The sequence below is a fragment of the Bacillota bacterium genome (assembly GCA_018333655.1).
Classification (GTDB): domain Bacteria; phylum Bacillota; class UBA994; order UBA994; family UBA994; genus BS524.
Genome location: JAGXTJ010000003.1, coordinates 1 through 82,410 on the forward strand (window position 1 = coordinate 1; position 82,410 = coordinate 82,410).

The 82,410-nt window shown below is 52.8% G+C and carries 74 protein-coding genes, 3 tRNA genes and 1 pseudogene; 62 read left to right on the plus strand and 16 right to left on the minus strand.

Annotation, left to right across the window (positions count from 1 at the left end; genetic code table 11):
• Positions 1-432 precede the first annotated feature (432 nt).
• From KGZ92_00435 to KGZ92_00475, 9 genes are all read left to right on the plus strand, one after another.
• Positions 433-810: a hypothetical protein gene (locus KGZ92_00435; GenBank protein MBS3887755.1), complete on the plus strand. Its 378-nt coding sequence runs from the start codon at positions 433-435 to the stop codon at positions 808-810.
• Positions 811-1,234: 424 nt separating this feature from the next.
• Positions 1,235-1,807, plus strand: coding sequence for a type III toxin-antitoxin system ToxN/AbiQ family toxin (locus KGZ92_00440; protein MBS3887756.1), 573 nt, complete (start codon positions 1,235-1,237; stop codon positions 1,805-1,807).
• A gap of 171 nt (positions 1,808-1,978) precedes the next feature.
• On the plus strand, positions 1,979-2,542 hold the full coding sequence (locus tag KGZ92_00445) for a recombinase family protein (protein MBS3887757.1): 564 nt from the start codon (positions 1,979-1,981) through the stop codon (positions 2,540-2,542).
• A gap of 299 nt (positions 2,543-2,841) precedes the next feature.
• On the plus strand, positions 2,842-3,219 hold the full coding sequence (locus KGZ92_00450) for a hypothetical protein (protein MBS3887758.1): 378 nt from the start codon (positions 2,842-2,844) through the stop codon (positions 3,217-3,219).
• A gap of 77 nt (positions 3,220-3,296) precedes the next feature.
• Positions 3,297-4,079 carry a hypothetical protein gene (locus KGZ92_00455; protein ID MBS3887759.1) on the plus strand — a complete coding sequence of 261 codons (783 nt, stop codon included), beginning with the start codon at positions 3,297-3,299 and terminating at the stop codon, positions 4,077-4,079.
• A gap of 1,122 nt (positions 4,080-5,201) precedes the next feature.
• On the plus strand, positions 5,202-6,086 hold the full coding sequence (locus KGZ92_00460) for an ABC transporter ATP-binding protein (protein ID MBS3887760.1): 885 nt from the start codon (positions 5,202-5,204) through the stop codon (positions 6,084-6,086).
• A complete protein-coding gene (locus KGZ92_00465; GenBank protein ID MBS3887761.1) occupies positions 6,083-6,889 on the plus strand; it encodes an ABC transporter permease subunit in 807 nt (268 codons plus the stop codon). The genes KGZ92_00460 and KGZ92_00465 overlap by 4 nt, the downstream gene beginning before the upstream one ends.
• A gap of 12 nt (positions 6,890-6,901) precedes the next feature.
• The gene (locus tag KGZ92_00470) at positions 6,902-7,699 is read left to right on the plus strand and encodes an ABC transporter permease subunit (protein ID MBS3887762.1); all 798 of its coding nucleotides are present in this window, start codon (positions 6,902-6,904) and stop codon (positions 7,697-7,699) included.
• A gap of 164 nt (positions 7,700-7,863) precedes the next feature.
• The gene (locus KGZ92_00475; protein ID MBS3887763.1) at positions 7,864-8,469 is read left to right on the plus strand and encodes a hypothetical protein; all 606 of its coding nucleotides are present in this window, start codon (positions 7,864-7,866) and stop codon (positions 8,467-8,469) included.
• A 499-nt stretch (positions 8,470-8,968) separates the two neighbouring features.
• On the opposite strand, the gene KGZ92_00480 is transcribed toward KGZ92_00475, so the two are convergent.
• Positions 8,969-9,694, minus strand: a complete 726-nt coding sequence (locus KGZ92_00480) for a phage Gp37/Gp68 family protein (protein ID MBS3887764.1) — start codon at positions 9,692-9,694, stop codon at positions 8,969-8,971.
• Between the two features lie 16 nt (positions 9,695-9,710).
• Positions 9,711-10,529 (minus strand): three-Cys-motif partner protein TcmP, encoded by an 819-nt coding sequence (locus KGZ92_00485; GenBank protein MBS3887765.1) that lies wholly within the window; start codon positions 10,527-10,529, stop codon positions 9,711-9,713.
• Between the two features lie 532 nt (positions 10,530-11,061).
• Here KGZ92_00485 and KGZ92_00490 point away from each other — a divergent pair.
• The 20 genes and pseudogenes from KGZ92_00490 to KGZ92_00585 all read left to right on the plus strand — a co-directional run bounded on the left by KGZ92_00490 (position 11,062) and on the right by KGZ92_00585 (position 33,306).
• Positions 11,062-11,937, plus strand: a complete 876-nt coding sequence (locus KGZ92_00490; protein MBS3887766.1) for an ankyrin repeat domain-containing protein — start codon at positions 11,062-11,064, stop codon at positions 11,935-11,937.
• Between the two features lie 44 nt (positions 11,938-11,981).
• Positions 11,982-12,055: transfer RNA gene (locus KGZ92_00495), tRNA-Gly, on the plus strand.
• A gap of 279 nt (positions 12,056-12,334) precedes the next feature.
• The gene (locus tag KGZ92_00500; protein MBS3887767.1) at positions 12,335-13,690 is read left to right on the plus strand and encodes a peptidoglycan DD-metalloendopeptidase family protein; all 1,356 of its coding nucleotides are present in this window, start codon (positions 12,335-12,337) and stop codon (positions 13,688-13,690) included.
• Between the two features lie 43 nt (positions 13,691-13,733).
• A complete protein-coding gene (locus tag KGZ92_00505; GenBank protein ID MBS3887768.1) occupies positions 13,734-16,052 on the plus strand; it encodes a U32 family peptidase in 2,319 nt (772 codons plus the stop codon).
• A gap of 67 nt (positions 16,053-16,119) precedes the next feature.
• The gene (locus tag KGZ92_00510; GenBank protein MBS3887769.1) at positions 16,120-16,830 is read left to right on the plus strand and encodes a response regulator transcription factor; all 711 of its coding nucleotides are present in this window, start codon (positions 16,120-16,122) and stop codon (positions 16,828-16,830) included.
• Position 16,831: 1 nt separating this feature from the next.
• Entirely contained in the window at positions 16,832-18,643 is a 1,812-nt protein-coding gene (locus tag KGZ92_00515) for a HAMP domain-containing protein (protein MBS3887770.1), read from the plus strand.
• A gap of 1 nt (position 18,644) precedes the next feature.
• Positions 18,645-19,997, plus strand: a complete 1,353-nt coding sequence (locus tag KGZ92_00520; protein MBS3887771.1) for a two-component system regulatory protein YycI — start codon at positions 18,645-18,647, stop codon at positions 19,995-19,997.
• Between the two features lie 32 nt (positions 19,998-20,029).
• On the plus strand, positions 20,030-20,938 hold the full coding sequence (locus KGZ92_00525; protein MBS3887772.1) for a two-component system regulatory protein YycI: 909 nt from the start codon (positions 20,030-20,032) through the stop codon (positions 20,936-20,938).
• Positions 20,939-21,144: 206 nt separating this feature from the next.
• Positions 21,145-21,218, plus strand: a tRNA-Gln gene (locus KGZ92_00530).
• Between the two features lie 7 nt (positions 21,219-21,225).
• A tRNA-Glu gene (locus tag KGZ92_00535) sits at positions 21,226-21,300 on the plus strand.
• A gap of 76 nt (positions 21,301-21,376) precedes the next feature.
• Entirely contained in the window at positions 21,377-22,555 is a 1,179-nt protein-coding gene (locus tag KGZ92_00540; protein MBS3887773.1) for a trypsin-like peptidase domain-containing protein, read from the plus strand.
• A gap of 2 nt (positions 22,556-22,557) precedes the next feature.
• A complete protein-coding gene (gene rlmH / locus KGZ92_00545) occupies positions 22,558-23,037 on the plus strand; it encodes a 23S rRNA (pseudouridine(1915)-N(3))-methyltransferase RlmH (GenBank protein MBS3887774.1) in 480 nt (159 codons plus the stop codon).
• 699 nt (positions 23,038-23,736) lie between these two features.
• Positions 23,737-24,863: pseudogene (locus tag KGZ92_00550) on the plus strand (AAA family ATPase).
• A gap of 158 nt (positions 24,864-25,021) precedes the next feature.
• A complete protein-coding gene (locus KGZ92_00555) occupies positions 25,022-27,010 on the plus strand; it encodes an AAA family ATPase (protein MBS3887775.1) in 1,989 nt (662 codons plus the stop codon).
• A 4-nt stretch (positions 27,011-27,014) separates the two neighbouring features.
• The gene (locus KGZ92_00560) at positions 27,015-28,811 is read left to right on the plus strand and encodes an ATP-dependent helicase (protein MBS3887776.1); all 1,797 of its coding nucleotides are present in this window, start codon (positions 27,015-27,017) and stop codon (positions 28,809-28,811) included.
• A gap of 283 nt (positions 28,812-29,094) precedes the next feature.
• Complete coding sequence (locus tag KGZ92_00565; GenBank protein MBS3887777.1) at positions 29,095-29,346, plus strand: transposase; 252 nt, start codon at positions 29,095-29,097, stop codon at positions 29,344-29,346.
• The gene (locus KGZ92_00570; GenBank protein MBS3887778.1) at positions 29,330-29,803 is read left to right on the plus strand and encodes a GNAT family N-acetyltransferase; all 474 of its coding nucleotides are present in this window, start codon (positions 29,330-29,332) and stop codon (positions 29,801-29,803) included. Before KGZ92_00565 ends, KGZ92_00570 begins: the two co-directional genes overlap by 17 nt.
• A gap of 103 nt (positions 29,804-29,906) precedes the next feature.
• Entirely contained in the window at positions 29,907-30,197 is a 291-nt protein-coding gene (locus tag KGZ92_00575) for a nucleotidyltransferase family protein (GenBank protein MBS3887779.1), read from the plus strand.
• Between the two features lie 1,014 nt (positions 30,198-31,211).
• A complete protein-coding gene (locus tag KGZ92_00580; protein MBS3887780.1) occupies positions 31,212-32,126 on the plus strand; it encodes an ATP-binding cassette domain-containing protein in 915 nt (304 codons plus the stop codon).
• Positions 32,116-33,306, plus strand: coding sequence for an ABC transporter permease (locus KGZ92_00585; protein ID MBS3887781.1), 1,191 nt, complete (start codon positions 32,116-32,118; stop codon positions 33,304-33,306). The genes KGZ92_00580 and KGZ92_00585 overlap by 11 nt, the downstream gene beginning before the upstream one ends.
• Here the strand turns inward: KGZ92_00585 and KGZ92_00590 are convergent.
• Genes KGZ92_00590 through KGZ92_00600 form a run of 3 tightly spaced genes read right to left on the minus strand, consistent with a single transcriptional unit; the run spans position 33,303 to position 35,617 of the window.
• Positions 33,303-34,928 (minus strand): DUF4173 domain-containing protein, encoded by a 1,626-nt coding sequence (locus tag KGZ92_00590; GenBank protein MBS3887782.1) that lies wholly within the window; start codon positions 34,926-34,928, stop codon positions 33,303-33,305. The genes KGZ92_00585 and KGZ92_00590 overlap by 4 nt on opposite strands.
• 1 nt (position 34,929) lies before the next feature.
• The gene (locus tag KGZ92_00595) at positions 34,930-35,154 is read right to left on the minus strand and encodes a helix-turn-helix transcriptional regulator (GenBank protein ID MBS3887783.1); all 225 of its coding nucleotides are present in this window, start codon (positions 35,152-35,154) and stop codon (positions 34,930-34,932) included.
• A 13-nt stretch (positions 35,155-35,167) separates the two neighbouring features.
• Positions 35,168-35,617 carry a DUF2975 domain-containing protein gene (locus KGZ92_00600; GenBank protein ID MBS3887784.1) on the minus strand — a complete coding sequence of 150 codons (450 nt, stop codon included), beginning with the start codon at positions 35,615-35,617 and terminating at the stop codon, positions 35,168-35,170.
• A 191-nt stretch (positions 35,618-35,808) separates the two neighbouring features.
• Between KGZ92_00600 and KGZ92_00605 the strand changes: the two genes are divergently transcribed.
• Entirely contained in the window at positions 35,809-36,159 is a 351-nt protein-coding gene (locus KGZ92_00605) for a cupin domain-containing protein (protein MBS3887785.1), read from the plus strand.
• Between the two features lie 97 nt (positions 36,160-36,256).
• Here KGZ92_00605 and pepF read toward each other — a convergent pair whose 3' ends face one another.
• Positions 36,257-38,056: an oligoendopeptidase F gene (gene pepF, locus KGZ92_00610; GenBank protein MBS3887786.1), complete on the minus strand. Its 1,800-nt coding sequence runs from the start codon at positions 38,054-38,056 to the stop codon at positions 36,257-36,259.
• Positions 38,057-38,361: 305 nt separating this feature from the next.
• Here pepF and KGZ92_00615 point away from each other — a divergent pair, with 305 nt between their 5' ends.
• Positions 38,362-39,321, plus strand: coding sequence for an L-threonine 3-dehydrogenase (locus KGZ92_00615; GenBank protein ID MBS3887787.1), 960 nt, complete (start codon positions 38,362-38,364; stop codon positions 39,319-39,321).
• Between the two features lie 61 nt (positions 39,322-39,382).
• On the opposite strand, the gene KGZ92_00620 is transcribed toward KGZ92_00615, so the two are convergent.
• Entirely contained in the window at positions 39,383-40,018 is a 636-nt protein-coding gene (locus KGZ92_00620) for a hypothetical protein (GenBank protein MBS3887788.1), read from the minus strand.
• 182 nt (positions 40,019-40,200) lie between these two features.
• Here KGZ92_00620 and KGZ92_00625 point away from each other — a divergent pair, with 182 nt between their 5' ends.
• The gene (locus KGZ92_00625; GenBank protein ID MBS3887789.1) at positions 40,201-41,160 is read left to right on the plus strand and encodes a threonine/serine dehydratase; all 960 of its coding nucleotides are present in this window, start codon (positions 40,201-40,203) and stop codon (positions 41,158-41,160) included.
• Here the strand turns inward: KGZ92_00625 and KGZ92_00630 are convergent.
• The gene (locus tag KGZ92_00630) at positions 41,157-41,906 is read right to left on the minus strand and encodes a tRNA threonylcarbamoyladenosine dehydratase (protein ID MBS3887790.1); all 750 of its coding nucleotides are present in this window, start codon (positions 41,904-41,906) and stop codon (positions 41,157-41,159) included. The genes KGZ92_00625 and KGZ92_00630 overlap by 4 nt on opposite strands.
• A 175-nt stretch (positions 41,907-42,081) precedes the next feature.
• Between KGZ92_00630 and KGZ92_00635 the strand changes: the two genes are divergently transcribed.
• Both KGZ92_00635 and KGZ92_00640 read left to right on the plus strand, forming a co-directional pair.
• Positions 42,082-42,369: a zinc-ribbon domain containing protein gene (locus KGZ92_00635; protein MBS3887791.1), complete on the plus strand. Its 288-nt coding sequence runs from the start codon at positions 42,082-42,084 to the stop codon at positions 42,367-42,369.
• Positions 42,370-42,441: 72 nt separating this feature from the next.
• Positions 42,442-43,104, plus strand: a complete 663-nt coding sequence (locus KGZ92_00640) for a Crp/Fnr family transcriptional regulator (protein MBS3887792.1) — start codon at positions 42,442-42,444, stop codon at positions 43,102-43,104.
• Between the two features lie 11 nt (positions 43,105-43,115).
• Here the strand turns inward: KGZ92_00640 and KGZ92_00645 are convergent, their stop codons facing one another.
• Positions 43,116-43,658, minus strand: a complete 543-nt coding sequence (locus KGZ92_00645; protein MBS3887793.1) for a gamma carbonic anhydrase family protein — start codon at positions 43,656-43,658, stop codon at positions 43,116-43,118.
• A 167-nt stretch (positions 43,659-43,825) separates the two neighbouring features.
• Here KGZ92_00645 and KGZ92_00650 point away from each other — a divergent pair, with 167 nt between their 5' ends.
• From KGZ92_00650 to KGZ92_00695, 10 genes are all read left to right on the plus strand, one after another.
• Entirely contained in the window at positions 43,826-44,992 is a 1,167-nt protein-coding gene (locus KGZ92_00650; protein ID MBS3887794.1) for an alanine--glyoxylate aminotransferase family protein, read from the plus strand.
• Positions 44,993-44,997: 5 nt separating this feature from the next.
• The gene (locus KGZ92_00655) at positions 44,998-45,873 is read left to right on the plus strand and encodes a dihydrodipicolinate synthase family protein (GenBank protein ID MBS3887795.1); all 876 of its coding nucleotides are present in this window, start codon (positions 44,998-45,000) and stop codon (positions 45,871-45,873) included.
• 559 nt (positions 45,874-46,432) lie between these two features.
• Positions 46,433-48,283: a peptide ABC transporter substrate-binding protein gene (locus tag KGZ92_00660; protein ID MBS3887796.1), complete on the plus strand. Its 1,851-nt coding sequence runs from the start codon at positions 46,433-46,435 to the stop codon at positions 48,281-48,283.
• 90 nt (positions 48,284-48,373) lie between these two features.
• Positions 48,374-49,390: an ABC transporter permease gene (locus tag KGZ92_00665; GenBank protein ID MBS3887797.1), complete on the plus strand. Its 1,017-nt coding sequence runs from the start codon at positions 48,374-48,376 to the stop codon at positions 49,388-49,390.
• A gap of 14 nt (positions 49,391-49,404) precedes the next feature.
• Entirely contained in the window at positions 49,405-50,349 is a 945-nt protein-coding gene (locus KGZ92_00670; protein ID MBS3887798.1) for an ABC transporter permease, read from the plus strand.
• A gap of 11 nt (positions 50,350-50,360) precedes the next feature.
• Positions 50,361-51,401, plus strand: a complete 1,041-nt coding sequence (locus KGZ92_00675) for an ABC transporter ATP-binding protein (GenBank protein ID MBS3887799.1) — start codon at positions 50,361-50,363, stop codon at positions 51,399-51,401.
• On the plus strand, positions 51,398-52,336 hold the full coding sequence (locus KGZ92_00680; protein ID MBS3887800.1) for an ATP-binding cassette domain-containing protein: 939 nt from the start codon (positions 51,398-51,400) through the stop codon (positions 52,334-52,336). Before KGZ92_00675 ends, KGZ92_00680 begins: the two co-directional genes overlap by 4 nt.
• Before the next feature lie 35 nt (positions 52,337-52,371).
• Positions 52,372-53,709 carry a diaminopimelate decarboxylase gene (lysA, locus tag KGZ92_00685; protein MBS3887801.1) on the plus strand — a complete coding sequence of 446 codons (1,338 nt, stop codon included), beginning with the start codon at positions 52,372-52,374 and terminating at the stop codon, positions 53,707-53,709.
• A 30-nt stretch (positions 53,710-53,739) separates the two neighbouring features.
• The gene (locus KGZ92_00690) at positions 53,740-54,600 is read left to right on the plus strand and encodes a C40 family peptidase (GenBank protein ID MBS3887802.1); all 861 of its coding nucleotides are present in this window, start codon (positions 53,740-53,742) and stop codon (positions 54,598-54,600) included.
• Positions 54,597-55,697: a dipeptide epimerase gene (locus tag KGZ92_00695; GenBank protein MBS3887803.1), complete on the plus strand. Its 1,101-nt coding sequence runs from the start codon at positions 54,597-54,599 to the stop codon at positions 55,695-55,697. The genes KGZ92_00690 and KGZ92_00695 overlap by 4 nt, the downstream gene beginning before the upstream one ends.
• 74 nt (positions 55,698-55,771) lie before the next feature.
• Here KGZ92_00695 and KGZ92_00700 read toward each other — a convergent pair whose 3' ends face one another.
• The gene (locus tag KGZ92_00700) at positions 55,772-56,275 is read right to left on the minus strand and encodes a ferritin (GenBank protein ID MBS3887804.1); all 504 of its coding nucleotides are present in this window, start codon (positions 56,273-56,275) and stop codon (positions 55,772-55,774) included.
• A 33-nt stretch (positions 56,276-56,308) separates the two neighbouring features.
• On the minus strand, positions 56,309-57,187 hold the full coding sequence (gene speB / locus KGZ92_00705; GenBank protein MBS3887805.1) for an agmatinase: 879 nt from the start codon (positions 57,185-57,187) through the stop codon (positions 56,309-56,311).
• A 162-nt stretch (positions 57,188-57,349) separates the two neighbouring features.
• On the opposite strand from speB, the gene KGZ92_00710 reads away from it, so the two are divergent.
• The 10 genes from KGZ92_00710 to KGZ92_00755 all read left to right on the plus strand — a co-directional run bounded on the left by KGZ92_00710 (position 57,350) and on the right by KGZ92_00755 (position 68,994).
• The gene (locus KGZ92_00710) at positions 57,350-58,768 is read left to right on the plus strand and encodes a sigma 54-interacting transcriptional regulator (protein ID MBS3887806.1); all 1,419 of its coding nucleotides are present in this window, start codon (positions 57,350-57,352) and stop codon (positions 58,766-58,768) included.
• A gap of 80 nt (positions 58,769-58,848) precedes the next feature.
• Positions 58,849-59,892, plus strand: a complete 1,044-nt coding sequence (locus KGZ92_00715) for a zinc-binding dehydrogenase (GenBank protein ID MBS3887807.1) — start codon at positions 58,849-58,851, stop codon at positions 59,890-59,892.
• Positions 59,893-59,905: 13 nt separating this feature from the next.
• Positions 59,906-61,162 carry a lysine 2,3-aminomutase gene (gene ablA, locus KGZ92_00720; protein ID MBS3887808.1) on the plus strand — a complete coding sequence of 419 codons (1,257 nt, stop codon included), beginning with the start codon at positions 59,906-59,908 and terminating at the stop codon, positions 61,160-61,162.
• Between the two features lies 1 nt (position 61,163).
• Positions 61,164-62,213 (plus strand): hypothetical protein, encoded by a 1,050-nt coding sequence (locus tag KGZ92_00725; GenBank protein ID MBS3887809.1) that lies wholly within the window; start codon positions 61,164-61,166, stop codon positions 62,211-62,213.
• 26 nt (positions 62,214-62,239) lie between these two features.
• Entirely contained in the window at positions 62,240-63,883 is a 1,644-nt protein-coding gene (locus tag KGZ92_00730) for a hypothetical protein (GenBank protein MBS3887810.1), read from the plus strand.
• A 4-nt stretch (positions 63,884-63,887) separates the two neighbouring features.
• Complete coding sequence (locus KGZ92_00735) at positions 63,888-65,450, plus strand: lysine 5,6-aminomutase subunit alpha (protein ID MBS3887811.1); 1,563 nt, start codon at positions 63,888-63,890, stop codon at positions 65,448-65,450.
• Positions 65,450-66,184, plus strand: coding sequence for a cobalamin-dependent protein (locus tag KGZ92_00740; GenBank protein ID MBS3887812.1), 735 nt, complete (start codon positions 65,450-65,452; stop codon positions 66,182-66,184). The genes KGZ92_00735 and KGZ92_00740 overlap by 1 nt, the downstream gene beginning before the upstream one ends.
• A 106-nt stretch (positions 66,185-66,290) precedes the next feature.
• Positions 66,291-66,734: a DNA-directed RNA polymerase subunit delta gene (gene rpoE, locus KGZ92_00745; protein ID MBS3887813.1), complete on the plus strand. Its 444-nt coding sequence runs from the start codon at positions 66,291-66,293 to the stop codon at positions 66,732-66,734.
• A gap of 47 nt (positions 66,735-66,781) precedes the next feature.
• Positions 66,782-68,377 (plus strand): CTP synthase, encoded by a 1,596-nt coding sequence (locus KGZ92_00750; protein MBS3887814.1) that lies wholly within the window; start codon positions 66,782-66,784, stop codon positions 68,375-68,377.
• A gap of 8 nt (positions 68,378-68,385) precedes the next feature.
• Complete coding sequence (locus tag KGZ92_00755; GenBank protein MBS3887815.1) at positions 68,386-68,994, plus strand: class I SAM-dependent methyltransferase; 609 nt, start codon at positions 68,386-68,388, stop codon at positions 68,992-68,994.
• A 319-nt stretch (positions 68,995-69,313) separates the two neighbouring features.
• Here the strand turns inward: KGZ92_00755 and KGZ92_00760 are convergent, their stop codons facing one another.
• Positions 69,314-70,057, minus strand: a complete 744-nt coding sequence (locus KGZ92_00760) for a SagB/ThcOx family dehydrogenase (protein ID MBS3887816.1) — start codon at positions 70,055-70,057, stop codon at positions 69,314-69,316.
• Positions 70,058-70,226: 169 nt separating this feature from the next.
• On the opposite strand from KGZ92_00760, the gene KGZ92_00765 reads away from it, so the two are divergent.
• The 6 genes from KGZ92_00765 (at position 70,227) to glpX (ending at position 75,008) form a co-directional block, all read left to right on the plus strand.
• Entirely contained in the window at positions 70,227-70,622 is a 396-nt protein-coding gene (locus KGZ92_00765; protein ID MBS3887817.1) for a 3-aminobutyryl-CoA ammonia lyase, read from the plus strand.
• A 26-nt stretch (positions 70,623-70,648) separates the two neighbouring features.
• Positions 70,649-71,473: a 3-keto-5-aminohexanoate cleavage protein gene (locus KGZ92_00770; protein MBS3887818.1), complete on the plus strand. Its 825-nt coding sequence runs from the start codon at positions 70,649-70,651 to the stop codon at positions 71,471-71,473.
• Positions 71,474-72,028: 555 nt separating this feature from the next.
• Positions 72,029-72,700: an acetate CoA-transferase subunit alpha gene (gene atoD, locus KGZ92_00775; GenBank protein MBS3887819.1), complete on the plus strand. Its 672-nt coding sequence runs from the start codon at positions 72,029-72,031 to the stop codon at positions 72,698-72,700.
• Entirely contained in the window at positions 72,693-73,349 is a 657-nt protein-coding gene (locus tag KGZ92_00780) for a CoA transferase subunit B (protein MBS3887820.1), read from the plus strand. Before atoD ends, KGZ92_00780 begins: the two co-directional genes overlap by 8 nt.
• A 3-nt stretch (positions 73,350-73,352) precedes the next feature.
• The gene (gene fsa, locus KGZ92_00785; protein ID MBS3887821.1) at positions 73,353-74,003 is read left to right on the plus strand and encodes a fructose-6-phosphate aldolase; all 651 of its coding nucleotides are present in this window, start codon (positions 73,353-73,355) and stop codon (positions 74,001-74,003) included.
• Positions 74,004-74,039: 36 nt separating this feature from the next.
• A complete protein-coding gene (glpX, locus tag KGZ92_00790) occupies positions 74,040-75,008 on the plus strand; it encodes a class II fructose-bisphosphatase (protein MBS3887822.1) in 969 nt (322 codons plus the stop codon).
• A gap of 25 nt (positions 75,009-75,033) precedes the next feature.
• On the opposite strand, the gene KGZ92_00795 is transcribed toward glpX, so the two are convergent.
• Entirely contained in the window at positions 75,034-76,017 is a 984-nt protein-coding gene (locus KGZ92_00795; GenBank protein ID MBS3887823.1) for a glycosyltransferase, read from the minus strand.
• A gap of 112 nt (positions 76,018-76,129) precedes the next feature.
• Between KGZ92_00795 and KGZ92_00800 the strand changes: the two genes are divergently transcribed.
• Together KGZ92_00800 and KGZ92_00805 are read left to right on the plus strand one after the other, a co-directional pair.
• Positions 76,130-77,146 (plus strand): M23 family metallopeptidase, encoded by a 1,017-nt coding sequence (locus KGZ92_00800; protein ID MBS3887824.1) that lies wholly within the window; start codon positions 76,130-76,132, stop codon positions 77,144-77,146.
• A gap of 74 nt (positions 77,147-77,220) precedes the next feature.
• Positions 77,221-78,435: a radical SAM protein gene (locus KGZ92_00805; GenBank protein MBS3887825.1), complete on the plus strand. Its 1,215-nt coding sequence runs from the start codon at positions 77,221-77,223 to the stop codon at positions 78,433-78,435.
• A gap of 271 nt (positions 78,436-78,706) precedes the next feature.
• On the opposite strand, the gene KGZ92_00810 is transcribed toward KGZ92_00805, so the two are convergent.
• The 3 genes from KGZ92_00810 to KGZ92_00820 are packed head-to-tail and all read right to left on the minus strand — an operon-like array spanning position 78,707 to position 81,539.
• The gene (locus tag KGZ92_00810) at positions 78,707-79,378 is read right to left on the minus strand and encodes an ABC transporter ATP-binding protein (GenBank protein MBS3887826.1); all 672 of its coding nucleotides are present in this window, start codon (positions 79,376-79,378) and stop codon (positions 78,707-78,709) included.
• A gap of 2 nt (positions 79,379-79,380) precedes the next feature.
• A complete protein-coding gene (locus KGZ92_00815; protein MBS3887827.1) occupies positions 79,381-80,487 on the minus strand; it encodes a hypothetical protein in 1,107 nt (368 codons plus the stop codon).
• Positions 80,487-81,539 carry a hypothetical protein gene (locus tag KGZ92_00820; protein ID MBS3887828.1) on the minus strand — a complete coding sequence of 351 codons (1,053 nt, stop codon included), beginning with the start codon at positions 81,537-81,539 and terminating at the stop codon, positions 80,487-80,489. The genes KGZ92_00815 and KGZ92_00820 overlap by 1 nt, the downstream gene beginning before the upstream one ends.
• Positions 81,540-82,410 lie beyond the last annotated feature (871 nt).

The window sequence follows — 82,410 nt, forward strand, 5'->3', positions numbered from 1 at the left end:
TCTCGCCTACGCCCCTCGCTCATATATCAAACAGCCCACCTGTCAAGGGCCGCCGCCTGCTATTGCGGCAAACTGGCTCAGGCGACGCGTTTTCTGTGCCTTAACGTGTTTCCTTGCCGCAGAAAATGTACACACGAAATACCGCAAAAAACAGAGCTAAAACGAGTTCTAAGGTGTCTAGTTTTTGGGGTTCACCGCACTTTGATTCCTCGCTGTTCAGTAACATTGACTTCATCTTTGTCCATTCAGGCTATATCTCCCACGCTTTCTACAGCAGAGTGATTAGTTCGCTTCGCTCCTATCCGCACGTTTCGCTGCACTACCTGCACGACACCAATCCCTTTCGCTCTCTTAAAGACATAGCCGCAGCAATAGACGGCGAAACTTTTTAGGCTCTAGCCCAAAAGGGATCGTGAAAAAGGGGGTTCCAATATGGAACGCAGGAGTACGTTTGATGTGTTCAAGAGCGAAATTTGCCACCAAGTAAAGGACATGGGAGATCTCGACTTTATAATTTACACGCTAGAATCAGGGAATATCAGGCACTATTTTGATAAGCATTGGCATCCCGAAAGCCTATACTTGTTGGCGATGGTTGATTACTTGAGCCGCGAAAACAGCTTGCCTATTTGTCGGGAGTACCATGATATACGGTGCTGCAAGCTAGCTGAACCATTGTTTCCACTAGGTGTTATTATGGCGGATGTTGTTACGAAAGGTACCAAATGGAAAGACAAAAGCATGCGAAATGCTATCCCGGAGTTTTTGCGGTTCAATATAGTGGAGGGGGAGATCAGAAATGTCATCTGATAGAACTTTCTCGCAGTCAACCCTTGACTCCTATCTCAGAGAACTGGCAAGAGAGATAAGAAGAATAGGGGGAAACGCTACACAATATATTGCCACTGGCAATAAGTTTTTTCAGACGATCAGAGACAAAGGATATAGGTACGCCTGCTGGTAGCACCGCGTTTTGCAAATTTTTTGAGACTTCCGTTGACACAGAGCGGCTTTCCCGATAGGATTAACGTAGATATCAAATTAATCCACGGTGTTTCGCCACCGTTAAGGGCGAGTTGTGGATTCGGGTGTTTCGCCACCGTTAAGGGCGAGTTGTGGATTCGGGTGTTTCGCCACCGCAAAGGGCGACTGGTAATACAGCAGGGCACGGGCTAACCGTGTCCTGCTGTCTTCAATAGATAGGATTAATCAGTAGAACGCCCAAGGAGGATGTATGGACGAGCTTAAATTTTACGACGTTGATCAACAGTACCTTCGCTATCTGCACCAATGGGACCCCAGAATACCGCACATTTCCTCAACAAGGAATGAGAAGTTCACCTGCGGCATTGTTCTGGAGGTAAATGGCCATCAATACTTTGCTCCCGTATCATCATTTAGGGAGCAACAACGGTCAAACATCGTCATTCTTAATAATCAGGGCCGCCCCGTTGGGAGTGTAAGGTTTAGTTTCATGTTCCCGATTCCAAGCGGCCAAGCAAAGATGAAGGATTTCGCAAAGGAAGACGCTAAATACCGAGAGCTTCTACGGGAAGAGCATGCCTTCTGTAATAAGCACAGAGAGCGTATCAGAAAAAAAGCGCAAGAAACATACGATGCAGTAGTCAAGCGCAAAGAGCCGCTGATGATCAGCAATTGCTGTGCCTTTTCGCTCCTTGAGGAGAAGGCGCTAGAGTATGTCTTGGCTATCGAAGAGGTAAGGCTAGCAGCCAAGGAGGTCGCTCCTATCGACCAAAAGGGCATGCGCACACACACCGCAAGGCCCAGCGATGGAAGGGATAGGTAGCTTGATCCAGGCACGGCAGTCCCAATAGGGTAGAGGTCATTGGGGGGAGTGTTTTCTGTCCCACAAGACTTCTATTTTTTATTTTGAGCCGTCCCATGTAAAGGCTTGATTTATTTGGGACGCATTTTGTATGATGAAAGCGCATTGTGGAAAGGAGCGAAAATCTGCCATATGCAAGTTGGATATGTGCGCGTCAGCACAGCGGAACAAAATACAGCTCGCCAAGAGGTCTTGATGTGCGAGCTTGGCGTGGATAGAGTCTTTATTGATAGAGCGAGTGGGAAAAACGCCGACCGACCAGAGCTAAAAAAGCTCCTTGATTTTGTCCGCGAGGGGGATGCCGTAATCGTTGAAAGCATCAGTCGATTTGCTCGGAATACAAGAGAGTTGCTTCGCCTAGTTGACGTGCTGACAGAAAAACGGGTGGAATTCATTAGCAAGAAAGAAAGTATAGATACAGCCTCCCCAGCCGGGAAATTCATGCTCACCCTTTTCGGCGCCATGGCCGAGCTTGAGCGTGACTACATACTACAGCGCCAGGCCGAAGGCATTGTGGTTGCGAAACAGCTTGGAAAATATAAGGGGCGAAAGAAAATTGAGGTCGATAAAAGCAGGTTTCAGGGTGTTTATCTCGAATGGAGAAGAGGAGAAATAACGGCGCTAAAAGCGATGTCGCGTCTGAACCTCACATGGAATACGTTTTATCGGCGTGTAAAGGAATACAAAGCGGAATAAACCAAACGGGTGGCAATATCGCTGCTAGTGCGGCTTAAGCTACCACCGCGAGGGGGTTGGAGCGTGGAACATCTGATAAAAGTATCTGGGCGCAAACCCAGTAGTTGGGGCGATGGAGTCCCCCTCTGATCTGCGCTATCGTCCGCAGATGCAGTGTAGTTCGGCTTTAGGCTGAGAAAGAATCCCCCAGCTTTAGCCGTGGGGAAAGCGTCAAGTTAGCTGATAGGAGTTTTTAGTCAACTATTGTCCATTTTGCGGGAGATAACGCATAATTTATAAGTATTTTGGGAGGCAATGTAATGAAATTATTAAATCAGGGTGACATGATAAAACAGGGTAGTTTTTTTTACGAGTTTGCCTTAGCCAATCCTTCCAGTTTGCCCTACAATGCTTGCAGCCAGTCTCGTGATGATGCCATAAAACATAAAAACGAAGATTCTCTCTATTTGGACTGTGAAGATTTCTGGACATTATCGCCATATTTAGGCATTATCTTTGTGGATTACCCTTATTATGGGCCAAAAAAGATTCATGTACAAGAATGGAATGACTTGAAAGCAGTGTGCACTCTAGGTAAAGAAGGCTCTCTTCTATTTTCGTCGTTTTTTAAAGAAGTTGATGAGTGGTTATTGCATAAAAATAATGACTGTGATTATTTTTGGATACTTGGGGTGTAATGGGTTTTATTTAATTTAGAGTCATAATATAGATGAATGATTACGTATCTATGATACTTTGCAGGAGGAGGGTCATAATGAATAAAATGAGAACATTTCTTAGTTTTTTGATTGCGTTTGCAATGCTATTCACCAGTAATATTGTAGAGGTAAATGCAACTGAAAGATGGACACTGTTACCCATCGTAACTTCTAGTTTTGTTCAGGAAGTTACGGAAATTCCGAAAGGTACGGAAGTCATTTCGCCACACTTATACAACGCTATTCCTGTTACTATAACCGCACGGACAGGTGGTACAGGGCTAGACGTAAGAGTTCATAACATTGGTGTTGATACGCTGGATTCGGTTACAGTAAGGGTTACTGCAACAGGATACTCAACTCCATTCACGCAAACTGCCTCTGTCCCGCCGATAATTGGGCGCAATTTTGGCTTTAACATCCCTTTTATCAGAACTACTACAAACTACGCTGTTGTTGTTACTATAAGAGATGGTTCTCAAGTTAGAGTCATAGAGGGCGCTGCTTCACTGGTATTTACGGAAGCGTCTCTGAGTATGGGGGGATGGCATAGGGGTACATTTCCAACTCGAGCTGCTAGCCTTCAATATCATTTTGATAAGCACGGAAGTACAGTTGGATCAAACAACCTAGTTGCTTATTTAAATGCAGCATCAGATATGCGAACTGACATCATAAATCGTTTAAACAACGGCACACTATCAGCAATGTATACCTATACTAACTCTCTAGGGGCAACCGCTGCAAGGACATATAGGCACAGAGCTAACAATAGGTTTATTATTCTAACTAACGCGCCTAACGGTAGTCAGGAAATATTGTCATTTGGACAAAATTAAAAAGATCTAGTAGAACATCACATGGGGTGAGGAAACATCAATATTCCCAGCAAGGTAGTAGTGCCAAGGGAATCTTGTAGAGTGTTGAGATCGAGGCAAACTAGATTTTGGGCGCATGACTTGCGAAGTTCCCGACGGCACATCTTTGACAGCAATTTTGACAGCAACGACGAGGGAATTACGCGTAATGAGCGGATGCGAACAAGTGTTTGTGGGCGCTAAAACCCTTGTATTTACACGCTCCACGACACTACCCGACACGACCGGACATGAGATGCAGAACGCGGCAGATAACTCTTAATCAGTGGGTCCGGGGTTCGAATCCCTGATGGCGCACCAGCAATGACAAGGCTCTCTGGGTCAAGCATAGGACCTTAACGGGAGGGTTTTCGTTTCGCCGTAGCGGCAGAGGAGCAACTGTGTCGAGGTGCCGAAAAGGTGCCGAGGGGTCCAAAATGCGCCTCGGTCACAGGGGGTCTCACTACAAAATAACGTGCAATATCAAGGCTCTATCTATAACTACAGGGTACAACCGAACGCTCTTTTCTATTTCGTAATCAGCAGGCCAGGGGTTCAAATCCCCTCATCGGCTCCAGTGGATTGCTTGGCAACTTTTACAGCAAAACCAACAAATAAACGCCAGGAACCATTGCAGCACCTTGGTCACTGGCGTTTCTCATATTACATAAAGTTGTAGTGGAACGACTCACATGGGCTATAGAGTAGCCCTCATACAGGATGGTTAAGGACTACTGCCGGCTACTCCAACTGCCGACAAGGGACGAGCTGTAATGCAACAGGGCACGGGCTACCCCCGTGTCCTGTTTTTTTTCGACGCAAGTGCCACTAGGGCATCTCTTAGCGGTGCGACATAGATGTGGCAAGCGAAGGTAGTTTCAGTCATGCATGCACCTCATGGGCTGTTTAGCATGCTAGGAAAGGTGTCGCAGCCAGCCCGCGGCACTTCTACAAGGGCCTCCCAGAATAACTAGGCTGCCAGAGGAAGAGTGCTCTGCAAAACTGAGGAAATTAGTCTTACAAGAAGCACATAAGGTAGCCGAGCAGGAATATCACCCAAACCAAGCGAATCCTAGCAGCATCATGCCGATAGGAGTGTTGTCATTGAACGCTATTGAGCTTAGGCACTTAACCAAGTACTACGGCAAAGTGCGGGGCATCGAGAACTTAAGTTTTGACGTTAAAGAAGGCGAGATTTTCGGCTTTATCGGGCCTAACGGCGCAGGTAAAACCACAACCATTCGAACTCTCCTTGGGCTAGTGTTCCCTACCAGCGGCAGCGCTTCTATCTTTGGGTTAGACTGCATCCAGCACGGCCCGAAAATTCGCAAACACATCGGGTATTTGCCCTCAGAAGTCTTTTGCTACGACCAGATGAAGGTTATCGACTTGCTCAAGTACTCGGCGAGCTTCTTCAAAAAGGACTGCACAGAGCGTATTCATGAGTTGGCCGAAGCGATGGAGCTAAGTCTTGAGCGCAAGATTGAAGACCTCTCATATGGAAATAAAAAGAAAGTAGGCATTGTGCAGGGGTTGCTGCACGGCCCTAAACTGCTGTTGCTTGATGAGCCGACAAGCGGACTAGACCCGTTGATGCAAAAGAGGTTTTTTGACATTATCGCTGCCGAAAACAAGCAAGGCGTAACAGTTTTTTTCTCCTCGCACATTCTCTCCGAAGTACAGCAGCTTTGCCATCGCGTGGCCGTTATGAAAAACGGCAATGTCATCCGGCTCGAAAGCATCGAGACTCTGCGCCAGGAGAATTACAAGAAGGTGGCCCTAAGATCCTACGGGCTCACGGCAGAGGCTCTGGGGTTAAGCGGGGTCACTAACTTTCACCACGAAAATGGCACTACCCGCTTTTTCTACAAGGGTAGCGCCCAGTCCTTAGTCCAAGCGGTGGCGAAACATGAGCTGACAGATGTCGTGATCGAAGACCCCTCGTTGGAGGAGATATTCATGCACTACTATGAGCAGGGGCCGGCATGAATATCTTCATGTTTGAACTGCGCAAGTACATAGGATCGTTGGCGGTCTGGATAGCGAGCATCGTAGCGCTGCTTGTAATGTTTATGGCATTTTATCCTGTGTTGGCGCAAGATGCGGCGATGCTCGACTTGTTTCTCGAACACTATCCGGAAGAGTTGCTTAAGGCCTTTGGCATGGGGGGCGAACTAAGCCTCGCCACTGTGGCGGGCTTCTTTGCCTTCTCCTTTGCGTTTACACAACTGGTGATTGCCGCACAAAGCGCTTACTATGGCTTTCACTTTATGTCGGTAGAAGAACGTGAGATGACGGCAGACTTTCTCTATGCCAAACCGGTGAGCCGCCCGCAAATCCTACTCGCCAAGTACGGGGCGGCGGGTGGGGCGCTCCTCATTACTAACGTGGGCGTGTGGTTCGGTTCGTTCTTGGCGATAAACCTGTTTCGTGGCGCTGCGGATTACGAGCTCTGGCCGCTAGTTTCACTGCTCTTGACCGTGCCCGTGTTTCAACTTTTCTTCTTTAGCCTTGGGTTTGTCGTCACCGCAGTGAGCAAAAAAACCGTCAGCGTGATAGGCGCGGCGGTAGGGGTGTCTTTCGTCCTGTACATGCTAAACGCTCTGCGCCGCATTGTCGGGGGAGAACTGCTCGGCTTGCTTTCACCATACTACCACTTCGACCCGAACTATATTTTGCTGGCGGGGGCGTGGCATCCACTGCTTACGGCCATCAGCGTGAGTTTCATTATCGTGGCTAACTTCGCTGCGGTACGCCTGTATTTGCGGCGCGACCTGCGGTCTGCGACTTAGGGGGGTGGGTAGATGATGAACCTTGTGCTGCGCGAGCTCTACGCGAACAAGAAATCGCTCTTAATCTGGGGTGCGAGTATGGCCGCCTTTGTGGCCATGATGCTCGTGGAGTTTGCTGCCTACTACAAGAATCCCGAAATGCTGGCGGTCATTGATGCTATGCCGCGCGAGCTGCTCGCCGCCTTCGGCATGCTCGATGCTAATCTAACTACCGTAAGCGGCTACCTAAGTATGGCGATGGTGTTCATTAACGTAACCTTAGCGGTGTACGCCACGATGCTCGGGCATAACTTGGTGGCCAAAGAAGAGCGCGACAAAACAGCAGGTTTTCTTATGACGCTCCCCCTCACACGGGCGCGCGTCATTACCGGCAAGCTCTTAGCCGGCGCACTCTGCACGATAATTCTGCTCGTCATTGTCGCGGCAAGTATTCTGGGCATGCTTTTGCCTCACGAGGCTGAACCCTACTTCCTCGCCTTTTTTTCCCGGGCCATAATTACGACTTGGATAATCATGGTCATGTTCTTGGCGTTAGGTACCTTCCTGGGAGCCCTGACTCGGCGCCATAAGCTCGCCTCAGGCCTCGGCATGGGTTTGGTTTTTGCCCTGTACATAGCGTCCATCGTGTCCGGACTGACCGAGCAAATGAGGTTCTTGCGCTACATATCGCCCTTTGAGTACTTCGAAGCGGCAGGACTGCTGCGTGACCGGGCTATTGAGCCGTTTTTCCTAGTGCTCTCGCTCGTTATCGTCATAGTGCTAGTTGTAGGCACTTACGTCTGCTACGGGCGACGGGACTTGTATGTGTGAATGCGCGAAGGGACGGCAGGCTGTCCGACGACAAAGCCAAGGTCGCGGAATTGACTTTTTGCGCCCAACATGCTTGTTGTGGCGGCCGCAATATTGATATAAAAATTGTTATAGTGAGGCAACTTGTGTGCTTGCGCTATAACTACTAGTAGGAGGGTGTTTGTTTGGCTAACTCATACAATGAATACGTGACAGAAATGCTGACGCTCATGAAGTCATGGAGGCAGTTGCCAAAATACCAGCTGGAGCGGAGGATAGACGTCCTTCTTGCACCCTTTATAGGTGAGATTATAGCTGGGGTGTTAGGCGGTGAAGCAGTCTTCGTGATTCCTGAGTTTCCACTCAAGAAGGAAAATAATAACGAAAGCAATAATTCTGACTATCTGGTCTTGCTCAAGTCTAGTGACAACGCTCATCAGTGGATACTGGTAGTGCTTAAAACTGATCATAGTTCTATCAAGGCAGCGCAGTTAAAATATTATCAGACAGCCCAAAAAGAGGGCTTCGCGACTTTATATGAGAAGACACAACAGATAGCTACGTCAAAGAACGCTAACCGCAAGCACAGAACCTTACAGTCTCAGCTTGAACATTATCCCAAAGACGGTTCAGTCAGGGTAGTCTACCTCGCTCCAGAGAAAGCCAGGGAGAAGATAGACAATAACTTCTTGCTTATAACTTTTAGAGAGGCCTGTTCACGACCCTCAAAGAAGCACCACGAGGTGTGGCAAGCTTTGGGGCCAGAATTGGCGCAGATGCTCGAAGGGTAGCATCGATTAACAGCAGTTACACCTAGGGAGAAGAGCCGTTAGTTTTTCCTTGGGGGTTGTTAGTCATGTGGTCGTCGAGCTTAGAAGGTCGAGCTTAGAAGAGTGTACTCGTTGATATCTGGAGGATAATGATAGTTGGCCGTGGTGTTGCCTCTCGCGTAATTGGGCAGGGAATTTATCACCTCCAAATTACGCGAGAAGTCATGCGCCAATCTGCCAACTTAGTAGCAATTCTAACGCCAATCAATACGGCGGCACATGCTAGTCGTTGTGGATAGTGTGGATAATGTGGAAAACCCCTGGGTAGGGGGTCAGGGTTTATGTTGTGTATCCGCGCTGCCGGGCAGTGTCCTAGGTTGTGCGCGTTATGAGTTCAGCCTGGACTACTTCTGTGCTAGACCGTTGTCACAGTTGTAGCCAACGATAATGGCAAACAGCTAGGGAATTTCAATGTTTAATGAAATTCCATATGGCCTTGCGGTATTTCAATTGGGGTGGCTTAATTGCTTGCAGAGGAGACTATGGGCATGTTGTCCCAGGTCTGCCCTAAAAGGATTCGCCCTGCTTTTTTCTTATGTGTTCCACCCCATTGTTTGAAGTAAAAGGGCACGACTTGTTGGTCGCATTGCTCCTTTAGGTTCAACACCCAGTCAGATTCCATAGGTCGAGCTCCTGGTCCACTTTCACCGCCTACAATGCTCCATTGAATGCCAGAGAGGTTCACTGCTCCTATATCATTCAGTAGGGGTTCAAAGGATATGAATCTAACTGCAGAAGCAACGGTTCTAAGGGCGTCAACACGGTATTTGTGCTCAGAACTCTCGACAGTTACTCCTTGCCAGATGTTCGGAGTCCAATTGAGCTGAGGTGCTAATTCCGCCAGGCGCAGAGCGCGCTTAGTCAAGATCTGAAAAGTGTGCATTGGAGCCTTGTTCATGACCTCGAAGACTTGTTCAATGAAGCGGAAGGGTATGTCTTCGTGAAATAGGTCAGACATGGAGTTCACAAAAACTAGTCTCGGTTTGCGCCACTTTAGCGGCTCATCAAGGGCTGACTCGTGGGTCCTCACGCTGAAGCCATCCTCATACTTCGCGCTTCCCATGTGCATGAGTCTATTGGCCATAGTATAAGCGTAGCAGTTCTTGCATCCATCGGAGATACGGGTGCAGCCGGTGACAGGGTTCCAAGTATTTTCTGTCCACTCAATTTTAGACTTAGCAGACACTATCACTTCCCCCTTCCTATGACTTGTACTTAAGGATATGGTCTGCGCCCTTTAAAGACAATTGTATCGCACGGTGACTGGGATTACTAATAGCAAAACAGAGTAAAAACATCGGAGCATTTTTGGATTGCCGTAACACAGCTGGACTTGGAGAAACCCCCGGGAAGATAGTCCTCAGACGCTTAATCACGTATGCCTTGATATCTTCTACCTCGACTCGCTCTACCCTTTCATCATCAAATAGGCTGAGTTGTGCTGGTGCATGGTAGCGTTCTTTCTGCCATTCATGTGTCCCGAGGAGTGCATTGATCTTCTCTTGCCAGCTATTCGGGATGCGACCTTCTTTGGGCAGGCATCTAATAAGAGCTGATAGGGGAAAGAGATACCAAACATCAAAAGCCTCACTCTGGGCAATGGTTTTTAGTGACTCCCATCTAAGGTTCATAGCATAAGGGTCTAAAAATATGACTCCGCGCCAGTTGTTTGCACGCCAGTTGTATGTATAGATACTCTTAAGCATTTCGTTACAGTCTCCTAGAAAGAAGTCTATGCGCTTTCCAGGGGCTTTCTCGCCGGATTTGTTCGAGAGCTCTGCTAAATATGACTCATCATGCTCGATAAATATGTATCGATCGAAGGGATAGTCAAGAGCCCTCAGGGCTGAGCCAGTAACGCTTTGCTCTGTCTTCAGGTCTACGTTGCCGCTTCCTGCAAATGCGTCAATGTAGCACAGATTGAAGTTTTGTTTTTTTAGAGCCGTCGTATAGAATCCTAAGTATCTTTGTAGCATCTCTAGCTTAATAAGGGTCCATGGGCCACCAAACCCCTGGGTCAAGCTGAGCACCCCCTAGCGAACATGCGTTCTTAATAGAATAACAAACTAATAGTATGATATTGGCAATAGGAAGTTAAGGATTAGCGCTGCTGTAGACAATTTAGTGATGCCAGATTGTTTGACAACAGAGAAGGATTAGGTTCAATGACTGCGGCCTACTCTGTAAGAGATGAGGACAACGTTTCGCGTGTTCTTTCTTTAATTAGCAGTAAGGGGACGGGATTCTTCGGGCGGTTGTTTCTGCATAGGTGAATTCAGGACTCTTGTTATCTAATGCCGAGGGGGGCTTGTTCTGGTAGCATCCGCTAAGCCAGACCCAAGAAAGATCTTTGAGGCTTTCTAGCGTCGTCGGCTTCTCTAGGGCTCTTTCGCTCAGGGACGAGTCTAGCCCCTGCTAAAGAGTTTTGCCCCTGGCTGATGCGAAGCTTAGCGTAAGTCAGGGGAGGCCCTTACTATTTCCAGCTACCCTGGCGCAGGTATTTCTGCCGAGGTGGCGAAGTAAGTACGAGAAATACACATTAGGAGTGGACATATGCGTAAGATTATTTCGCTCGCCGCACTTATCATCGCCCTCAGTATGTTGACGGGTTGTGCCCTGACTGCACGCACGGCCTTGATGCGCCAAGGTGTGGCGTTTAGTGCGGAGAGCTTTTTCGCCGCCATTGAGGCGGGTCAGCCAGAAATTGTAGAGCTGCTACTACGTGCGGGTATAGACACTGCCGCCGAAAACGACGCAGGTCATACGCCGCTTTTGGCGGCGATCAACAAGGGGCACAGCGGCATTGTGGAGATGTTGCTATCCGCAGGCGTTTCGCCCAACCAAGTCAGCCAAGAGGGGTGGGCGCCGCTCCATGTGGCAGCGTATAATGTCCTGCCGGAAATGACTAAGCTTTTGCTGGACAAAGGAGCGGACGTCAACCTTACCCATGAGAACGGCGCCACCGCCCTGCTCCTCGCTGTAGACAGCCAAGACATGGTGAGCCTAGGGTACTTGCTAGATAAAGGGGCAGATATTTCCGCCAAGCTGCCCAATGGGGCGACAGCCCTGCATCTAGCTGCACAAGCGGGCCATGCGGAGATTGTGGCGCGGCTACTAAGTGCCCAGGCGGCGGCTGACGCTACGATGGAGGGCGACTTTACGCCTCTCATGGTGGCCGTGCAGGAAGGGCATGAAGCCCTCGTAGAGGCCCTGCTCAAAGCTGGGGCACAGGTCAATCTCGCCAACACCCAGGGAGCCACAGCGCTCTTAATGGCCGCACAAGACAACCGCTTAGCCATCGCCGCTTTGCTGCTTGAGTATCAGGCTGATGTAAAAGCAACTGTAGAGGGACATACCGCCATTGCAATGGCACAGCTAGGTGGCCATGCGGCCATGGTCGACTTGTTGCGCACTTTCGGTGCCCGTTAACTTGGCACAGCCTAGTGCTATGTGTTAAAATGAACGGGATGAGCGCGGGTGTAGCTCAATGGCAGAGCACCAGCTTCCCAAGCTGGCTACGAGGGTTCGATTCCCTTCACCCGCTCCAAAACACGCTAACCCCCGCACGGGGGTTTTTTGTCACTTGCCCTGCCTAGCGCGCCTTTGTGCCAAGCCGTACTATAGACAAGAAGTTAGAATAGTTATGCATGGAAAGGCTATCTTGCCTTTTTGTTGGGGAGCATGACCATTAGTTGAGACGAATTATCTTGTTTTAGCAGGAAAACTGCCTAGGACAGCGAAGTACAAAGTAGGCCTGGTATCTGCCCAATGTATGCCGTGCTTTTCATGGCACCAGCTTTTTTGCGAAAGGAAAGGTGATGAAAAGGTGCAAGGTATCAAAAGGGTAGTGAGCACCTCTACCCAGTGGTTGAAAAAAAGTAAGTACAAAGCAATTGGCGTAGCCCTGTTTGTCGCTCTGTGCAGTATCTTCGCTCTGCAATCTTTGGCGTGGGAGGTCAGTCTAAACGGCGAGTTTGTCGGACTAGTGCGTGAGCGGCAAGCGCTTGCGGCAGCGATAACTGCCCACACCGAGCAAGTTCGCGAGGAGCGTGGCTGGGATGTGGGGGTATCTAGCCATATCGCCTACGTGCCGAAGTTCAGCTTATCTAGTGATGAACTGGCCACCGTTAAAGAGGAGATTCTACCTCGCCTAGAGTTCGGCAAAAAAGCCGCGGTAATTGTCATAGATGGCATGCCTGTCACTGCCTTGGCCACCCGTAAAGAAGCCGAAGAGCTTCTTGCCGAGGTGAAAAATGCGTTCACCCCTACCCAGCCGAACGCACAACTCGAAACGGTCGAATTTCTCCAGGAAACGGAGATTATTGAAGAATACCGCACCATCGAGGAAATACACGAGCCGGCTGCAGCGAAGAACGTTCTCTTGCATGGTAGCGAACGCATCCTGACTCACACTGTTAAACGAGGCGAGTCGTTTTGGACGATCGCCATGCGGCACCAACTAGGCGTCAGCGTCTTGGCAGCCGCTAACCCGCATATACGCCCCGAGCGCTTGCAGATAGGCGCAACACTCAACCTTACCATCCAAGAACCCTTCCTAGAGGTACAGACGGTGACAAAGGTCACTTTCAATCAGGACGTACCTTTTGCCACCACCAATGTGGTGGACAACACGCTCTGGCATTGGGACAGGCGCGTGCGCACCCCCGGCCGGCCGGGCACGCAAGAGGTAGTAGCACGCGTAACCGCGGTTAATGGTGAAGAAGTAGCTCGCGACATCGTGTCGCGCGTGCAGACTGCGGCTCCCACGGCCCAAGTGGTAGCACGCGGCACTAAGCTGGCCCCCACGATGAGTACAGGCGCTTTTCTCTGGCCTACCACCGGGCGCGTCACTTCAGCCTTCGGTAGGCGTTGGGACGGCTTTCATGAAGGTGTAGATATCGGCGCTCCTACGGGTACCGCCATACGCGCCGCAGATAGTGGCATAGTCTCCTTCTCCGGCTGGGGGGGTGGCTATGGCAACATGGTGCGCATAGAGCATGGCGACGGCTATGCCACCGTCTATGCCCATGCCTCACGTCTCTTAGTTGCAGTGAACGATGTGGTCGAAAAGGGGCAAGTAATTGCTCATGTAGGCAATACAGGGCGCAGCTTTGGGCCACACCTGCATTTTGAGATTCATCGTCAAGGCAGACCCCTTGATCCGTTGACCTTTTTTAGATAGCACAGGCGGCCAAGGCCGCCTTTTTTACTAGGGGGAGGTTCCAGTGCAAAAACCAGAACTGCTAGCCCCTGCGGGGAGTTTTGCAGCTTTAAGGGCCGCGGTTAAGTCTGGGGCAGACGCAGTCTACCTTGGCGGGGTGAAGTTTAGCGCGCGCGAGGGCGCCGAAAACTTTTCTTTAGAGACCTTAGCGCAAGCAGTGCTCTTTGCCCATCGCAGCAAGGTCAAGGTTTATGTGGCCGTTAACACCTTGCTTAAAGACGACGAGATGGAAGATGCCCTAGATTTTTTGCGCTGCGCCCACAACATAGGGGCGGATGCGGCCATAGTGCAAGACCTAGGCTTGGCCGGTCTTCTACGGCAATACTTGCCCGCTTTAGAGCTCCATGCGAGCACCCAAATGACTACAACCTCGCTTTCTGGCGTCAGGGCACTAGCGGCGCGTGGTTTCCACAGGGTCGTTTTGGCGCGCGAGCTCACCAAGGGGCAAATTAAAGAAATCGTAGAGGCCAAAGTGCTGCCCTGCGAGGTCTTTATCCACGGGGCGCTTTGCGTCGCCTACTCCGGACAATGCCTCTTTAGCTCTCTCTTGGGTGCTAGAAGTGGTAACCGCGGTCAGTGTGCGCAGCCTTGTCGATTGCCCTACAGCGAAAATGACGCGTCTTATTCCTACCCCCTGAGCCCTAAAGACCTTTGTCGGCTAGAGCATCTTAGCGAGGTCATGGCCTTAAATTGCGCTTCCTTAAAAATTGAGGGCCGCCTTAAACGCCCCGAGTATGTGGCCGAAGTAGTCAGTATCTACCGGCGGGCCATAGATAATATCTGCGAAAAAGGCTCGCATGCCAGTACTCCCCTCGAGCAAAGGCAGCTTGCACAGTCCTTTAACCGAGGTTTTACCACAGGGTTCTTCTACGGCAAGCCTGGTCGCGCCCTCTATAGTGGCGACAGCCCCGGTCATCGGGGGGTCCAAGTGGGGGCGGTGGTGGAGAACAAAGAGGGACAAGCCGTGGTGTCTTTCTCGGTCGCGGCGCACTCTGGCGACGTGCTGGCCTTCGGGCAGGACGAAACAGTGACGTTAACCATAAACTATCGCGAGAACGCCCTAGGTGTAGTGGCCACTACCAAGAGGCACAAAATGGGGCAGGTAGTTAACCGCTTAGTTGACGCCCGCCGCAACCAAGAGCTCATGGACGAAGTGCTGAAGTTTTCGTCCCCCACTCCACCTGCTAGCTGGCAGGTTTCGGGCAGAGAGGGCGGGCTGCTTACGGTTTCTCTCTCTTGCCTCGGGCATACCGTTACAGTCTGGGGGGACGAACCACTAGAGAGGTCTAAGGGTCAGATCGCTCCCCTGCCCCTTTTAGAGCGTCAGCTCTCTAAGCTAGGGGGAACGCCCTTTGTCATGGGCGAGGTGCGGGCAGAGGTGGACCCCTTTGTCTTCTTGTCTATCAGCGAAATCAATAGTTGTCGTAGGCGCGCTGTGGAACTATTGAGCCAGGAGCTCTGGGGTAATCCCTGTCCGGTAGAGCCCGTAGCACCTGTGTACCTGTTGCCCGAAAAAACAAAAGCCCGCTCCCTCCCCCTGCTGGTAGTATCCGTGGCGGATGCCAGCGAGGCCTTTGTCGCCGCCCGCGCTGGCGCGCGAGAGCTCATTCTCGGCAAAGAATGGGCAGAAGAAGGGCCAAGTGAGCAGTTAGAGGGGTATAAAGCCCTTAAAGAAATCGTGGCCATACCCGTGGCGCTGCGTCTGCCGCGCATTATGCATACCGAAGAAGAAGCCGCCTGGCAAAAAAATATCCACAAGGACATAGTGTACTACGCCTCCTCTCTTGGCGGCGTGGAGCTAATCTTGCAGCAGGGTGGTCGAGTGCGCGGTGATGTGGGGCTCAATGTACTGAACAGCTACGCAGCAGAGGCCCTGCCGGGGCTCTTGTCGGTCACCGCCTCGCTAGAGCTTTCGCAAGCCGAATTGCGGCGCATGAATCGGCAAACCAATAGAGAAGTAGAGGTAGTGGTGCATAGCCGACAGCTACTTATGGTTCTTGAGAATAGCGGCTATGCCGCCTTTCTGCGTGATCGCAAAGGCATGCGCTTTTCGCTGGCAGAAGACATGGTAGGCCGCGCCTACTTACTTAACTCGCAAGTACAAAGTCACATCGATGTTCTGTACGCCTTGCTAGGCATGCCCATCTCTCGTTTGCGGCTCGACATTGCCGGGGTAGGAGCGGAACTTGTAGAGCGAACTGTACGTCTATACACTCAGGCCCTCGAAGCTAGAGAAGATAAAGAGCGCGCCAAGATACTGCGCGGCAACCTCATGGCCGACTGGGGATTATTGACACGTGGGCATTGGCAGAGAGGCGTCTGATTTCTGCAGGAGAACTGCCCCTGATGGCGAAAGTTCACATAGTGTTCTTATAAAGGGAGGGGCTAGTTTGAGTCCAAAAATACTAGTTGTGGAAGACGAAAAGCCCATTGCCGAGATTGTGAAGTACAATCTCGAGCGCGAGGGTTTTTCTGTAGACCTCGCCTTTAATGGTCGCGACGCCCTCGACATGGCCATTAGACAAATCCCCGACCTTATACTGTTAGATGTTATGCTGCCTAAGCTCGACGGCTTTCAAGTCCTAGCAGAGCTCAGGCGCACCACAGACAACCCCATACTTATGTTGACGGCCAAAGAAGGCGAAAGTGACAAGGTTAGAGGCTTAGATTTAGGGGCAGACGACTATATCACCAAGCCCTTTAGTCCTCGTGAGTTAGTCGCGCGCGTTAAAGCGCATTTACGTCGTGCCCATCTTTTAGTCACCACTGAGGAAAACGATGTTTCTTCGCTTTGGTGCGACAAGCTCGTCATCGACTTAGTCAAGTACGAAGTGCGCAAAGAGGGCTTGCCTATTGAGTTGACGGTGAGAGAGTTTGAGCTACTAAAGTACCTAGCGCTACATCGTGGCCGTGTGTTCGACCGCGAGCACCTTCTTAAAGAGGTGTGGGGGTATGATTACTTTGGTGACGGCAGAACTGTAGACGTGACAGTGCGCCGTTTGCGCGAGAAGATTGAGGATGACCCTAGCGCGGGCAATGCTAAGTATGTCTTGACCCGCCGCGGAGTAGGCTACTACTTCCGCGAATCGGAAGTGGGATAGCATGTTTCGTAGCATCAGGTGGAGGCTTATACTCCTCTACATACTTCTTATTATGGTCGCCATGCAGTTTGTCAGCTTCTACCTGTTGCAGCGCATTGAGGAATTGTACCTCGAAGAGGCGCGTACGGTACTACGCACGCGCGGAGCACAGCTCTTAAGAGTGCTTGAAATTGAAGCAGAGCGCGGCCCCCTAGCGCGTGACAGAGTAGAGATTATACTAAACGACTTGCGTGCCCGCGAGGAGGACGCCATTGTTTTTTTGCTCACCGCCGAACAGCGAATCTTGGCCACCTCCCTCAATGCCGAGGCGATGCGTGGTCTGTATGTGCTTGGTGAGTACGCCGTTATTTTAGAGAGCATGCATGTGCAAACAGCTCTTGATGCCGTCTGGCAGGATGCCAGCGGGCGCAAGTTCTATACTTTAGCCCAGCCAATCACCCTGACCGTGCGCCATGGCCAAGTCAATACAGAGGCCGCCAGCATTTTTGTGCGCGAGCCCTTAGACCATACTTACCGTATTTTGCACGAAGTACAGGTGCGTCTCTTAAATGCCACCCTGCTCTCTATTTTCGTGACCATATTGCTCGGCACTTTCGCGGCCCAAACAATTACGAAGCCCATTCAAGAGATAACCAGCAAGGCCGCAAGTCTCGCGGCGGGCAACTTCGACATCGTCGTTCAAGTTAAGTCTAAAGACGAGATCGGCAAGCTAGGCGAGGTTTTTAACTACCTCACCAGCACGCTACGCGCGACACTAACCGAATTACACAACGACAAAACTAAGCTTGAGGCCATCCTCACCCAGATGACGAACGGCGTTATCGCCATGGACACTACCGGCACCATTATTCATGCCAATACTAGGGCGCGGCATATGTTAGGGCTGACCGAGTATTCGCAGGTAGCCTATATACTCGAACGCCTAAGCTTTGGTGATGTCAAGCGCCTCTTAGAGCGAGAGGCCCCGCAAGTTACCGAAGTCGTTATCGGTTCTCCCCAATCTATTGCGGTGCGCTCCATAGCAGCCCCGTTTCACTCCGCCGAGGGTGCGGTTACCGGGGTCATCATTGTTATGCAAGATATAACCGAAGAATCGCGGCTCGAAACCATGCGGCAAGAGTTTGTGGCCAATGTCTCGCATGAGTTAAAGACGCCCCTCACCACCATCAAAAGCTATGCCGAGACTCTTCTTACCGGAGCGCTGGAGTCAAGAGAGCTCGCCGGCAACTTTATTACGGTCATTTCAGAAGAGGCCGACAGGATGGATCGCCTAGTTAAAGACCTGCTTACTTTGTCCCAACTCGATTACCAGCGGCATAACCTGCAGTGCCGCCCCGTCCTCCTCGATGAGCTAGTGATAGACGTCTTAGAGAAGCTTTCTTTCTCCGCCTGTCAGCGCGGGGTGCGTTTTGGCACTGACTTCTGTGAAGAAATACCCATTGTTATGGCTAACCCCGACAAAGTTGAGCAAGTGTTAGTCAACATCATTGCCAATGCCATAAAGTACGCCCACGAAAACGGAGAAGTCGTTATTTCTCTACAGGTGAGCGAGAGCATGGTGCGTGTCGGCATCAAGGACGATGGGCCAGGCATTCCAAGCGATGACCAATCGCGTATTTTTGAGCGTTTCTACCGGGTTGACAAGGCTCGCTCCCGTGAGCTCGGCGGTACGGGCCTGGGGCTGGCCATTGCCAAGCAGTTGGTAGAAGCCCACGGCGGAACGATAGGAATTGAAAGTGAAGTAGGTAAGGGTACTGAGGTGTATTTCTCACTGCCTCGCCACAAGCCGAATCCCCCTGGGCAGGTGAAGTAACATGTGGGAGAAGCTAAAAAGCGCGACGCTAGTGGTGCTGATTTTAACTAGCGTCTACATGACCGGGCAGTTATGGCTTGTCCATTACGCGCCGCCCGGGGCTACGGCTCTGCGCGGCGACTTCCCCGAGCCCATGCCCCTAGAGCTGATGGCCCCTATCGCTATAAACTTGCATTTGACAGAGGAGTCTCGCGGCCTTAGCCCGGGGCAGCCTGGCTTTGCGGAGACGTGGGAGTTCTTTCGGGGCCTCATCAGCGGAGGGCACATGGTTTCTGTGCGCTCTATCACCGAGCAAGAATGGCAGCGCGCCTATGCTGGCAACAGCATAGAAGTTAAGCTGGCAGGCAGAGTGCAAATGCGCATGTGGCTAGAAGCACAGAGCGTGCAACCCTCAGGACTTGGCACCGAACATGTGATGGATAGAGTGCTGATGAGCACCCATTCTAATCACGTCTATTTTTGGGACACCGAGCGCGGCGTGTACCTAGCTTGGGAAAATGCCGCGCGCCCGGACCAGCCCTCGCGAGTTAGAGAGCAGACAGCGCTTCATTTGGCGACAGCACAGCAAAGCTGGCAGGGAGAGCCAATTAGACGGCTCACGCCGCGATTACGTGCTCGAGCGGCACCCTGGGTCTATGTCCCTGCCGAGCCAGGGCTTTGGCCGCAACTTTTAGCCCGCCACGAGCGGGCCCAGAACAGCCAACTCATAGCGGGTTTCTTCCCTGACTGGTCGTTAGTGCGAAGAGTGAGTGAGCGCGACGGCAGAATGTCTTTCACCGATGGCTTGCGGCATGTGTACCTGCACCCTAGCAGCGCCGTACAGTATGTATCGACAACTTGGTTTCGCCCCACTTACGACATTAACGCCCGTGCCAGCCTCATTCTCGCTATGGCACTCAATTTTGTGGCTCGTCATGGGGGCTGGCCAGATGATGTGCGGCTTAGTTACATGGAGGTCTCGGCCCCTACTTCCGGGCTTCCACAGATAGCCTTTCGCTTTGTCCCCTATACACATATTAATCTCAACGGGCGTGTCGCCTTTGTGCCACTTGTTTCTCCGCGTACGCAAATCGCGCTCACCGTAAATGAGCGCCATGTCTCAGATTACGAGCGCTTAGTATACCACCCGATCGACACGGGGGCATCGCCTACCCGCATTATAACGCCCGAAGCGGCCATTCAAGCAGTGGAGAAGAACCTGCTGCAAGACAAGCTCATTACTGATGTTTATGTGGGTTTCTACCAGCGACACCTCGATGAAGCGGCCGAGTTTCTTTACCCCGTATGGGTTATCGAACAAGGGCAAGAGCTGTTCTTAGTTAATGCCTTTACTGGCGACGTAGTGCCCCGTTAATGGCGCGCAAAGGGAGAGAGGAGGATGCGTAGATGGACTGGGGACGAGTAAAAACGCTCCTCATCGTAAGCTTTCTCATATTAAATATATTGCTCGCGGGGCGACTCTACTTTGTGCCAGAGCTAGAAATGTACCTAGGCCTAACGGACCGCGCCTCCAGCGAGGCCGTGCTGCGCGCCTTGCAGGCTCACGAGGTGGTGCTTACTGGCACACTACCAACTGTTGCGCTAAGGGCACCTTTTGCGCAGGTTTCTTTGCGGCGTCTAAATCATAACGACATTGACCTGCTGCGCAGGCAAATTTTGGGCGACGAGGCGGTACATTCTACTATTGCCACTACTGATGACCGTCCCTTGGTGGAGCAACCCACTAGCTTCGTCTTGGGGCATGAGGACTTAGTCATAACAACTCAGGGGTACATTTCGTACCATAATCGCGCGGTGGCCAAGACAGAGGCGCCCCTCGACGCTGAACAAGCGGTGCAGGTAGCGGAAGAATTCTTTCGTCATAGAATGGACGGACCCAGAGACTTTGTCTTTGACAGCGTTATCCCCCTCGAGGAGGGGAGCTACCGCGTTGAATACGTGCAAACCTTTAGGGGCAACCGCATCTTTCCTGGCTACATCATCATGGTCATCAAAGGTGGCGAAGTGGCAGCTATGTGGATGAGCCGCCTGAATGTGGCCCTCGAGGCTGGCGGCGCAAAGCCGGTGCTGCCGGCAAGTGGGGCCGTGCTTAGCTTGCTCAATCACCGTCTCAACAGAGGTGAGACTGGCGCCATGGAGGTACTTGAGGTCTTGTTCGGCTACCACAGCCCTATCTACGATGCTATTGATCCGTCCTGGCGCGGGGTGCCCGTATGGAGAATACGCACCAACGCGGGAGTATATTTTATTAACGCGCATTCGGGCGTGCCCGAAAGCTGGCCACTGGCCAACTAAATTGCCGCGAAAAGGCGCATATTTTGTTAATTCTTGCTCATAAATTGTTCATAAATAAGCCACACCTTGCTGCTATCATTTTAGAGAGCGCGCTGCTATGATAGAATTAGCGAAGGAAGGTGATGATGGCGACGTCTCCCATCTTGTGCCAATGAGGTTTTCTTGACGGTGTTTTTTTAAGGTGCTATAATTTTCTCTGTCAGCATGGGGGATTGGTCTAACGGTAGGACGACTGACTCTGGATCAGTTTGTGGAGGTTCAAATCCTTCATCCCCTGCCAATTACGTGGCGCGTTAGTCTAGTGGTTAGGACGCCGCCCTCTCAAGGCGGAATCACGGGTTCGAGTCCCGTACGCGCTACCAAGCAGAGTTTAAAGCACCCATAGTGGTGCTTTTTGTGCACAATTCTGTAATGTCCTTAATGAAAGGAGAAAGCAAGATGAGTGAGTTTCCTGAGTTTACGGGTAGGCCGCGCTACTATCGACGCCGATTCCCTTTCTTTCTCATGATGACCGTGGCCATAGTGGCCTCTATCCTAGGCGGGGTGGTGGGCTCATATGTCGCGCCACGCTACATTTTCGGGGGCCTTTTGCCCCATCCCAGCAATACGCCTAATTTCGCTAACTCGACTGCGCCGCCCCTGACCGGGCAGAATACTTTGTTTGATATGGTAGCGCGCGGGGCGGTGGTCGATGTGGCCGAACGGGTGGGCCCGACGATAGTAGGTATCGTTAACCTCGGTCGTGCCACGCGCGGGGTCACCACACTGCGCCAGCAAGGCACAGGCTCCGGCATTATTTTTGACAAAGCGGGACTAATCGTCACCAACCAGCATGTTATAGATAACGCGGCGGAAGTCCGCGTCGTCTTCCCCGAGGGCGTAGAAGTCAGAGCAGAGGTTGTCGGGGCAGATTTCATTACCGACTTGGCGGTGTTGCGCATCAACCTAGCCGACCTGCCCGAAGGCAAGCGCGACTTGCCCGTGGCCGAGTTTGGCGACTCCGCGGCGCTACTGGTCGGCGAACTGGCCGTAGCCATTGGCAACCCCCTCGGGCTTGAGTTCCAGCGCACCGTTACGGCGGGCATCATTAGCGCCGTGGAGAGAACGCTGACCATGGATGACATCTCCTTCACCGTAATCCAGACTGATGCCGCCATTAACTCCGGTAACTCAGGCGGGGCTTTGGCCAATGCACGAGGGCAGATCATCGGCATTAATCAGGCTAAAATAACGGCTGCCGGTGTCGAAGGCATGGGCTTTGCCATACCCATCAATGTCGCCCGACCCATTATCGAGGACCTAGTACGTTATGGCAAGGTCATTCGCCCCTGGCTAGGTATCCGTGGTATCGCCCTTTCTCCGGCCATCGCCACCCAGTACGGGATCACAGTCACCGAGGGCATCTTTATAGACACCGTTATCGCTCGTAGCCCAGCCCATGTGGCGGGGCTCCGCCGTGGCGACGTTATCGTCAGGTGGAACGGCGAACTGCTGACAGACTTTGAGCGCATGCGCAATCTAATCGCCGCTACCGGCGTCAATGGCGTAGTGCGGCTTGAAATTCGCCGCAGCACTACCCTGTTCACAGTCGAAGTTAGGCTCGAGGCCGCACCTTAAGCATGAAGATCACCCTGCTCGCTGTCGGCTCCCTCAAAGAAGAGTATTTTCGCCGGGCGGCAGAGGAGTACATGATGCGGCTCGCCCCCTATGCAGAGGTAAAGATAATTGAGATTCCAGAATATAAGACTACGCCGAGCGCATCGATCGCTAACCTAGAACAAGCCCTTGACAGAGAAGGAGCGGCCATAATTAAGTCCATACCAAAGGGGAGTGTGCCCATAGCCTTAGCTATCGAGGCCACTCCCCAATCTTCATTGCAGTTCGCATCCTACCTAGGCCGCCTGCGAGACAGTGGTCAAGGACAGGTGTGCTTCATTATCGGCGGGTCACATGGCCTGTCTGACGCCGCAAAAAGAGCCTGCACAGACAAACTCTCTTTCGGCCCCCTCACCCTGCCCCATCAACTCGCCCGCATTATCCTGCTAGAGCAAATCTACCGCGCCTTTAAGATTATGCGGAATGAACCGTATCACAAATAATGGAGAGTTTCCTTGTTATTGGCTCTCTGTAGTCCTGCCCCACACCGCTAAGAGGTACCCTAGCACGATTGGAACTCGTGTCAGGTTAACCCTTGACGAGGGTTCGAATCCCTCTCTCTCCGCCATTTATGTAGAAGCCATAGGCTCTTGAGGAAGTACCTCAAGAGCCTTTTTGCATGGAAACTGTGAAAGTGGTCGTCTCGTCGCCGTGGCGACGACGGAATAAGTGAGAGTGGGCAGGTGCGTTGCTGGTTGACACTAGCTGTCAACCTTTGGCAACTGAACAGAAGGAAAACAGAGTGATTCGTGTGAAGTGTACGTGTGGACGAGAAGGCGCACGGTACATTTAGGAGTGGATGTCTGAGGGTGTGAATCTAAAGGCATTCATCTTGCTTAGTTTTGAGGCAATATCACTCTCAGTATAAGCAGTGGTGGGGCTCAATCCCCTGAGCCTTGCCTCATATCTTCTGCTATCACTAGGGCTTCTGACCGTGTATGCAAGCCCTTGGGGCGTCACAGGTGCCTCCATAAAGAAGGAGTTACCAGTTATTTGTCGAAGGGTTATGCGGATCAGTAATATGCAGTTTCGTAAGAATACTTACGTGTAAGACCTAGAATCTCCTACCAAAGACTCTTTCCCAGTGTCGCCCAGAGGCGTAGCCTGATCGGTATGTTCTCCACAAGAAGAAAAAGCTGTTCTTGGCGCACACCAATCCCGCTGTAGATAACCTAAAACGGCGCGTAAAAGCATCGGAGTGCAAGTTTTCAACAATCACAAAGTTCCTTAAAACAGGCGGGGTAGGTCAGGATTGCGAAATCTTGGTGGTTGATGAGTGCAGTACAGTTAGCAACAGCAATATGAGGGCAATTCTTGAAAGCCCGTGCTTTTCCATGGATACAGTAGGACATAAGCTATTGGTGCTGGTTAGAGATACGTACCAGATTGATTCCATTGAGTTCGGAAACTGGTTTGATATCGCGAGAAGATTTGTCCCTGATGCTTCGGTCTGTGAATTGACGACGCCATGGCGTAGTCGCGACAAGGGCTTGCCAAAACTGTGGCAGAGGGTTCGCGGAGTGGACGGCAAGGAACCAAACGCCGTGCTTGAATCGTTAACGCGCCAAGGCTATACGACAAATCTAGATAATTCTATTCTTACCGCCACTAAGAATGACGAAATTATACTCTGTCTCAATTATGACGGGCTGTATGGAATAAACAATATAAGCCGTTTTCTGCAGGAGAGTAATCCGCGACTTGCTGTAACTTGGGGCATTCAGCAGTATAAAGTCAATGACCCGATCCTGTTTAATGACTCAGACCGTTTTTTCCCCATAATCTACAACAACATGAAGGGGAGAATTGGGGCATAGCGATATTTGATAGGGGCTTGGTAACGGAGCGAATACAGTTTGACATAGAGCTGGATAGGATACTAATGGGGACGGACGCCTTTGGGCAGGGCTTTCAATTGCTGCCCAATGCGCCAAGTGGGTACTCTGTAACTAAAAGCAAGAGCGCTGACGAGGATAATCCAAGAGGTCGTTCCTCGAAAGATGATGTTGCTCCGTTCCAGGTCGCTTATGCAGTCTCTATCCATAAATCTCAGGGTTTAGAGTACGATTCGGTCAAAATCGTCACCACCGATGAGGTTGACGAACTGATAACACACAATAATTTCTGCACGGCAATTACCCGGACTAGAGGTAAGCTGAAAATCTACTGGACACCGGAAGTGGAAAAGAAAGTGCTTGAAAGCATAAGGCCGAAAAACATTGGCAGAGATGTTTTATTGCTTCGTAACGACCTTTGCGACCAAGGATGATTACACGGGCCCAAAGCGTTACGACGCAAGCGTCAAGTAGTTCACACATACATGGGATATTTTGGACATAAGTGACCTACGCGAACGGGCGCAGAGCCTACTTTCCTGTTCCCGACGGTGTTCGAAGGAGATTTTACAGCAATAGAAAGGATAATCGAATGAAAACACAACCCTACATCTGTCGTGTGCATATCGAAAATTTCAGGAACTTTCATGCCGTGGATTTCCGGCTTAGTGAAAAGCAGGTGCTCATCGGAGAAAACGCTGTAGGGAAGAGCAACCTACTTTATGCATTGCAGCTCATCCTTGACCCGACGCTTTCGGAAAAGGATCGAATGCTTGAGGAGTCTGACTTTTGGGAATGCTTGCCAGACCCAATGGGTACCGGCGAGCAAATCCTGATTGAGGTCTACTTCGCAAATTACGCAGATAACCAGAATGTGCTTGCTCAATTGACTGACGCGACGGTGATGCTCGACGGCAAGGAAACGCTAAAGCTCACATATAAATTCTTCAAAAAACACGGGGATAAGCCGGACTATAGCTATGCGATTTTCAAGGGCGACGATGAAACGAGAGCATTTACCTACGAAGACCGGAAAATCCTGAACATCCGCGTGATAAAGGCTATCCGGGACGTTGAGTTGGAAATGCGTAACTCCAGAACATCGCCACTGACGCAGATCATCAGGCAGAAATACACTGTCAGCAAGGATGTACTTGCCGAGATATCAAAAGCACTCGAAGAGAAAGGTGCGGATACCCTTCAGATTGGTCAAGTTGGTGATCTGGAACAGCGCATCCGTACCCTGATGAACGCGATGGTATCATTCAGCGCTGACGAGTTTGGCGTTTCTTTGAAAACCATGAACATTGACGCGACTAGGCTCCTCTATACATTGCGCCCATTGATCAACAACCGTGAAGCCGGGAACACAAGTCTTGGCGTGAATAACATCCTCTACATTGCCCTAATCCTTCTCTTGATTGAGGACGACACAATTAAGACCTATTTACCCAGCGATCTCTACGCCGAGTTAGTAGAGAAGGATAAACACAACCTAATTCAACGTTGTTACAACAAGCTCGAAACGGTGGATGGGTATGCTCTCAACCTCGCCGCGCTCAAAGATACAGCCATGCGTGACGGTCTTTATTCGTTTCTGTCTCAAACAATTCCGAGTGCTCACGGCTCAACGATTCTAGCAGTTGAAGAGCCGGAAGCCCATTTGCATCCGATATACCAAAGGCTGCTATATAAGCATGTGATGAACAAGACCAACACGTCGGTCATAATAACAACCCATTCTACGCACATATCTTCGGTTGCGCCAATAACATCGCTCGTTCACCTGATTGCTAAGCCAGACGGAACATGCGTTAATACCACAGCAGGGCTCCAGCTTCCCAGCGAAGAATACGCGGATTTAGCGAGATACATTGATGTCAAGCGCGGAGAGCTTTACACAGCGAAAGGTATCATATTTGTCGAGGGAATTGCCGAGGAGTACTTAGTGACGAGTTTTTCAGAATGCTTGGGATTCGAACTGGATCGGCTTGGGTTAGTTATTTGCGATATCAACTCAACGAACTTCAAACCGTACTGTCGTTTTGCTGATGTACTCGGGATTCCATATGTCGTTATCACAGATGGCGACTATTACCATGATGTCGACGGTAAAAAGCACTTCGGAGATCTAGCTTCTGATGATGACAACGCCAATGGTTATGACGGGCTCGACCGCGCCTCGCGCATTTATGGGGACACCATCAAATTGCTATACGGCGAGGCATTCGAAGAACTTGATTTTGACCAGCAGCGCGAAGCCTTTGCGGGACTGGATGTGTTCATTGGGGAATATACCTTCGAGGTGGAGATATTCAGGGCCGCCAGTGCAACCGACAAAGCAGTTATCTATTCTGTTTTCGACCAATTGACAAGCGGTGGTGACCAGCAGAGACGGAACTTTTCAGCCAACCTGACATCCGGCGATTACTACAAGTGCCTACGCCAAATTGAATCCTCGCACAGCGGCATTGGGAAAGGGCGGTTCGCACAGCGGCTTGCTGAAAAGGTCACCCCAACAATGATTCCTGGTTACATATCAAACGCGATAAATAGGATTGTGCAAAAGGTTAGGGGTTAGGCAATTGACAAAGTACTTTCAGAGGAAACTTCAAGAAATCCGCAATGACCCAGAGCAACTTGCGGCATATGACGCATATGGCAATGCGGTTGTCGTGGCAGGACCAGGAAGTGGAAAAACAACCGTTTTGACGCTCAAAGTTATGCGTCTCTTAAACGAAGCCATTTGTCCCCCAAGAGGGTTGGCTTGCTTGACTTACAGCACAGAAGCCGCCCGCGAGTTCAAGAATCGGTTTGCAAAACTCGGGCTAACCAAGCGTGAAAATGTGTTCCTCGGCACCGTCCACAGCTTTTGCCTTGCGGAAGTTATAACCCCATTCGCTCACTTATACCCCAAATATAGAATCCCCCAACCCATACGGATCATATCGGAGTCGCAAAAAGAAAAGCTTTTCGATTCACAAGGATATGACGGGCAGCCACGGATGATCGATGTCGACAAGGAACGCACACGAAACATACGCGGTATCAGCCGTGTCGCTCTTGAAAGTTACGAAGTTGCGCTCAAGGCGGCCATTTCTTTTGAAGATTTACTGGTAGAGCGCGGCTATATTGACTTCATCAGCATGATAAAATTCTCCGTGGAGCTTATTCAGAATGAGCCATATGTACGAAAGGCTCTCGAAGCAAAGTTTCCTTGGGTGGTCATTGACGAGTATCAGGATTTGGGGAGGCCACTGCATGAAATCGTCCTTGCTCTGCTCAATCTGGCAAACATCAAGGTATTCGCCGTAGGAGATGCCGACCAGTCCATTTACGATTTCCAAGGCGCAGCTCCAGATTATCTGACCGAGTTAAGCCGAAGGACCGACGTCCAATGTATCCGTTTGAGAAACAACTATCGCAGTTCTCAGGTCATCGTTGACGCATCCGAGCATGTGCTAGAATGTAAAAGAGGATATATAGCTTCAGGGCAGCTGCGCAATTACCAAGCATCGATCGAGTTCTGCGAATGTGCTTATGGAATGGAAGAACAGTATTCTGCCGCTGTGAAGTTGATCAGAAGATTCCATGGAGAAGGCATCCCCTTCCATGAGATTGCTGTCTTGATGGGCAACAACAATCAGGTCAAAGAGCTGTATGCCGAATGCACAGCAAAAGGCATTCCTGCCTATATTGCCCGGCAGAGCTTCAGGAACACCGATCCAATTCTCTGGCTTCAAAACTGCGTCTGCTGGCTCCAAGACAAGAGCACTGGGTCGTTTGATGAGATATGCTCTGCCTGGAAGGGCTTCCTGTCGCTCAAGAGGGACAACGCAATCGATGAGAATGAGTATCTGGGCATCAAGAGAAACCTAATTCGCGTATTGACTGCCAGCCGCATTCATAAAGATAATCTCTATGAATGGCTTCGCTTCATTTTTACAGAATTGGATATCTGTGCGTTGTTCTCCGGGTCAGACCGGTTTCCAGATGAAATCGAGAATTTTAAGAAGCTGGTTCAGGTCTCAAGGGAAACGGAGCCGACTTTAACAATCGACTTTATGGCTCGTCTCGGTGTCCCTGATAATCAGGTAGTCTTGTCCACGAGGCACAGCGCAAAAGGCCTAGAGTTTGATTGTGTAATCATGCTTGGCATGGAAAAAGATAGCTTTCCCAGCTACTATGACACCACTGTCAGACAAATTGAAGAAGCTCGCCGGCTCTGCTTTGTCGCTGTTAGCAGAGCAAGGAAGGCCTGTGTATTGGTTCGATCAAAACAACTACCTAATAGATATGGTCGGTGGTTTCCTAAGGAACCATCTCCGTTTTGGATTACCATTAAGGGGTTTCTAGATGAACGTTTGGGCAGTACCTGCTGAGATTTTCGTCCTATGCGACAAGAGAGGATGGCAGACTGTGTTGAAGTAGTTGACATTTTTTTACAAACGGTATATAGTAGCGTTAGTACGGAAAGAAGCGGTATTGACCATGAGCAACTTAGTGGGTTTAGACCGCCATTGCTATATCTAGTACCCTCTCTAGAAGATTCGATTAAGTCAGGATAACCAGGTGCGAATACATTTGTGGACATTCTATACCTAGTTAAGCTAGGCTTCATTGGCGCGGTACCGTCTTTAATGGGTCGTCCTTCCTATTCGGCTAATGACTTGCTTAAACTGTACCTGTAACTGTTACCTACAAGGGATTCGCTCTTATAGGCAGCTTGAGGCTGAGCTCAGTAGAAATACTGAGTTTACTTGGTTACTAAGGGGGCTGCTCCCTGACCATAGAACTTATGACTGGTATCTAAAAGAGGAAGCGTGCGCCTTTCTACGGAAACTAGAGAATGTGACTTGGTTGCTTTTTCAGAGACGAGCTTTGGAAAGGGGGATTTGGTGTGGGAAAAGATACTAACGTGATAATTAGCAGAGCAGGCGAAGCTGACATCTCTGCCCTCTGTGACTTTGAACTTCAGGCCAGACTTACGGAGCCGGGTGTTCTGGTCGCAGAGTTTGAGGAGAAACGCTACGCGCAATTCCTGGAGTCGTTGCAGCTTAATGGTTCACGTGATAATGCGATCCTCATAGCGTCCGACGGTTATCGTGTGGTCGGAAGATGTGACGTAGCGATACTTAGAAGCACCATGGATGGAGTAGCCACTGGATACATTGATTGGATTTATGTGCTCAAGCCTGATAGGTGCCAAGGAATTGCCTCAAGGCTGCTTCTAGCTGCGGAGCAGTTTTTTAGGGACTCAGGGGTTAAGCGCTACTATTTATTTACAGCCGCTAACGAGGAAGCTCAGGCTTTCTATCACAGGAATACCAGCTTGAGCTTTACAAGGCGTGAGGTTGCGGAGAAGGATTTATAACCAAGCGACAAAGGGGTTGGCGCCGCTTGCTGTTACCTTTTTCCGTGTCCATGCGTACAATTGGGATAAAGAGGCTGATTTGTCTGCTAAGGGGGTGGGAATCTTGAGCACGTTAGAAAGAATACAGGAGCAGCGTGAGGAAGTACTCACTATTGCCAGGCGCTACGGGGCCACGAAGGTTCGTATCATCGGGTCTGTGGCACGTGGAGAAGATGATGAGGAAAGTGACATAGATTTTCTTGTGGACCTGGCCCCCGGTAGAAGCCTATTTGACTTGGGCGGCATGCTCATGGATTTGAACCTTCTGTTCGGGAAACACGTGGACATCACCACTGAGAAGGGATTAAAGAGACGTATCCGCGACCGTGTTCTCAGCGAGGCGGTGAGCTTGTGAGAGATAGACACGACTACTTCGATGTTGACGTTGACCTGGTATTGGGCTGTGGCGGAAAAGGAGTTGCTGACACCCAAGCCGCAGCTCAAAGAGCTATAGAAACTCGCCGGTTACCCCGTTACGGAGAACCTTACCATAAATAATGGCAAATTTGCTTATTAGTAGCTGCGAGGCAGGCGCAGAGAATCCATGGTGCACGAAACCTTGAATGCTGCAGAGTCCTTTCTCCTGCAATGTTGCGATGGGACTGCCACTAATGCTTTAGCTGCTTGGGAGCGATATGCGGCTCACTACCCAGAGCTCCAGAGGAAATGCTGTGAGAACCAGGGGGAACAGTGGAGAGAGATGTTTGTCGCGTATGTTTTGCCCAGGCTCTGCGAAGACAGGGATAAAATGAGGCAAGCTAATGGGAACCTTCTGGACATTCTTCCACCGCTAATGGAAAGATGTACGGGACTATTTGAGACGAAAGACACCATCAACATGGTCATCTACGTCGGCCTTGGAAACGGTGCCGGCTGGTTGGCATGGTGCCAGGCTAATCACCACAAGCTTTCTATCACAGGAATACCAGCTTGAGCTTTACAAGGCGTGAGGTTGCGGAGAAGATCTTGTAACCAAGCGACAAGGGAGTAAGAAAAACCTCTCCCAATTTAGCAGCATGGGAGAGGGCAGCATATAGCCATGAAGGGACCGATGGTACAGTATGCCGCCCCCGGTGCCGCAGAGGCACGATTTCAACCACAGAGTACACAGAGGCGTGGAAAAGAGAGGAAGATGGAACGACCACGACTACGCATCTAAACTCCTTGTTCCTCTCTTTCATACTCTGTGTACTCTGTGGTTAATAAACGATACTTCTCTCTTCTCTTTTGCCGCTTGCTTCTTCCTTCAGATAGGTAAGTGCGCGTGAGGTTATTCTCTAGTTGGGCGAGCTGGAGCGAAACTTAGCGCGTCTATTTTGCGTATAGTTACCTAGCATGTAAAATTAAGTGGCCATGAGGGGGTAATTCTATGAGTACGGCACTCCAGCTACAAAACATTAACAAGACTTTTGGCGGGACACAAGTTGTAAGCGACGTATCATTTGCTGTCAAGGCGGGAGAAATATTTGGGCTGCTAGGGCCAAACGGTGCTGGCAAGACTACGACTATACGCTGCATCCTCGGCATTATGTACCCCGACAGTGGGCGCATAATTTTTAGCTTTGGCAGCGACAGGCATGTTGCCCGCTCTGCTATCGGCTACCTGCCGGAGGAGAGGGGCCTGTATAAAGACGTGCGGGTGCTCGATCTACTCTTGTACCTGGCGAATCTTCGTGGGTACTCACTGTCTAAGGCACGGTTAAGGGCCATGACCTACCTAGCGAAGTTTGGGCTAGAGGGTAGAGAGAAGGCCAAGATCGAGGAGCTATCTAAGGGCATGGCGCAGAAGGTGCAGTTCATTGCCTCTATTCTGCATGAGCCGAAGCTGCTTATCCTTGACGAGCCTTTTTCGGGTCTTGACCCGGTTAGTCAAAACATCGTCAAGCAAGAATTGCGCGAGCTGTCGTCACAGGGTACGGCGCTCCTCTTGTCGGGGCATCAAATGAATGTGCTAGAAGAACTATGCGACAGAATCTTTCTCATGAACAAGGGGCGACAGGTGCTCTACGGGCCCATCGATCAAATCAAAGAACAGTATGCCGACCACAAGTGCACCATCTATGGCGATAACGAGGGCGTGGCCTTTGAGCGTCTGCCGGGAATCAAGCAGGTGACCAGGGACAAAATGCGCACCACGATTTTTCTCGCCAAAAGTGTCGAGGTACAGCAGTTCTTGCATTCGCTGCCGCAGGGGGTCGACATCAAGGAGCTCTCTGTAGACCGTATTTCGCTGCACGATATCTTTGTCAGTGTGGCCCAAGGGGGTGTTCCGCATGAAGGATAGTCTGAAAGTAGCAGCTTGGGAAATTAGTAAAATGCTTAAGAACAAGTCCTTTCTCATCTCAATCTTACTCGCTCCCATCATCATGGGGGTGTTTAGCGCTTTGCCCGCCCTTATGGCGCGAGTCGAGGAAGACAGGGGCTTGCATCTCTACATAGTAGACGAGCTTGGTATTTACGAAGCGCTAGCTGCCCACGCCCCAGCGCTCAATATTGTGCTAGAGCGTCACACCGGCGACTTAGCCGCTTTGCAGGACCAAATTAGCGGTAAGCCCGGCAGCGCCTACCTCGTACTAGATGAAAAAGTGCTAGCAGAGCGGCGGGCGACCATAATGCTTGGGGGAGACGGCCTGCCTACCCTCACCGCTTTGAACGCGCTACTAGAGAGCCTGCTACGCCAACTAGCCTTGCAGCGTGAAGGTTTGCCTAACGAGGCCATCATTTCGGCTCTGACGCCATTTAGCATTGACAGCGCCTCCCTTACCCAGGCGGGCGATAGCATGGCGCGGGTTGTGCCCGCCGTTTTTAGCGCCATCATTCTCTTTGGTGTCTACATTACGGGCATGATGATTTTGCAGAGTGCCATGGCCGAGAAGAAAGACCGCATGGCCGAGGTGATTCTTTCTTCGGTCAGCGCCGAAAGCCTGATGCAAGGCAAGCTCTTGGGTTACTCGGTGCTTGGCTTGCTACAGATACTCTCGTGGTTGGTCTTTGGCGCGGTGGTGGCTCAGTACCGATTAAACATTCCTGTTTTCACTTACCTGTGGAGGCCTGAGCTAGCTCTATCTCTCTTCTTTGCTATCGCGGGCTACTTTCTTTATGCCTCCATCTTGGTAGCCATCGGCTCGACCATCGATGACCTCGCTACCACGACGAATTTTCAAAGCACCATTATGATGATACCCATCCTGCCATTACTCTTTGTTCAGCCCGTTATAGTTAACCCGAATGGCATCGTGGCTACCTTCGGCAGCTACTTTCCGTTGACAGCCGCGGGGGTAATGTTGCTCCGGCTGGGGCTCTCGACGACCATGACCTGGCTTGATATTCTCCTGCCATCAGTATTCTTGCTTCTGACGCTAGTCTTAGTCGTCAAGCTTGCCGGTAGGATTTTTCGCGCGGGCATGCTCATGTACGGAAAAAACGCCACCCCCAGCGAAATGTGGAGGTGGCTTAGCCGCTAGTCTTCCCTTGTGCGGGGGGCAAGAGGCTTATCGCTGCCTATGCCCCACTCGATCGTTTTGTCCCACCCGCCTTGCGCTAGTATGCGCCGCAGGGCGGCGTTTTCGAGCGTGTCGAAGGCCCTGCCGGAGGTAGATAAGGCGTTCCTGTGGGCTTGGTTGAGGTAGGCGGCTAGATTGTGCCGCAAGTCCTTCTCTGCGGTCTCGCTATAGACGAGGAGCGCGGCCTCTACTCCGGCCGGGCCGGCTCTTAGTACGGTGACGATATCAAAACTGCTCAAGGTGCCCTCGAGGTAGCGTTGGGCATTGTAATTAGCTACGTATCCGTCAAGGTTGACTAGGGTGAGCAGTGAGAAGGCTAGTGCGCCGACAATGGCCGTTAAACGCATAATAGAGAACTGCCATTTTTGCAGAGCAATGATGGCGCAGCAGATGACTGACAAGAGGAGCATAAATATGAGCGGCAGCAGCCGCCACATGGTAAGGCCAAAGGCGTCGACATAGAGCATCATCTTGCTAAAGGCTGTCGCTATAAGTAGCAGCGTCAGCACGGCGAGTAGGATGTTTAGCAGACGCAGGGCGAAACTGCGACTACGTAGGGTTCGGCTGCTTAAATTGCCTATAGTAAGAACGGCTAGATTGATCACGGCAATGGCACAAAGCTCAAAGAACCCGCGTCTGGCAAAATCGGCATAGGTGAGGTAGTGGCTTGGTAGCTCGCCGACAAAGGACGAGAAGAAGTAACTCAATTGGCCAGCGATAAACACCAGGTAGACCGTGGTTAGCATGCCCATTACGGTGAGAACAGTAGGTAGTGGCAGAATGCGCAGTGTGGCGAGCGAGCTTTTGGCCGCGCTTAATCGATTGCCCTGGCCCTTAGCCTCGTGAACGGAGCCGGCAATTAACCCGAAGAGGTAAGAAGCGGTAGGAATCGTCAGGATGAGCTTTATGGTAAGCTCTTCATTCTGCCACATCAGATTCCGCCAGGCGGCGGCAAAGTCGCCAACGAGGATAGTAAAATCGCCACTGTCAGCTGTTAGTAGCAGGGGCAGAACTAAGCTCAGAAGCATGATGCTGAGCACTGCCCCGAGCAGAATAGGCCATGCTTTTGCCATAAAAAGGATTTTGTTCTGGCGTAAAGCGAAGAGACTCTTGTAATGACTGCCGAAGTGGCGAAGTGCTACACCCAGCAAGCCATTAAGGAAATCGAGCGGCAGCCAGTCACTGGTCTTCCCGAGCAGGGTCATCTTGGTGGTTGCCAGAACCCAGTAGACAGCAAAGCAGAAGAGAAATAAAGCGCGCCACCCCGCTAAGCCCTCGTTCCTCCACAGGGCGAAGCTCAGCCCTGTAAGTTGCAGCATGGCGAGCCAAAAATAGCTCTCGCGCGACATAGGGATACCCTTGCTCTTAAAATACAAGACGGAAAGCGTGCCGAAGAGAGCGGTGAAGAGCGTTACTTGCAGGCCCTGCCAAGTGAAAAAGACCCAGTGCCAGAAGAGAAATCCGAGCGCGAAAACGAAAACAGCGAGCAGCCCATCCTCACTGGTGGGGGTAAAGGGATGGCGTGGCGGTACAGGCTTTGGCAGAACAACTTCGTCGCGAGTTGGTAGCACTTGCTCAGTCAATTTAGTCTCTCCTTTCGCTTCCCTCTGTCAAAAACTCTAAGATATCGCCGGGCTGACAGTCTAGGGCCTGGCAGATGGCCTCAAGGGTAGAGAACCTGACCGCCTTGGCCTTGCCCGTCTTTAAGATCGACAGGTTGGCCTGGCTTATGCCTATTTTTTCGGCCAGCTCGCCCGATGAAACTTTGCGCTTGGCCATCATCACATCTAAATTAACCACAATGGGCATGGCCGCTGCCTCCTTACACTGTGTAGTCGACTTCTTGCTTGAGGGACACGGCTTCGCTAAATACATTCTGTATGACGCGCAGTATCAGGCTCATAAAGGCAGCCGGTATGGCGAACATAAGCCAGGGGAAGTAGTAGAGCGAGGCGGCCAAAGCAATACCAGCGCCCACGGCCGCGCACCATGACAGGGTGCGGAGACGCAGAGCATTCTCGGGGATAAAGACCTCGGCCTGCGCGATGCGCTCTAGCAGGCGGTACAAATTATATAGTAGAATAGCCGCTGGCAGGCTACCGCCGTAGATGGTGACCAAAAAATGCAGCTCAAGCCCCCGTAAGTAGGCGCGCGAGTAACTTAGCAGCCACCTCACTAAGGCTGGGGCGAAAGCTACTACACCTAAGAGCCCAAAGGCAAAAAATAGGACACAAAGCTTACTAAGAATGATGGACTTGTGGTCATTCCACATTGGGGTCCTCCCATCAGGCCTGCGGCCCTTACTTTGAGGGAAGTATAGCACGATTATTATCGATAGGCAAGATATTTTTATCGAATAACAATATCTTGCCCTCCTGCAGGTGGTTTGTCTTGCCGCCTGCAGGAGGTGGCGGAGAAACGTCGAAATATTCTCTAAGACTTTTTAAGAAAGGCGGTAAGAAAATGATAAAGAAGAGCGATGCTATTGCCGTTAAAGAGGCCCACAACCTCAGGGGGGGTGTAGGCCGAATAGAAATGAAGCACTTCTATGACGAGGCGGAATTTAACGGTCTAGGCCGCCTCTACGGCCTACTGGTTGTGCCGCCGGGCTGTTCGGTCGGCGACCACAGCCATATCGGGGAGCAAGAGTCCTACTATATTTTAGAGGGTGTCGCTACCTACAATGATAACGGCCAGGAGGTAACACTCTACCCCGGCGACATGGCCCTTTGTCCGGACGGCGAATTTCACGGCGTCAAGAACGAAGGCGAGGTAGACCTAAAGTTTATCGCCTTGATCAGCAACACTAAGTAGAGGCTAGCTTGCGGCCAGCATTTTAGCAAAAAAAGTACTCGGCGCCCCGTCCATAGGGGTAACCGAGTACTTTTTATTGCTCTCTTATTGCGCTAAGTTAAAAACTCTTGACCACTTCGTCCACGAGGTAGCCCACGTAGTCGACCGCCTTTTTAATAGCCTGAGGTTCAGTCATATCTACGCCAGCCATCTTGGCCAGCTCGAGCGGCGGCTTGGTGCTGCCGGCTTTAAGCACCTCTAGCCATTTGTCGATTACCGGCTGCCCCTGGTCGGCAATGTCTTTGGCGACCGCGGTGCCGATGGTAAGACCGGCAGAGTAGCTGTAGGGATAGAGGCCCATGTAGAAATGCGGCTGCCGCATCCAAGTTAGGCGCGCACCGTCGTCAATCTCAACTTCGCCGCCCCAGAACTCCTCCAGAATTTCACCTTGCACACGGCTTAAGAGCGTCGCTGTGACAGGCTGGCCCTTTTCGGCCAAGGCAAAGATACGGCGTTGCAGCTCGCCTTCGATGAGGTGGCGCACGAAGTTGTGGTAGTAAGTCAAGAGGAAGCCCATGTTGAGCCAGCGGCGCATGCGGGGGTCTGTAGTCTCGCTGCCGATGTAGTTGCCGACTAGGAGCTCATTAATAATGGACGGCGCCTCGGTAAAGAACATCGAGCCACGCACATTAGACAAACGCTGGTAGCGCATAGAAAGTACGCCATGCCCGGCATGACCAAGCTCGTGCGCTAGTACTAGGGCATTGCGCATGCTGTCGGCCCAAGTGACGAGAATGTAGGGATGGGCATCTGGCACGCCATAGCAGAAGGCGCCGGTCGACTTGCCGATGTTTTCGGCGAGGTCAATCCACCTGTTCTTTAGCGCGTCCTCCATTATCGTGGAGTATTCTGGGCCAAGCACAGCCAGCGCCTTGAGAATAACATCCGAGGCGTCAGCGTAAGTAGTGGGGGGGTTGAAATCGGGGTCGAGGGGAGCCTCGATGTCGCAGTAGAGAAGTTTATCTAGGCCAAGTACCTCTTTGCGCAGCTTGGCGTAACGGCGCATATGGGGCGCAATCTCGGACAATATGACGTCGTGCAGGGTATTGTAGGCAGGTAAGTCCACCTCTTGGCCGTGCAGCAGCATGTGGGTGGCGGACTTGTAGCCCCTGAGGCGTGCCAGAACGACGTGCTTCTTAACTTCGGTGCCCCAGGTAGCGCCGTAGGTGTTTTGGTAGGCCTTAAGCCCCTTGGTAAAAGATGCGAAGGCGTTCCGGCGTAGTACATGGTCGGGGGACTTTTCGTAGGCCTCTTCATAAAGAGCGAACGACATGGGGTGACTCTGGCCGTCTTTATCTGTGATGGGGTCAAAGGCCATGTCCGCGGCCTTAGAGCGGGTATAAGTGAGGTACGGCGCGCCTAAAACTTCGCCTAGCGAGGCTAAGGCTACCTCCGTATCGGGGTGTAGCATATGGGGTTTTTCATCGAGCATGCGCTGCAAAGTGCGGGCAAACTCTTTAAGCTTAGGTTCCTCGCCTAAGTAACGTTCTAGTGTGCCGGCGGGCAGAGAGAGCGCCTCGGAGCGAATAAAGGAGATGGCGGCGAATACTTCGGAGCCAAGCGCCGAAGCTCTCCCCATCATCGTCTGGTTAGCAGAGTCGGTACCGTCGCCAGATAGTAAGAGAGAGGCATAAGCGGTAACGCGGATAAGGCGCTTTTGCAGGGTTTCGGCGGCTTCTAGGCAGGCAAAGAGGGTTAAGGGGTCGCGACCAAGTGTGCCCTTGTACTTGGTTACACTCGGTATATCGGCGGTAATCGCGGCAAGTTCGGCGTCCCATTCCGCAGCAGAGGGGAAGATATCCCTAAGATCCCAAGTTTGCTCTGCTGGCACTTCCAAGCGGCTAAGTCTCTTTTTCATGTTCATCCTCCTTAACGTGGGCCCTGCAGGGGCACCCACCATCCCTATAAGTATTCGCATTTCTTAGTGGTTTTCCTTCTAGTGACGAAATTTTGTCGCCTGTAAGCGAAAAAGTCTAGGCCAGGCCAAGGGCGTAGTCGTGATTCTAGGCGTTGTCGCTAGGCCTAAAGTGAAAAAAGTATCATAGCATGCTTTTCTGCCCTTGCGGTAGTAGTAATTAAGGCCCGCAGGCGGTAAAATAGACTACGAAAGAGGTTCTGCTAAGACGTGTTCACGGGCGACAGGCAACAGTAAAGGGAGGTTTTATGGTGAAAAAGATCTTAATCACGGGTGCGCTAGGCCAAATCGGTACCGAACTGGTGGCGGTGATGCGCGGGCGCTATGGCGAAAACAATGTGGTGGCCAGCGACATTCTGCCAGAAGTCCCCGAGGGTGCGCTAAAGGGTGGACTGTATGAGGTTGTGGATGTAGTCAAGCCCCAGCAGATTGCCGATGCCGTAAAGAAGCATCAAATCAACGAAATTGTTCATCTCGCTGCCTTACTCTCCGCTGTGGGCGAAAAGAAGCCCCACCTCGCCTGGGAGGTCAACATGGGGGGCCTCTTTAATGTACTAGAGGTAGCGCGCGAAACAGGTTGCGGGCTCTTTACACCTAGCTCTATCGCCGCTTTTGGGCCTACTACCCCGCCCGACCACACTCCCCAAAACACCATTCAGCGTCCCACGACCATGTATGGCGTCACCAAAGTAGCGGGGGAGCTGCTCTGTGATTACTACCACCTTAAGTATGGCGTAGACACGCGCGGCGTGCGTTTCCCTGGCCTTATCTCGTACGAAGCCCTGCCTGGTGGCGGCACAACCGATTACGCTGTACATATTTATTACGAGGCCCTCAAGCACAAGTGCTACACCTCGTACATCGACAAGGGAACGTACATGGACATGATGTACATGCCAGATGCCATCGAGGCCATCATACAGCTTATGGAGGCCGACCCTAAGAAGCTTAAGCATCGCAATGCCTTTAACGTAACAGCCATGAGCTTTGACCCCGAGCAATTGGCGGCAGAAATCAAAAAGCATATTCCGGAATTCACCCTAAGCTACAATGTGGATCCCGTCCGACAAGGCATCGCTAATTCATGGCCAAACTCGCTAGATGACAGTGTGGCGCGTGCCGAATGGGGCTGGAACCCCAAATTTGACCTCGCCTCCATGACGGCCGATATGCTCGTTAAGCTGCGCCTTAAGCTTGGCCTGGTTTAATCTTTCTTGACAACAAAAAGCTACTCGCACACTTGCGGGTAGCTTTTTGTCTAGGCAGAGTTTACTGGCCAGGGGTCACTTTGCTCCACTTTCTCTCTTTGCGCAGCGCGCGTTGCTCCTGCCTTTTTTCGCGTAGCTCCTCGATTACGGCGAGCCCTTCGCCCTTTTCGATGCGCTCGCGGATGGCGGCGGCATTAGCGAGTACCTGCGTTGCATGGGCAACTTGGCGCGCGGCAATTTGCTCCGCGTGTTTGGCTATGTGACTAGCAGTTCTTTCTTGGCGCTCTTTGAGCTGTGCTAGTCTTTTTTCGGCCAGCTCTGGGTTCTTGGCCTCTTTAGCGCGTTCAGTGGCGAGGGCTAAGGCCCGTGCCTGTGCAGCCGCCAAATCGGTGGCAATTTTTGCTGGCAGGCTGGCCTGGTTGGCTAGTAGCTCCTCAGCTTGCTTGACGAGTGCGTCGTGGCGAGCGAGCAACTTTTCTTTTAAAGCGGCGGGGTCGTTCTGGGCTAGGGCGGTCAGCTCGGCAAATTTTGTGTCAGCTTGCTTGAGTACACGCTCTGCCCGCACGACATTAGGCGGCGCTACCGCGTTTCGTCTTTGCATCCCCGGTGGCATCTTTACCCCGCCTGGGCCCGCAGCCACAGCTAGTGGTGCCAAGAGCATTAAGATAGCGGTTAGTGCTAGTGCTTTCTTAACCATGCGATCACTCCCTTCTCTGGCTAGCATCAAGGGCTGAAGCTAGCGTTAAGCCAATTGTAACCCGATTATTGAGCAAAAGCATGGGGCAAATGTGAAAAAAATGTGAGGTATCGCTAAGGCAGGAATACGCCTCGCGCGAGCGAAAACCTCTTAGAATGTTCTGATATAGGGGAGGCATGGTCATGATAGGTTTAAAAGAAGTCAGGGCGGCGGCAGAGAGAATAAGTGGGCATATCCATCATACCCCGCTCATCTACTCGCGTAGCCTAAGCCAGATGAGCGGCAACGAAGTCTACCTAAAGTGCGAAAACCTACAGAAGACGGGCTCATTTAAGATTAGGGGGGCCCTGAACGCTGTCTTGCAGCTTACCGCCGAGGAAAGAACCCGCGGGGTTGTCACCGGCTCCTCTGGCAATCATGGCCAAGCCCTAGCCTACGCCGCTAGGCTCGCCGGAGCGCGCGCTGTCGTGGTGCTGCCAGAGAACGTCAGTCAGGCGAAGCGTGCGGCTTGCACCGCCTATGGGAGCGAGACGGTGTTGTGCGGGCTTACCGCTGAAGAACGCCTCGCCCATGCCGCACAGCTTGCCCGCACCGCGGGGCTTACCATGGTGCATTCCTTTGATGATGAACAGGTTATTGCCGGTCAAGGAACGGCGAGCTTAGAGATTTTGGCCGACCTACCTGAGGTCGATTACATCGTAGCACCGGTGGGCGGCGGGGGTTTACTTGCGGGCCTCTCTCTGGCCGCTAAGACTAGCAGCCCAGCGGTAAAGGTTGTCGGGGTCGAGCCTCTCTGCAGTCCTCGCCTGCGCTATTCGCGGCAGCAAGGCATGGTAAGTGAATTAACGGGGGATGCTTGGCGTCCTTCGGTGGCCGATGGTTTGCGCAGCAAGCGCCCCGGAGTTTTTACCTTTAGCATTACACAGCGCTACGTGGACGACCTAGTGACCGTTGGTGAGGATGATATCGTGGCAGCGCTTAGGCTTCTCCTAGAGCGCACTAAGCTCCTTGCCGAACCATCAGGGGCTGTTTCTGTAGCGGGCGCCTTGCAGGCGCCTCTAGCCGGCCTCGGCAAGAAAGTAGTGTGCCTGGTAAGCGGCGGCAATATGGAGCTAGCACAGTTAGCGCGGCTACTCGCTTAGTCTAGCAAGTCGCGCACTACCACACTGGCGGCCATAAGCCCGGCCACCGCAGGCACGAAGGAGATGCTGCCGGGTATTTGCCGTTTGCGCGTGCAGTTGCCCATACCCCCGGGGCATATGCAATTGGCCGTGCAGTCAGCCGTTGGGGTCAGAGGAGTACGGGCCGGTTCGGGCGAGTATACGACTTTAATACCCCGACTAATGCCCCGCTTGCGCAGTTCCTTGCGCACAATGCGGGCCAGTGGGCAGGTAGCGGTCTTGGCGATGTCAGTTACGGTAAATTGCGTGGGGTCAAGTTTGTTGCCCGCACCCATGCACGAAATGACAGGTAGGCCTAGAGCGTGGCAGCCCGTAATGATGCCGAGCTTGGCAGTTACGGTATCTACAGCGTCAATCACATAGCTTAGTGAGGGCGACAAGATCTCTGCCGCATTCTCGCGCGAAAAAAAAGCGTTACGGGCCTCCACTTTTATGGTAGGGTCGATTTGGCTAATGCGCGCGGCCATGGCTTCGACCTTACTTTGGCCCACCGTTGACGTCAGGGCGTGGATTTGCCTATTAATATTGGTCAGGCAGACTTCGTCGTGATCGACGAGGAGCAGGCGCCCCACACCCGCCCGGGCCAAGGCTTCGGCGGCAAAAGAGCCGACGCCGCCAATGCCAATGACGGCGACATAGGCAGAGCGCAGTTTTTCGAGGCCCGCGGCCCCGATTAGAAGTTCTGTGCGCGAGAATCTGTGCAACATTTTCGTCCTCCTAGCGATTACGCCACATTTTAAAAAATGTAGGCAATTATTGTATTGCCAAAGTGGCAGAACTCTGCTATAGTAAGTGTGAACTTGCGCAAATCTGGTTTCACCTCTTCCAAAAGGCTAACCCAGGGGAGCCCATGTATCTAATTTATCGGGGGGATTTTCTCTAATGATGCAGGACAAGAACCTAAACTGTAAAGACTGCGGAGCCGAATTTGCTTTCACCACTCGTGAGCAAGAATTTTACGCAGAGCGTGGTTTCCAGAACGAGCCCAGCCGTTGCAAGACCTGTCGCGACAGCCGCAAGCGCAGCAACGAAGGCTCCGCTCCTATGAACAACCGCGAACTCCACAACGTTTCTTGCGATGAGTGCGGTGCAAACACCCAAGTTCCGTTTAAGCCCACAGCTGGCCGTCCAGTTTACTGCCGCGATTGCTTCTCCAGCAAGAGAAGATAAGCAATTAAGGAGCAACCTAGAACTTAGGTTGCTTTTTCTTTTTACCTTTTTCCAAGACGGGGAGGCATGGTCATGGAGGCAGCACTACTACGCAAGTTTCCCTTGTTTAGCTCGCTCTCAGCAGACGATTTGCAGGCTGTCGCGGCCATTGTTAGGCTGCGGCGTGTAGAGAAGGGCGATGTGCTCTTTGCCGAGGGAGAGCCGGGTCTCGCGGTGTGGTTAGTCTGTAGCGGTGCGGTCAAACTTGTGAAAACAGATTCCACAGGCCGAGAGCAGCTACTTAAAACGGTAGAGCCGCAAGAGTTCTTTGCTGAGGTGGTCTTATTTGACGGTGGCAGCTACCCAGCCACCGCTGTGGCGGCCAGTGAGGGCGAAGTAGGCATCCTCTACAATGCCGATGCCTGTAAGCTTGTGCACGCCCACCCTAATTTGGCGTGGCACTTTCTCAAGGTGCTCAGCGCGAGACTTCGCCGCGCTCAAGGGCGCATCCAGATTTTATGCCAAGGCGATGCAGCTGTAAAAATTGCTGCCACCTTGCTCTACCTAGCCCAAGAAAAGGGCACGGACCACCTCGCCATCGGGCAGCAAGACTTAGCCGACATGGCGGGCATCGCCCGCGAAACAGTGTCTCGCGTGCTTGCCAAGTTATCTAGCGAGGGCCTTATTGTAGCCCTACGAAAAAAGATTACCCTCATCGACAAAGAGGGACTAGCAGCGCTAGCACCGCAGGTCTAGGATATCAGTCATCACCGCACCGGCACTTCTGCTTGTTGCCTGGCTAGGGGCTCGGCATAGAATTCTTCCCACAGCTTAACATAGTTTTCAGCATGTGTGCGCAGGCCCAAGACGGCTTTATCGTCGAGGGTTTTTACTATTTTGGCCGGCAAGCCTACCGCTAAAGACCGCGGGGGAATGACCATGCCCTCTTTGACGACCGCACCCGCGCCGATAATAGAGCCCTCGCCAATCACCGCGCCATCTAGTACTACGGCCTTCATGCCTATCAGCACATTATCACCGATGGTGCAGCCATGTAGCACGGCGCCATGACCGACGGTCACATAGTCGCCGATTTTAAGCGGTTGGTCAAGCGCCACATGGAGCACAGCTCCTTCCTGCACGCTACAGGCTTCCCCGATCGTTATAGAGTTAATATCGGCCCTGAGCACGGCATTAAACCAGATGCTCGACTTCTGCCCTACGGAGACATTGCCCATTATCGCCGCGCTGTCGGCCACAAAAGTATCGGGATGAATACGAGGTTCTCCCGATTTCAGCTTCTTAATCATATTCTACCTCCTTGTAAAGCTCCTGCCATCAATATTCTACCATGATGCAACCATGCTCTCTACGGTTCACAGCAAAAAGTGCTCTCATTGGCGAAGGACTTTCCTTGCCGGTGGAGAAATACTGGGAGACGAACTGTGAAGTACAGATAAAAAAAGGAGGTTAAGTCATGCCAAACAAGGAGTTGCTGCTAATACCCGGCCCGACCCCAGTGGTAGACGAAATCTATGCCGCTCTAGGTTCAGAAACCTATGGGCACACCGATCCCCGTGTGGTGCAGTGTACCTTAGAGTGCCTCGCCCTCACGCGACAGATGTTTAACACCGACGGCGAGATCTTTCTCGTAGCTGGTTCAGGCACCTTAGCCATGGAGATGGCCCTAGTGAATACTGTGGCGCCAGGGGAGCGCATTCTAGTCCTTAGCCAGGGCTTCTTTGGCGATAGATTCATCAAACTCGCCGCGAGTTTTGGCATCGAGGTCGATGTCATTGCCAGCGAGTGGGGCAGACGTGTTGCTCGAGCAGACGTAGAAGCCAAGCTAAAAACAACGCGCTACAAGGCGGTAACAATTACTCATGTCGATACTTCTACTGGTGTCGAAGCGGACTTAGCTACCCTCGTGCCACTTTGTAAGAAGTATGGCGCTTTAGTCATACTTGACGGCGTTTGCGCCACGGCGGCACTGCCCGAAGACATGGGCTATGACTACGGTGATGGCGCACGCCTAGACGTGGTGCTTACCGGCTCGCAAAAAGCCATCGGCATCCCACCCGGGCTGGCCATAGTTGCCTTTAGCCAAGAGGCCCTCGCCGCACGCAGCGCCTTAGGCAAAGTTAGCGCCTACTACGCAGATATTTTTAACTGGTTGCCCATTATGAAAGACCCGAGCAAGTACTTCGCCACGCCCGCGGTAAACATGCTGTACGCCTATCGCCGTGCGCTCGAGATTATCCACGCGGAGGGGTTAACTGCCCGCTACGCACGGCATCGCCGCCTTGGTATCGCGGTGCGCAAGGCCTTAAGTGCACTTAACCTACAGCCCTTAGCGGACGAGGCCGTGGCCGCACCCACTCTAAGCTGCCTCTTGTACCCGCAAAATGTAGACGATGTCACCTTTCGCAAGAGCTTGGCAGCCAAAGGGCTGGTCGTAGCGGGCTCCTTAGCTAGCTTGGCCGGCAAGGCCTTTCGCCTGGGGCACATGGGCAATATTGAGACGAGCGAGCTCCGCCGCGCCATTGGGCTTATCGGCAAGGCTCTTGTAAAGCAGGGCCAAGTGCTAGATATCGAGGCGGCCCTGGCTATTTTCGACGATTACACAATCTTTTGTCAGGAGTAGCGCCGGTGCTACGGGGTATATTTGCACCTATTCCCACCCCCTTTGTGGGAGGAAGCATCGCCTACGACAAGCTCAAGGACAATGTCACTAAGTGGGGGCGGACTTCGCTTAGCGGCTTAGTCGTGCTCGGCTCAAATGGCGAGTTCCCCCTGCTCTCGTTAGACGAAAAAGTAAGGCTAGTAGAGAAAGTGCGGGAGTGGTTGCCCAGAGAGAAGCTAGTCATTGCCGGTACCGGTTGCGAGGCCACGAGTGAGGCAGTCTCGCTCTCACGGCTCTATGCTAAGGCTGGCGCAGACTATGCGCTCGTACTAAATCCCCAGTTTTACAAAGAATCCTACAGCGGCAAAGTCCTGCGGCACTACTTTCAGTCTGTGGCCGAACTTTCGCCCCTGCCCATTGTGCTTTACAACATGCCCAAAAACACCGGCCTTAATCTAGCGCCTGACTTAGTGCTAGAGCTGTCGCAACATAAGAATATCTGCGGGCTTAAAGATAGCTCGGGCAATCTGGTGCAGATAACCGAGATTTGCCGCTCGGCAGGCCCTAGTTTTGCTGTCCTCGCTGGCTCTGCCAGTTTTCTCTTGCCGGCTCTCTCCGTGGGGGCAGTGGGCGGCACGCTGGCCTTGGCCAATATTATGCCAGAAGAGTGCGTCGCCGTGCTCGAGCTCTTTCATGCCGGGCGAGTGGCAGAAGCGCGCGCCCTACAGTGGCGACTGCTAGAGCCAAACCACGCCGTCACCAGCCTCTTTGGCATTGCCGGCTTAAAAGCTGCTTTAGACTACCTAGGCTACTTTGGAGGCGACCCCAAGGAGCCGCTCCTGCCCCTAGAGGTAGGAGAGAGAGAAAAGCTTGTCGCTGTGCTAAAGAGCGCGGGGCTCTAGTGACCTGAACATCATAGTTCTAACATGGCTCGTAGCAGCTATGCAAAAGATGACCAAGTGCTCAATTTGTTTTTATAAATAGTCGCAATATTAATCATGTTCAAAATATTAGCCCCTGCAACGTGATGCCCGGCAGGAATGAGATGGCAAGCAAAGAATAAGAGAAGTGCAAATATTTTTTGCAGTCTAACATCTCACAAGGGAGGGAAAAGGGATGAAGAAATTTTTAGCCATTTTTGCGCTAACCGCGGTGATTGCCGTAGGCTGTTTCGCTGGTTTTACAGCGCAGGCCAATGTCGCACCCATCCGGGTAGTCATCAATGGTAGAGCCATCACAACCGAAGTCCCGCCTGTGGTGCAGAACGGCAGAACACTGGTGCCTTTCCGCGCCATTTTTGAGGCCTTGGGTGCGCAAGTGGAATGGACTGAGCGCACGAACACTGTTGCCGGGTATAGGGGGCCAAATTTTGTGCTCTTACAGCCCGGCATGACACGTGCCTGGATTACGGGCCGCGAAACACGCCTTGACGTGGGCCCTGTCATCGTCAGTGGTCGCACCATGGTGCCCTTGCGTTTTGTGGCAGAAAGCCTAGGGGCGCAAGTCGAATGGGTGGAGGCCACTCGCACTGTCACTATTACAGACACCCCCTATCCTGCCGTGCCGACCGTTGGTCGCACCGGGGGCGAGTTTAGAACCCTGTACTCGGCTGAACTCACAACTCTTAACTACTTAACAACAGGCACTTTTGCCGTACACACCTTGGTGGCCAATGCTATAGACGGGCTGGTCGAGTTTGATACCTTCGGTGTCTTGCAGCCCTCTCTCGCCAAGCACTGGACGATTTCGCCCGATGGGTTAGTGTATACTTTCACGCTCAGAGAAGGTGTGCCCTGGTTGACCTGGGATGGAAGGGAATATGCCGAAGTAGTGGCGCAGGACTTTGTCGATTCAGCTCGCTATGTGCTGACGCGTGCTAATGCCTCAGCCACAGCCAACATTGTTTTCCGTTTTATTCGCGGAGCCGAAGAGTTTTTTAATGGCACGACGACAGATTTTTCCACGGTCGGCGTACGCGCCCTAGACAGGTACACCGTACAGTACACCCTCAAAGCACCGGCGACCTTCTTTCTCTCTGCCCTCACTTATGTCTGTTTCTTTCCGGTCAATGGCGCCTTCTTGGCTGAAACGGGTGCCAGGTTCGCGACCGACCATAGAACTTTTCTAAGTAATGGGGCCTATATTCTCAGAGCCCATGTTCCCCAGAATCGCCGCGAGCTGGTAAAAAACACACGTTACTGGGACAGCGATAACGTCCACATTGATCGCCTCTTCTTCCAGTTTAACCGTGAAGCCGCGCAACTCGCGCCCGAAATGTTTGTACGCGGGGAGGTCTCTTCTGCCTCTATCCCTACGGCCATCATTGACGGCTGGCGACTTGACCCCACACGGCGCGACTTGATTAGGCCTGCTCCGGTAGGTGCCTTTGCCTTCTGGCATGGCTTTAATTTCGATCCGCGTTTTGCAGCGCAGTTTGAGCCGGAAAACTGGCGCCGAGCTGTGCGCAATCTTAATTTCCGCAAGACTATTTTTCATGGGCTTGACCGCGTTGCGGCCATGCTAACCTTTGACCCCTTCGATCCTACCAGACAGTTAAGCAACACGATCACCCCGGTTAACTTTATTAGCGTCGACGGAGTCGATTATACAGAGTTGCCTGCGCTACGAGCAGTACAAGAAATGACTGTCTTTAGCCAAGCTTTAGCCCTCACCCACCGCAATAGGGCTCTGTCAGAATTACGCGCCCAGGGCGTGACCTTCCCCATCAAAGTAAAGATGCCTTTTAGCACCGGCTCACCAGACTGGACAAATCGTGTGCAAGTTATCAAGCAGCAGATGGAGAATCTCCTCGGGCGCGACTTTATTGAGATCATTCCCGTGGGCTACCCGCCCACCGGTTTTCTCGATGCTACACGCCGTGCCGGAAACTACGCCTTACAAGAAGTTAACTGGGGCCCCGATTTTCTCGACCCCGAAGCTTACACGATGCCTTTTGAGGCCGGCAATCGCAGTTACTCCGATATAGCGCTTGTAGACACCAACTACCAGCGTCTGCTCGACGCCGCTAAAGCTGAAGTGAGTAACAAGAGGCGACGTTTTGAGCTTTTCGCAGCGGCAGAAGCCTACCTCATCCAAAATGCTTTAGTTATACCTTACAGGGTCGGCGGCGGGGGATACGTAGCGTCCTTACTGCATCCCTTCCAAGGTCCGTTTGCAGCGGCAGGCCCCTCCACAGGCAAATTCAAATTTCAAAGACTGCTCGAGCGGCCGATGAACATCGCCCAGTTCAATGAGGCACAGCTGATATGGAATCGCGACAGAGTAGCTGCACTGCGCAAGGCTGGCCAGTAAACCCAAGCCGGAAGGAGAACGGTCCGCCGCTGGGCGCCCCGTTCTCCTTGTTTTTTACCATAATGCGAGATAATGATTGGGGGCTCCAGCATGAGTACTCATCTTTCATCCCTAATGCCCAACCCGACTAGAGGACGGCGCCACCGCCTCCCATCAGGCAGTCTTTGGACTTTCGCGTTACAAAGAGCAATGCAATCGCTCGTCACTGTGTTTATCGTTTTGACCGTAGTTTTTTTGCTGATGCGCCTACTGCCGATTGAGGGTTATTTTGGCGACGAATATGATCGCCTAACGCCAGAGCAGCGCGAAGCTAGGCTCGAAGCAATGGGGCTAATGGACCCTATTCACATTCAGCTTAAGAATTTTTATCTCGCGCTGTCGCGCGGCGACTTAGGCACTTCGATTATCTATCGCCCCCATGTCCCCATCGCCGAGATAATCGAACCCAAAGTACCTTATTCGCTTAAATTCGGCCTAGCGTCTCTAGTACTGTCACTGACCATAGGTCTTCTGCTCGGTATTTTTCAAGCCCGCGAAAAAGACAAATGGCTTGATAGACTGGGCACTGCCTATGTCGTGTTTATCAATGCTGTGCCCGCCGCTGTCTACTTCCTATTTGTGCAGCTCTATGTCACACAGCTGGCGGGGTTGCCCATGCTGTATGACAGCACTAGGCCTATAAGTTGGATATTGCCGGCTGTGTCTATGTCGCTGGGCGGTATCGCTGGGTATGCGATGTGGATGCGACGTTTTATGGTCGATGAGCTCAATAAAGACTATATTAAGCTAGCTAGAGCAAAAGGCTTGTCTAACACGGCCGTTATGTTCAAGCACGTTTTACGCAACGCCTTTGTGCCGATGGCCCAACACTTGCCAACCACCATTCTCATGACCATCGCAGGCTCTATTTTTATCGAGTCACTATACTCTATCCCCGGCATGGGCGGTCTTTTGATAGAAGCTATCACGCGCCAAGACAATCCCCTAGTGCAGACGTTAGTGCTCATCTACTCGACCATCGGCATTTTCGGGCTTTTCCTGGGGGACCTCTTGATGGCCATTATCGACCCCCGTATCAAATTAGAGAAGAAGGGAGGGGCAAGGTAGTGATTGTCAAGAAAATGACTGACCTGGAGCAACAAGACCTCTTTACCTTGGCCAGCTACGATGCCTCTCGCAGCGAGAGGATAGGTTACTCGAGCTATTCTTACTGGAGCTCTACCGTGCGTGTTTTTCTTAGGAATGGGGCTGCTGTCGCTTGCTTGGCTATTCTAGCCGTGCTCTTAGTCTTTACCTTTGTGCAACCATATCTCCCAGCGCAAAGAGACCCCAATGAAATTAGCATCAGCCCCGAGACTTCGCGCCAATTGCGTAACGTCCCGCCCGGGCAGGAATTCTGGTTTGGCACTAACTCCATTGGGCAAGATTTATGGTCGCGTATTTGGAGTGGCACCAGGACTTCGCTCGGCATTGGTATTGCTGTGGCCACCTGGAACATAATTATCGGCATTATTGTCGGTGCTACTTGGGGCTACGTGAGAAGTCTCGATCGCTTGTTCACAGAGATCTACAACGTGCTCGACAATATCCCCACCACCATTGTCATGACGCTGATGGCCTACATGCTTCGCCCAAGCATCAGCACTTTAGTCATCGCCATGGGCATCACTGGCTGGGTGCCTGTTGCCCGTTTTATCCGCACCCAGGTCGTCATTATTCGTGATCGCGAGTACAACTTGGCCTCGCGTTGCCTCGGAACACCAGCTGGACGCATTATAACGCGCAACCTCTTGCCCTACCTAGTATCGGTAATTATGCTTCGCTTTGCCTTAGCCATTCCTGGGGCTATCGGCTCGGAAGTCTTCTTAACGTATATTGGCTTGGGGTTGCCTTTGAACATCCCTTCCTTAGGCAATTTAATCAATGAAGGACGTCAGTTGATGATGATCCCTGCCATGCGTTACCAGCTTATCTTTCCCTCTGTTGTCCTCTCTCTCATCACGATCTCGTTCTATGTTATGGGAAATGCCTTTTCCGATGCAGCAGACCCACGCAATCATGTTTAGGAGGCGAAAAGATGGCGCAACCAATATTGGCGGCCAAGAACGTAACCATTAAATTTAATCTGCGCGGGCGCATCTTGACGGCTATCCGCGGGGCCTCTTTAGATCTTTACGAAGGACAAACCTTGGCCATAGTGGGCGAGTCAGGCTCTGGCAAGTCAGTGTTTACTAAATCATTTATAGGCATGTTGGACGGCAACGGCTGGGTAGAGTCGGGAGAGATTTTGTTCGAGGGACAAGATCTGGCAAAGTTTAAGCACGACAAAGAATGGGCGGCCATTCGTGGGCGGAAAATCGCTATGGTGTTTCAGGACCCCATGACAGCTCTCAATCCGCTGCGCTCTATTGGGCTTCAGATAAAAGAAGCTGTCGAGCTGCACAGTGATGCCCGTGGAGCAGCCGCCAAAGCGCGCACGCTTGAGCTACTGGCCGATGTCGGCATAGACGACCCTGCACATCGCTACAGTCAATTTCCCCACGAGTTTTCGGGGGGCATGCGGCAGCGCGTCGTCATTGCCATCGCCATGGCCTGCTCACCACGCATTCTAATTTGCGATGAACCCACAACGGCATTAGACGTGACGATTCAGGCACAAATCCTCGAACTCATTCGTACACTACAATTGCGCTATAATTTGACCGTCATTTATATTACCCATGATCTAGGGGTAGTGGCCAATGTGGCCACGGCGGTGGCCGTCATGTATGCGGGCGACATTATCGAATACGGCATGAGCAGTGATATTTTTTACAATGCCCAACATCCTTACACCTGGGCCCTCCTGTCGTCGTTGCCGCAGCTGGGCATCAAAGGACAACCCCTCTATTCAATTAAGGGAACGCCGCCTAACCTCTTTACGGAGATTGTCGGCGATGCTTTCGCCCCGCGCAACCCCTTGGCCTTGAAAATAGATTTTGTGGAGCGGCCCCCTTACTTTCAGGTCAGCCCCACTCACTACGCGAGAACATGGTTGCTTGACCCGCGGGCGCCAAAAATTGACCCTCCCGCGACGATTAAGCACTTGCGCGAGAAATTTGCGGGGGTAAGTGTATGAGTAACGCGAGAGAAGTCCTCTTAGACGTCAGGAACCTCAAGGTGGAGTTTAAAGGCAAGGCTCGGGAGCCCTTTGTCGCCGTTAATGATGTCAGTTTTCATATCTATCGCGGGGAGACCTTTGGGTTGGTCGGAGAATCTGGCTCTGGCAAGACGACCATTGGGCGAGCCATCGTGCGCATCAATGAGACAGCGGGCGGTGAGATATATTTTAAGGGGCGCCAGATTAATGGCCGCATACCTAAGGAGCTTGACTACGAAATCACACAAAAAATCCAGATGATATTTCAAGACCCCATGGCTTCTCTCAATGAGCGTGCCAAAGTCGACTATATCGTGTCCGAGGGACTGTACAATACCAAGGCCTACAAGGACGAGAGTGAGAGAAAGGCCAAGGTGGAGGCGGCGCTCTTAGCAGTAGGGCTGCTGCCAGAATTTGCGTCTCGCTTTCCTCATGAGTTCTCTGGCGGCCAGAGACAGCGCATCGGCGTTGCGCGGGCCTTTGTTATGCAGCCAGAGTTTATTATTGCTGACGAACCCATTTCTTCCCTCGATGTGTCGATTCGTGCACAGGTGCTCAATTTACTCGCCGATTTACAGCGCGCGAGCGGGCTAACGTATATGTTTATCGCCCATGATCTTTCGGTAGTGCGCTTTATCACTGACCGTGTCGCTGTTATTAACAAAGGGCAGATAGTGGAGCTGGCAGAGACAGAAGAGTTATTCGCTAACCCCTTGCACCCCTATACCCGCTCCCTACTATCTGCGGTGCCAGTGCCTGACCCCATTGAGGAGAAGAAAAAGAAAGTCATAGTCTATGACCCTAGGCAGCACGATTATTCTAAGCATAAACCACTCTGGACAGAAGTGACGCCCGGCCATTTTGTCCTTGGCAACGCTGACGAGGTAGCGCAATACCGCAAACTACTTGCCTAGCGGCAGAACTTCATCTTAGAGTGGAGGCACAGAGAGTGAGCAATACAGTAGATGAAAAGAGCCTTACCGGGACGTCTCGCATTAACGAGTTCGGGCATCTAGAGATAGGTGGTTGCGACGTTGTCGATCTCGCGGCAGAATATGGCACGCCCTTAATAGTTTATGATGAGGCTCTGCTTAGAGAAAATTGTCGCCGCTACAAACGCAGTTTTGTAGAGCACGGTCATCGCGTGGCTTATGCCGGCAAGGCCTTTCTCAGCGTGGCCATGTGTCAACTTATTGAGAGCGAGGGCCTTTTTCTCGATGTCGTTTCGGGGGGCGAATTGCACACTGCCCTTACGGCAGGGTTTCCCGCTCGGCGCATTTACTTTCATGGCAACAACAAGTCGCTAGGTGAGCTGAAACTGGCGCTACGAGCAGGTGTTGGTCACATCATCGTCGACAATCGTTACGAATATTCCCTTCTCAAGGGCTTGTTGAACGATGTTGAACGGCCGGTATCCATCCTGCTACGGGTAGCGCTGGGGGTGGATGCCGCGACTCATCAGTACATTAGAACCGGACAACATGACTCTAAGTTTGGCTTTGCCCTAGACGGAGACGATCTTGAAGCCGTCTTTGCCGATGCCATGACGGTCAATAATCTTGTTCTCGCCGGGTTTCACAGTCATATTGGCTCGCAGATTACGAGCCTAGCGACTTTTCGCCAGGCGATGGATATTATGGTCGAGCTAATCAGATCTTACTGCGATCGATATCCTTGGCTACCCGTAGAGATTAATCTGGGGGGAGGGCTCGGCGTTAATTACCTCCCGGGGGATGAGGCTGCTAGCATCGAAGACCTAACCCGTCTGATGAGAGAGACAGCCGAGGCCTACATGGCCGCCTCGGGATTTAACCTTCGACTTGTACTAGAGCCTGGGCGGTCGATCGTGGCCGCTGCAGGGACCACGCTTTACACAGTCGGTTCGATGAAGGATGTACCTGGGGGACGGCGTTACATCGCCGTCGACGGTGGCATGACCGACAACCCGCGTACAGCGCTGTACCAAGCTAAGTATTCTTGTCTACTTGCTAACCGTGCTACGGAGGCCCCGGCTGGAGTGTACTCCATCGCCGGCAAAGCCTGTGAATCCGGCGATATGCTTATTTGGGAGCACTCATTGCCAGCTGTCAATCATGGCGATATTCTCGCCATCTTTGTCACGGGGGCCTACACTTACAGCATGGCCAGTAACTACAACCGTCTACCTAGGCCAGCTATTGTATTCGTCAACGAAGGCGTAGCGCGTACCATCATTGAGCGCGAAACGTACGCCGATGTAGTGCGTCTAGATAAGAGCCTGACTTCAGCAATAAAATCAAAAACATAGGGACAAGAGAACTGAGGGGAGAAATAGTCAATGGCGATAGCGTACGGATTTGTGGCAAGGGAATACGTCAATCTAGGTGAGGCTCCCTACAGAAATGTGGCCAAAACTATGGTGACCCAGGCTAGACTTGCAGAGCCTGTCGTGATATGGCAGCAACAGCGTGGGTGGTATGAAGTTGAAATGTCTGATGCCTATCGTGGGTGGGTTGCGCCGATGGACTTGTGGCTAGTCGACCGAGCGGCATGGGAGCAGTATCAACAGGCTCCACAGGTGCTAATAACCGCTCCTTTCACGACTATATATAGAGACAGCGACTTCACTCTGAGTATGAAAGACGCAAAATCTCTGCAAACAGCTGCCACCATGTGCACACAACTACGACTAATTGCGGAGACCCCCGACAACTACCAAGTATTGCTGCCGGACGGGCACGCTGGTTACATTTCCAAGACGGACGGCGAGGTAATTCCTGGTTTTAACCAACTAACTCTTGGCTCCCGCGAAAAGGTCGTGGCGCTAGCAAAAGATTTTCTCGGGCTGCCGTATTTCTGGGGCGGCACCACCCCTTACGGCTACGACTGCTCAGGTTTTGTACAGACTGTTCTTAAAATGAACGGCGTCCATGTGCAGAGAGATGCCCACCAGCAGTACGAAATGGGGAGCAGTGTGGCGAGAGAAGAACTGCAAAGGGGAGACCTTGTTTTCTTTAGCACCTACAAGGCCGGAGCATCGCACGTGGGGTTCTACATAGCACAGGGGCAGTACATCCATGCCGGTTCATCGCGGGGCGTCGCCATTAACAGCCTGCACCCTGGGGATGAAGACTACAGCGAAGAGCTCGACAAGAAGTACCTAGGCGCAAAGCGCCTTCTTCCCGAGGTGCAGCGATGAAAATTAGGTTGGTCGAAATCGGCAAACTCACAGTCCCTTTGCACAAGCCTTTTAAAACAGCCCTACGGACCTTAGTTACTTCTGAGACCCTCGTCATCAAGGTGCACCTCGATAACGGCATGACTGGTTGGGGCGCGGCTTCCCCGACAGCCGTCATCACCGGTGATACTCTAGGCTCTATCAGAGGCGCGCTAACCGAGGTGTTTATTCCACAGTTAATTGGTCTCGATATCTCCAACTACGAGTTTATTCTCGCCAAGATCAATGGTGGCATAGTGAGAAATTCCAGCTCGAAAGCTGCGTTAGACATGGCGATTTACGACCTGGTGGGCCAGCTTTACCACGCTCCCCTGTACAAGCTGCTCGGTGGCTACAGGAGTTCTTTCGAGACAGACATTACTGTCAGCGTTAACAGCCCAGAAGAAATGGCTAAAGACGCCATGTGTTTCGTTCAGGACGGCTTCACCGTGCTCAAGCTCAAGGTAGGGACTGATGCCAAGGCCGACATAGCACGAGTTAAGCAAATTAGAGAGGCCGTAGGGTCACACATCAAATTGCGCCTAGACGCCAATCAGGGGTGGACGGCAAAAGAAGCCATACGTACGATCACGATCATGGAGGATATGGGTCTCGACCTTGAGCTGATCGAACAGCCCGTAAAGGCCGGCGATTTGGAGGGGCTGAAGCAGGTTACTGACAGCGTAGACACGTTAATCTTGGCTGACGAAAGTGTCTTTTCTCCCGCGGATGCCTTGCGGGTGCTACACATGCGCGGAGCCGACCTTATCAACATCAAGCTCATGAAAGCAGGCGGCATCCATAACGCCCTAAAAATTAACGCCCTAGCGGAAAGCTGCGGGGTAGAATGCATGATTGGCTGCATGATTGAGAACAAGATTGGCATTACCGCAGCCGCACATCTCGCCGCAGGTAAGAAGAACATCACCCGCATGGACCTCGACGCGCCCTTTCTCCTCGCTAAGGAATTTGTGGCAGGAGGAGTATCATTCGACGGACCAAGGATAGTGCTCCCTGATGCTCCAGGGCTTGGAGTTGTTGGTGTGGCCAATTTAGAAATCCTCCCTCACACGCTCTAATGGTCAGAGCATGTGAGGGAGGATCAAATGCGGGGGGTGCAGTAACTAGCACCCTTCGTTTTTTGGTGTGACTCTTAGCCCATTACTGGCGGGGTAAAAGTGCGGGTCGCGAGCTCTTTGTCTAGGTGGTAGAGGGCTTCGCCGCCGAAGCGTTTCACTTGTTGCAGTATATGGCCGAAGGATTTTTCTTCTTCGCGCTGCTCATCCACAAACCACTTTAGAAAGCTAATAGTGGCGTGCTCTTTCTCACTTTGGGCAATGTCCATGAGGTGGTAGAAGCGTTGGCTAACAAATTGCTCATGGTGGAGCGACTTTTCGTACACATCAACGACCGAGGCGTACTCGTTTTCGGGCTCTGCTAAGGCCTGCATCTTTACGCGGCCACCCATGTCGGCGATGAAGTCGAAAATGAGCATGGCATGAAATTTTTCTTCCTCGGCCTGTATTTTAAACCAGTGGGCGAAGCCGTCTAGTTGCTGGTCGGTACAGTAAGCGGCCATGGCTAAGTAGAGATGGGCGCTGTAGAGTTCGTACATGACTTGCAGGTTGAGTTCTGCGGTGAGCTTCTGAGAAAGCATGTTTATTGACCTCCCTTGTTTAGTTATTTGCGCCTAGGCGGGCATAAATGAGAGAATAGCTTCGCGCAAAATCTTGGCGCCGAGCACGGCGGTAATTTGCGCGAGATCGAGGCCGGGCGATATTTCTACCATGTCAAAGCCGACCACTCGGCATCCGGCTAAGAGATGGATAGCCTGAATAATCTCCCATGAAGTGCAGCCGCCTGGCTCGGGGGTGCCGGTGCCGGGGGCAAAGGCTGGGTCGACCACATCAATGTCGAGCGATATGTAGACGGGGCGTTTGCGTAGCTCGGGCATGACTTGGCTTAAAGCGGGGTGGATTTGGTTGAAGAAAGTGTTAGTGTGCCCTTCGGCAAACTGCCGCTCTTCACGGGTGCCCGAGCGTATGCCGAACTGGTAGAGGTTCTTCGGCCCAATAAGCTCGGCTACGCGGCGCATTACGGTGGCATGTGAGTACTTTTCGCCTAGGTAGTCGTCGCGCAGGTCGGCATGAGCATCGAAGTGCACCACTGCTAAGTTTGGGTATTTAGCGGCCATGGCCTGCATAATAGGCCACGAAACTAAGTGTTCGCCTCCCAGGCAGAAAGGTGTCTTGCCGGTATCTAGTATGGCGGTGATGGCCTTTTTTATCATCTCTAGGCTGGCGGCGACATTGCCGACCGGCAAAGCTAGGTCGCCTGCGTCGTAGTAGGAGCGCTCTAAAAGGGACTTGTCGAGGTAGAAGCTGTACTCCTCGATGCCGTACGAAACCTCGCGAATGCGCTGTGGTCCTAGGCGACTGCCGGGGCGAAAACTGACGGTGTAGTCCATAGGCAAGCCCAGAATAACTGCCCGAGCCGCGGCAAAGTCCGGCGAGTTGGCCAAAAATCCCGTACTTGGTTCAATCAAAGCCTGCAATTCTTGTTCGCTCATATACCGCTCCCCTAAATGTGGTCTTGAGTAAATTGTACCACGTCTACTGCCTTGTCCCTAGCAGGAATACGCATATTGTATAGAGAAATATGCTTAAAGTTCGGCGCGAGCGCCAGAAAGTTGGCGGTGAAGAAGTTGGCACGTACAGACAGTGCACCGTGGTTGCGACAAACCCTGCTCACCCTGCTCTACGCTATTGATGAAGGCGTGCATGTAGTTGATGAGACAGGGGTTACTATCTACTACAATGCCCAAGCCGGAGAGCTAGAAGGCTTAGAGCCAGAGAGCGTGCTAGGCAAGCATGTGCTCGACGTCTACCCCTCCCTGAGTGCGGAGAGCAGCACCCTGCTCTCCGTCTGTCGCCTCAAGCGACCCATTTTATCTAAGCAACAGTCCTTTACCAATTTTAAGGGCAAAAAAGTGACCACAGTCAACACCACCCTCCCGATTATATTAGAGCATCGCCTGGTGGGGGCGGTAGAGGTGAGCCGCAATATTACTACTGTGCGCGAGCTGTCGGAGAAGCTGGCCGATTTGCAGGCTAGGATGCATGAGGCGCAGGGCGAGCCTAGTTTCGAGGCGCGCCCGGGGGCACGCTACACTTTTGCCGACATTGTCGGTCAGTCCCCTAGCCTGGTAGAGCAGAAGACGCTTGCTTTGCGTAGCGCCGCGACCAGCTCCTCTGTGCTGGTGCTAGGGGAGACGGGCACAGGCAAGGAGCTAGTGGTGCAAGCCCTGCACAATGCTAGTAGTCGCCGCTACAAACCTTTTATAGCGCAAAACTGCGCGGCCCTGCCCGAGACCCTGCTCGAATCCATCCTCTTTGGCAGCGTAAAAGGTAGCTTTACCGGCGCCGAAAATCGCCCGGGGCTTTTTGAGGTGGCGAGTGGAGGTACCCTATTTCTTGATGAGATTAATGCCATGCCCCTCTCTTTGCAGGCCAAGCTTTTGCGCGTCTTGCAAGACGGCTATGTGCGTCGCATTGGCGATGCTAAGGTGCGCGCGGTAGACGTACGCATCGTCACCGCGATGAACGACGAGCCCTATTCCGCCATACGCAAGGGAACTCTGCGCGAAGACCTCTTTTACCGCATCAATGTAGTCACCTTGCGCCTGCCCCCGCTTAGGGAGCGACGCCAAGACATTTCGCTTTTAGCGATGCACTTTATTCGACTCTACAATGGCACTTTTGGCTTGGGGGTTCTCGGCTTGTCGGCAGAAACCGCGGAGATATTTCAGAGCTATCACTGGCCAGGCAATGTGCGCGAGCTACAACATGCCATCGAAGGCGCCATGAATGTCATCACGGGCGACCATATTTTGCCATCTCACCTGCCCCCCCATGTAGTAGAAGGCGCCGGGCAGGCCGGCGCACGAACTTCTACCGCTATGCTCGCCCCTAGTTTCACCTTGCAGACGGGGCAAACTCTGCACGATGCCCTGCAAGAAGTAGAGAGCCGCTTTTTGCAGCAAGCTATGCAGCAGGCGCGCGGCAATGTCACCTTAGCCGCCGAGATACTGCGTATTCCGCGCCAGACTATGCAGTACAAGCTGCGCGCCCAGCAACCGTTTTCGCCCTGAGTTGTGCAACTGGCATAAATCTTGCATACTAAAGAGGAGTAGAGCATGAACTAAAATATTGATGTGGGAGGTAGTAAGCAATGCAGAAACAGGGCTGTCCCTATGGCACGCACCGTGTCATATCCCCCCTCGGGGTATTGCCCCAGCCAGCGTGGAAGATTGACAACAGCATGACCCTTTACGATAACGAGATTCTCGTCGATGTGCTACGTTTAAACATCGATTCGGCCAGTTTTACCGAAATTAAGAAGCGTGCGAATTACGACGATGCGGCAATTCGCCGCATTATACTCGACCTCGTGGCCGATCGCGGCAAGCACCACAACCCTAACACCGGCAGTGGCGGCATGTTTATCGGTGAAGTCAGCGCCATCGGGGAGAAGCTACAGGGGAAGATAGACCTCGCTCCCGGTGACCGCATTGCCTCTCTCGTCTCGCTTTCGCTAACCCCCCTGGCCATCACTGAAATTATTGAGGTGAGGCAAGAGATAGACCAAGTCGCGATTAAGGGACAAGCCATTCTTTTTGCCTCGGGCATTTACGCTAAACTCCCCGACGATATGTCAGATGCCCTAGCCCTCGCCGTGCTCGATGTAGCAGGCGCCCCAGCGCAAACGGCCAAGCTCGTGCGCCCCGGCAACAGGGTACTAGTTATTGGCGGCGGCGGTAAGTCCGGGCTTTTGTGCCTGCACGAAGCCAAAAAGCGCGCCGGGGTCACCGGGCAGGTTATTTCGCTTAACCCGAGTGCGACCGCCTGTGAGCGCGTGCGCGAGCTAGGCCTCGCCGACGTCATCTTGCAAGCTGATGCGACTAATGCTCTAGCCGTGCTTGAAGCGGTAGACAAGGCGACCGGTGGCAAGATGTGCGACTTAGTCATCAACTGTGTCAATGTGCCGGGCACCGAAATGAGCGCTATACTGGCGACCCGTGACGGTGGGACAATTTACTTCTTTAGCATGGCGACTTCTTTTACGGCTGCCGCCCTCGGCGCCGAAGGCGTGGGCAAGGATGTAGAGATGATCGTCGGCAACGGCTACACCAAGGACCACGCCGCCATATCTTTGCAGGTACTAAGAGAAAACGATAAATTGCGCGAGTTGTTCACACAACTGTACGCCCGATAGGAAGGTGAATTTTTTGCCCGCTTACAAAGAAATTTCTCTCTGGCAACAAGTTACGGAGGACGAGTGGCAAGACTGGCGCTGGCAACTGCGCAATCGCATTCAAGACGTAGACTCCCTCTCCAAAGTAGTAACGCTGCGCTCCCAAGAGGTAGAAGCAGTCTCTGAGGCCCTCTTGTCTTTGCGCATGGCCATTACCCCCTACTACGCCTCACTCATAGACGCCGAAGACCCCTGCTGTCCGATTAGAAAGCAGGCCATTCCCACGCGGCCGGAGCTTATTTCTGCGCCAGAAGACATGGCCGACCCCCTGCACGAAGACAGTGACTCGCCCGTGCCCGGCCTTACCCACCGGTATCCCGATCGCGTACTATTTCTCGTCACCGATCAGTGTGCCGTGTACTGTCGGCACTGCACCCGCCGTCGCTTTGCCGGGCAGCATGACCAGTCCGCAGGCAAGGAGCAGATCGACAACTGTATCGAGTACATTCGTGAGAACAAAATAGTGCGCGATGTACTGCTTTCGGGGGGCGACCCGCTCGCGCAGACCGACGAAAGGCTAGAGTACATCATTAAGCGCCTGCGCGAAATCCCCCATGTGGAGATTATCCGCATTGGCACCCGCATGCCCGTGGTTATGCCGATGCGCATTACCAGCGCCCTCTGCAACATGTTAAAGAAGTACCATCCCATCTGGGTGAATGTGCATTTTAACCACCCCAAAGAAATTACACCCGAAGCAAAAGCGGCCTGTGCCATGCTGGCCGATGCGGGCATACCCCTTGGCAATCAGTCCGTGCTCTTGCGGGGCGTCAATGACTGCCCCCACATCATGAAGAAGCTTGTGCATGAGCTAGTGAAGATGCGCGTGCGCCCCTACTATATTTACCAGTGCGATTTGTCGCAAGGCATTTCTCATATGCGCACTTCGGTAGCGAGGGGCATTGAAATAATCGAGAGCCTGCGTGGCCATACCTCGGGTTTTGCCGTGCCTACCTTTGTTGTGGATGCCCCGGGCGGTGGCGGCAAAATACCTGTTATGCCGCAGTACCTTATCTCGATGTCAGACCGCCAAGTCATCCTGCGTAACTTTGAAGGCGTTATCTCGGCCTACACCGAGCCCGCCGACAAACACAGCCCCTGTCTCGAGTGTGGAGTATGTGAAAAGCACGACCATATCGGCGTTACCGCTCTCTTTGGCGGCGACAAAGTATCTATTGAGCCCGAGGGCCTCAAAGAGATGCGCCAACGCTTCCGCAAGCCCCGCGCCTAGCATGCGGCTACTCGAACTCCTAGATAGCGCCAAGGTGTGCTCTGTCTCGGTGGTGGGGCTCGCTAAAAATGCCGGTAAAACGGTGGCCTTAAACAGCCTCATTAGACAAGCTGCCCAAGCGGGTGTTGCCCTTGGCCTGTCTTCCATTGGCTACGATGGCGAAAAAATCGACCTCGTGAGCCGTCTCCCTAAGCCCCGTATCGAGGTGGTAGAGGGTACAATTTTAGCCACAGCCAGCGGCACACTAGAGCGCTCCACAGCCGCGCTCGAAATTCTGGCGGCCACGGGTTTTGTCACCGCCTTAGGCGAGGTCTTGCTCGTGCGGACGCGTGAAAGCGGTTATGTCGAGATAGCCGGTCCCGACAGCTACGGCGAAATGCAGAAATGCATCGGCCGGATGCTTAAACTTGGCTGCCAACTAGCCTTAATTGACGGCGCCTTAGATCGAGTTGGTTCGGCCTCCCCGGCGGTGACAGAGGCCGCCATACTAGCAACAGGGGCCGTAGCGGGGGGCAGTATGCGCCAGATACTAATGCGCACCCTCCACTTTGTTTCGCTCTGCTCCCTGCCCAAGCTGTCGGAGGGGGCAAGGCGCGCCGCGGCCGTGCGTGCCACCCTAGCGGGGCAGTTACTGCTCTCTACCTCGCAGGGCGAGCGGGTGCTGCCCTTTGCTTCTGCCCTAGGGCATGCCGCGGCCATAGCTGACTGCCTACCTCGTGACGAAGAGTTTGCCCTGGTGGTGCCTGGCGCGGTAAACGAGTCGCTACTTGGCGAAATAATGCAGAGGCCGCGTCTCGCGCGGCAGGCCTTACTTATCTCTGCCGACCCCACCCATATTTTCGCCACGCCAGAAGTATGGCAGAAATACCGTGCCTTAGGCGGACGCGTGGCCGTCTTAGAGCAAATTCGCCTGCTGGCTGCTACCGTTAATCCCACCGCACCTAGCGGCAAAGCTTATGAACCACGGCAGTTTGCCGCCGAAATCGCCGCTAGCTTAGCGCCACTTCCGGTCTACGATCTCTTTGACTCTGACCAAGCGGTGTGTCTCTAAACATGTACCAGAAAGGGGATGTACCTGTGGGCGAAAGCTGTGACGTGCTCGGTTTGCCCTATTTTTTCGCCTGCTTAGCCCCGGCTTCCCCCTATGGTAAGTCACAAGCGGCGCGGCTCGTCCCCTTTAAGCCCGGCGAAGAACAGGCCCTCGAAGCAGAGCTTAACGCTCTAGGCTTGGTACTAGCTCAGCTTGCCGAGCCGGCAGGTGAAGGGCGACTACTAAAGATACGCCACTACCTCGGCCAGCTGCCCGATTGGCGAGAACATCTATACCGTGTCGCGGCCGGGGGGGTGCTACTTGATGCGGAATTTTTTATGCTCAAGCAAAGCCTCTTTTTCTTTGACGCCATAAGACAGCTGCTCGCGAGCGATAAAGAGCTAGCCAGCGATTTTTCCCCGCCCTGCTTACTAGGCCTTTGGCAGCTACTCGACCCCGAAGAGACAGGTTCCCCCTCGTTCTACCTCGGAGACGCCTATTCTCCGCGTCTTGGTGAAGTGCGCGCTCTGCTGCGCGAGACGCGCAAAAAACTGGCTGGCCTCGCCGCCCTAGGGCAGCAGGAGGCCGAAAAAATCTTCGCGCTAAAGTTTAATCTCGCGGGCGAAGTTGCCGTGCCGCGCCACGCCGCCGCCCTACGCGAACAGCTAGAAAACAGTGGTCGTTTCCTGCCAAGCCGCGAAACCTACACCGAGCTTTACTATACGCGCAAAGCAGCCCCTAGCGAGGCCCTGCTGACAGTGGAGCTTGCGCAGTTAAAGAAACTTGAAAATGAAGAAGAGGACAAAGTGCGCCACTTCTTGTCGCATGAACTGAAGCAAAGTGTGGCCGCCCTCAGCCTCGCCATCGAGCGCCTGGCGCGCCTAGACCTTGTCCTCAGTAAAGCCCTGCTCGCACGTCGCTGGCAGGCCACTCGGCCACATATCGCCCCCCATGATGAGCCTTTGCATTTTACTATGCATTTGGCGCGCCACCCGCAAGTCGCAGACGATCTCTTGGCGCGAGGGCTTGGCTTTACCCCCACCAGCTTGGAACTAAGCCCCGGGGTGGCTATTATTACGGGGGCCAATATGGGCGGCAAAACGGTGGCTCTGCGCACCGTAGGGCTCTTGGCCTCACTAGCTGCGCTCGGCATGTATGTGCCGGCCGCCTACTGCCGCACTTCACTTTTTTCGTCGACCACCATGTTGGCAGGTGAATACCGCGCTAGCCTCACCGGGCTTAGCCGCTTTGGCCACGAGATCGTAAACTTAAGCCAGGCCTTGCCGCAGTTTGGTGACCGCGCCCTACTGCTAATTGACGAGTTGGCGTCCTCGACTAATCCGCGCGAGGGCAGCGCCATAGCGCAGGCCGTAGTGCTACACCTGCAGTGCGCCCCAAGCATCACCCTCCTCACAACGCACTACGACCGCCTAGCCCACCAAGAAGGGGTAACTCACTGGCAAGTGGTAGGTCTCTGCTTGGTAACAGAGGAGGCGCTGCGCGAAGCCCTATCCCAAGCTAGGCCCGAGTCGCTCAGTCAGTTAAGTCAGTTGATGGATTACAGGCTCCACCGAGTCGCGGCAGCCGAGGCTCATTCCCAAGAGGCCATACGTGTAGCTAGGTTTCTCGGCTTGCCCGAAAGCATTGTCGCGCGGGCCTTGTCCTTACTTGAGATGAAGGGAGAGGAGTAGTCAGATGAGCAAATTAAACTTGGATTTAGAGAAAGTAACTAGGGCGCGCCAAGCAGCCGCCCATGTTGCCGCTAGCCTGCAGGAGTTTATTGCCGGGCACACCACCGTGGCTGTAGAGCGCACCGTGGCCAGGCTTTTTGGCATAGACGGGGTAGATAGCGAGGGTGTACCGCTGCCTAATCTTGTTGTCGAAGACCTCGTCCGTGGCGGGGGCATGGGCAAGGGCGCGGCCTTCTACATCGCTAACGCCTGCGTGGCACTTAACGCCACGCCCATGGAAGTAGCCACAGAGCTCGCCTTAGGGCGGCTTACCCTTACCAAAGTGCAACCGGCACCAAGTGGGGTGAAAGAGGCCATAAGTGACCTCGCACATCAGGCCTTGCAAAAAATTGCCTCGGGTCGGCGCGAGCGGGAAAGGTTACTGGCCGAGGTAGGAGAAGGCCGGCAGCCTTATCTCTATGTTATCGTGGCCACCGGCAATATTTACGAAGATGTGGCACAAGCCAAGGCGGCTGTGCGCGCTGGAGCCGATATTGTCGCCGTCATACGCACCACAGGGCAAAGTCTGCTCGACTACGTGCCCTACGGCGCTACCACCGAGGGCTTCGGTGGCACCTACGCCACACAAGAGAATTTTCGCATTATGCGCCAGGCCTTAGATGAAGCCGGGCAAGAGGCAGGGCGCTACATCCGCCTGGTCAACTATGCCTCGGGCCTCTGCATGCCAGAGATTGCCGCCATGGGGGCGCTAGAGCGCCTAGACGTAATGCTAAATGACGCCTTGTACGGCATACTCTTTCGCGATATCAATATGCAGCGCACCCTAGTCGACCAGCATTTTTCGCGCATTATTAACGGCTACGCCGGCATTATTATCAATACGGGCGAGGACAACTACCTCACCACCGCCGACGCCATAGAGTCTGCCCACACCGTACTAGCAAGCCAGTTTATTAATGAGCAGCTCGCGCATTTGGCAAGTATACCCGACGAGCAGTTAGGGCTAGGCCATGCCTTTGAAATTGACCCCGCCCTAGAAGACGGCATGCTCCTTGAGATAGCCCAGGCGCAAATGGCACGGCAAATCTTCCCCCGCGCACCGCTCAAGTACATGCCCCCCACCAAGCACATGACGGGCAATATCTTTAAAGGCCAGGCTATGAACGCCATGTTCAACCTCACTTCAATCCTAACGCAGCAGGGCATTCACCTGCTCGGCATGATGACAGAGGCCATTCATACCCCATTTCTGCAGGACCGCTACCTAGCCCTTGAGAATGCGCGTTATGTGATGAACACGGCGCGCTCACTAGGTGACGAAATCCAGTTTGTCGCGGGCGGCAAAATAGAACGACGGGCTAACGAAGTCCTAGACAAGGCCCTAGCTCTGCTGCTACAGGTGGAGAAAAACGGCCTGATGGAGTCCATCGAGGCAGGCGTCTTTGCCGATGTCAAGCGCGGACGCTTTGGCGGCAAGGGGCTAGAAGGCGTAGTTAGAAAAGCGCCCGACTATGTTAATCCGTTTCCTGAGCTTATGCAGTCACGTACTCTTTTGGGGGGGCGGTAGTGTTGGAGATTCGTCCATATGGCGACACCGAAAACGACGGAGCGATACAGTTATCTTTTACTCTACCCGTGGCCAAGAGCGAAGAAGCGAAAGAAGCCGCTAAGCAGCTGGTGCTGCGCATGGGATTGCAGAGCGTTAGCGTCGTGCACATGGCCGACGCGGGCGAGAACTTCACTTTCTTTGTCGTCTACGCCAAGACCGATGTAGCGGTAGACTTTGCGGCCATTTCTGTTCCCAAGGTAGATGCCCTGCACCTTAGTTACTACCAGGTCAACGACTATATTCGCCGCGAGATAGGGCGCAAAGTAGTCGTGGTGGGCGCCTGCACCGGTACAGACGCCCATACCGTGGGCTTAGATGCCATAATGAACATGAAAGGCTATGCCGGAGAATATGGTTTGGAAAGGTACCCGGAGTTAGTGGCGGTTAACTTGGGCAGCCAAGTGCCTAATGAGACACTTATTTCCCGGGCAATTGAGCTTCAGGCCGACGCCATCTTAGTTTCGCAGGTGGTCACCCAGAAGGACGTGCATATTCCCAATCTCACCGAGCTAGTGGAATTGCTCGAAGCCGAGAAACTGCGCGACAGGCTAGTGCTTGTTTGCGGTGGGCCCCGCATCAGCCATGAGTTGGCGATTGAGCTAGGCTTTGACGCTGGCTTTGGCGGAGGCACTTTGCCACCCCATGTTGCTTCCTTTATTGTGCAAGAGATGGTGCGCCGAGGCATAAAGTAACTGCCCGCAGAGGAAAATAGGATGATTTTGCGCCATGCTCTTGGCATGGCGCAGGATAATGCATATAATACTTGCGAACGCCGTTGGCACAAGGAGGACTAGTGCAGTGAATACACCGTTAAATAAGAAGCGTGAGCCCATTCCTGACACCGGACTGCGCATTTTGCGCACGCGCCGGCAAACCATGCATTATAAAGATCTAGTCAACGAGATTGTCGTAGAACGTGGCGAAGAGCAACTTAGCACGCCCGAGCACCTCGCCCATGTCCTCACCCAAATCAATCTCGATGCCCGTTTTGTGCATATGGGCAAGGGCTACTGGGGGCTGCGCGATTGGGCGGGTGGTCAGCAAAAGTATACTCCGGTCATAATCCCAGGTGAGGGCGACTACCAGCCTAAGCCAGGCGACTATATTTTTGTGGAGGACGACGATACCGACGACGAGAGCGAGCTCCTTATCCCCGTTCCCGATGAGGAAGAAGAAGTCTTTCCCGAAGAAGAAAGCGAACCGCTAGGGAGCGACGATGAAGACGACGATGACGACGAATAACCGGGCACAGCCCGGCTTTTCAACTTTATAGGCAGGGGGGATGTAGCATGGCTAAATTTGTCTTTGTTACCGGAGGCGTCGTTTCAGGGTTAGGTAAGGGGATAACGGCAGCGTCACTAGGGCGTCTACTAAAGGCGCGAGGGTACACGGTGAGCGTGCTCAAGTTCGACCCCTACATCAATGTTGACCCTGGGACGATGAGCCCCTACCAGCACGGCGAAGTTTTTGTCACAGAAGACGGGGCAGAGACCGATTTAGATTTAGGTCACTACGAGCGCTTTATGGACATTAATCTCTCCACGAACAACAATGTCACCGCCGGCAAGATCTACAAGTCCGTGATCGACAAAGAGCGCCGCGGCGACTACTTGGGAGGCACGGTGCAGGTTATCCCCCATATTACTAACGAGATAAAAGAGCGCATGCAGCGGGTGGCTAGAGAGACCAATGCGGAAGTGATGGTTGTAGAAATAGGGGGCACCGTAGGCGACATTGAGTCGCTGCCCTTTCTCGAAGCCATTAGGCAGATGCGCCGCGACCTAGGCCGCGAAAATGTCCTCTACATGCATGTCACCTTAGTGCCGTCTTTGCGCCGCGGGGGCGAGCTTAAGACTAAGCCCACGCAGCACAGCGTCAAAGAACTGCGCAGCCTAGGTATTCAACCCAATGTCATTATCTGTCGTACCGAGGAACCACTCTCGGTCGAAATACGCGCCAAGATCGCTCTCTTCTGCGACATTGACCCTGCGGCGATCATCGAAAATGTTGACGTCGCCTCTATCTACGAAGTGCCGCTCATGCTTGAGCGCCAGCGCCTTGACGAGCTGGTTATCGAGCGCTTAGGTCTTCCACCTAGTCAGCCAGACCTTAAAGAATGGCGGCAGCTGGTGGCCGAGATGGCCTCGCGAGTTAAGGTCGTAAAAGTAGCCTTAGTGGGCAAGTACGTCTCTTATACCGACGCCTACTTGAGCGTGGTCGAAGCTTTGCATCACGCTGGATTTGCTGCGGCCGTGAAGATAGAAGTAGTGTGGGTCAAGGTCGAAGATATAGAAGAAAAGGGCGCGGAGCACTTTCTTAAGGGTGTCGATGCCGTGGTAGTGCCCGGGGGCTTTGGCCACCGCGGGGTCTTAGGCAAAATTCTCGCTGCGCGCTACGCTAGAGAACAAAGGTTACCCTACTTGGGGCTGTGTCTCGGCATGCAAGTAGCTGTTATCGAGTATGCTCGCCATGTCTGTGGGTGGGAGGACGCCGACAGCGCCGAGTTTAGAGACTGCGCGTACCCCGTCATCGACCTGCTGCCAGAGCAAAAAAACATTGAAGACCTAGGTGGCACCATGCGTTTAGGCTCCTACCCCTGCAGTGTGGTCAAAGGCACCAAGGCCCATGCCGCCTATGGTCAAGAGCTTATCGATGAGCGCCATCGTCACCGCTTTGAGTTTAACAACCACTATCGCGAGCCCTTGCTGGCAGCTGGCTTAGTAATATCTGGAACATCGCCCGATGGACGCTTGGTAGAGATAGTCGAAGACCCCAGCCACCCGTTCTTCGTGGGCGTGCAATTTCACCCTGAGTTTAAGTCGCGGCCCAACCGTCCTCATCCACTTTTTCACGCCTTAGTTTCCGCCGCGCTAGAGCCCAAGTAAGGCCAGTTATGAATCATTACTTTAGTCAAGATCCAAGCAGTCGGCACGACATAAAAGAAATCGAGGCTACCCTACTGGGGCACAAGTTGCGGTTTCTTACTGACAGCGGTGTTTTTTCTAAAGACGGGGTCGATTTCGGCACGAGACTGCTCCTGCAGACTGTCGTCATCCCGCCCGGTTCATCCGTACTTGATCTTGGCTGTGGCTATGGTGCGCTCGGCATTACGGCGGCCCTGCTTAACCCCACCGGTCATACCACCCTGGTCGATGTTAACTTGCGCGCACTCGACTTGGCGCGTCTTAACGCCCAAAAAAACGGCGCCCACCATGTCAGCGTAGTGCAGAGCGACGGCATCTCGGCGCTCACCGGGCAGAAATTTGCGGTGGTGCTCACTAACCCACCCATTCGCGCCGGCAAAGACGTTGTTTTTTCTTTTTACAGCGGCGCGCGTACGGTATTAGACAGTGCCGGCAGCTTGTGGGTCGTCATTCAAAAGAAGCAGGGCGCCCCCTCCACCGAAAAGAAACTGCGCGAGCTCTTTAACTCTGTTACCCTAGTTAATCGCTCCAAAGGCTATCACATTTACCAAGCCACTAAAACACCTACAACACCATAATAAAAACAGGCTGACCCAAGCAACTTGGTCAGCCCGTTTCCCATTTCCCGCTACTCACTGCCACTTCCTGCCGTGGGCTGGGAGACGATTTCAACCACAGAGGCACAGAGGCGTGGAAAAGAGAGGAACAAGGAACGAATTTAATAGCCTAGTTTAACTCTTTCTTTCTCTGTGACCTCTGTGTACTCTGTGGTAAAAAACGTGCTTTACTCTCTCTAACTTCTAATTTCCAACCTCTAACCTCTAGTTATGTGCTCTGTGGTAAAAAACGTGCCTTCCCCTCTCCTGCCTCTTATCTCCTGCCTCCTGCCTCTTGAATCTATTTTCCTGCTGTTGCTATATACACGACAAACTCGTTCTCTCCGTCAAAACCAAGCAGCGCATTTACCTCATCGTCATTAAAGGCAGCGATGGCGCAAACCCCAGCCCCAAGTGCGGTGGCTGCCAAGTAGAGGTTTTGGCAAATGTGCCCCGCGTCAAGATGCATGTAGCGGTAGCCGCGCTCGCCGTAGCGCCACTCCATGCGGTAGGCATCTGCCGCCCAGAAGAAAGTCACGGCCGAGGTACCCACAAAGGGCTGTTCTAGACAAGCCTGGCTCAGTTTGTGGCCCCAACCGTCTCCCTCTGCCAGGAAAAGAAGTTCATGGCTAAGCGCTTGGTACTGGTAGATGCCTGGGGTTAGCCCAGAAACCCTATTGACCAAGAGGTATGTTTCAAAGGGATGGCGCGCTCCCGCTGAGGGCACCGTGCGCAGCGTGGCGGGGCGACTGGTCACTTTCTTCACGCCCTGGGTTGTCCAGAGCAGGTAGGTCAGTTCTTCTAAAGTCAGGGGGGTCTCGCTGTACTTGCGTAGGCTAGAGCGGCTCTCGATGATCTCTCGCAAGTCGACCTGTAGCGAGGGCAAGGCCTCGACTTTAGGCAGGGTAATCCGCGCCAGCACGGGGCGCGTAACGCGCTCTAGGGGAGGCTGTGGCAGCTCCTTCACCTGGTCAGATTCTTTCGCATATTGGTACTTGGTCTTCTCCATAAACTCGCGGCCAGCTACACTGCGAAAACGTTCCATAAGTGCATCCCCCTTATTCTTCGTTAGACGAATCTATTATATCATGACAGGCAAAACCTGCAATTCTTACTTGGCCTGGCCGTGGCTCTTGCTGCCGGCGCGGCAGGTTAAAGAGGCGCCATTGGCGAAGTAGTTAGCACATAAAGAGTAAAGGAAGGTGCTGTTTTCTGTGAAAGCGACGATTAGACTGCGCATGAGCCTGCATGATGCTCATTACGGCGGCAACTTAGTGGATGGGGCGCGAGTGCTCGCCCTGTTTGGCGATATAGCCACCGAGCTACTTATTCGCCATGATGGCGATGAGGGGCTCTTTGTCGCCTACGACATGGTGGAGTTTAAAGCCCCCACCTATGCCGGCGACTACTTAGAAGTGGAGGGCGAGATTACCTCTGTCGGCAAGACTTCGCGCAAAATGAGCTTTGCGGCCTACAAAGTCATCGCGGCACTAAATGACCCAGCACGGCCAACGGCAGCCGACGTCTTGCCCGAGCCACTACTGGTGTGTCGCGCTACGGGTACCTGTGTCGTGCCCTTAGATAAGCAGCGTCGCCTCGCTACTGTGTAAAACATTAAGGCAAGGGAGGTAGAACCTTGGACAAACTTATCATAACAGCAGCCATAGTGGGCGCCGAGTTAACCCGCGCCGAGCAGCCCCACTTACCACTTACTCCGTCTGAGCTAGCCGAGGCCGCCTACGAGTGCTACCAGCAGGGGGCGTCTATTGTGCACCTTCATGTGCGCGACAAAGACGGCGCACCCTCGCAAGATAGTGCTTTGTTTGCCGAGACCATGCGGCTTATTAAAGAGAAGTGCGACATTATCGTGCAGTTCTCTACGGGGGGTGCTACGGGCACACCTGTCGAGGCGCGTATAGCGCCCCTAGCCCTCCGCCCCGAGATGGCTACTTTGACCACGGGTACTGTTAATTTTGGGAACGACGTATTTTTTAACCCCCCGGAGTTCGTAGCGAGCATTGCGCGCGCCATTAAGGAGCATGGCATACGCCCCGAGATTGAAGTTTTTGAAACGGGCATGATTCAAAACGCCTTAGCCTTGGTAAAACAGGGCCTCTTAACTTCCCCGCTCCATTTTGATTTTGTCCTAGGCGTTCCAGGTGCTATGCCGGGCACGGCGAAAAACCTGCTGCACTTGGTCGAGAGCATACCGCAAGACGCTACGTGGATGGTGGCAGGTATCGGCCGCGCGGAGCTGCCACTAGCCACCATCGCCCTAGTGCTAGGCGGTCATGTACGCGTCGGGTTCGAAGACAACATCTACTACAGCCGCGGCGTACTGGCCACTAGCAACGCCCAACTGGTAGCGCGCATCGCCAGAATAGCAGCAGAAATCGGTCGCCCTGTAGCCACCCCTAGCGAAGCCCGCCAGATTTTAGGTATCACCCCTTCCGTCAAGTAGGGAGACGATTCCAACCACAGGGCTTGGATACGATTTCAACCACAGGGCTTGGATACGATTTCAACCACAGAGGCACAGAGGCGTGGAAAAGAGAGGAAGATGGACCGAATTTAATTGCCTAATTTAACTCCTTCTTTCTCTGTGACCTCTGTGTACTCTGTGGTAAAAAAATGCCTTCCCCATCCTGCATCTTAACTCTTGTTTCTTGCCTCTTGAACTCTGAGGCGTGGAAAAGAGAGGAACAAGGAACGAGGCTACTTGTTCACTTGAACTCCTTGTTTCTCTGTGATCTCTGTGCACTCTGTGGTAAAAAAATGCCTTCCCTATCCTGCCTCTTATTTCTTGCTTCTTGCCTCTTGTACTCTGAGGCGTAGAAAAGAGAGGAACATAGAACGACGTCGGCTACTTGATTTAATTCCTTGGTTCTCTCTTTTGTACTCTGTGCTCTCTGTGGTTGATAAACGCACCCTCCTCTCTCTTGCTTCTATCTTCTTGCTTCTATCTTCTTGCTTCTATCTTCCAGTTACTCATTCCACACGTAAGGAGTAGGATAAAATGAGCAATAAACTACGCACCGCAGCGGAGGCCCTAGCCGAGTTGCAGTCTGGCGCCACAATAATGATCGGGGGCTTCTTAGCGGTAGGCACACCCGAAACCCTAGTGGACGAAGTTCTTAACAAGGGCGTCGATGAGTTGACTATCATCGGCAATGACACTAGCTTTCCCGACCGTGGTATTGGCAAGCTAGTAGTGCATAAGCGCGCCAAGAAGGTCATGGTATCGCATGTCGGTACTAACCCCGAGACGGGCCGGCAAATGCACGCCGGCGAGACCGAGGTAGAGCTCGTACCGCAAGGCACCTTAGCAGAGCAGGTTAGAGCAGGGGGAGCCGGCCTAGGCGGTATTCTCACGCCCACGGGCGTGGGTACGGTGGTCGAAGTGGGCAAAGAAAAGATGGTCGTTAACGGCAAGGAGTACTTGCTAGAGCGCGCTTTGCAGGCCGATTTCGCCCTCATCCGGGCGCATAAAGCCGACTCCACAGGTAATCTAGTCTATCGCCGTGCGGCGCGCAATTTTAACCCCCTCATGGCTACCGCCGCCAAAATTGTGGTGGCCGAGGTAGACGAGATTGTACCTGTCGGAGCGATTGACCCCGACGAAGTAGTTACCCCAGGCCTCTTTGTCACTTACTTAGTAAAGAGGGAGGCACCAAGAAGCCATGAGTAAAGATATTAAGCGTGAGCGCATCGCGCGGCGCATCGCCAGCGAACTGACCGACGGCATGGTTGTTAACTTAGGCATTGGGTTGCCCACGCAAGTGGCCAACTACCTGCCGAGCGAGATTAAGGTCTTGTTTCACTCCGAAAACGGCTTTGTGGGGCTAGGCTCCGCGCCTTTGCCCGGGCAAGAAGACCCCGATGTCACTAATGCGGGTGCGCAGCCAGTCACCATTTTGCCGGGGGGTGCCTGCTTTGACAGCTGCATGTCTTTCGCCATTATCCGCGGCGGGCATGTTGACATTACCGTCCTAGGCGCGCTCGAGGTAGATGAAGAAGGCAACCTAGCTAACTGGATGGTGCCAGGCAAGATGGTGCCTGGCATGGGCGGAGCGATGGACCTCACGGTAGGAGCGCGGCGCGTCATCGTCGCTATGGAGCACACCGCTAAGGGCAAATCTAAGATTTTAAAGAAGTGCACCCTGCCCCTTACCGCCAAGCAAGAAGTAGATATGATTGTCACCGAAATGGCCGTGCTCGAAGTAACACCCGCGGGCCTAGTACTAAGGGAAATTGCCCCTGACACCACCATTGAAGAAGTAATCGCCCAAACCGAGGCCACTTTAATTATCAGCGACGTAAAAATAATGGAGGTCTAGCAGATGAAATTCTTTCTTGACACCGCCAACATCAGCGAAATTAAGCGCGCCGTAAAGCTTGGCGTCATTGACGGCATTACCACTAACCCCACCCTTATTGCTAAGGAGGGGCTAGCCTTTCATCCCACCGTACAAGAAATCTGTGCCCTTTGCCCCGGCCCAGTCAGTGCCGAAGCCATTAGCTTAGACGTGCCAGGTATGCTGCGTGAAGCACATGAGCTAGCCGCCCTAGCCCCCAATGTGGTCGTCAAAATCCCCATGACCGCGAACGGGCTCGAGGCCGTAGCCGCTTTAAGCCAGGTCGGCATTAAGACGAATGTCACCCTTATTTTTTCTGCCAACCAAGCACTGCTGGCAGCGCGGGCCGGCGCGACATATGTTTCGCCCTTTGTCGGCCGTTTAGACGACATTTCGGCCCCCGGTATGGAGGTAGTGCACGACATCGCCCATATCTTCCGCTTGCATGGTCTGCCCACCGAAATAATTGCCGCGTCTTTGCGCCACCCGCAACATGTCCATGCCGCAGCTGTGGCCGGGGCACATATAGCCACCGTTCCCTACAAAGTAATCGAGCAAATGATTAACCACCCCCTTACCACCTTAGGAATCGAGCGTTTCTTGGCCGACTGGCAGACAGTTAAAGACAAGAGTTAAGCAGCTATTCGTAATCTATAACTAAGGGGGCTATCTATGGAGCGGGAGCTAGCGCTAGAGTTTGTCAGGGTGACCGAGGCCGCGGCCATTTCCGCGGGACGCCTGATGGGGCGGGGACAAAAAGAGGCAGCGGATGCCGCTGCCGTCGATGCCATGCGTGCCATGCTAGACACGGTGCAAATTAGGGGAACCATAGTTATCGGCGAAGGTGAAATGGACGAGGCCCCCATGCTCTACATCGGCGAAAAAGTTGGCGGGGCCTCGTTTCCAGAAGTAGATATCGCCGTCGACCCCTTAGAGGGGACTAGCCTCGTGGCCAAGGGTCTCCCTAACGCTATTGCCGTACTGGCCGTGGCCGAAAAAGGCGGCCTGCTGCACGCTCCCGACATGTACATGCAGAAACTAGCCGTAGGTAGCGAGGCTAAGGGCTGTATTGACCTTAATGCCCCCCTAAAATACAATCTCGAAAAAGTAGCCCATGCCAAGGGCAAGCGTGTGGCAGACTTGACGGTGGTCATCCTCGACCGCGAGCGCCATGCTTCTATCATTCGCGAGGTGCGCGAAGCAGGTGCCCGCATCAAGCTCATCTCCGATGGGGACGTGGCGCCGGCCGTAGCTACGGCCTTTGGGGACAGCGGCGTCGACATGCTGGTCGGCATTGGCGGCGCGCCGGAAGGGGTCTTAGCAGCGGCAGCTCTAAAGTGTTTGGGCGGCGAAATGCAAGCCCGCCTGATGCCCACCTGCGAGGCCGAGGTTCGCCGTGCCGAGAGCATGGGCTTTAAAGATGTCTCTGCGGTACTCACCTTGCAGGATATTGTTAAAGGCAATGATGTCATTTTTGCGGCCACCGGCATTACCGATGGCGATCTGCTGCGCGGGGTGCGTTACCTAGGCGCTAAGGCCACTACGCATTCCATCGTCATGCGCTCTAAAACTGGCACTGTCCGCCTAGTAGAAGCAACTCACCTACTTGAGAAAAAGGCCTTTCTGCGGCGCGATGTCTAACGGGCAAGTCTGTGGCGCCTTAGCTTTACCTGTGCTGAATTTGCCGCACATCTTCTAGCACCATCTCCCAGCGCTTTTGCCAAGTATGTTCACGCAGCAGGCGCTCTCTGGCCTTAGCCGAGAGTGCCTGTAATTTTTCGGGGTGCGCTAAATGGTCTTTAAGCTTTGTCACTAGCTCAGGCAGAGAATTGTAGCCGACTATTTCTTCACCATAGGTAAAATACTTCTGCATCTCCGCGAACTCCTCGGTGAAAACCGGCGTGCCGCAGGCGACAGCCTCAAAAAGACCCACTTTTACATTGATATACCCTGCTACCGTGCGCGAGAAAGAGAGGTAGGTTCGCCCCGTATTTAGGGCCACCACTTGCTCAGCGCCATTTACTTGGCGGCCGCGGGGTATCAGGCCGCAGTACTTCCAGCCGCGCCCATAGAGCCCGACCTTGAAGTGTTTATCGAGTAGAGCAACTGCCGCTAGGCGGTCGGCGCGCGGGTGGCCGACTATAATGCAATCGTATTTTTTGGGCACTGCGGGTAGCACGCGATGAAAACGCGGCGAGGCGGCAAAGGGCAAAAGCCGTGCTTCGCAGCCAAGGCGCCGGTAGTCCGCGAGCGAAACTTCAGCATTAGTATAGAAAAGATCGAAGTAGGGCGCGTAATGCGCGCCTTGCGAGGGAAAGACGTCGGGGTCTGATAGCGAAATGCCCACCGTGGTAATCCCCGCTTGCTTAAGCTCAGCATGCATTTCGCGCGAGAAACTCATGCCGCCCGAATTACATACGACGACCTCGGGCTGGTAATCGCCAATAGCAGCCCGCACCGCCTCATCATGCAGCCAATTAACGCCTCCGTGCTCTGGCGAGGGGCTTTTTTTCACCCAAGGAGAATTTTTGCCAGAATAAAGCTGGGTATCGATGGCTTTTAGAGCACATACTTCGTGTAAGTCCTTAACCATTAAAGAAACAATGTCGTTTTCGCCCATCCAGTAGCTTCCAAAATGTAATACTCTCATCTCTACCACCTCACTATGAGCATAGCATAACTCAAGTAGGCCATGCATAGACAGTGTAGCTTTGGCGAAAGATACAAGAGAACTTGCCCTCCCAAAAGGAGAGGTGGACATTTTGTCAGCATACAGTTCCTACTGTCGTCAAGTTTTGGCCACAACGCTCTTTGTCGCCCTGTTAAGCATCCTGCCGTTCCCTGCGGGGGCCCCCACGTACCAGATCGCCTACCTCGTGTCCGCAAATGAAGAGAAACAAGGCGGCGCACCCGAGCAAGTAGTCGAGACGCCTAAAGTCGAGGCACCAGAAGCACCAGAGACACCAAAAGTAGCAGAGGTACCAGAAACACCAGAAGCACCAGAAGCGCCAGAAGCACCAGTACCGCAAGAAGTAACTTCTGCCACAGCCGTCGGTGGGCCAGCGCCTAAGGCGCATGTAGTCAGAGCGGGCGAGACGCTATCCTGTATCGCTTCTCGTTACCAGCTGAGCGTGGGGCGCCTAGCGGACCTTAATGCCCTTACGAATCCCCACCGGCTAAGCATTGGGCAAAGAATTTTGCTTTCTGAGCTACCCGCGCCGCCGCGGCAGCATCAGGTGCGTAGCGGTGAGAACTTGTGGGTGGTAGCTGGGCGGTACGGTGTCAGCGTCACAAGTATTATTGAGCTCAATAGTCTAAAATCACCAGATCAACTAAGAGTCGGGCAAGTTCTCCTCATCCCCAAGACCGCAAGCACCCTCAGGGCGTCGCGCAGTAGTCTAAATGCGGCAGGCATGATCTGGCCGGTCCTAGGGCGCATAACCAGCCGTTTTGGTCCCCGCTGGGGTACAATCCACCAGGGCCTAGACATAGCGGCGCCGACCGGCACCGAGATTGTGGCGGCTCGGGCAGGCCGAGTGGTTTTAGCTGGTTGGTGGGGCGGCTATGGCAAGTGCGTCCTTATCTACCATGGTAGTGGTATGCACACACTTTACGCCCACGCCTCTAGGCTTCTCGTCACAGAAGGGGATCGAGTGGTGCAGGGTGAGGCCATAGCGAAAATAGGTAGTACCGGCAATTCCACAGGCCCCCACCTACACTTTGAAGTGCGCATCAACGACGACTTCCGCGACCCGCTAAATTTCTTGCCAGAACGCTAAGACAGGCAGCCGAGGCTGTCTGTTTTAGTTCATTAAGGTATAATGGCAGAGAGAGAAGTGAGGGGGGCGTTTGCCTGTCGTACTTAGTTTATGCCGATGCCCGAGGTCGAGTTTACGAAGACCTAGAATACAGGGCGGTGTTGCGCACTGGCGATAGGTTGCTCGTGCCAGAGGACGAAGAATTAATGCCAATGCCTAGCGGGGGGAGCCTAGTAGTCTTGCCGGGTAGGGCGCCCATCGCGCTAAATGCCAAGGGGCAGATGTTGCGCTACCCTAGGCACGGCGCGCAAGCAGTCGCGGCCCTTCTGCCACAGGGCTACTTAAGGTTGCTTTTGCCTGGTTACAGTCGCACCCAAGACCGTTTGCCCCTCTTTGGTTATACCGGAGTAGCCTGGCGTGACGGGCAGTTCTTTGTGGCGGCGCGGGCGGTCGCCAGCACAGCTGACTTAGCGCGGTGGGCGCCCGCTAGCTTTAACACCACTCTGCTCGCCGAGCTCGTAGAGGTTAGGCGCGCGGAGCTAGGCAAGAACCGTGTACTAGAGCAGTTAATCCACTGCTCGCTTCACTATGGCTGTTTTACAGCGCAAAACATCATCTACCGCCGTTTAGAAGGGGCCTTGCCCATCTCGCCTCACTGCAATGCTAGCTGCGTGGGCTGTATTTCGCTGCAGTCCTCAGAGTGTTGCCCTGCGCCGCAAAACCGTATTAGTTTTGTGCCCACTAAGGACGAAGGAGTGCGACTAGCAGTCGCACATCTCTCTGGCGGTGGGGACATGGTCAGTTTTGGGCAGGGCTGCGAAGGCGAGCCCCTCTTGCAGGCCGAGCTCGCGGCCGACATCATTCGCGGTGTGCGCGGCGAAACGAAAGAGGGCCGCATAAATGCCAATACCAATGCCGGCTACTTGGCCGGAGTAAAAAAAGTAGTCGATGCCGGTATAGACTCCCTGCGGGTCAGCCTTAACTCCGTGCGTCAAGAGTCCTACGACCCCTACTACCGCCCCGCGGGGTATACTCTTGCCGACGTAGTAAAGTCTATCCATTACGCGCGCGAGCATGGGGTGTATGTCGCGCTCAATCTTTTGTCTATGCCCGGAGTAACCGATAGAGAAGAAGAAGTAGCGGCACTCCTCGCCTTTTTAACCGCGACGAAGGTCAACCAAGTGCAGTTTCGCAATCTCAACCTCGACCCCGACCACTACCTCGCCGTGCAGCCACGCGCACAGGGCGAAATTATCGGCATGGTGGCGTTAGCCGAGTCCGTGCAGGCGCTAGGCGTTAGCGTGCGCTAGCCCCCTCTGTCGGCATCCTCTGTCGTTAAATTATTCCATAGAAAATCTTTACATATAAAAGAGTCTAAGGAACTAGTTATGCAAGCAGCATAGTGCCAGCTTCCTCTCTTTTCCACTCCTCTGTGTACTTTGTGGTTGAAACCGTGCCTCTGCGGCATCGGGGGCGGCAGTCTGTACCATAGAACCCTTCACGGCTATATGCTGCTCTCTCCCTTGCTGCTAGCTTGGGAGGGGGGTTTTCTTTAGGGCCAAAAATCATCATGCGCTGCCACTAAACTAACTTGCCATCCCTCATGCGCAATTGTCTACCGCACCGTTCTGCCAAGTCTAGGTTGTGTGTAACGAGCAGAAGCGTTTTGTCGGTGCTTACTAACTCTATCAGGAGACTAAAAATATCTTCGCCGGCTTGCGCATCCAGAGATCCCGTCGGTTCATCGGCCAAAATTACTTGGGGATCACTCACTAAGGCCCTGGCTATCGCTACCCTTTGGCGTTGGCCGCCTGATAGTCGGCGGGCCTGTTGATGAGCTTTGTCCTCCAAGCCTACTCTTGACAGAGCTGCCTGTACACGCCGCCTACGTTCGCTTCGCCCCAATCTGTCCGGACCGTAAATTAAGGGGATCTCTGCATTTTCTATCGCCGTATAGTCTTCTATTAATGCGAAGTCCTGCACAATGTACCCAAAAAATTTACTGCGATGGGCAGCGCGCTGCGTGCTCAAAAGCTGCTTAGCATTTTGACCCGCGATAAGTAGCTCGCCAGAGTCAGGAGTTGTGATAAGTCCAATCATGTTAAGAAGGGTAGTTTTGCCGCAACCTGATGCGCCAACAATGGCTACACTCTCTCCACGATGTATCTCGAGCGAAACGCCCCTTACGGCATGCGTTACGCTGGGGCCGCGACGAAAGTCCTTGTGCAAGGACAGGCAGGTAATTAAGCTCATAACTAGTCACCCCTCAAATGTAAAAAAATATCGGACTTTCGCAATTTAATTATCGGTACAACAGCGATTATTGACACCAATCCTCCAAGCAGCGGGATTGCACCGAACAGCTGTGCCCAAGGAGCCTGATACATGGATCTAAGGAGAATTGAGGCTAGCAACAATGGTGGCCCTACCAGCAAAGTGATATAGATGAAAACCCTAGCGTATAAGTGCCACAAGCGTGCGCCAGACAATAGGTGAATAGCATATTCCGACATATGGTTTTCTAACAGCAAGACTATGTTTACCACAATGCCCACTAGTACATAGGCCGAGGTGATCGCAAAAAAGACAAGGAAAAATACGGCACCATAGAACGCTCCGCCGTGGTGCTGTTGCGAATAGTCATTCAATTCGATGGGATGTAAGGCCACACCAGTCATTTCTCGAACGCCCGACACAAAGTACAGGAGATCTGCTCCAGATGGCCTTATTAAAGATGTATTCACCAAGATCTCGTCAAAGTGATGATAGCCCACGTAGAAAAAGCCCATTATAGATTCTGCGCTTGTCAGGATTACCAGGGAATTATCCAAGGTTTGTGGGGTTCCACGCGCTATGTAGTTAGCGTCTCGAGGCAGTCGATGGTGCACTAGGATATCCTTCGTGTTCCTTTCGCCAAAACTTACATAATCTCCTACTCGCAATGAGCCAACATTGTTTCCGATAAGCGCTACGGGTCCGGCGGGTATACTATCGTGGCCCTTTAATTGTAATAATTCTGAGAATGCCCCTACGCCAACTACCACCGCCAAATCTGGATGCTCCCGCAATTTAATCGAGGATACAACCGAGTAAGCCCTCAGATTCTCATCAAGCGCGCTAGATAGCCATCTCGCACCATCTGGCGTTACGCTCCGACGAACGAAAGTTCCTAAAGTCTGGGAAAAAAAGACCATGCGGTTATCCGCCATGCTCTCAGCAATCCTAATATGGCGCGAAGAAGTGATCGCGCTCTGAGCAACAATCGGCAGGAACAACAAAACCACGACTAGTTGAATAGCAAAGAAAACAAAGACTACTGGCCTTCGCCTAACATCTCTAAGAGCAAAAGCGAATTGCGTCATCATATTCCCCCAATATCCATGGTCCGAACCCTCTGGGCTAAGAAGGCGATGCACCAAAGGGCAAGGCTAGCGATGATGGTAACGGCAATTGACAATGGCGCAACCCATGTCGGCAAAAAGGCGAGATTGAAGCCGTCACTCAGGCGAAAGGTAACTGCGTACAACCCTGCGCCGAGCAGCGCCCCTAGACAGATAGGACCCAGACCACAGAAGAGCACTTTTGCTAGGAGCCTACTTCTCGTAGCGCCAAATCGTACATGAATGGCGAAGTGATTCCTATAGCGTGACAATAGGACGAAGTTTGCCAGAAAGATATTAAAGAACATAAATACCAGCCCCGCTACTACCATTGCATACAGTGGGTTGAACATTCTGCGCCGAGCGACTCCTTCATCCGGCTTCGCGGCTACAACTTGAGTACCATATCCTCGGCCTTGTAGTAAGGCCATCACATCCGCAACAAGGTGCGAGTCTTTGCTGAAGTACCATGTTCCCAGCAGGCTGGAACTATGCAACAAACTGACCACGAATGAACGCTGGTCAGAAAAAAAGGGATGCTCTCGGCCATATACCCCTCTTACTTGCATCATCTTACCTTCAACCATCGTAATCCCCTGTTGAGTCATATGGTGCAAGGGGGATTCATAGCGAACTAAGGCCATGGGAAGGCCACTATAAAAGTCACCCCTGCCAAAGTATTCACCTTGCGCTAGTGGATACCCCGCAAAGTGCCCCGTCGGGTCATATACCGCCAAGCCAAAGTCTAAGCCTTCCAGGACTAGGACTGTGTCTGATGCCGCTAAAATGCGCGCCACTTCACTGAGGGTACTTTCCACCTCATGCAGTTGCGAAGGGGGAGCATGCCTTCTGACACGGACAGCAACTGCTTCTTCTGGCAACCCATATGGCATACTGAGTGCCTGCCTGAGAAGAATAAGTTGTATGGCGGTGAAGCTCGTAAAAACAGTAATGGCACAGGAAAGAAATAGAGTGGCGAAAACGATTACCCACCCATGCCTCCACGCCACCATGGACCTACTCTGTCCTTTCATCCACAGTCTCGACCTGGTTCTCAGGGGAGACATTCACCCACTTCCCCGACCCAAAGGGGACCCAATCAAACCCATAATTAAATGTCACTGCCGGGGCCCATGGATTAAGGGTGTCCAAATATCTCATGCTCACGCTGAGGATAGAGCCATCTTCAGCGCTTTGGCCAAAGGGCGTGAAAGCCCATTGTTCACCAACGAGCCCATTACGATACACAAAGAACCCGCGAGCAGCATGATGCCCATTCTCAATATAGGCTGGTTGGCATTGGACATAACCATCAAAGAAAAGCTGGCTCGCACTCTCAGTGGAAGTTGCGAAATTGGGCCAACTAGCAACCCCTGATAGAGCAAAGATACTGACGGCGACCAGAGCCAACATAGTAATGCCTAAACTTTTATTTACAACATAACCGGCCCGATACAACATAGCATTCACCCTTTCTCCATTTCGGCTTTGCCATCAATCAATCAGCACCTACACATTGTCACGCAAAACATATAACGTAGTATTCTCCTACCCCTTCTTTATAAAAAATCCTGTCTAGCAAGCAGGAATATTTTCCTGATTTTGAGTAAATATTAGCATGCTATTCCATTAACGTCAACTATTTGGCGAATTTATAGCAAAGGGACGTCAGACTGTGTGAAAAGGACCTAAGTTAGAAGCAAGAAACAGGAAGCAAGAAACAGGAAGCAAGAAACAGGAAGCAAGAGACAAGAGAGAAGAAGTAACGTTTGCGTGTGCTAGACGCATTGGTTGATTCGCTTGATCTTAGGAAACTCGGGTTTCCCGAGCCTTCGGCCATAGGCAGACCCTCCTATGCGGCCAATGACCTTTTGAAGTTGTACCTTTATGGCTACTTGCACGGCA

Excerpts from the sequence above, each read along its gene's own strand:
- rlmH (MBS3887774.1), top strand. The coding sequence starts at position 22,558 with ATGAAGATCACCCTGCTCGCTGTCGGCTCCCTCAAAGAAGAGTATTTT.
- KGZ92_00490 (MBS3887766.1), top strand. The coding sequence starts at position 11,062 with ATGCGTAAGATTATTTCGCTCGCCGCACTTATCATCGCCCTCAGTATG.
- KGZ92_00700 (MBS3887804.1), bottom strand. The coding sequence starts at position 56,275 with ATGCTTTCTCAGAAGCTCACCGCAGAACTCAACCTGCAAGTCATGTAC.
- KGZ92_00715 (MBS3887807.1), top strand. The coding sequence starts at position 58,849 with ATGCAGAAACAGGGCTGTCCCTATGGCACGCACCGTGTCATATCCCCC.
- KGZ92_00665 (MBS3887797.1), top strand. The coding sequence starts at position 48,374 with ATGAGTACTCATCTTTCATCCCTAATGCCCAACCCGACTAGAGGACGG.
- KGZ92_00465 (MBS3887761.1), top strand. The coding sequence starts at position 6,083 with ATGAATATCTTCATGTTTGAACTGCGCAAGTACATAGGATCGTTGGCG.
- KGZ92_00640 (MBS3887792.1), top strand. The coding sequence starts at position 42,442 with ATGGAGGCAGCACTACTACGCAAGTTTCCCTTGTTTAGCTCGCTCTCA.
- KGZ92_00615 (MBS3887787.1), top strand. The coding sequence starts at position 38,362 with ATGGTGAAAAAGATCTTAATCACGGGTGCGCTAGGCCAAATCGGTACC.
- KGZ92_00520 (MBS3887771.1), top strand. The coding sequence starts at position 18,645 with ATGTGGGAGAAGCTAAAAAGCGCGACGCTAGTGGTGCTGATTTTAACT.
- KGZ92_00675 (MBS3887799.1), top strand. The coding sequence starts at position 50,361 with ATGGCGCAACCAATATTGGCGGCCAAGAACGTAACCATTAAATTTAAT.
- KGZ92_00635 (MBS3887791.1), top strand. The coding sequence starts at position 42,082 with ATGATGCAGGACAAGAACCTAAACTGTAAAGACTGCGGAGCCGAATTT.
- KGZ92_00690 (MBS3887802.1), top strand. The coding sequence starts at position 53,740 with ATGGCGATAGCGTACGGATTTGTGGCAAGGGAATACGTCAATCTAGGT.
- KGZ92_00605 (MBS3887785.1), top strand. The coding sequence starts at position 35,809 with ATGATAAAGAAGAGCGATGCTATTGCCGTTAAAGAGGCCCACAACCTC.
- KGZ92_00440 (MBS3887756.1), top strand. The coding sequence starts at position 1,235 with ATGGACGAGCTTAAATTTTACGACGTTGATCAACAGTACCTTCGCTAT.
- fsa (MBS3887821.1), top strand. The coding sequence starts at position 73,353 with ATGAAATTCTTTCTTGACACCGCCAACATCAGCGAAATTAAGCGCGCC.
- KGZ92_00630 (MBS3887790.1), bottom strand. The coding sequence starts at position 41,906 with ATGTTGCACAGATTCTCGCGCACAGAACTTCTAATCGGGGCCGCGGGC.
- KGZ92_00760 (MBS3887816.1), bottom strand. The coding sequence starts at position 70,057 with ATGGAACGTTTTCGCAGTGTAGCTGGCCGCGAGTTTATGGAGAAGACC.
- KGZ92_00810 (MBS3887826.1), bottom strand. The coding sequence starts at position 79,378 with ATGAGCTTAATTACCTGCCTGTCCTTGCACAAGGACTTTCGTCGCGGC.
- KGZ92_00585 (MBS3887781.1), top strand. The coding sequence starts at position 32,116 with ATGAAGGATAGTCTGAAAGTAGCAGCTTGGGAAATTAGTAAAATGCTT.
- KGZ92_00670 (MBS3887798.1), top strand. The coding sequence starts at position 49,405 with ATGACTGACCTGGAGCAACAAGACCTCTTTACCTTGGCCAGCTACGAT.
- KGZ92_00735 (MBS3887811.1), top strand. The coding sequence starts at position 63,888 with ATGAGCAAATTAAACTTGGATTTAGAGAAAGTAACTAGGGCGCGCCAA.
- KGZ92_00660 (MBS3887796.1), top strand. The coding sequence starts at position 46,433 with ATGGTGCCCTTGCGTTTTGTGGCAGAAAGCCTAGGGGCGCAAGTCGAA.
- KGZ92_00580 (MBS3887780.1), top strand. The coding sequence starts at position 31,212 with ATGAGTACGGCACTCCAGCTACAAAACATTAACAAGACTTTTGGCGGG.
- glpX (MBS3887822.1), top strand. The coding sequence starts at position 74,040 with ATGGAGCGGGAGCTAGCGCTAGAGTTTGTCAGGGTGACCGAGGCCGCG.
- KGZ92_00815 (MBS3887827.1), bottom strand. The coding sequence starts at position 80,487 with ATGACGCAATTCGCTTTTGCTCTTAGAGATGTTAGGCGAAGGCCAGTA.
- KGZ92_00650 (MBS3887794.1), top strand. The coding sequence starts at position 43,826 with ATGCCAAACAAGGAGTTGCTGCTAATACCCGGCCCGACCCCAGTGGTA.
- KGZ92_00680 (MBS3887800.1), top strand. The coding sequence starts at position 51,398 with ATGAGTAACGCGAGAGAAGTCCTCTTAGACGTCAGGAACCTCAAGGTG.
- speB (MBS3887805.1), bottom strand. The coding sequence starts at position 57,187 with ATGAGCGAACAAGAATTGCAGGCTTTGATTGAACCAAGTACGGGATTT.
- KGZ92_00725 (MBS3887809.1), top strand. The coding sequence starts at position 61,164 with ATGCGGCTACTCGAACTCCTAGATAGCGCCAAGGTGTGCTCTGTCTCG.
- KGZ92_00515 (MBS3887770.1), top strand. The coding sequence starts at position 16,832 with ATGTTTCGTAGCATCAGGTGGAGGCTTATACTCCTCTACATACTTCTT.
- KGZ92_00625 (MBS3887789.1), top strand. The coding sequence starts at position 40,201 with ATGATAGGTTTAAAAGAAGTCAGGGCGGCGGCAGAGAGAATAAGTGGG.
- KGZ92_00600 (MBS3887784.1), bottom strand. The coding sequence starts at position 35,617 with ATGTGGAATGACCACAAGTCCATCATTCTTAGTAAGCTTTGTGTCCTA.
- KGZ92_00455 (MBS3887759.1), top strand. The coding sequence starts at position 3,297 with ATGAATAAAATGAGAACATTTCTTAGTTTTTTGATTGCGTTTGCAATG.
- KGZ92_00620 (MBS3887788.1), bottom strand. The coding sequence starts at position 40,018 with ATGGTTAAGAAAGCACTAGCACTAACCGCTATCTTAATGCTCTTGGCA.
- KGZ92_00595 (MBS3887783.1), bottom strand. The coding sequence starts at position 35,154 with ATGCCCATTGTGGTTAATTTAGATGTGATGATGGCCAAGCGCAAAGTT.
- KGZ92_00470 (MBS3887762.1), top strand. The coding sequence starts at position 6,902 with ATGATGAACCTTGTGCTGCGCGAGCTCTACGCGAACAAGAAATCGCTC.
- KGZ92_00820 (MBS3887828.1), bottom strand. The coding sequence starts at position 81,539 with ATGAAAGGACAGAGTAGGTCCATGGTGGCGTGGAGGCATGGGTGGGTA.
- atoD (MBS3887819.1), top strand. The coding sequence starts at position 72,029 with ATGAGCAATAAACTACGCACCGCAGCGGAGGCCCTAGCCGAGTTGCAG.
- KGZ92_00450 (MBS3887758.1), top strand. The coding sequence starts at position 2,842 with ATGAAATTATTAAATCAGGGTGACATGATAAAACAGGGTAGTTTTTTT.
- KGZ92_00795 (MBS3887823.1), bottom strand. The coding sequence starts at position 76,017 with ATGAGAGTATTACATTTTGGAAGCTACTGGATGGGCGAAAACGACATT.
- KGZ92_00445 (MBS3887757.1), top strand. The coding sequence starts at position 1,979 with ATGCAAGTTGGATATGTGCGCGTCAGCACAGCGGAACAAAATACAGCT.
- KGZ92_00525 (MBS3887772.1), top strand. The coding sequence starts at position 20,030 with ATGGACTGGGGACGAGTAAAAACGCTCCTCATCGTAAGCTTTCTCATA.
- KGZ92_00555 (MBS3887775.1), top strand. The coding sequence starts at position 25,022 with ATGAAAACACAACCCTACATCTGTCGTGTGCATATCGAAAATTTCAGG.
- KGZ92_00540 (MBS3887773.1), top strand. The coding sequence starts at position 21,377 with ATGAGTGAGTTTCCTGAGTTTACGGGTAGGCCGCGCTACTATCGACGC.
- KGZ92_00565 (MBS3887777.1), top strand. The coding sequence starts at position 29,095 with ATGACTTGCTTAAACTGTACCTGTAACTGTTACCTACAAGGGATTCGC.
- pepF (MBS3887786.1), bottom strand. The coding sequence starts at position 38,056 with ATGAAAAAGAGACTTAGCCGCTTGGAAGTGCCAGCAGAGCAAACTTGG.
- KGZ92_00750 (MBS3887814.1), top strand. The coding sequence starts at position 66,782 with ATGGCTAAATTTGTCTTTGTTACCGGAGGCGTCGTTTCAGGGTTAGGT.
- KGZ92_00755 (MBS3887815.1), top strand. The coding sequence starts at position 68,386 with ATGAATCATTACTTTAGTCAAGATCCAAGCAGTCGGCACGACATAAAA.
- KGZ92_00780 (MBS3887820.1), top strand. The coding sequence starts at position 72,693 with ATGAGTAAAGATATTAAGCGTGAGCGCATCGCGCGGCGCATCGCCAGC.
- KGZ92_00695 (MBS3887803.1), top strand. The coding sequence starts at position 54,597 with ATGAAAATTAGGTTGGTCGAAATCGGCAAACTCACAGTCCCTTTGCAC.
- KGZ92_00435 (MBS3887755.1), top strand. The coding sequence starts at position 433 with ATGGAACGCAGGAGTACGTTTGATGTGTTCAAGAGCGAAATTTGCCAC.
- KGZ92_00645 (MBS3887793.1), bottom strand. The coding sequence starts at position 43,658 with ATGATTAAGAAGCTGAAATCGGGAGAACCTCGTATTCATCCCGATACT.